This window comes from Dokdonia sp. MED134 (genome assembly GCF_000152925.2).
Taxonomy (GTDB): domain Bacteria; phylum Bacteroidota; class Bacteroidia; order Flavobacteriales; family Flavobacteriaceae; genus Dokdonia.
The window spans coordinates 115,343-230,685 of sequence record NZ_CP009301.1 but is presented as its reverse complement, the minus strand read 5'-3'; the positions used below and the strand labels follow the sequence as shown (position 1 = coordinate 230,685).

Sequence of the window (115,343 nt, the reverse complement as noted above, 5' to 3'; positions counted from 1 at the left end):
ATTATTCTTGCATTTATAGCACTTCAAATACAAGGGACGTTATATAATTACTACTATGTTATCTTGAGATATAAACTCAACGGTGATACTACAAGCCGAATCACCGAGACAGGAACACCCAAAGCATTACCGGGTGAAGAGCAAGTTACGGTAACAGCCCTTTTTTACACATATAAAGTTCTATATGGATTATTTGATACAATAATCTATACGCTAGATCCTAGAGCCGCTAAAGGTAAGCTTATACCTAACTGGTTAATGACTCTTGTATCAACCTTTGGCTTAGGTTTTCAACTATTAATAATGGCTACATTACTGGTACTACAAAGCCCAGAACTTATTATCCCTTTCTTTATAACATACACGTTACTTGTACCTGTATGCATCATACTACGAATGAAAATCTAGTGGCACATATATTTGTAAAACTAAAAAAGCCTAGATTATATTATAATCTAGGCTTTTAATATGTGTCTATGATTTTATAATCTATATCCTACACTAAAGGTAAAGTACTGATTGTTTCCAGTATTATTGATAAGAAAATTATCGCTATTTACAAGGCTATTGCTATTTGCCCCAGGATCATCACCGCTTGGCGTGTAAGGAACTAATATTTGAGAATCATCCTCAAATACTTCTAAAAATCCTCTTGTAAAACGTGCTTCTATAAAAACACTCTCGTTAAAATGATACCCTATTGCTCCAAAGGCAGAGACATCAAAAGATTTATAATTTTTAGACTGTAATGGATCAGATATTTTGATACCAGCTTGTGGTCCAGCAATAACAAAAAGCTGATTAAAGTTTATTCTCAAACCTAGTGGCAACTGTAAGTTATCAAAACGTGTTCCCTCATACTTATTACCTTGTGATGAGAATGCAAATTCTGGTTGAAAACTTATTTTATCATTAATAGGGAATTCGGCTAGAAATGCTACAGCAAACCCATAACGTCCTTCTTCTGCTCCGGTAGGTGCAGGTCTAGCGGCATCACCCATTCTATTAAAAAGATCGAACTCATAACCACTTATTTGACTATAGCTTAATCCAGCTTTAAAGCCAACTCTTGCGCCTTGAGCAAACAATTGTGTACTGCATATAAATGCAAAAAATAATAAAGAAAGTACTAGTTTTTTCATATCAATAAAATAATAGTCGTTAATAACATTTTTGTGTTGCTGGGAAACTACTAGAATGTAAAGATAATCGCTATATTAAATATAAAAAGGCTTTTATAAAAGAAAGCCTTCTTAATACTATAAAAAACAACATACAATCGACAAGCTGCAATTCTAGACTTAAAGTCTATAACCAACGCCTAATTGTATTACCGCATTTTTTCCTTCAAGATTTGTAAACGTTGTTCCGCCTCCATTACTAAAGGTAGTTGCATTATTATCTTGAAAGATATCTGTAAGACCAAGTGTATATCTCGCCTCAATAAAAATGTTAGACTCAAAAATATACCCTATTCCTCCAAAAGCCGATGCTTCAAAGTTTGAAAATTCACCAGATTTATCTGAATCCCAAACCCTTACACCTATTTGTGGGCCTACGCTCACATATAAATCACTTATCTCTAGCTTAAGACCAAGTGGTAAGTTTAAATAATCAAGTCTAAAGCTCTCTAAATTTTTACCTTGTTGAGAGAAGATAAATTCTGGAACAAAACTTAACTTTTCTGTAAGAGGAATATCTACTAAAAAACCTACAAAATAACCTGTACGCCTTCCATCTAGCTGATCTTCTATCGTATTTGCCGCAGAAGAACCATCATTATTAAACTCAAAGCTGTTAACGTCTGAGAAGTTTACTCCGGCTTTAAATCCTGATGTAACTTGAGCATTTACAGTCGTAAATACAAATAAACTTAAGACAACTGTACTAAATAAAAACTTTTTCATTTATCGAATTTTCAGAGGGTTAGGAGACAAATATACATTATTTATATGATGTCAATATTTATTTTGAAAGATATAAACTTTTGATAATACCATCTGCAAGACCAATTTTTGGGACTATAATTTGTTTTGCTTTTGATGACTTCATTGCTTGTAGGTATATTCTTAAGGCGGGTATTATAACGTCTGCACGGTCTGGGTTGAGCTGTAAATCTATCACACGTTGCTCGTAACTCATAGCACTTAAGTCCTTGTATAATTGTGATAAAAATAAATAAGATAATGTTTTACCTGGCTTCTTTGTACTTAGCTTAAATACTTTATTAATATTTCCACCAGAGCCTATAAGATCGATATGGCTAAAATCTTTACAGTGCTGGTGTATCCAGTTTTTAAACACATCCCAATCTTCTGAAGAAACTAGATCATTAAGTAGCCTTACTGTTCCTATCTTAAAAGACTTTGAGGCCACAACTTCTCCCATATGGTAGATGGTTATCTCGGTACTTCCACCTCCTACATCTACGTAGATGTAAGTTCTATCTTCTTTAATGAAACTTTGAAGATCTGTAGCGGCAATGATTTGTGCTTCTTCTTCACCATCTATGATCTCTATATTTATATCTGTTGTTTCTTTTATTTTTTTCGCGAAAGCGTCTCCATTCTTAGCATCTCTCATCGCACTTGTAGCACACGCACGATACTGTTTTACCTCGTGAGCATTCATTAACAATCTAAAGGCTTTCATTGCATCCTCCATACGCTTTTGATTTTTTAATGATATTTCTCCATTAATAAAAACGTCTTCTCCTAGCCTTATGGGGACACGCACAAGGGCATTTTTTCTAAATAGTGTAGGCCCGTTTTCTTGTTCTATAACATTTGCAACGAGCAATCTTATTGCGTTAGACCCTATGTCTATTGCAGCGTATTTTGATATGTTAAGCACTATAGGTCTTTAAGTTTATTTACATAATACTCATAAGTGGCAAATTGTGATCTCACAAAAGGTAAATCATCTTTTTTGTACCTATTATCCATTTGCTTATTAAGTACACGCGCTTTTACATTATCGCTCCAAGATATCTCGTGGGTATCTATAATTTCTTGCTTTATATCTTCATCATATATAGGTACTGAGACCTCTACTCTATTATCTAGATTACGACTCATCCAGTCTGATGATGATAGGAAAACCTTTTCTTCCCCAGGTATACCAAAGATATATACACGTGGATGCTCTAAAAATTTATCTATAATACTTATGATTTCTATGTTTTCACTCATACCGGGTACTCCTGGAATAAGGCAGCATATACCACGCACTATCATTTGTATTTTTACACCAGCTTGACTAGCTTCATATAGCTTATCTATAATGTCATAGTTTGAGATACTGTTGAGCTTAAGTCTTATGAGACCTTCTCCTCCATTTTGAACAGTCTCTATTTGCTCTTGAATGAGTTTATACATTCTAGTACGTGAGTAATGAGGAGATACTACTAAATGTTTGTACTTATTTACGATATAATTTGTGTCAAAAAAGTTAAAGAGTTTTGAGAGATCTTTAAGTATTTCTTTATTTGCTGTAAATAGTGTGTAATCTGTATATATACGCGCTGTAGCGTGGTTAAAATTACCCGTACTTATAAAGCCGTAACGCACAATTTTACCTTCTTCTTCACGTTCAATCACACAGACTTTACTGTGTACTTTAAGACCAGGTACGCCAAATATGAGTCTTACACCTTCGTTTTGCATCTTTTTTGCGTAGCGCATATTTGACTCCTCGTCAAACCTCGCTCTAAGCTCAATCTGCACGGTTACTTCTTTTCCATTTTGAGCAGCGTTTATCAATGCGCTCGCTATACTCGAGAGCTTTGCAAGCCTATAAATGGTGATTTTTATAGATCTCACCTTGGGGTCTAGAGCAGCTTCTCTAAGGAACTTGATGGTATATGAAAAGCTCTGATAAGGAGTATATTGTAAAAAGTCTTTCTTTGCAGCAATAGAGAATAAGTTATCTTCAAGAGTGATACCAGGTATAGGGAGTGGTTTTACACTAGGATAATAAAGCTCTTGCCTTCCAAAGGCAGGAAAATTCATATAATCTTTACGGTTATGATAACGCCCGCCGGGTATAATACTATCCTTACGTTTTATACCTAGTTTATTAAGTAAGAATTGCAGTGTCTCTTCTTCTATAGTTTTATCAAATACAAAACGTACAGGCTCTCCATCTTCTCTTCCTTTTACACTACGAGTAAGTTTCTCTAAAAAACTTTTACCAAGATCTGACTCAATATCTAGCTCTGCATCACGCGTTATTTTAATCATATGTGCAGTAATGCTATCATATTCAAAAATGCTAAAAATGGTATCTAGGTTATAACGAATCAAATCATCAAGAATCATTATATAATCTTTACCATCTACCTGCGGTAATACTACAAAACGATCTAATGTACTAGGTATCTCAAGCAGTGCATATAGCGGCTTTTGCTCCTCTGTAAGGTTCATTTTTACCATTAGGTAAGCATCAAGATCTTGTATACGTGGCAATTCTAAATCCTCACGCAATATGATAGTCTCTACCGCAAGGGCTACTTTATCTGTAAAAAAGTCTTTTATAAATTCCTTATGCTCAGGAAGTGTCACCTCTTCCTCAGTAAGCATATAAATATTTTGTTCTTCTAGCTTTTTGTAAATATCTTCTAGAATCTGGAGACTTTCTGTCTGTTGCTCAATAACGATCTCGGTTATTTTACCTAGCAACTCTTCGGCAGAGTATACTCCTAGTGCTTTTCTACCCGTCTTACCTGCATCTACAATTCTACGTACGGTAGCATATCGCACTTTAAAAAACTCGTCTAAGTTATTTGAAAAAATCCCTAAAAACCTAAAGCGTTCTATAAGCGGTACACTCTCGTCTGCTGCTTCTTGCAATACACGTGCGTTAAACTGTAACCAGCTTAGTTCTCTATTTATATACCTATTTTCTTTAGTCTGCGTCATTTTAAAGTTCTTTTGGAGCCTTATGATAAATTGTCTTTCCGGGTATTAAATCTTGCCAACTATGAATCTCAAATGTGATAGCCGTAAAGGCCGCAGTAGCTACATTATCTACTCGTAAATCACCATAGGAATTTACAAAATTTGTCATTGCATTATTATGACCAAAAACCATAAGTGTATCTACCTCATCACCTACACTCTTTATCACCTCAACCAGATCACGCCCTTCAAAATCGTACATTTTATGATTAAGTATAATCTCTGTATCTGGAATAGTAAATGCCTTTGCGAAAAACACTGCAGTAGTCTTTGCTCTTAAAGCATCACTACTCATTAAAAGATCTGGCTTAGGCATTGTAGCCGCAATATGTTGAGCCATTTTTGGCCCATCTTCAAGGCCGCGCTCATTAAGCGGTCGCTCGTGGTCTATTACATCAAATTTCCAACTTGACTTTGCGTGTCTTACAAGGTATAATGTTTTCATATCAAGGGGCTAGTCGCTCTATTATCCAGTTATCACCTTCTTTACGATAGCGCACACGGTCGTGTAATCTACTAGGTCTACCTTGCCAGAACTCAACTGTAACTGGCTTTATGATGTAACCACCCCAGTGTGAGGGACGCTGTACATCTTGATTTTTATATTTCGCTTTAAGCGAAATCATCTTTTCCTCAAGAACAGATCTATCTTTTATAACGGTGCTTTGGTCTGAGACTAAAGCCCCTAGCTGACTGTCTTTAGGTCTATTATTAAAATATGCATCCGAACGAGCGTCTGAAACTTTTTCTATATCACCTTTTATAATGACTTGTCTCTCTAAATTAGGCCAAAAGAAAGAGACCCCCACTTTAGGGTGCTGTGCAATACTTACACCTTTCTCACTCGTGTAGTTTGTGTAGAATACAAAACCCTGCTGGTCATATTCTTTAAGAAGTACAATTCTTGATTTTGGAAAACCGTCATCACCTAGTGTGGCAATAGTCATCGCGTTAGGCTCTGCAACACCTCCAGCTTCTTCTACCTCTTTAAACCAAGTTTTAAATTGATCTATAGGATGTTTTGCGACGTTTTCTATAAGTAACTCGCCTTTTTCGTATGATTTTCTGTAGTCGTGTAAGTCTCTGTTCATTGTAGTAAATGTACAAAGACCGCTATAAAATTAAAAGTGGAAGTGGCAGTATTATTTCCTCATAAACCCTTTCTTTATCAAGAGTTTTCTCACCTTATCATTGTGCTTTCTAATACGGGTAAATTCTTCATAGTCCATATCATCATCCTCAAAATCTTCTGCACCAAACTGCCCCTCAAAGTTCTCAAGCATTTCTACCTGATCTCTATCTATATTATACCTGCGGTGCTCAGTGTATCCATCTGCATTTAAAAAGTACTCACAGATATATTGATCTTCAAAAATGAAAACCTTAAACGCAATACTTATGCTATCCTTCACAGAGGTAGACCCGTAGGTTTTATTAACTTTCTTAAGACGTATATCTGGATTAACGAGAAACAGGTTACGAGGGATTAAACCATCAAAATGTACTTGTAATCTTGCTAAAATAGGTTTTGCTATTTTCTTTACTTCTTCTTCCATCATAATCTTTTTTTAAAAGGTGAAATTCTTACCATCGTCACCTAGGTGTACATTTTCAAAGTAGGGTGCGGCTTCTTTTATAAATTCTTGTAAATCACCATATCGTACAGAGTAGTGACCTAATATTAAATTTTTTACTCCAGCCATAGCTGCTATTTGAGCTGCTTGTGCTGCTGTACTGTGCCCAGTAGGTTTACACAAGTGTGCGTGACTTTCTAGAAATGTAGCCTCGTGATACAATGCTGTTGCCCCTTGTATTTGTGATACAATTTCTTCATAATAAGCAGTATCACTACAATAGGCATAACTTTTAGGTTGCGGCGGATCAAAGGTGAGTTGTTCATTTTTTACAACCGTCCCGTTATCTAAGGTGATATCTCCTCCCTGCTTTATTTTATTATAATATGCACGATCTATATCTAGTTTTAAACAAGCAGTTATATCTAGCTTGCGCTCACCTAGTTTTTCTTCAAAGTAAAAACCATTTGTATAGATGCGATGCTTGAGTGGTATAGTGGTTACCGTAATCTCTTCATTTTCTAAAATCACTTCTGACTCCTTACTTGTTATTTCACGAAAGTGTAAGGGATAGCTTGTAAATCCTTTTGTGAGTTTTAATTGCAGTAAGATAAGCTCTTTTATACCCTTAGGGCCATAAATGGTAAGTGGTGCAGTACGTTTAAGTAAACTAAAAGTTGTTATCACGCCCATAAGACCAAAAAAATGATCACCGTGCAGGTGTGATATAAAAATGTGTTTAATACGGGCAAACTTAATCTTATTGCGTCGTAACGCTACTTGAGTACCCTCACCACAATCTATAAGAAATAGGTTGTTGCGTATTTCTAAAACTTGAGAGGTGGGATTTTTATAACTACCTGGTGCTGCTGCATAACAACCTAAAATGGTAAGATGTAGATTGCTAGACATTATGACACTTTTTAAAATCCGAGGTCGCGCTCTATCTCTTCCATTGCGATAATATCTCCAGCCTCTTCTAGCGTAGGGACTACCACCATCTCATCTGGTACTAGATCATAATCTATACCTGTATTTACAATCACATAAGAGAGCTTACCACCACGCTGGTAGTTAGACAGTTTTATAAACTGTACTAGCTGGTCTAGAGTGAGATTTTCATACTTTAATAAATCTATAACTAGATTTTTTTTATCGTAATGTAGTGGCACTATTTTCTCCAGATACATCGCAAAGTCTAATACGTCATCACGCTCGTCTCCTAGTATAGTGTATGTATCTTTTTCTGTAATTTTCATTATTGCTTAATTTTTGACGCAAGTAAATAGATGACAGCCATCCTCACGGCTACCCCATTTTGTACTTGATCTAGAATAATAGCCTGGTCTGAGTCTGCAACATCACTGGTAATCTCTACACCTCTATTTATAGGACCTGGGTGCATTATTACAATTTCTTTATTAAGCGAGTTAAGCAGTTGTTTATTTACTCCATACTGCTGTGTGTACTCTCTAGTACTAGGGAAGTAACTTATGTCCATACGCTCGTTTTGTACTCTAAGCATATTTGCCACATCACACCACTCTAGTGCTTTTCTTAAATCTAGTTCTACCTCAACGCCTAGTGACTCAATGTACTTAGGCATTAATGTTTTGGGTCCACACACTTTTACATTTGCTCCTTGTAGCTTGAGGGCATAAATATTTGAGAGTGCTACTCTACTGTGCAAAATATCGCCCACTATAACCACGTTTTTTCCAGCAACATCACCTAGTTTCTCACGTATAGAGTAACTATCTAGTAGCGCTTGCGTAGGGTGCTCGTGTGCTCCATCTCCAGCGTTTACAATACTCGCCTTAATATGTTTTGATAAAAAGATACCTGCTCCAGGGTTAGGGTGACGCATTACCACCATATCTACCTTCATAGATAAGATGTTATTTACGGTATCTATAAGTGTTTCTCCCTTCTTAACAGAAGAGGCGGCAGCAGAGAAGTTAATTACGTCTGCGCTTAGTCTCTTTTCGGCTAGCTCAAAGGAGAGCTTTGTACGGGTGCTGTTTTCAAAAAATAGATTTGCGATGGTAATATCACGCAAAGAAGGAACTTTTTTAATAGGCCTATTAATCACTTCCTTAAAATGATCTGCCGTTTTAAAAATAAGTTCAATATCTGCAGCGGTGATATATTTAATACCCAGCAAATGGTTGACACTAAGCTCACTCATACTCAAAAATTAGCTTTTTACAAGATATACGGTGTCTTCGCCTTCATTTTCTTTCCAGCACACCTTTACTTTTTCTTCATTTATGGCATCTACCTGTCTCCCTTTGTAATCTGGTTGTATAGGTAGGTGTCGAGAGAACCTTCTATCTATAAGACATAGTAGCTCTACCTCTTCTGGACGTCCAAAGCTTTGTACTGCGGTAAGAGCAGCATTAATGCTTCTACCTGTATAAAGAACGTCGTCTATAAAGACTACCTTTTTCTTTTCTACTACAAAATCAATCTTGGTCTTATTTGCTTCTAGCGTCTTCTCTGTTCTTCTAAAATCATCTCTATAAAAAGTGATATCAAGATAGCCTAGCCTTATTTCTTCTATGGCATATTCTTCTATTAATAACTTTTTAATACGTTCGGCTAGGTAGACACCTCTGGGCTGTATACCTATTAAAACGGTTTCTTTAAAATCTAGATGATTCTCAATGAGTTGACAAGCCAGACGATTGAGAATGATGTTGATCTCTGTCGCGTTAAGAAGTACTTTTTGGCTCATAGATATTTCCGAAATCTGTTCGGAGGACAAAGTTACATAATATTAAGGTTTACTGGTAGGGTTTGTTACGCTTTCGCGAAAGCGTACTCTGCAACCCCTTCTCTAAAAAAAGAAAGCACCACCATACGGTAGTGCTTTCGCCATTTATATAATTATTAATTAATAATAACTACAATGTCTATAATGGCTTTATGTTTTTATGCTTAGAATCCAGCTTGTAATACTACAGAAGCGTTACCAGTACCTGTTTGAGAAACTGTACTTGTGTTACCTGTACCTAACTGACCTACTAGAGACCCGTTAGACGTACCGTCTTGTAATACTTTAGATACGTTTCCTGCTCCAAATTGACCTACTAAAGAAAGGTTTGTAGTTCCTAATTGATCTACTTCAGACTGGTTACCTGTTCCTATCTGTAAAACTCCAGATAAGTTACTAGTACCTTGCTGCGCTGTATCTGCAAAGTTTGAAGTACCGTCTTGAGCAATCACGCTTAAGTTAGAATCTCCACCTTGATAAACACGTGCAACATTTGAATCACCTAGTTGTGATACAAAAGACACCTGGCTCTCACCTAACTGATTTACACGAGTATCATTTGCATCTCCTACTTGAAAAACATCAGAGCTACTGTTATTACTTACTTGAGAAACAAAATTTAAGTTTCCGTTACCTTGTTGATCTACTTCAGAAAAGTTAGAATCTCCAGTCTGGATTACTTCAGAGCTATTACCATTACCTTGCTGTGCTGTATCTGCAAAGTTGCTATCTCCTGTAGAAAATATAGAACTGTCGTTATTATTACCACCTTGGTACGTACGTGCAATGTTTGAGTTACCTTGTGCGTCTACCTCAGAAGAGTTTCCGTCTCCAAACTGATCTACTGTAGAATCATTAAGAGTTCCTTGTTGAGCAGTATCTGCAAAGTTTCCATTTCCAGAAGAAAGAATTGTACTAGTGTTAGATTGTCCACCTTGATATACTCTTGCAACGTTAGAGTTTCCTTGAGCATCTACTTCAGAAAAGTTAGAATCTCCTACCTGGTTTACGATAGCGTCGTTATCATTTCCATTTTGAGCGGTGTCTGCAAAGTTAAAATCTCCGTCTTGACTTACAACACTTGCGTTATCATCTCCTACTTGACTTACAACAGCCTCGTTGTCATTAGATAGTTGTCCAGGAGTTGCAGAGTATTGATTAATTACAGAAGAGTTTCCTACTCCATCTTGTAATAAACGAGCCTCATTGTCATTACCTACACGTGTCACAGCACCGTTACTAGATACTTGACCTTGATTAATTCTAGAAGAGTTGTGACTTCCTGTTTGTAATACTTCAAAGTTGTTATCATCTCCACCTTGACTATTTACGTTACGGTTGTTTCTACCCAGAGATACTACCTCTGCAGTGTTATTGTCCCCCTTAGTAACTAGTTTGTTGTTGTTAATAGATCCTACTTGTAATACCCCAGAAAGGTTTGCATCTCCTACTTGCTCTACAGAGCTTACATTGTCTTGTGCTACAACTGTTGTAGCAAATACTAGCGCCGCAGCACTGATCATTAATTTTTTCATAGTTTAAAAAATTAGATTAATAATAAATGGTTAATAAATACAGTATCCTATGCTATTTTTTACAATAGTATGGTGTGCACAAACGTGCATATAATCAATCTATTACGGGGGAGAGTGTTGAGATACAAACTAAAGGGGGAAGGCGCTTGCTCTTTATCAACATTGTAAAGCTAAAACAGAAAATTAAACAAAAAGTAAATTCTTACAATTTTTCGATAATGTGAGAAAATTCTTTATCAATACTCGATTAAGCGTTACGTTTTCAGTGTTTTACGAATTTAACATTAACTACTTTTTAAAAAAATTAGCAATTTATTTCGAAGATTATTCTTACAAAATTTAATTAATAAAGTCTAGATTTGCTGTTTTTGTTTAACGCCTTGATTATCAAAACGCGAGCTTAGAGTAATAGAAGAACTTTTGACGCTTTCGCGAAAGCGTACAGATACCTAACTTCGTAACTCATCATATTTTACACATTATGTCGCAAACTAAAACCTGGTGGAAAGAAGGTATTGTATACCAGATTTACCCTAGATCCTTTAATGACACTACCGGAAATGGTATAGGAGATTTACGTGGTATTATAGAAAAACTAGATTATATAGCAAGTCTTGGTGTTACCATTATATGGTTGAATCCCGTATATGACTCGCCAAATGATGATAATGGGTACGACATACGTGATTATCGCAAGATAATGGCAGAGTTTGGTACTATGGAAGATTTTGATGAGCTACTCTCTGGTATGAAAGAAAGAGAGTTACGTCTCATTATGGATCTTGTAGTTAATCACTGCAGTGATGAGCACAACTGGTTTAAAGAGAGTAGATCTTCTCGAGATAATGCCTATCGAGATTACTTTCACTGGTGGCCCGCCGAAAAAGGAACACCGCCTAAAAGATGGAGCTACTTTGATGTTGAAGAAAATGCCTGGAAATATGATGAGCAAACAGATGCCTACTACCTGCACTACTTTGCCGTGAAGCAACCAGATCTTAAGTGGGAAAACCCAGCCGTGCGCAAGGAGGTATATGATATGATGCATTTCTGGTTTAAAAAAGGAGTAGATGGCTTCCGTATGGATGTTATTCCATTTATAAGTAAAGACACTAGCTATCCAGAGATTAATGCGACAGAGCCGCACGAGTATATTGCCTATTATGCAAATGGGCCTAAGGTACACGAGTATCTTAATGAGCTTAATACAGAGGTAATCTCAAAGTATGATGCATTTACCGTAGGTGAAGGTCCTGGCATAGCTATAGACCAAGCTTTAGACTTCGTACAAGAAGATCGCAAGGAGATGGATATGTTCTTTCACTTTGACTTGATGAGCTTAGATAGAGCTCCAGGCGAAGTTTTTAAAATGAGAGAAGGAGGATATAGTCTTGTGGAATTTAAAAAAGTATTTAGTGACTGGGATGCTGCTTTTGCACAAGCTGGATGGGGCTCCTTATTTCTCGCAAACCACGACTTCCCAAGGTCTGTAAGCCGCTGGGGGAATGATAGTCCAGAACACTGGAAAAACAGCGCTACCCTACTCCACACCTTTTTACTTACTATGCGAGGCACCCCCTACTTCTATCAAGGTGATGAGATAGGTATGACTAATGTATGCTTTACAGATATAGAAGATTATAGAGATATAAATACAATAAATAGGTATAAAACTGTACAAAATCGAGGTGGCGATCTAGAAGCCTTTATGCAAAGTGAGCAACACGCCGCTAGAGAAAATGCACGCACACCTATGCAATGGGATGCAAGCGCAAATGCTGGTTTTACAAACGCAACTCCCTGGATAAAAGTAAATCCAGATTATGAAGATGGAGTAAATGTAGAAGCCCAGCTTAAAACCAAGCACTCTGTTCTTTCTTATTTTAAAGAGATTACTGCACTTAGAAAAGCACACCCGGCACTAGTATATGGAGATTATGAGTGCATACGCCCAGAGCACGACCGTGTATACTGCTATACAAGAACCCAAGAGGACCAGAGGTTCCTTATACTTCTCAATTTTTCTGACGAGGTGGAGCGATTCTCATTACCCTTATCATTAAGTTACAATAGAAAGATAAAACTTATCTCAAATGACAAGATACTTGATGATAAAACTTTTAAAGAATTCTTATTAAGACCTTGGCAAGCTATTGTATATAAATTAGAAAACTAGTAGTCTGATAGTACAAATATCGCAATACCAATAAATACAATAATTTGCAGCCATTTTAAGACAACCCCAGCTTTCTCACTGGTGCGGAGTATATGTGATATTTTACCAGCAACAATGGCTATAGATCCAAAAATCAAAAACGACTCTACCATAAATAGAATACCTAACACGTAAAATTGATATACCGTATTACCCTCAGGATCCCAGAGAAAACCTGGGAAAAACGCTAGAAAAAATATGGTGACCTTGGGGTTAAGGATATTCATAAGTACGCCCTGTTTAAAGAGTGCGAGATATGTTTTCTTTGGCGCTCCTTCTGCCAGGTTTATAGTACTGTCACTTTTATACACTTTGTAAGCCAGATAGAGTAAGTAAATTGCCCCTACAATTTTTATAGCAAGAAACAGATAAGGAGAAGCTGCTATAATTACAGAGAGTCCAAAGGCAACTAGCGTTGTATGCACAATGCAACCGGTAATAAGTCCTGCCGTAGTTGCCAGTCCAGATTTACTCCCATTTGCAATACTCTGAGTAAGTACATATATATTATCTGGTCCAGGTGAAAATGCTAGTAAGGCAGTTGCTGCAAGAAAGGCTAGTAAAGATGCTATCACAGATAGGTAGGTTTATAAAGCCCTAAAATAAGGAAAAAGCAAACACGATTACCACTGTCGTTCTTTCCACATTGTGTAAAAACCTAAAACTAGTAACAAGCCCGCAACTGCAAGTTTGAGCCATTGTGGTAAAAATGCTGCCACATCTGGCTTCATTGCAAAAAGCATAACGGCAATGGAGGCAAAAATAAGTTTGTGAGAATTTCTCATAGTTGTAAATAAAAACTTGTAGACGAGAGTTGTGTATTAACCTTTCGCTAGTATTGCTTTATTTATGTCTTTTATGAGACTTGGCCCTTCATACACAAAACCAGTATATAATTGTACCAGCGAGGCACCAGCTTCTATTTTATCTAGCGCATCTTGCGCACTGTGTATACCACCCACTCCTATAATAGGAAATGATCTATTACTCTTATCTGCTAAATATTTTATAACTCTTGTAGAGCGATCTGTTACAGGTTTACCACTTAAACCACCGTTACCTATCTCTTCCAGTCTAGCATCTGTAACTTTAAGTCCCTCACGATTTACAGATGTATTACTTGCTATTACACCATCCAGGCCTGTGTCTTTTACAAGTGCCACAATCTCATCTAGCTGCTGGTCATTTAGATCTGGTGCGATTTTAAGAACAATAGGTCTTTGTATCTCATAAGACGCATTTGCTTTTTGTACTGCTTGTATAAGCTCTTCTAGGTAATCCTTATCATTAAGCTTTGCGTGACTAGATACATTAGGGCAGCTTACATTGAGTACAAAGTAATCTACTACTGGGTGTAACTCGTGAAAACACGTAAGATAGTCCTCTGTATAATCTTTTGGGTCTGTGTCGGTATTTTTACCTATGTTCCCTCCTATTATAATAGAATTATTCTTTCTATTCTTAAGACGCTTTGCTGCTTCTGTTACACCGCCATTGTTAAATCCCATTCTGTTTATGAGACCTTGATCTTCTTTTAGTCTAAAGAGGCGTTGCTTTGGGTTTCCTTCTTGAGCTCTAGGCGTGACCGTACCTATCTCTATAAAACCAAAACCAAGATCTCCTAGCTCATTAAAAAGTTTTGCATCTTTATCAAACCCTGCGGCAAGACCTACGGGGTTTTTAAAGGTAAGACCTAATACTTTTCTCTCTAGGCGCTTATCTTCTACTTTACCCATATTATTGAGTATTCCAGAAAGTCCGAGTTTATGCAGGCGTTTTATCCATCTAAAGGTAAAATAGTGCACTTTTTCTGGATCAAAAGAAAATAGAATCGGGCGTATAAGGAGTTTGTACATTTCGGTGATTTCTGTGGTGCAAAAATACTCCAAAAAGAGGTATTTTTGAAGTAGAACTGAATGATGATTTTTACGCTTTCGCGAAAGCGCACTCATAACCACCCACAATGATAGATAAAGACGCACTACTCAAAAGATTTATAAGCTACGTAACCACCTATACCGAAAGTGATCCCGCAAGTGACACAACCCCTAGTACTGAGTGCCAGTGGGACCTCGCAAGACAACTGCGTGATGAACTAGAAGCAATGGGGATGACAGAGGTTACTATAGATGAGAATGCATATGTGATGGCTACATTGCCTAGCAATGTAGATTATGAGGTGCCAGTTATAGGGTTTGTAGCACACTTTGACACCACTCCAGATTTTACAGGTAAAGATGTAAAACCGCAAATATGGGAAAACTATGATGGAGGCGATCTTATGATTAACAAGGAGCAGAATATTGTATTATCTCCAGATTATTTTGAAGATCTCAAGCAATACAAAGGTCAAACTATTGTAACTACAGATGGTACTACCCTTCTAGGAGCAGATGATAAAGCGGGTATTACTGAGATTATGGAAGCAATGAAATACTTGCTGGCAAATCCTCAAGTAAAACACGGTAAGATACGTGTAGGCTTTACGCCAGATGAAGAAATAGGCCGCGGAGCGCATAAATTTGATGTAGATAAATTTGGAGCTGCCTGGGCATATACGATGGACGGTAGCCAGATAGGTGAACTTGAGTATGAAAATTTTAATGCCGCAGGTGCTGTGGTTACCATAGAGGGTAAAATAGTTCATCCCGGTTATGCAAAAGGTAAAATGGTAAACAGTATGTATATCGCTACAGATTATATAAATAGCTTACCTAGACTAGAAACTCCAGAGCATACCTCAGATAGAGAAGGATTCTTTCACCTACATAATATAGAAGGGAGTGTAGATAGCACAAAACTTGAGTACATCATAAGAGATCACGATAAAGGACATTTTGAAGCTCGCAAGGCTATGATGGTACAACTAGCAGATGAGCTTAATGCACAACTAGAAAAAGAGCTCGTTACCGTTGAGGTAAAAGATCAATATTTTAATATGCGTGAAAAGGTAGAGCCTGTAATGCACATTGTAGACATTGCAGAAGAAGCTATGAAGGCACTTGATATAGAGCCACTCATAAAACCTATACGTGGTGGTACAGACGGATCGCAACTATCTTTTATGGGATTACCTTGTCCTAATATTTTTGCTGGCGGACATAACTTTCACGGTAGGTATGAATATGTTCCCGTAGAGAGTATGATGAAGGCCGTTGAGGTCATTGTAAAAATTGCAGAGCTTACCGCTCAAAAAAATGCATAACAGATAGCAATCTCTTTAAAAAGTAAATAAAATGAATCCCTCTGCAACTGGCTGGGTAAAAAAGCACTTCTCATCATTTCTTGATTTTATAGACAAGAATGCGATGGATGAAGAAGACTTCTACGAGGCTTTGCGAGCAGTGGGATTTATTTATGGACACTCACTAGACACACTTACAGAAAAAGAATCAAAAGGTCTTACCTGGACTACTCAAGAAAAGACAAAGGTCAACCTTTTTGACGCACTTGCATTCACCTATTACGATACTATTACAAATGCAAGAAAAGAAGATTGCCTGGAGGCTATCATCGCTTTTTACAAATTACTTGATAAGAAGGAACAGTACATCATAAATATCCCTATAGGTAAAGGGTCACTTGAGTATAAGGTAGAAAAAATCATACACCAGCGTGTACAGACTAACGAGTCTGTTTTACAAAAAAACTTTAGTCACATTATAACTAATGCACTGGTTTATATAGACATCTTAAGTTTTGACCACTACCTTATTACACAAGAAGATCCTTATGAGTATGCAAAAAAGCTAGAAGCCGTACTTACTGAGACCATCTGGCTAGCCCTGCAACAAAAAGAAAGTAAAGATGAGTACAACAAGTTACTTATAAAACTTTTTGAAAGTTCGCTACGTTACAACTCATTAATTAAGCACACACATACACGGGTTACAGAGATAGACTTAAGTATAGTCACAGAACCGCTAGAGCAACAATACCTACTTGACTTATGTAGTTTATCCCTCTGGGATGATCAAAAAATAGATGAGCACGAGCGTCTTTTTATTATGGAATTTTGCACAGTAATGGGCCTAGATGAAAAAGGCTATCTAGAGGGTGTACTTGCTGTAAAAACCTTCCTTACCGAGCATAGCGATGAAGTTGCTTATCTCAACTACAGTAATCCTGTAAAGCATTTTTATAACCAAACCACAAGTACGGTAAGTAATCTCATCTCTCGCAATAGTAAAAGACTAGTAAGAGAGATACGTGAGAGCCGCGATCTGGTCATATTACTGGGGCAATCTACCACGCGGGATTTATCTAAAGACGAACGTAAACTGGTAAAAAATCAGCTGTTAGATATTTGTAAAAGTATACCATCGCTGGCAGTATTTTTACTACCTGGAGGTGGTTTATTACTACCTATACTCGTGCGACTTATCCCAAAAATGCTTCCCAGTGCTTTTAATGAAAACCTTGAAGATTAAGCAATCCAGGTTTTAAAATCTTTTACGCGCTCACGGCTCACAATTATTTCTTGCTCATCCCAGTTGTTAAGCTTTATCTTAAGTCTAGAATTTGTGTATGCTATAATATCTGCAATGGCATTAATATTTACATAATACTTTCTGCTTACGCGAAAGAATGTCTCAGGCTCCAGATCATTTTCCAGAAGCTCCAGCGTAGTATCTAGCAAGTAATTGCGCCCCTCTATAGTACCAGCATATGTTCCTTTGTTTTCGCTATAAAAACACTCAATCTCGTCTATAGGAATCATTTTTATATGTTGCCCTATCTTAGTAGTAAAACGCTTTTTATACTCCCGCTCTACCGGCGTAGCGCCTAGAAGCTTACGTATATCTTCAAAGTTAAGTGCCACATCTTGCGGCTTAGGTGTGCGCTCCTTAAACTTGTTTACCGCCTTCTCAAGATCTTCATCATCTATGGGTTTAAGCAAATAATCTACACTGTTAAGTTTAAAAGCCTGTAAAGCATACTCATCAAAAGCTGTAGTAAAAATTATAGCACTCTTAACCTCTATCTCATCAAAAATTTCAAAAGACAAGCCATCAGATAATTGGATATCTAAAAAAATCAAATCAGGATGCGCATTAGACTTAAACCAAGCTACTGCTTCTGCTACAGAGTGTAGCATTTCGTTTACAGTTACTCCTAGTTCGGCTAGCATTCTATTAAGTCTTCTAGCAGATGGTTTTTCGTCTTCTATGATGAGTACATTCATTTATTTATGCTTTGATTTACGTAAAAATACTAATTCTTATTCTTGCTCGACAAGGGTACCTTCTTTCCAGATATGTGATAATGTATTGAGCTTCATTACATCATTTACTGGTGATTGCTCCAGCAATAGCAAGTCTGCTTTATAGCCTTTCTTTATGTACCCTACTCCTTCTAGAGAGAATTTCTCTGCAGGTAGTGACGTAGCACTTGCTAGTACAGCCTCTATGGGTAATCCCGCTTTCGCGAAAAAAGCCAACTCTTTATACAAATCACTTCCTATATTAATATTTGCATTAGGTGGATCTGTACCTGCTAGTATAGGTATACCAGCGTCAAACAAACGTTTTACCTCTTTTAAAAGATTTGCTTCTATAAGAGCTGTCTCCTCTGTAGTTTTATTAAAGTATAAAGGCTGTATCAACACCGTGGTTAAAATTGTAGGAATTACAAAGAAGTCCTTCTCTTCTACTAGCTCTTGTAAATGCTGGTCTGTCATAGGTTTATCGTGATAGATATGTACGAGTCCATCTGCATTATTTACTAAAGAATTATAAGCATCTTCTTCATTTGAAACGTGTACAACTGCAATTTTACTTGCTTTGTGTGCTTCTTTTATAATCTGTGCTACCGTTTCTTTATCCAGTGTCTTTTTCCACGGCTCTACTATGATTTTAATATAATCTACGCCTGCAGCTACTCTGTCATTCACCCACGGTTCAGCATCTGCTGGTTTACTTAAAGTAGGTATAGGAAATCCATATTGTGTACCGTGACCACCCTCTGTGGTGGCAGCATATCCCGCTCTGTATAATCTGGCACCATCTAGAGAGGTTCTGGCATCTACCATTGCTTTTTGCATAGGTTCCATACCGTGCATATCTAGCAGGTTGAGCACTCCTGCTTGAGCTGCTTCTTTAAGTTGTGGTAATGCCCAAGTATGAACGTGTGCATTTGTAAGAGCTGGCATTAAGAATTTACCTCGACCGTCTATGATTGTTTCGGCTTTTTGGGGTCTTTTAGATACTTTAGTTATCGTTCCGTCACTTACTGCTACAGAGCGGTTTTCTAAAATTTCTTTTCCATTAAATAGGCTTACATTGTTTATAACAAAATCTCCTTGAGCGCTAGATATAGAAGTTATAACTAGCAGGAGCGTGAGTAGTAGTGTTTTCATAGCTTCTATTTTTCGCGAAAGCGTGAAGAAAACTCTTCCTCCTCTTCTTGCATAAACTCTTTAATCTTGCGCTCTTCCCACTTACGTATGCCTTTTAAGAATCTAAAGCCTTTAAAAACATAAATCCAATGTATAAATAGAGACAATCCCCAAAAAAATGGTGTTGTAAATCGCACCCACCACGGCGCATACTCACCGATATGTAAGTCAAAAAAGATTCCTGAATAAAACAGCTGTAGTAAGGTGTTTATTACTAGATAGACGGTAAGGTGATTATAAAAACCTTTCTCATCTGCTACGCGTTTTTTTGCGCGTTCATATTTTTCTTTACTATACTCCATTACTTTCTTATTATAGGGTTTGAAGAATTTTCTCTTTCATCTCTCTCTAGGTGTTCTTGTATTTTGCGCTGTTCCCATCCTTTTCCTAAAAAGATACCTAGACCAAAAAGCTTGAGACCGTCTATCACAATACCTAGAAGTGAGAATCCTACTACCCACAGTACCCAAGGATTTCTAAACTCATTTACATAATAATTTATCCCTGCGATAACGGCACAAACGATGACAGCATTTATGATTTTACCATAAAACTTACGCACCTTTTGTACGTGAGCCGCAGCTCTTTGATATTTTTCTTGTGGCGTTTCCATATGCTATTATTTTAAATCATCATTACGTAAGTACTCATCTATCTTGCGCTGCTCCCAGTCTTTTGAGAAAAAAGGATTCCATCTAAAGGTATTTGCTGCGTGGCCTAATATACCAAGACCCCAACCTAATATAGGGAAGATTGCCCAAAAATAACCGCTCGTAAAATAGTTAAGTGCTAGAAAGAATACGACAAAAATTAAATAAATGCCTAGATGGTTATAAAACTCTTTAAGTTCTCCTACTCTTGCTTGTGCTCTTTGATATTTGTTTTCTTGATCTGAAGTTCTCATAATTACTTTGTTATTGATTGATGATGTAAATATCATATCAAACTGCTTGTTTTTAAAGTAGTACTTACCGAATTGTAGAAAATATGCCCTCAATTGTAAAACAGACATATATAGCCTTGAAAAAGATCGCTACAAGCCGTATCTTTAAAAGAAAAAAGAAATGTTTGGATTATTTAAAAAGAAAAGCCCAGTTGAAAAACTACAAGAAAAACACAAAAAAATACTAGAACAGGCCTTCCAACTATCTAAGAGTGACCGAAGTGCAAGCGATAAGCTATATGCAGAAGCTGCCGAAATAGAAAAAGAGATATCACGACATTCATAACTTTTTAACATCATATTTTGATTTTCTACAAAATATTGTAAGATTTTTTCTATTTTACAACAGCAAACCTTAAACACTCTTATATGAAATCCCTATTCTATTCCTCAGAAAAACTGAGGCGTTTAAAGTCGTACCGTAAAAAAGCAATCTCAAATGCAAAAAAATGGAGCGGTAGAGATGAGATGGCAAGTCACAGCTATCAAATAATGGTAAAGGTCATAGATCAAAAAGTATCTGCCCTTACTGTTAATAAGTAAACAAGAAAGAGACCATACTCACTAGTATAATTTTACATACCCCTTTATATTTGTGAGTATGGAACCCTTCATAGTATCAGCTCGAAAATATCGCCCTACCACCTTTAAAGATGTTGTGGGACAACAGGCTATTACTAACACGCTTGAAAATGCGATTCAAAACAACCACCTAGCACAGGCACTACTTTTTTGTGGTCCTAGAGGAGTGGGAAAGACGAGTTGTGCACGTATACTAGCAAAACAGATTAACACAGACGAAAATACTAGCCCAGATGAAGACTTTGCCTTCAATGTTTTTGAGCTAGATGCTGCTTCAAATAACTCTGTAGATGATATACGAAGCCTCATAGATCAAGTACGTATCCCTCCTCAAGTAGGTAAGTACAAAGTTTATATTATAGATGAGGTCCATATGCTCTCTGCAGCGGCCTTTAACGCTTTTCTTAAAACATTAGAAGAACCACCTAAGCACGCCATATTCATACTTGCCACCACAGAGAAGCATAAAATCATACCTACTATACTCTCACGTTGTCAAATATTTGACTTTAAACGTATCACAGTAGCAGACGCGCGCAAGCACCTTGTACAAATCGCTGCCGAAGAAGGGATAGAAGCAGATGAAGAAGCACTGCACATTATCGCACAAAAAGCAGATGGAGCAATGCGTGACGCATTATCAATTTTTGACAGAGTAGTAAGTTTTAGTGGAAAGACGCTTTCGCGAAAAGCGGTAACCGAAAATCTAAACGTATTAGATTACGACACCTACTTTACAACTACAGATCTTTTACTTGCAAATGATATCCCGCAGGTACTCGTACAGTTTAATGATATCCTAGCAAGAGGTTTTGACGGGCATCACTTTATCGCGGGTCTTGCATCCCACTTTAGAGACCTAATGGTTTGTAAAAACCCACCTACAATACATTTACTAGAAGTAGGTGACAGTACTAAGAAAAAATATTACGAGCAATCACAAAAAACAACAATGGCTTTCTTAATGGAAGCGATAGATATTGCAAACAGTTGTGATCTCAAGTATAGGACTAGTCGCAACCAGAGATTACTGGTAGAACTAAGCCTTATGCAACTTGCCTCTATCACTTTTGATGGAGAAAAAAAAAATGACGGTCCATTCATAGTTCCGCCATCTTATTATAAAGTAGGTACTACACAAACAACACAAATTCAAGTTAACACTCCGGCCGTACAGCAGGTAGCACAACCGCAAACTCCACAAGAGGAAGCCGTACATAGCCCTACGCAAGCTCAACAAACATCACCTGTACAACAGGTGCAAGAACCAGCTATTACAGAAAAGCAGCCCGCAAATAACAACATAGCTACTCCAGTAAGCGATAATGAGTCGCAAGTGACTACGCAAGTTTCACCAACCACCGTTGAAACTAATACAACTGCACCGGCAACAGAACAAACAAGTCCAGCTACTCCTGCTCAACCAGAGCAACCTGTACCTGCTCAAGGCTCACCTACTACACAGGCAACCCCAAGCCTAACTATACGTAAAGACAGAGTATCAGGGCTTTCTCTAAAAGGATTGCAACGCAAAAAAGAACTTGAGCAAAAAAAGGCAGATAAAAAAGTAGATGTGCAAAACCTGCCATCAGAACCTTTTACAGAAATCGCAATGCAAGCCGCTTGGGCTTCTTACGTGCAAAAATTATTACAAAAAGGAGAACGCATCATCGCTTCAAATCTTGAGGCAGACCAACCTACTCTTAACGGTACTACCATAGAACTTGAGTACCCTAACGAAACAATGAAAATTGAGGTAGAACGAGCTCAAGGCCCACTGCTTGAATATTTAAAAAGAAGCTTAAAAAACTATGATATCACCCTAGATATCACTGTAAATGAAGAAGTACAGCGCAAATATGCCTACACTCCTCAAGAAAAGTACGATAAATTAAGAGAGCAGAATCCTGCTCTGGATATTTTGAGAAAGACCTTTGACCTAGACTTATAAAACCCTTTGCTATGGAAAATAAAGAAGCAATACAGATGCTACATCTTAAACTACCTACAGATCCAAGGTGGGTAAATATTGTAGAAAAAAACATAGAAGAAATCCTTACAGATCACGCATATTGTGAGCAAAAAGCAGCCTCAAGCGCAATTTCATTTATTATAGGTTTTCCAGAATACTCAGAGCTTGTAGCAGCAATGAGTGATCTAGCTATCGAGGAGATGAGCCATTTTAAAATGGTGCACGACCTTATGGTAGAACGAGGTTTACATTTAGGTAGAGAGCGTAAAGATGAATATGTACATAAACTACGTTTTTACTTCCCAAAAGGTGGCTCAAGAGTAGAAAGCTTGATAAATAGATTACTCGTAGCAGCACTTATAGAAGGAAGAAGTTGTGAGCGCTTTAGATTACTTTCTGAACAACTAGAAGATAAAAAGCTCGCAAAGTTTTACCGTAAGCTTATGATAAGTGAGGCAGGACACTACACAATGTTCTTAAATTTTGCTCGTCAATATGGAGATCGTAAAAAGGTAGATGCCAAGTGGCAAGAATTACTTGATTTTGAAAAGCAAGTAATGAAAGATCTAAGCGTTAAAGAAACAATGCACGGATAAAGTATAATCGTCATCATTATGCGCTACACATTACTTTTATTATCTCTCTTTACACTCCTTCTCTACTCTTGTAAAAATGAAGAGAAACACGCTGTCGTTACTAGTCAATTTGATTACCTCATAGGTGATTGGGAACGTACTAATAGTAAAGGTGGTAGTGCAACGTCAGAACACTGGAGGGCGGTAACTAGCGAAGACTTGAGAGGTCACGGTTATACTATAGAAGACGAGGACACAGTTTTTAATGAACGTATGCGCATTTATAAAAAGCAAGAACAGTGGATACTTTCTATAAGTGGTCCTAATGAAAACCCCACACTGTTTAAAATTACTCAACATACAAACAGTGCATTTACAGCTGTAAATCCTGAAAATGAGTTCCCAAAGGTAATTACGTACTCGTACTTTGATGATGTGCTCACAGCGACCATCTCTGCAGAGGATACAGAGATACCATTTATCTTCTGGAGAATGGAAGATTAATCTTCGGCAATAAGCTTATCTAGTGTGGTACGCACAGCATCGCTGTTCCAGTTTGAAGCTCCTTTTTCTTTTATAATGATGTGACCTGTTTCATCTATAATATATGTTGTAGGTATAGAACGCTCAAAGAGTTGTTCTGGAGTTTCCATAGCCGGTAAGACTGCCGGTAGTTTGTGACTTTTTTTTGCCATAAACCGGGCTACTACTTCTGGGTTTTCATTTGTGATAAGTAAAAATTCTACTTTGTCGCCATAATCTTTATATAAAGCTTCTATAGATGGTAGCTCTGCTATACAAGGCGGGCACCAGGTAGCCCAGTAACTTATAAAGGTTACTTTTCCTGTTCCTATAGATACTTCTTTGGGCGCTCCATCTAGTGATGTAAGGCTATATGTAAATGGTTTAAGTTGGTGTTGGTCCGCTTTCGCGAAAGCGGAAGGAGAAAAAATTGCCACCTTAACTTTATTTAATGCTACCTGTATGGGCGTTCTAGTTTGTGGTATAAGTAACAACAATATCACTACTATAAATAGAACATTTTTCCAGGAAAACTTCTTTTGCTTTTTCATAAAAAATAATGCGTGTATACAAGAGTCGTATACACGCATTAAACTTACATATTTATTATTAAAATGGTGTAACCGCTAGTTACGAGTAACCGTTATAGGCTCAGAGAGGTCATAACATCCTTCTAGATCATTTGCATTTGCTCCTACCATTAAACCTTGAAGTCCATCTTCATAACGTAGGTACCAGATAAGACAAACGCCTGTACCTGCATCGTCAAAGTTTACTCCCTCTACAGCTGTAAGCGTAGGTGGCAATCCTAAAATCTCACCAGTGTCTGATGTAATTACCCAAGTATTAAGCGACCCCAAACTGTCACCCGTAAGGCCTAAACCAGAAACCATATCTGGCGTGCCATCTACAGTAAAGGTAAAAGGTCCTCCCGTAATTTCGGCAGCTAGGGTTTGGTTACGCACAACTTCTACAGGTTCTGAAAGATCAAAAGGTCCCGTGAGATCATTTGTATTTCCTCCTACTTCTAGACCCTCTACGCCTTCTTCATATCTCATATACCATATAAGACATACTCCAGGTCCGGCAGCATCAAAATCTACTACAGTTTGTACCGCTTCAAGTGTAGGTGGTAATCCTAGAATCTCCCCTGTATCTGACGTGATTACCCACGTTCTCTCAGATCCTACAGAATCACCAGTAAGTGATAAACCGCTCACCATATCTGGTGTTCCATCTACACAAAACTCAAAAGGTCCTCCTACAATCTCTGCTGCCATAGGTCCTGCATCACGATTTACGATAATAAAGTTAGATAGATCAAAATCTCCAGAAAAGTCATCTAGATTTTCACCCATTTCAAGTCCGGCTAGACCGTCTTGATAAGCAAGATGGTACACATAACAAGCACCTACTCCAGCATCATCAAAGTTTACTCCTTCTAAGGCATCAATTGTAGGTGGGATTCCTAAAATATTACGATCTGCATCTGTTACCACAAAGGTAGTAACATCACCGGCAAGTTCACCACTCACTGAGACTCCTGTTACCATATCTGGCATACCGTCTACAAAGAATGTAAATGGACCTCCTTCTAGCATACCTGCCTCTGGAGTGATTGTGTTTGTGTTGTCATCATCAGACTCACAAGATGCAAATAAAGCTCCTAGAGCTAAGCATCCTAATAGCAATTGTTTTTTCATTTGATAGTAATTTGTTTTTTATACTGTAAAACTATTACCATCTGTTATCTTTAAATGTAAGCTAGCTTACATTTGGAAAAATTATGCGACTTTAAGTCTAATTTCATTGCGCGAGAAGTCTAAAAAATTTACCGCCTTGAGATCATTCATTATAGCATTTAAAGTAGGACGTGAGGTTCCTATAAGACTGGCAATATCTTTTTGTGTATATGGGTGTTTTATTACTGTGTCTCCAGTATTCGGGCAGCAATAGCCAAAATCTTCGGCAAGTTCATCAAGAAATTCCTTTACACGAGTCGTGGCATCCTTAAAAAGTAACAAATCTAAGCGACGTTCTAATTTTTTAAAACGCATTCCTAAAAACTTATATACTTTGAGACTGAAGGTTCTATTAGACCGCATTAACTCCTGCATCTGCCCTACTGGCACTGGGCACACCATAGTTTGAGCATCTAGAGATTGTGCAAACTCACTGCGAGACTCCTCACCTAGTATTGCTTTTTCGCCAAATAATTCTCCCTTTGTAAGTATTGCACGTACCACTTCTTTACCATCTTCGGCATAGTAACCTAGTTTTACTTTACCCTTTTCTATCAGGTAGACCTTTGTAGCCGCATCTTCTTCAAAGTAAATATAATCTTGCTTTCCGTACTGGCAAAAATGATTGCGCTCTCTATATCTTTTTGTTTTGTGTGGGCATAAGGCTCCAAAAACATTTACATCTTCTAAAAACCAAATTTTTGACATCGCAATATGAAGTTAGTGATCATAAGCTAAGTCGAACATTTTAACATTTTCTTACAACTATAGTAAATATTGAAAGGTGAATCACGCTTTCGCGAAAGCGTACTCAAAACTGTTAAAAACCTAAGAGCGTCTTATAAATGCTAGCTACTCGCAGCATCATCTACTCCCCATTTATCTAAACTGAGTAGTATATCTCTAAGCGTTTCTCCTCTCTTAGTAAGACCGTACTCTACCCTAGGCGGCACTACAGGAAATACTTTTCTAAAAACCAGTCCATCCCTCTCGAGCTCTCTTACCGTTTGAGTAAACATTTTATTTGATATCCCTTTAATGTGCTTTTGGAGTTGACCAGACCTAAGCGGCTGATCAAGTAAATGAAAAAGTACAAGCGGTTTCCACTTTGTGCCTATAAGTTGCATTGTATAATGAAGTGGGCAAATGTTATTGTTTCCCAAAAGTTTAATTTTTAATCATTTAATAATCATTATTTTACACCTTTTAGTAACTATCATACTTTATGGTGCGTTATTGCCTTATGGCACAATATACTCTAATTTTGACTTTAAAATAACAATCTATGAAAACAGAAAATAATTATCCAAAGTCATTTTCCCACATTGGGCTTACCGTTCCGGATATAGAAGCTGCAGTACAATTTTACTCAGAGGTTATGGGATGGTATGTAATTATGGAACCATCTACCGTAAAAAAAGAAACAGATACTGCGATAGGGCAAATGTGTATTGACGTTTTTGGGACAGACTGGGAAGAGTTTGAAATTGCACACCTAGCCACATCAGACGGTATCGGTGTGGAGCTATTTTCATTTCCTCACGGAATGAAAGAAGCTCCTGCTTTTAATCCTTTTCATACTGGGTTATTTCACTTTTGTATACAAGACCCTCAAATTGAAGAGCTAGTAGAAAAAATAGTGGCTCACGGAGGAAAACAAAGAATGCCTATACGTGAGTATTACCCAAAAGAGAAACCATTTAAGATGTGTTATGTAGAAGATCCTTTTGGGATTGTTTTTGAGGTATATACACATAGTTATGAGTTAACCTACTCATCTGGCGCTTACACAGGCAAACCAGCATAAACAAAAAAACTCCGCTATTACTAGCGGAGTTTTTTATATACTTAAAAGAGATGTGCTTATGCAGCGCTTTCTTTTTTGATTAAGTTAAGAGCACTTCCCTCACGATACCAAGCGATTTGAGCATCGTTATACGTGTGGTTTACTTTAATAGTGTCTTTGCTTCCATCTGCGTGAACGATCTCAACTGTAAGTGGAGTATCTGGAGCAAAATCTGCAATATCTATAAAGTTAAAAGTATCATCTTCTTGAATAAGGTCATAATCTGCCTCGTTCTGGAAGGTAAGACCTAACATACCTTGCTTCTTTAAGTTGGTCTCGTGTATACGTGCAAAAGATTTTACAATCACTGCAGCTACGCCTAGGTGGCGAGGCTCCATTGCCGCGTGCTCACGAGAAGAACCTTCACCATAGTTATGATCTCCTACAACTACAGTTTTAATCCCTGCCTTTTTATACTCACGTTGTGTGTCTGGCACTCCACCATACTCACCTGTAAGTTGATTTTTAACAAAGTTTGTCTTCTTTCCAAAGGCGTTTACAGCACCTATAAGACAGTTATTAGAAATGTTATCTAAGTGTCCTCTATAACGTAACCAAGGCCCTGCCATAGAGATGTGGTCTGTTGTACACTTACCAAATGCTTTGATAAGTAACTTCATACCCTGCATCTCACTATCTTGTATAGGTGTAAATGGTGTTAAGAGCTCTAGCCTTTCAGAATCTGGAGATACACTTACAACAACATTACTTCCATCTTCAACTGGAGCTAGGTAACCATTATCTTGTACTTCAAATCCTTTAGGAGGTAATTCCCATCCTGTAGGCTCATCAAATTTAACCTCTTGACCATCTTCATTAAGAAGCGTATCTGTCATTGGGTTAAAATCAAGTCTACCAGCAATTGCTATAGCAGCAGTAATCTCTGGTGATGCTACAAAGGCGTGTGTATTTGGATTACCATCTGCACGCTTTGCAAAGTTTCTATTAAACGAGTGTACGATACTGTTTTTTGGTGCATTTTTAGGATCGCTATAACGAGCCCACTGCCCAATACAAGGTCCACAAGCATTTGTAAAGATTTTTGCCTCTAGATTTTCAAAAATATCTAAGATACCGTCACGCTCTGTTGTAAAACGTACAAGCTCAGACCCTGGATTGATACCAAGCTCTGCTTTCATTTTTATTCCTTTATCTATAGCTTGTTGTGCAATAGATGAAGCTCTAGATAAATCTTCATAAGAAGAGTTAGTACAAGAACCTATAAGTCCCCACTCTACTTCTAGCGGCCACTCATTTTTTGTTGCTTTTTCTGTCATATCAGACCCTACAGCTGTAGAAAGGTCTGGTGTAAAAGGACCGTTAAGTAATGGGTTAAGCTCAGTAAGATTAATCTCAATTACTTGGTCAAAATATTGTTCTGGATTTGCATAAACATCTGCATCTGCAGTAAGGTATTCTTTTATGTTGTTTGCAGCATCTGCAACATCTGCACGATCTGTAGCACGTAAGTAACGCTCCATAGAAGCATCATATCCAAAGGTAGAAGTTGTTGCTCCTATCTCTGCTCCCATATTACAAATAGTACCTTTACCTGTACAAGATAAAGACTCTGCACCTGGGCCAAAGTACTCTACAATAGCACCTGTACCTCCTTTTGCAGTAAGAATCTCTGCTACTTTAAGTATAACGTCTTTTGGCGCTGTCCATCCAGATATAGTACCTGTAAGTTTTACACCTATGAGTTTAGGAAATTTAAGCTCCCAAGCCATACCAGCCATAACATCTACAGCATCTGCTCCACCTACTCCTATTGCGACCATACCTAGACCTCCTGCGTTTACAGTGTGAGAATCTGTACCAATCATCATTCCTCCAGGAAATGCGTAGTTCTCAATAACTACTTGGTGTATAATACCTGCTCCTGGTTTCCAAAAACCAATACCGTATTTATTTGAAACCGACTCTAAGAAGTTAAAAACCTCGCTAGAGACATTGTTTGCATTTTTAAGATCTGTTGCGGCACCTTCTTTTGCTTGTATAAGGTGATCACAGTGTACCGTTGTAGGCACTGCTACTTTATCCTTACCAGCCTGCATAAACTGCAATAGCGCCATTTGCGCCGTAGCATCTTGACAAGCGATACGATCTGGAGCAAAGTCAACGTAGTCTTTACCACGTGTAAATGCCGTAGAAGGCTTCCCATCCCAAAGGTGAGAATATAAAATCTTTTCAGAAAGTGTAAGGGGCTTACCTACAAGATCACGAGCCGCGTCTACACGCTCTGCCATACTTGCATAAACCTTCTTGATCATATCAATATCAAATGCCATATATTTATGTATTAGGTTGTTAAATAATTCCGTTCTAAAAACGGTCTACGAAAGTACAAAATACCCTACTTAATAGCAATAGTACAATGGGCGCTTCATCTAGAGAAAGTGAGATTTATGAAGGTGCATAAAAATTAAACTTCAGATTACACAATTCTAAAAAAGAACCCCTCCAAATTATCATATTAATAATTTGAAGGGGTTAAATTTATATGTTGCTAATTACGCTTTCGCGAAAACGTTGTATTAAAATGTACTCAATGCGTAATTCCCATCAAAAGAACCAGCTACTAGCTCACCATCTGTGCGTTGAAATTCAAAAATGATATAGATTTCTTTTTTATTTCTGTCAAGCGAAACAATTCTGAAGAAACCAGAAGAAACGATTTGCTCATCAAGAATAAACTCACCGTCTGTCACTTCTCCTTGATTGAGGTTACCATTTGCAACAGTAACAAAATTTGTGAGGTCACCGCCTACATAATACGACTTTTCAATTAAGCTATTTGCAGTGGTTTTAAAGACAGCTGCATCAACATCATTTGCAGATCCATCATCTGAAAGATTATTACTCGTAAGAATAACATCTCCCTCTGGCGTCACATATACCATATCTGTAATGTAAGCAACGCTATTGTACTGAAATCCATTCTCATTACCTAATGTATTATTAGGCACTGTTTCTTCTACTGAGCAAGAAGTAAAAGCTAGTAAACAGCTTAGCGCTGCATAGTATATATATTTCTTCATCATACTTATGATTTGGGGCGTATAAGTCAAATGTATGACAAACACTTCAAATCATCGTTGAAAAACACAAATATTCGATGAAATACACAAATTTGTGTTTTTACTTAGGTATTGAAATACCCTAAATATGCCAGATATTGAGAAAAAATTAGACAACAGAAACCCCATAATAAACATTGTACTGTTTATCAATCACTTGCTGTATATGAAGTATTAGGTGATAGCGCTTTCGCGAAAGCGTACTAAAAAAGATCTTTAATAATAGACTCTATAGTGAGTCCCTCTGCCTCTGCTTTATAGTTTTTAATCATTCTATGCCTAAGGATACCGGTAGCTACGGCCTGTACATCTTCTATATCTGGCGAGAATTTACCATTTACAGCTGCGTGTGTCTTTGCACCAAGTATTAAGTTTTGAGACGCACGTGGTCCCGCTCCCCAGTCTATGTAATCATTTACTATCTGAGCAGCTTTTTCTGTCTTAGGTCTCGTCTTGCTTACTAGATTTACTGCATACTCTATCACATTATCTGCAACAGGGATGCGCCTCACTAGTTGCTGAAACTCTATAATCTGAGTTGCATTTAATAATGCACTTACTGTAGGCTTACTGTCTGATGTGGTGGCTTTTACAACATCTACCTCTTCTTGAAAAGATGGGTAATCAAGATTAATAGAAAACATAAAACGATCTAGCTGTGCCTCTGGCAGTGGGTAAGTTCCCTCTTGCTCAATAGGGTTTTGAGTAGCTAGCACAAAATATGGTAGTGATAAAGGATATCTCTGCCCAGCAACTGTAACCACACGCTCTTGCATTGCTTCTAGAAGGGCAGCTTGAGTCTTAGGTGGTGTACGGTTAATCTCATCTGCTAGAATAATATTAGAAAAGATAGGGCCTTTAATAAACTTAAACTGTCTAGACTCATCTAGTATCTCTGATCCTAATATATCACTAGGCATTAAGTCTGGAGTAAACTGTATACGTTTAAAATCAAGACCTAAGGTAGTGGCAATAGTGTTTACCATTAATGTCTTTGCAAGCCCAGGAACACCTATTAATAAAGCGTGGCCACCAGAAAAAATAGAGAGGAGAATCTCATCTATTACTTTTTCTTGACCTACTATTATCTTTGATATTTCTGTTTTGAGTAATCCGTGCTTTTGCACGAGATTCTTTATGGCTGCAACGTCAGACATCTATTTCTTTATTTTTTTAACCAGTTACTTACAAAATCACAATCACGGTTTTCTCCATTGATTTTGATATAAGTTTCTGCAATTTTTTCTTCTTGCCACTTCTCTATGGCTTTAATTTGCTTTTGGCGTAAGGCAAGTTCTTTAATCTTTATGTAATCATTTACATAGTCTGCCTTATGCTCTTCAAGTCTATTGTTTACTGAGTACAAAAGATACTGCTTTTGCCCTGTTCTAGTTTGATCTGTAAAAACAAGTGATACCTCACCCTCCTCAAGGTCATCTATTTTTGAGTAAATGTCTGGATCTACTTTAGTAAGTTCAAAACGTCTGCTACCTGTTTGTGGTATTGTAAGCGTACCTCCATCATACTTAGTTTCTTCTTCATCTGAAAACTCCTTTGCAGCCTCTTCAAAAGTTAACTCACCGTCTATAATGCGCTTTCTTACGAGTTTCACAAGATCTTTTGCTTCTTCTTCTTGAGCTTCTTTAATTTCTGGTACAAGCAGTATGTGACGTATGTCCTTACGTTCTCCTCTTGTTTTTTCTACATAAACAATGTGAAAACCAAACTCTGTCTCAAAAGGCTCACTTATCTCTCCATCTTGAAGGCTAAAGGCAACGTCTCTAAACTCTTTTACAAGTGGGGTGTTGCGGTCTATTACCATAAGACCTCCTTCTGATCTTGAACCTGGGTCTTGGGTATATAGTACAGCCTTTGTCGCAAAGCTACTTCCGTTCTCTAGAATATCTCTACGAAAACCTTTAAGGCGATCTATCACCTTCTGACGCTCTTCTTCTGAAGCTTTGGGCTCAATTACGATTCTTGATATTTCTAACTCTACTCCTACCGTAGGTACTTGATCTTCTGGAATACTCTCAAAAAATGTCTTAACCTCGTCTGGTGTTACATCTACCGTCTCAATGATTTTGTCATTCATTAATTCTGATAAGATAATATCTTTTCTAATTCCAAAAAGTTCGGCTCTTAAATCTGCCATATTATCCTTCTTGTAGAATTCTACAACCTTTTGTTCTGAACCTAACTGGCTCGAAAAACGTTGTATAATTTGATCTACCTCACTGTTTACTCTAGCATCTTGTACGATAAGACTATCTTGAACTGCCTGGTGAGCCAGTAATTTGCTTTCAAGTAAATTACCCATTACTTGGCAAGGTGTAACCTCTGAAGCTGCTTGTCCTTGATTTTTTATATCTGATAGGAACTTATCTATATCACTTTCTAGAATAAGGTACTCTCCTACTACACCTGCAACTCCATCTACCTTAAATTTGTCTATAGATACTTTTATAGTGTCCTTTTTTACTACTGGTGCTTCTTCAACTTCTGTAGTTACTGCTGCTGCAGTCACCTCTGTTGTTTGTGCAAAACCTATTTGTATAGCAAAAAGTAGAACTAATATGTTAGTTGTAAATTTCAAATTTCTTGTTTTTAATAGCATCATCCTTAATCTCCTTTTCAAGCCTTTTTATAAGGGCTAACTTCCTTTTGTTATTAATAATCTGATTTATAGTAGGGCGTACATATTCTAACGGTGCGATATCGTTGCGTCCTAGCGTATTTTTAACAGCGATCAAATATAATCCTAATGAATCTCGTAGCTGTATGAAATTTGTTTTTTTTAACAACTGTTTTGAATTTTCGTTGTTAATAATATTTATTTGGTTTATCACAACTCGCTCTTTTACCCATATTGAGTCGTTAAGGAAATGATTTTTATATTGAAACTTTAGAGAATCTAGTCTCTTGGCGTCTCTATAATCTGAACTTCGAAATAACTTTTTTAATTCACTTAAGTCGCTATAGTCTTCTTCTACTTGTATAAACTTAAACTGAAGCAAGGGTTCGTTAAGTAAGAAATTCTGTTTATTATTTTCATAAAATGCTTTTGCTTCATTATTTGAAACTATACTATCCAACTGCTTGTTAATAAGCGCATCTTTATAATAGCGTATATATAAATCCTTCCTGTAATTTGCTACTAGCGCCTCAAAGGCTTCTTGATCATCTTTGGGTAAATTACGCATAGCACCATCTAGCAGTAATTGATCTGTCGCCCAATTATTTATATAGTTCTGTACAAAAGACGCACTATCTGTAATCGTATTTGATGACAGAATATCTTTTAATGTTTCTTCTGTAAGTGTATGGTCATTTACTCTAGCAATGACAGTCTCTTCTTCTGTTTTTTGAAAATAACCACATCCAGCCAACAAAAAAGTTAAGCTACCTAAAATAAAAAATGATTTATAATTACTCATTATATCTAGATATAAGCTTATTTAAAACTGTTTTGTTTACAGTGATGTTACTATCTTCCCTTAGACGATTTACAAATATATCTTCAAGAAATTTTTGATAATCACTCATAACTTGTCCTCTTACATTTTGTAATGTGTTAGTCATTGCTTCATTAATAGAAACAACTTCATATACCACATAGTTCCCGCCTTCTTTTAAAAGTTCTTTATCTCCTATTTTTACTATTCCAGACATAGGAAGATCTTCTTTTACAAAATCTTTCAAGGTTATAATAATAGGCGAATCGTGCTTTTTCTTTAATACACTTAGTACGCTATTACTATTTTCTCCTTGTGTATTGCGCTTTAAGTAAGTACTGGCAATCTTCTTTTGAGATGTAGTAAAGACCCGCGTTGTAAAAGTTTGTAGTGCCTTATACCTTTCTATATTATTAACATAAAATGTATTTAAACCTACACTATCTTTCTGAGCCTTATCCCAGATTTCTGTTTTTAAAAGGTCAAAAAGTAACAATCCCTCTTTATACTCATTAATAAGAAGACCAAAATCTGAGTCTTGCTCCTCTAGATGTGATTTATGATAAGTGATTAGCGCATTATTGACAAAATTTTCAACTTCTCTTTTTACAAAATAGTCTCTTGAAACGTATGGAACCTTGCGGTATTTTTTTTCAAGTACTTGAGCAATATCTTTATAAGTAATAACCTGATCCCCTACCTTAAATGCTTCTTTTGACAACGCACTATCATCTGTAAACACATTTAACTTCTCTTCATAAACCTCTGGTAAAACAGATGTAAAATAGCTTGTAATTTCTGGTTCTTGAGTGATCTTGTACTGTTCTCGTAATCTAGTATTAAGTTCTTGCGATAAAACACGAGCACGGGAGTCTTTTGTAACCCTCTTAGTAAGTGAAGGCTTCATTTTCTCAAAAGATAGTACGGGATTCTTCTTAATTAATTTTAAAATATGCCATCCAAATTTCGTTTTAAACGGCTCAGAAATGTCACCTACTTTTTTAAGATCAAATGCCGTATTCTCAAACTTGGAACTACTTAATTGACCTTTTTCAAAAGCACTTAATACCCCTCCTTTTTTTGCAGAGTTTTTATCATCACTATAATTAAGTGCTAATGTTTCGAAAGCTGCACCTTTTGCAAGTAACGCTCTTACTTCTTTGATCTTTTCCTCTGCTATAATACTAGAATCTTTTTGCTTTAAAGCAATCATTATATGAGCAACCTGAACAGACCCCTGTGCTATTCTGGAAGCAGTAGGCTGTACTATATGATACCCGAAACTCGTTCTAAAGGGTTGAGAAACTTCATTAACCTTAGTAGTATATGCGGCGTTTTCAAAAGGATAAACCATTTTAAAAGCCTTAAACCACCCTAAGTCTCCGCCATTTTGCTTTGCAGATGGATCTTCACTATACTTACTTGCAATGAAAGCAAAATCTTCTCCTGCCACAATACGTTTTCTTGCCTCTAATAATTTATTAAAAGCCGCTAGCGTATCTTTTGGTAATGCATCTGGACGCACTCTTACAAGAATATGCCTTGCTCGAAGTTCATTTTTAGTTCTATTATAGGCCTCTTCTACAAGCTTATCTGTTACTTGTACATCATTGAGATAATCTTTTCCCAGTTGTGTTCTATATGAGGCTATCTCTTTTTTATAAGACGCTTTGTTATGAAGCCCTTTTCTATAAGCTTCTTGAACTTTAAGCTTATAATCTATAAATAGGTCTAGGTATTGTTCTGGTGAGTTTTCTTCTGTGTCGTTTATGAGTGCAAGGTTTTTCTCATAAACACGCACAAAATCTGCTGTAGTTACTTCATCATTATTTACTTTAAGTAATACCTCTTGCTGTCCTAAAGAGACAAAAGGCATAAAAAAACAAACTATAAAGAGGTAACGCATATAAGGGATTAGTTATTTGCAAAAATAGGCATAATCAACCACTGTGCAATACCAACGGTTTTAAGTAATCTTTAGTACATCTATGCTGCTCTGTAAGCAGCATATTATATACTTTTGATCTCACATTATAAGAGCAACACCATTGGAAAGACTTAAACTTATATGGGACTTTAGAGGTCCAGACTCAGAAAAAATTGCCCTTCATCACGAGATACATCTTAAAGAGTATGCTAGTGCAAAAGGACTTAACGCACCTCTTACAGGTGTAGAAAGCCAGTCTGAAGACTTTGCACTCGCTTATCTCGTTGTAGACAAGGATGCTATGAAACCAGTGAGAGACGACTTAAAACCACACAGAGGACAGCTCTTTACTTAAAAAAGCACCCTTGGCACAGATATTGTCTTCAATCACATATATTTGCACGCGCAAATGATAAACCTTAACAAAACACATACAATGAAAAAAATCGTACTCGCAATGTTAGTCGTGCTATTTACAGCAACAGCTTTTGCACAAAGTAAAGTAGGAACTGTAGATGCAGATTTTATCCTCACAAAAATGCCAGAGCTTACTGCTGCAAATGAAGAAGTAAAAAAATACAATCTTGATCTTGAGTCTCAAATGAAGGTAAAGATTGAAGATTATGAAGCAAAAGTAAAACTATACCAAGCCGGACAAGCAGGCTTTACAGACGAAGAAAGAAAAACTAAGCAAGGAGAAATCATAGCATTAGAAGACGATATTTCAAAATTTCGTCAGAACGGAGCACAGCTTTTACAACTTAAACAATCTGAAGTAGTGCAACCACTTTATAAAAAAATAGGTGAAGTTGTAACTACAGTGGCAAAAGAGCAAGGCTTCTCACACATCCTTACTATAGGTAACAATAATAACTTTGCATATGCAGATCCTGCATCAGACATCACAATGGCTGTACTTGCAAAAATGGGTATCAAAGTAGAGGAGTAAAAACCTTACTACTTCATAAAAAAAGCCGCTTTCTTTAGAGAGCGGCTTTTTTTTATAGTTTTTACTTGTTGAGTATACTTGCAATGTCTGGCTTAAAATAGTTAGGCCCTTTAAGTACTTTACCATCCGCTCTATAGATAGGCTTTCCATCTTCACCCAGCTTACTCATATTAGAACGTTGTATCTCATTAAAAACCTCCTCTATTTTATCTTGCATACCGTGTTCTATAATAGTCCCACATAAAATATACAGCATATCCCCTAGCGCATCTGCCACTTCTAGGAGATCTCCATTATTTGCTGCTTCTAGATACTCTTCATTTTCTTCCTTCATCAAGTTGTAACGTAACTCATTTTTGGCTTTAGAGAGTTGAGCTGTAGGCGTAGCCTTTCTATCCAGCCCATAAGTATCGTGAAAAAGGGTTACAGCTGCTATTTTATTTTTCATAAGTTAAATTTGTTTTATTACGCTTTCGCGAAAGCGTACTCATACGTATTTTTACACTTCTAAAATACTCCAAATGTTTAGCACTGGTCAGGTTATATTCGTACTTTTTTTTGTGATTGCTTTCATAACGCTCATTATATGGAGTTATCGCAAAGATCTTAACCTGCATAAAAAGCAATACAAAGGAAGTAAATGGGTATTGCTCGGTTTTATTGGGTTTGTGGTGCTTCTGTTTTTAATCAAACTGGTTTTAAAACCTTAAAGACTTAAACAACCTACATACAAACACCCCATAAATAGATCCTTACCCTATTTTTAAGTGGCTTTCTGACTTACTTAATAGAAGTTCGTTTAGTTTTTGCAAATCTTCTGGATGAATTCCTTTTGCATCAAAAGTAATTTGCTCGCCATTGATTTTAGTTACTATAAGAGTACCTTCTGTAAGATCTGTACTAGCGATGTGGTCAAAATATATGCGTTTACCATTCCACGAGTTGAGACGTATCATTATTACATTTTTAGTAACCTGTACATCATTCTTATAGATAAAAAATCGAAAAAAATATATCACCTGTAGCAAGAAGCCAGCTGCAGCAATCTTCCTATTTATACCAGGATTTTCAAATTCATAAAACTCAAAGGTACCTGCGAGTATACATACCAGAGAAAGTACCAGCACGGTAACCCAAAACCAACTATTCTTGTTAAAATGTATATGTTTCATAAATCTTAATTTCTTACGGTAGGTGTACGCATTTAAGCTTTTGTTACAAACAAACATAAAAAAAGCCAGCAATATAATTACTGGCTTGTACATATATATGTGTTTACTATGCTTTAAACAATGGTCTGTGCCCCATCATCTCGTTCACACTTTTTGCAACGTTTTCTAGCACCTCGTCATTATCGTGGTGCTGTATTGCCTTGTCTATAAAGTTTGCAATCTCGTGCATATCACCTTCTACAAGACCTCGTGTAGTTACTGCAGCAGTACCTATACGTATACCAGAAGTTACAAATGGTGACTTGTCATCAAATGGTACCATATTCTTGTTTACCGTAATGTCTGCCTTACCTAGCGCTTCTTCGGCAGCTTTACCCGTTACATCTTTATTGCGTAGGTCTATAAGCATCATATGGTTATCTGTACCTCCAGATATAATGTCATAGCCTTTAAGCACAAGTGCATCTGCTAGTGTAGTTGCATTTTTCTTAACCTGCACCATATAGTGTAAAAACTCATCTGTAAGTGCTTCTCCAAAGGCAATTGCCTTTGCTCCTATCACGTGCATTAATGGTCCTCCTTGGTTACCTGGGAAAATACCACTATCTAGTAGAGAAGACATCATACGTTTCTTTCCACTTTTAAGTGTGATTCCAAAAGGGTTTTCAAAATCTTCACCCATAAGTATCATTCCGCCGCGTGGCCCTCTTAGTGTTTTGTGCGTAGTAGTTGTTACTACGTGACAGTGTGGTATAGGGTCTGCTATGATTCCTTTTGCAATAAGACCTGCTGGATGAGCAACATCTGCAAGAAGGATGGCGCCTACTGAGTCTGCAATTTCGCGGAAGCGTTTATAATCAATCTCACGTGAGTATGCAGAGGCACCTGCTATGATCATTTTAGGCTGCTCTGCAGTCGCTATTTCTTGTATTTTATCGTAATTAAGTAATCCTGTTTCCTTATCTACTCCGTAAAAAACAGGGTTATATAAGCGACCAGAAAAGTTTACTGGCGACCCGTGTGTTAAGTGACCACCGTGAGCAAGGTCAAAACCTAAAAATTTATCTCCTGGTTTTAAACAAGCGTGAAAAACGGCCGTGTTTGCTTGAGAACCTGAGTGCGGCTGTACGTTTGCATAGGCGGCTCCAAAAAGTTCCTTTGCGCGCTCTATAGCAAGTGTCTCTACCTCGTCTACTACTTCACAACCACCATAATAACGCTTACCAGGATACCCTTCTGCATATTTGTTAGTTAGTACAGATCCTGCAGCTTCCATTACCTGGTCACTTACAAAATTTTCTGAAGCAATAAGCTCAAGGCCATTAAGTTGGCGTTCTTTTTCTTCTTGTATTAGGTCAAAAATGGCGGTGTCGCGTTGCATATTTATAATGTTTGTTAAAGTGATACAAAAATACTATAAACTCTTTTTAAGACTGCTATAAATCCTATATTTGAGGAAGAGATTTACAAACAACTTATTAAAACATATAGAATGCCTCTATCTGCAAACGACCCATCTAGAAAAACGTGGCTTGACACGCCTAAGAATACAGATTTTCCTATACAGAATATTCCTTTTGGAGTGTTCTTAACTCGTGATGATGTAATTACAATAGGTACACGCATAGGTGATTATGCGATAGATCTAGGCGCGCTACATCAATTAGGGTACTTTAAAGGAATACCTCTTACAGATGATATCTTTTTACAAGACACGCTTAATGACTTTATTGCAGATGGTCGCAAGACGTGGAGACTCGTACGTAATCGCATTTCTGAAATCTTTGAAGAGAGCAATGCAGCACTGCGTGACAATGCAAAAGATCGTGACGTGGTTATCTTTAAACTGGATGAAGTAGAAATGCAACTTCCAGTACAGATAGGTGATTACACAGATTTTTACTCAAGTATTGAGCACGCGACTAATGTAGGTACAATGTTCCGTGGTGAAGAAAACGCGCTTATGCCTAACTGGCTTCACCTACCTGTGGCATATCACGGTCGTAGCTCTTCTGTAATACCATCTGGAATACCTGTACACAGACCAAAAGGACAAAAGCTACCTAACGGTGCGACAAACCCAATATTTGGCCCATCAAGACTTATAGATTTTGAACTTGAGATGGCTTTTATAACAACAGATGCAAATAATCTAGGAGAATCTATCTCTACAGAAGAAGCCGAAGAAAATATTTTTGGCCTTGTACTCTTTAATGACTGGAGTGCGCGTGATATTCAAAAATGGGAATATGTGCCACTAGGACCGTTTCTTGCAAAAAACTTTGCCTCATCTATCTCTCCGTGGATTGTGACACTAGATGCTCTTGAGCCTTTTAGAGTAGAAAGTCCAGCGCCTAAAAAAGAGCTTTTACCTTACCTTAAGTTTGAAGGTAAAAAGAGTTTTGATATTAACCTTGAGGTGGCATTACAGCCAGAAGGTATGAAGGAGACTACCGTGTGTAAGTCTAACTTTAAATATATGTACTGGAATATGAGCCAGCAGCTTGCACACCATACAGTAAATGGTTGCCCTGTAAATGCTGGAGATATGATGGGTAGTGGTACGCTATCTGGATCTACACCAGACTCATATGGTTCTATGCTTGAGTTATCGTGGAGAGGTGAGAAACCGGTAAAACTTAAAGAAGGTGGTGACCGCAAGTTTATAGAAGATAATGACACGGTAATTATACGTGGTTACTCTAAGTCTAAGGATTACCCGCGCATAGGTTTTGGCGAAGTATCAACTAAGCTATTACCAGTTTTTGAGCCTAAGACAAAATAAGAATACCGAGTAAATGAAAACAATAGCTTTATACTTTGTAATGCTACTAGCAGTCTCTTTTTATGCTAGTGCACTGCTACTAGCCTATTGGCTACTATGGCTTATATTTGGCAAAATAGCCGCCGCAAGCATATTGCTTATCCTTATAGGTATAACGATAGTAAGAGTACAATTAAAAAAAAGAAGATCGTAAGGTCTTCTTTTTTTTACGCTTTCGCGAAAGCGTATACACAACTCTAAACAATCATTCTTTGTAAACACCTTGTAAAATAGGTGTATATTTAGGGACAGTATAAGAAACATCCCTCCTGCTTAGACATACTATATGCTCACATCTACATTTAATAAACTTTATGATTACCTCAATAATGAAAGTAAAGACCGTGTATGTAAAGGCATAACAGATGAGGCGTGTGATCACGTTGCAAAAAACTTTTTTGCCATACTCTTTACTCACACTTTTACAAAACTAGGTGACACGCTCAGTAACCCAAAAACTGTACTCACCTGGTTAATGAATTATGTAAACGCCCCTGTGTTCCTTATAAGTCTTATAGTGCCTATACGTGAGTCTGGTGCTCTTATCCCGCAAGTAGCCATCTCAAATTATGTTAAAACAAAACCCATACGTAAGTATATATGGATAGCCGGATCTGTTATACAAGGGCTTGCCATCGCAGGTATAGGTCTTGTGGCCTTACATTTTGATAAACAGGTAGCGGGATGGTTAATAATACTTTGCTTAGTGATATTTAGTCTTGCGCGCAGTTTAGCCTCGGTAAGCTCTAAAGATATAAAGGGTAAAACTATACCAAAAACTCGTAGGGGAAAACTAGGTGGGTACACCTCGTCCTTTTCTGGTATACTCGTGCTTATAGCGGGTTTATATATCACCTATACTTCAAAAACCACAGAAAACATACAGTTTTATACTAACCTAATCTTTTTTGCGGCCTCTATGTGGATTATTGCATCATTCATTTATGCCTCAATAAAGGAGTTTCCTAGCTCGATAAACAAGGATGATAATGAGCGCAATGGAATCATAGATAATTTTAAACTGCTCAAGGAAGATACACATCTAAGAGATTTTGTAATCGCTAGGTCACTCTTATTATGCTCTGCCCTGTCTGCTCCATTTTATGTAACAGCGGCACAAACTAATGTAAAAGACACGAGTTACCTTCTAGGTTTACTCATCATATCTAACGGGCTGGCATCAATTGTAAGCTCACCATACTGGGGTAAAATGGCAGATAAATCAAGTAAAAACACAATGGCATTTGCAGTTACTATTGCCTCTATTTGCGGGCTTGTGCTATTTTTTATTATCTCTTTTGGCAATGACCTTAAAACGCAACTATGGTTATATCCTATTGCTTTCTTTATACTGGGTATCGCACACAGTGGCGTGCGTCAAGGAAGAAAAACCTATGTCATAGATATGGCCACTGGTGATGATAGAACAAACTACGTCTCTGTAAGTAATACTATCATAGGTCTTATACTTCTCGTAACCGGTGGGATAAGTGCTCTTTTATCACTTATCTCTGTAGAGAGTGTGATACTTGCACTCTCCATAATAGGACTTCTAGGAGCCGTAAAAAGCTACAAATTACGCAATGTAGAAAAGTCTACAGAAGACGATGAGTAATCTACTAGCTATAAATACGATAAGTCTTACGCTTTCGCGAAAGCATAAAACACAACAGCATAATAAAATAAAGGGCTATCTTCTCAGATAGCCCTTTATACAACTTAATAACCTTAAAAATTAAGCTGCTCTATAGACAGGTATAACAATCACCCTCTAGTGCATAGAGCTGACTGATTTCAGTAGGATTTAAAGTACTATTATACACTCTAAGGTCATCTAGATAACCCTGAAAGCCCTGTCCAAGTGTGTATACATTAAGTGCTGTACTTCCTATATCTAGTACAGCGTTTGTAATTTCATTACGTAAAATACCGTCTCTGTAAAGTTTCACCGTGTTACTCTCATCTACAGTTACCACAAGGTGATGCCAGTCTGTATTAGTCCAAGTAACATCCACCTCATTAGACCAGTCTTCATCCCAAATACTAAAGTTTCCACTAGAAAAAATGGGTGCATTAAGGTCATATGCACCTAGTTGAAACCCTTCTCCAGAAGAAGTTCCTTTTTGAAAAAACACCTCGTAATCTCCAGGGTTTTCGTTTTGCATTTTAAACCAAATACTTATAGAGAATGCGTCTCCTTGTAACAGTGTATTATCATCTGTCACGGGTATTGTAAAATCATTTTGTGCAAAAGCAATTGCACAGTGATCATTACCATCTCTGTCTACCACACAGTCATTAAGAGCAGTCTCATTATAATAACCGCTCAAAAGTTCTAATGGATACTCAGACATAGGCATATAGATTACAGCCTCTTCAAGAAACAATTGTGGGTTGTCACAACAATCTACCACAGTGAGGTCTAAGAATATAATTTTATATGTACTAGGATCACTAAGTAAACTTATACGAGACCAGATTACTATATCACCAGTAAACTCATACGTTTCTGGATTAGAAATAGCATTTATCTCTGCCATTGCATCTTCTTCAGAAATGTAGTAATCTACATTTACCTCTGTGGTATCACATCCTAAAAGAGCAGCTTCTAGATCTAGGCTAGCTTCATTTGTAGTACCATTATCGCACACACCCAGTATGGCACTTGTAAAACAATCTAGTGGCTCATTAAAACAGTTACGTTCAAAAACCAGGGTGTCGTCACCTCGTTGCATTAATAATGTGGTCACGCTGCACTCTGTAACTGTCCAGTCGCCTTGTAACTCTTGACTAAGCACCGGGATACTTGTAAACGAGAGAACACCACCTAAGTCAGACTGTGAGGTAGACCAGGTAGACTCAACAAAGGTGTTTACATCATAAAAGAACATATAACCATCTTCTGAACTAAAGAAAAAGGTATAATTACTTAACGTATTTTCATCATTATATGATGTGATTTGCCAGTAACAACTCGTTAGGTATTGATCTATTTGCTCTTCTGGACAGCCTTGTTGCGTCTCGAAGTCTATACCATCATCCTCATCACAGCTTGATACCGCTTCAACAAGAGCATCTTCTAGGGCTGTATAGTCTGTAATCTCTACGATGGTACCATCGTGATTTAATAATGATATGGGAAATGCAACTCCTACTACATTGCTACTGCCTGTGTAAGAGGTTATAAATCCTAATAGCTGTGCATCGCTACTTACAGTGACAGTTTCGGCAACTTGAAATTCTGGATCAAATGTGTTGAAGGTAATAGGATATTGAAAATCTACACATTCTATATCTATATCTGATAATGAAGGATCACTACAAGTCTCTACAAGGGAATCCATTTCATCTTGTGAAGTTGCAGTAACAACTTCGTGATTCATTAAAATTACATCTACAGGGTAGTTTATACTAATAGAATCTTCAGGGTGCTCATAATGATGTTCTTCAACTGTAATTAAATCTTCTTGATTCTCTACGGTAAAGGTAGATGAGCCTAGCTCAATAGTCATAGGCAACACCATCTCAAGGCAGCTCGCTCTGTCTATAATATTATCTATAGAGCCATCATTAAGCGCCACATTATGCATAAACTGTAACAGTTGTGCACTTGCATTTGCCTCGTTTATCACCTCTGTAAGCGACTCATCTTGAGATAAATCATCTTGACAACTCACTGCACCTATAAGTACTATAAATAGCGATAGCCTAGCGAGGTAATAACGTAAAGACAGGTTTTTAAAAATCATAATGAAGTAATCGCTTGAGTGATTACAATTATAGAACATCTACATTTAAAAAACTCCTACCTTGCCCTAGTAATTATAAGTGTTTATTTAATATTGCAGTATCAATGAGTAGTAAAAATAAAGAAGGTGTTTGCAAAGAAACTGTTTATAACAGGGTCTTTAACGCGCATTCTAAAAACCTATTTAACTTTTTATATTACAAGTACGGGAGCCTTTACAACCCTGAGGATAAGGTGCAAGAGGCATTTGTGAAGTTATGGGAAAATTGCTCAAAAGTACCCGAGGCCAAAGCAAAGAGTTATCTCTTTACCATCGCAAATAACCTTACACTTAATGCTTACGCACATCAAAAGGTAGTTTTAAAGTTTAGACAAACAAAGCCGCAAAGCTATACTAATGAGTCTCCAGAATTTGTACTAGAAGAACAAGAGTACAACGCACGACTACAAGCGGCCATTGCTAATTTAAGTGAAGCACAACGTAGCGCATTTCTATTAAACAGAATAGAAGGGAAAAAACACAAAGAAATTGCAGAGATGCTAGGCATCTCAAAAAAAGCAGTCGAAAAGCGTATTTATGGAGCGCTAGCAAAGCTTAAAAAAGAAATTACAGAACTTAAGTAGGACTTTCTTAACGCACACTGTTATATACACAGGTAATACTATGGAAAGAGAACAATTAATATCAAAATGGCTAGACAACGAGCTTTCTGAAGCAGAGCTACAGGCGTTCAAAAGTCTTGAAGACTATGATGATCTCGTGCGCATTGCAGAGACCACAAAGCAACTAGAACCGCCAGTATATCATACTCCCGGAGAGTACAAGAGATTAAGAAAAACATTAGATACAGATAAAAAATCTGTTATAATACATTTAAAACCGCTACTTAAAATTGCAGCAGTTCTCATCTTATTTGCTGGTATTTACTATGCAACAACCTCAACTCAAAAAACAGTAAATCTACAAACAGACATTGCCCAAAAAGAAGTTATTACCCTACCAGATAACTCTATAGTTACCGTAAATGCAATGACTAACTTATATTATGACCCAACCACTTGGGACGATAACAGAGCCGTAACGCTAGATGGTGAAGCATATTTTCAGGTAGCAAAAGGTGCAACTTTTAGTGTAGAAACCCCTAATGGACTCGTCTCAGTACTAGGGACCCAGTTTAATGTGCGCAATAGAGATGATAAGTTTGAAGTATATTGCTACGAAGGCTCTGTACAAGTAGAGACAGCAACAAAAACTGTGATATTAAAACCTGGAGACCGCTTTCGCGAAAGCGTAAAAATCTCAAGTAACACACCTCAATCTACCACACTACAACCATCTTGGGTAAGTGACGAAACTTCTTTTGAAAAAACACCTCTTAAAGAAGTGCTTAAAGAATTTGAAAGACACTATGATGTATCTGTAACGGTTGACAAGGATGTTGAAGATGTGCTCTTTACAGGTTCTTTTACTCATACTAATATGAAAATTGCCTTAAAGTCAATAAGCTTACCGTTTAATTTATCCCATAAAAAACTGGGAAATAAGGTAACTTTATCTCGTGACTAAAAAAGGAGTACTTATATGCTGTACCTTACTTTGTTGCTTATTTTTTTCTGATTTAAAATCTCAAGAACAAAATACAGCAACCGTACCTCTAGCCACAGTTTTAAGTAAAATAGAGGCTATTTTTAATGTAAGCTTTTCTTATGCAGATCATATTGTAGCTCCCACATATATAAAAGATATATCTAAAGGGTCTACACTCACGCAAGCACTTGAATATATTGAGAACAATACAGATCTCACATTTGATTTTCTTAATGAGCGATTTATAGTTATTACAGAAAATATCATTAATGAGGTACAAGAGCTTGACCAGATTTACATCTCTAACCTTCTTACAACAGGGATTTCAAAATCCAGATCTGGAATCACGCGTATCATCCCAGAACAATTTGGGATACTACCAGGCATAATAGAACCAGATGTTTTACAAACGGTACAGGCATTGCCCGGTATTTTTAGTACAGAAGAAACTGTATCTGATGTAAATATACGTGGAGGCACAAATGATCAAAATCTTATCTTATGGGACGGTATAAAAATGTATCAATCTGGACATTTTTTTGGTCTTATATCTGCCTTTAATCCTTACTTAACAAAGCGTGTAGAAGTAATTAAAAATGGCACAAGCGCGCGATACGGAGATGGTGTATCTGGTACTATAAATATTGAACTAGATGATAAAGTCGCTACAGATTATGAGGGCAGTGTGAGTGCAAACTTACTTCATCTTAAAGGATTTGCTACACTTCCGGTCTCAAAAAAACTTACCCTCTCTCTTTCTGCAAGACGCTCTAATACTGATTTCATACAAAGCCCTACATATACAAGCTATACCGATCGTATTTTTCAAGATACAGACTTGAGTATAAATAGTGATAAAGAATCACAAGTCTCAGATCTCAATTTTTACTTTTATGATGTAAGTACAAATCTTATTTATGATATTTCAAAAAAGGACAAACTTAAGCTTAGTGCAACCACAATCTATAATAAGTTAGGGTATGATGAGACCATTAGAGCCTTGGAAATAAATGAGCGTAGCGGTATTAACCAGAGTAATAATGGTGTAAGACTAGTTTACACCAGAAACTGGAACAAAAAACACACGACAGATGTAGAGCTTTATCTATCAAATTACAATCTTAATGCACGTAATTTTAACTTAGAAAACGGACAACAACTAGATCAAGAAAACGAGGTACTAGATGTAGGGTTAAAACTTCAGCTAAGCAGCAAACTCTCCGATACCTTTATCTGGAATAATGGCTATCAATTTACAGAGGTGGGCGCACGTAACTTAGCACAAACTAATAGGCCCATCTTTTTTAGTAATGAGCGCGACGTAATACGTACACATAGCCTGTATTCTGAACTTTCTTACCTCTCTCCCTCAAAAGGGACACAATTTATAACGGGAGTAAGAGGTAATTATCTCGATACTTTTAATACCCTTATTATGGAGCCTAGAGTACGCTTTAGCCAGCGGTTTTTGAGTTTTTTAAAAATAAGTGCTTTGGGAGAGTTTAAAAGTCAGTCTATTTTTCAAATAATTGATCAACCTAATGACTTTTTAGGATTGCAACGTAGTCGCTGGATTGCGGCAAATGATGATTCGTTTCCTATTTTAAAAAGCAAACAAGCTTCTGTAAGCCTCGACTATACAAAGAGTAAATGGTTATTGAGTGTAGAAGGATACATTAAAAATGTAGATGGAATTTCTTCACGTAGTCAAGGTTTTCAAAATCAGTTTCAATTTACAAATGCGGTAGGCTCATATGATGTGATGGGTATAGACTTTTTAGTAAACAAACAGTTTCAAAAATTTGGAACCTGGCTCTCCTACTCTTTTAGTAAGAATAATTTTGATTTTGAGAGTTTAAATAATGGTAGACGCTTCCCAAATAATACAGATATTAGGCACTCACTCACCTACGGCTCTACATATACTATTAATGATTTTAAATTTTCACTAGGCTTTAACTGGCGTACGGGTACACCTCTCACCAGCCCAAGAGAAGAAAACCCTATTGTAGATGGTCAAATCATATATGACCTACCTAACAGCAGTGTTTCAGATAGCTTTTTGAGATTTGACGTATCTGCTATTTATAAATTTGAGCTGTTTTCTAAAAATGTACAAGTAGGAGCCTCTATATGGAATTTACTAGACAACAATAATATACTCAACACCTATTATCTCATAAATAGCAATGATGAAATTCAAAAAATTACGGTAAAATCTTTAGGGATCACTCCTAACTTTAGTCTTCAGTACAGTTTTTAATACGTTATAGCAGCAGCAACGTGTTTACCTGGCAGCTTGCTTCTACCATTTAAGAAATCGAGTTCTATAATAAAATTACACTGTACTACCTCTCCTCCTAGTTCCTCAATCATTGCAACTACCGCAGCAGCCGTCCCACCCGTGGCGAGTACATCATCGTGCAATAACACTTTATCTCCCGGCTTTATAGCGTCACTATGCATCTCTAGCACATCTGTACCATACTCGAGATCATATTCTTTCTTAATGGTAGTATAAGGTAGTTTATTAGGCTTGCGCACGGGTACAAATCCAGCATTGAGTCTTTTTGCAAGTAGTGGTCCATAAAAGAAACCTCTCGCTTCAATTCCTACTACTACATCTATTGCTACTTCTGGCACTAGTGTGTATAGAATTTCTTCCGCTTTCGCGAAAGCGGTCTTATCTCCCAGCAAAGGTGTAATATCTTTAAAAGTAATTCCTTCTTTGGGAAAGTCTTGAACGTCTCTTATGTAGTCTGAAATTTGCATAGATAAAGTGAGTATTTATAGCACTAAGATATATAAAAGTTTCTGCCTTAAATTAATCTGTGATGTAAAACACTGAATGAACGACAACTATACTTTTGTATAGAAAAACAATCTCATTTTTTTTATCTTTTACTTGTGCATAACAATAAAATGATTGTATATTTGCACCCCGAAACAAACAAGTAATTATTGTTTCTAAACGGCCTCGTGGCGCAACTGAATAGCGCACTTGATTACGGCTCAAGAGGTTACAGGTTTGAATCCTGTCGAGGTCACTTTAGTCATTACAAAATGACAACAAAGCCACGCAATCACTATGATTTGCGTGGTTTTCTGGTTTTTAGACCAACATTTAAAATGAAACGATTTGCTTTTATATGGTAGCTAATCGTCAGTTAATTTTCAAAGTGTCAGTTGAACTGACACTTTCACGAAAAGCTTTGAAACACTTGCTATAGTTGATTTGACATTCGTCAAGACGATTTGTATAATCTATAGACGACAACTATGCGGTCAACAAACACATTCTCAATTCTCTTTTGGGCAGACCAAAAGAATGCCACAAATGGCGAAGCTCTGGTTTATGCCAGAATCACGGTAAACCAAAAACGAGCTAACATTAGTCTGAAAAGACGAGTGCCGGTAAAACTTTGGGACCCAAAGAAAAACCGAAGTAAAGGCACCTCTGCAGAAGCACGCCAACTCAATCAATACATCGACCAGACGTATACCAAGCTCTTCCAGATATACCAAGACTTGAAGTTTCAAGAAAAGTTGATAACGGCTAAGCTCATAAAAGCACACTACACAGGCGAGAACGAGCAATCTAAATCACTTCAAAACCTTATCGCTTATCACAGTAAGAAAATTGAAAACACGTTAGCCAAGGGAACAATACGAAACTTTGGAGTGACAGAAAACTACCTCAACAAGTTTCTAAACAAAGTGAAGAAAACAACAGATATCTATTTAAAAGAGCTCGATTATAAATTCCTGTGTGATTTTGAAAATTACCTGGCCAATTACTGGCCAGTTGGACATCCTAAGGCATTAAGTCAAAATACCATAATGAAGCATATCCAGCGCTTGCGCAAAATGGTAACACTTGCCTATCATATGGAATGGATTCCACGTGACCCATTTGTAAGATGGAAACCAGTTTACGAGAAAAAGCAACGTGAGTTCCTTTCTGAAAATGAGCTTTTAAATATGGAAACCTTTGAGTTTTCTATTGAGCGCTTAGAAAGAGTACGTGACCTATTTGTATTCAGCTGTTACACCGGTATCAGCTATGTGGACATAATGAACTTGACTGAAGAAAATTTAGTGCTTGGTATGGATGGAGGAAACTGGATATATACCAAACGTCAAAAAACCAAATCTGCTGTAAAAGTCCCCTTACTTGGAAAAGCCGAAGAAATCATTTCAAAATATGAGAGACATCCTATGACAGAAATAACGGGAACACTTTTGCCGGTAATCACTAACGAGAAGCTCAATGTGTACCTAAAAGAAGTAGCGCATTTTGTTGGAATTAAAAAAAATCTCACCTTTCATATGGCGCGTCACACGTTTGCGACTACCATTACACTTTCCAACGGTGTGCCAATTGAGACAGTTTCCAAGCTGTTGGGTCACAGCAAAATTGCTACTACTCAGATTTATGCTCGAGTACTCGAGCATAAGGTTAGCAATGATATGGATATCTTGAAAAACAAGTTGTTGAAGAATAAAAATGAACGCATTAAAAAAGCAGATTAATAACCAAATTTATACTTTCAAGAAGCATTCTAAATAAGAAAGTACAACAAATTATATCAAATTTTATTATTTTTGTACTTAATGAAGAAATTCCTCCACAAATCGATGGCTATTTTAATGGCAGTCGTGGTACTTTTTACCACGATGTCATTTACTGTTGATATGCACTATTGTGGAGATTCTCTTGTAGATTTTTCATTTTTCCAATCAGCGGAAACCTGCGGAATGGAAAAAGCGCAGTCAAGTATAGGTTGTGAAAATCCGATGCTTACCAAAAAGTCCTGTTGCTCGGATGAGCAATTAATTATTGAAGGACAGGATAATTTAAAGCAAGACTTTACTAAGTTGACTTTCGAGCAGCAAACGTTCGTCGCTGCTTTTACCTATTCTTATATAAACTTATTTGAAGGAACCGAATCTGAAGAAGTTCCTTTCGACGATTACCCGCGACCCTTTGTCAAACGGGATGTGCAAGTGCTGCACCAGACTTTCTTAATTTGATTTGTTAGATTTTTTGAATGAAGCCCAATACCGCAGGTGCGGTATCGTGGGCTAAAACTCGTGTTTGCCATTTTCCGAAACACGTAATTCTAAAACTCTAATAATCAAAATGCTATGCTGAATAAGAGCATTAAATTTCTCATAGAAAACAAACTTGTTGCCGTTCTACTACTCGCCCTATTTGTGGGTTGGGGCGTGGTAACCGCACCCTTTAATTGGGAAACGGGCTTTTTGCCTACAGACCCAGTTGCCGTTGATGCAATACCTGATATCGGCGAGAACCAACAAATTGTTTTTACCAAGTGGCAAGGCCGCTCGCCACAGGATATAGAAGACCAAATCACATATCCGCTTACCACTTCCCTTCTTGGTATTCCAGGCGTGAAAACCATCCGTAGTTCTTCGATGTTTGGGTTTTCCAGCATCTATATCATTTTTGAAGAAGATATCGAGTTCTATTGGTCGCGCAGTCGCATACTTGAAAAATTAAACTCACTTCCTGCAAACCTTTTGCCTGACGGTGTCAATCCATCACTCGGACCAGATGCCACAGGCTTAGGACAGATATTTTGGTACACGCTGGAAGGTCGTGATAAAGATGGCAACGTAACTGGCGGCTGGGATTTACAGGAATTGCGTAGCATTCAGGATTACTATGTAAAATATGGATTGTCATCTGCAAGTGGTGTTTCTGAAGTGGCTTCCATAGGTGGTTATGTGCAGGAATATCAAGTGGATATCGACCCAGAAAAAATGCGCCAGTACAATGTAAGTATGGGCGATGTGGTCAAAGCCGTGAAGCAGAGCAATCAAGACATAGGCGCACAAACCCTCGAAATCAATCAAGCCGAATATCTCGTGCGCGGATTGGGCTACGTAAAGTCAATCGCAGACATTGAAAGTGCGGTTGTAGATTCAGAAAACTTTACTTCCATACGTATCAAAGACGTGGCAAACGTCCATTTGGGACCAGCGGCAAGACGTGGTATTCTCGATAAGGAAGGTGCCGAAGTCGTAGGCGGTGTCGTAGTCGCTCGCTACGGTGCAAATCCCTTGGAAGTCATTAACAATGTCAAGGCTCAAATTGCCGAAATAAGCTCTGGACTTCCCACAAAAACCTTGGCAGATGGTCGTACTTCACAAGTAACCATCGTGCCATTTTACGATCGTACAGAACTTATAGAAGAAACGCTGGACACGCTCAATGAGGCACTCACGCTGGAAATTCTCATAACCATTCTCGTCATCATCATAATGGTGTTCAATCTACGTGCATCCATCCTTATTTCAGGATTGTTACCCGTAGCCGTTTTGATGGTTTTTATCACGATGAAGCTCTTTAATGTAGATGCAAACATCGTCGCACTTTCCGGTATTGCCATTGCCATCGGTACAATGGTGGACGTGGGCGTGATTCTTGCCGAAAATATGATACGACACTTGGAAGATGAAAAGCTGCGCCTTAATGAAAATGGTAAGGAATACACCACAAACGAAATCATCTACAATGCAACTGCCGAAGTTTCTGGTGCTATCCTAACCGCAGTTTTAACAACAATAATCAGTTTCCTGCCTGTATTTACAATGATTGGTGCCGAAGGAAAACTGTTCCGCCCACTTGCCTTTACCAAAACAATGGCACTCACGGCATCACTCATCATTGCGCTATTTCTCATTCCACCCATTGCGGCATTCCTGTTCCGCAAGACGAGTGTACGAGAACGTACACAGTACGCCATCAATGGTTTACTTATTTTGTTAGGAATTCTAGCCATCGTTTACGGCTTTTGGCTGGGGCTTATTCTTATTGCCTTTGCTACAACATCATTTTTAAAGATGCGTGGTGCGCTTTCGCGAAAGCGTAAGAATCTATATGACATCATCATTTCATCAGTCGCCATCGTATTCTTGCTCGCTACCTACTGGCGACCGTTGGGCTTTGACCGAAGTATTGTGATGAACTTGATATTTGTGACCATTATCTGTTTTGGACTGCTTGGTGTGTTCTCAATTTTCAGGATATACTATGAGCGTATTTTGCGATGGGCACTTCAGAACCGATATTTATTCTTAATCGTTCCGGCTACGGTGCTCACGCTCGGTATTCTCATAATGCGAAATACGGGCAAAGAGTTTATGCCAGCACTCAATGAAGGCTCGTTCCTGTTGATGCCTACATCCTTACCACACGCTGGTGTGGAAGAAAACAAGCGTGTGTTGCAACAACTCGATATGGCTGTGGCGAGCATCCCTGAAATTGAAACTGTAGTAGGAAAAGCGGGACGAACGGAAAGCGCACTCGACCCAGCACCGCTCTCGATGTATGAGAATGTGATTCAGTATAAATCTGAATATATGCGGAATAGTTCTGGCGAGCGACAACGGTACAAGGTCAATGACGATGGATTATTTGTACTGAAGAACGACAAATTCATTATCAACCCAAATAATGAAATAGATGAAGATGTAAACTATGACGAAGCATCACTAAAAACTACCGCCACACGCGAAGATTTGATTGAAGATGACGATGGCGAATACTATCGAAACTGGCGACCGGACATCAAGAGTCCTGATGATATTTGGAACAAGATTGTACGAGTAACCAAGTTGCCAGGCGTGACATCTGCACCCAAGTTGCAGCCCATCGAAACACGTTTGGTAATGTTACAAACGGGAATGCGAGCACCTATGGGTATCAAGGTAAAAGGTCCCGATTTAAAGTCCATAGAAAACTTCGGACTGGAATTGGAAGACATTCTCAAACAAGCCGAAGGCGTTAAGGAACAAGCTGTTTTTGCAGACCGTATCGTGGGCAAACCCTACTTGCTCATCGATATTAAGCGAGACCAATTGGCTCGATATGGCATATCCATTATGGATGTACAGGAAATTCTTCAAGTGGCAGTTGGTGGTATGCCACTCACGCAAACCGTGGAAGGTCGTGAGCGTTATGCCGTTCGAGTTCGCTATCCACGAGAATTGCGGGCAAATCCAGACGACTTGCGTAATATCTATGTTCCCGTTGAAAAAGGAAGTCCCGTACCGCTGGGCGAATTGGTTGAAATTCGATACGAGCAAGGTCCACAAGTTATTAAGAGCGAAGACACTTTTCTAATTGGCTACGTGCTGTTTGACAAGCTCGACGGCTTTGCCGAAGTGGACGTGGTAGAAAATGCCCAAGCCTTGATTCAACAAAATATTGATAATGGTTTGCTGGTCGTACCTCAGGGCGTGAGCTATCGCTTTACGGGAACGTATGAAAATCAATTGCGAGCAGAAAAAACGCTGTCAGTTGTCGTACCAATTTGTTTGCTCGTTATTTTCTTGATATTGTATTTCCAGTTTAGGTCGGTTTCCACATCGCTTATGGTGTTTACCGCCATTGCCGTAGCCTTTGCAGGTGGCTTTATAATGATATGGCTGTATGGGCAAGACTGGTTTTTCAACTTCGGCTTTTTTGGCGAAAATTTACGGGACTTGTTCAATATGAAAACCATCAATTTAAGTGTGGCCGTTTGGGTAGGTTTTATCGCCCTCTTCGGTATTGCTACGGATGATGGTGTGGTAATGGCCACTTATTTAGACCAATCTTTCAAAAGCAACGAGCCAGACAATAAAAAAAGCATAAGACTCGCCACTTTGGAAGCCGCAGGTAAACGTATTCGTCCGTGTTTGATGACAACCGTAACGACGGTGCTTGCCTTGCTTCCCGTACTCACATCTACAGGCAAGGGAAGTGATATAATGATACCGATGGCAATACCAATTTTTGGCGGAATGATAATCGATGTAACGTCTTATTTCCTACTGCCAGTCCTATACAGCTGGAAAAAGGAATACCAACTTAAAAGAGCAAACAAATGAAAAAATTAAAATATATACTCGTGTTTTTGTTTGTTTCCGCTTTCGCGAAAGCGCAACAACTACAATCCTACATCCAAGAAGCTGAAGCGAACAATCCAGAAATTCAAGCTTTTGAACTGCGCTATAATATCGCCGAAGAAAAGGTAAACGAAGCCAACTGGATTCCCAATACCGAAGTAAGTGCTGGCTACTTTGTGAGCGAGCCTGAAACCAGAGTTGGCGCACAACGTGCACGGATAGGTGTAAAACAGATGTTGCCGTGGTTTGGTACTATTACCGCTCGTGAAAATTATGCCACCGCAATGGCAGATGCCGAATATGTGGACATCACGATTGCAAAGCGCAAGCTCGCACTTTCGGTCGCACAATCCTATTATAGCCTGTATTCTATACGTGCCAAGCAAGCTGTGCTGGATGAAAATATACAGCTTCTGGAAACCTATGAGCAACTTGCACTCACGTCTGTAGAAGTAGGTAAAGCGAGTGCCGTAGATGTGTTGCGACTTCAAATACGGCAAAATGAGTTACAGCAACAAAAGGAAGTTTTGGAAGAAGAATTTACGGCAGAACAAACAGCTTTTAACAATTTGCTCAACCGTGAATCAATGATGACTGTTGACGTAGTTCCAGAAATGGAAATTCCGCAGGAAGACCCTTTTTATGACAATGAAGCGCTGGCGCTCAATCCTGAACTGCTCAAATACGATAAACTTTATGAATCTGTGGCACAATCTGAACTACTCAACCAGCGTGAGAGTTTACCAATGATTGGTTTTGGTGTGGATTACTTGCCCGTAACCGAACGTAGCGATGTTAACTTCAGCGATAATGGGAAAGATGTATTGATGCCAATGGTGTCGATTTCTATACCCATTTTCAATAACCGCTACAAATCCATTTCAAAACAAAATGAACTGCGACAGCAAGAAATAGAGACCCAAAGGGAACAGCGATTGAATGTGCTGGAATCCGCTTTCGCGAAAGTGCAATCACAACGCAACCAAGCTCGCATTGCTTACTACACACAAGAACGCAATCTAAAACAAGCCCAAGATGCCGAAGAAATTCTGGTAAAAAATTATGAAACTGGCACTATCGATTTTAACGATGTGCTGGACATTCAGGAATTGCAGTTAAAGTTTCAGATGAATCAAATCGAGTCGGTGCAAATGTACTATGTACAATCGGCCATCATTAACTATTTAATAAATCAATAATCTAAACAAATATCTTATGAAAAATGTAATTAAAATAACAGTAGTAATGCTTGCTTTGGTAAGCTTCGTTTCGTGTAAAAATGAAACTAAAAACGATAAAAACACATCAAATTCTGATACTGTTACGATGGCAGAATTGTCATTTGAAGATGAAAATGTAGGCAAACAATTTCAGCATTATATCCACCTTAAAACCGCATTGGTAAATTCAGATATGGACGAAGCGAAATCTGGTGCAAATATGCTTTTGGAAAATTCAGAAGATGCAGCTTTAAATGAGTTACTCTCAAAAATTTCAGAAGCAAGTGATATTGAAGAACAGCGTACATTGTTTTCTGATGTGACAGAGAAAATGACAGCGATTGTCGATGCATCAATCTCTTCAGGCGAAGTGTACCAGCAATTCTGCCCAATGGCTTTTAATAATGAAGGTGGCTATTGGTTATCGACGGAAGAAGAAATTCGTAATCCTTACTTCGGCGATAGAATGCTAAAATGTGGTAAAGTGACAGAAACTATTAAGTAAAATGAAACACACATATAACATACAAGGTATGACCTGCAATGGTTGTCGTACCAGCGTGGAGCAGAAACTTTCACAAGTAGATGGTGTTACAAACGCAACTGTAAATCTTGAAAAGGAAGAAGCCATCGTGGAAATGGATAGCCATATCGATACGACGACATTCCAAAAAGCACTTCCAGAAAAATATACCATCTCAGAAAAAAAAGTAGAGAAAAATGTTTTTGCGAATAGTGATAATGGCAATGTTGAGAATGTTTTCTCGGAAGCGGAAAACGAAAAATCCAAACTTCAACAGCTTAAACCCTTGCTCATTATTTTAGGCTACATCTCAATCGCAACCGTATTACTAAACTATAATCGGGAAAATTGGGATGGTGCAATGCTCGACTTTATGGGGCTGTTCTTTATAGTCTTTAGCTTTTTTAAGATTTTGGACCTGAAAGGCTTTCCAGAAAGTTTTAAAATGTACGATCCGCTCGCCAAAGTAATGCCGACATACGGTTGGGTTTATCCATTTGTAGAAACAGCGCTGGGATTAATGTTCTTGATGCGGTTTGAAATACCCATTGCGTTGATTTCCACGCTCATCATTTTAGGGACTACAACTGTGGGTGTTACTAAAATATTGCTCGACAAAAAGTCGATTCAATGCGCGTGTCTGGGAACTGCTCTTAAGTTACCTATGACAGAAGCAACCTTTATAGAAAACGCCATTATGATAGTGATGGCAGTAGTAATGTTAATCAAATACATAAACTAAAAACCAAAAAAATATGAATTCAAATGAACACGAAAACAACAAAAAAGGAATGAGCCAATACACTAAATTCTTCCTTATGCTAGGGTCATCATTTATAGCAATGTACATCACAATGTATTTAAATACCTACGAGTTTGACCACGTGTGGTTCAGTCTTACACGATTTTATATGGTGTGTCTAGGAATAGCTACTATGGCTGTTATTATGTTGTTATTTATGCTGAATATGTATAAAGACAAGAAAAAGAATATTGCAATTCTCGCAGGTAGTGTTATATTGTTTTTGGGAGCATTAGGACTGGTACGCGACCAAAAATCAACCGTGGGCGATGTACTTTGGATGAAAGCAATGATACCACACCATTCCATTGCTATTTTAACAAGTGAACGAGCAGATATTGAAGACCCTGAAGTCAAAAAATTGGCTGAAGAAATCATTAAGGCACAACGTAAGGAAATTGCAGAGATGAAAGAAATGATTGAACGTTTAGAGAACGAAAAATAGAATTATGAAAAAGAACATTTTATATATAGCAATAGCCGTAATTGTAGGTTTGGGCGCAGGCTGGCTCATTTTTGGAAATAGCTCAGACAATGCAGCAAATAAGGATACGTCTGATATGTCCGATCAACACGACCATTCTGGCGAGAGTGCAGACCAGATGTGGACGTGCTCAATGCATCCACAGATTATGCAACCAGAAGCTGGCGATTGTCCTATATGTGGAATGGACTTAATCCCTGCTGAAGCTGGTGCTGAAGGTCTCGCAGCAAACGAGATAAAAATGACCGAAAATGCTATGGCATTAGCAAATATTCAAACCACTATCGTGGGCAATGCAGAAGCCAGCGATGATGATGGGATGATATCCCTTTCTGGAAAAATAGCTGCTAATGAAGAAAACAATACTGTACAAGCCAGCTATTTCAAAGGAAGAATAGAAAGACTCAACGTCAACTATGAAGGTCAACAAGTAAATCGTGGTCAGCTGCTCGCAACCATTTACGCACCAGACCTTGTAGCGGCACAACAGGAATTGATTACCGCAGCATCGTTGAAAGAATCGCAACCCGCTTTGTATAAAGCAGTTCGCAATAAACTCAAAAACTGGAAACTTTCAGATACACAAATCAATGCTATTGAAGAAAGTGGAAAGGTACGAGAGAATTTCCCGATTTATGCAACGGTTTCCGGAACGGTTTCAGAAGTAATGGCAGCACAAGGCGATTATGTAAATCAAGGACAGCCTATTGTGAAGTTGAGCAACCTCAATTCGGTTTGGGCAGAATTTGATGCCTATGAAAATCAAATAGCGCTATTCAACGTTAGGCAAAAAATCAACATCACGACCAATGCCTATCCAAATAAAGAATTTGAGGGAACAATTTCATTTATTGACCCAATTTTAAATAATGCTACAAGAACGGTAACGGTACGTGCAACCCTTCAAAATAGAGACGACCTATTTAAACCAGGAATGTTTGTTACAGGTAAGGTTAAAGGCGCAACACAAACTATGGAAAACACTCTTACCGTGCCTGCAAGTGCTGTGTTATGGACGGGCGAGCGCTCATTGGTATATGTGAAAACCAATCCTAACGAGCCTGTATTTGAAATGCACGAAGTAACCTTGGGCAATCGCTCTGGCGAAATTTACCAAGTATCGGCTGGATTAAATAATGGCGATGAAATTGTTACCAATGGAACATTTACAGTAGATGCAGCGGCACAGTTACAGGGTAAAAAATCAATGATGAATCAGCAAATGATGCAGGACGAATCAGCAATGATGGGCGATATGGAAATGAGTTTCAGCAATGCGTTTAGTTCTGATTTCGACAAAGCATTACCATCATATCTCAAAATGAAAGATGCCCTTGTAGCAAGCGATGCAAGTCAAGTTTCCGCTTTCGCGAAAGCGACATCATTAAAATTAAAAGCAATATCGACTGATGATTTAGGTACGATGGAAAAACAACACTTAACCAAAAGTATTGAGATGCTGGATGCCGTTGCAAACAATGATAATCTGGAAAACCAGCGCGCTCACTTCGTCATTCTAAACGAGAATATCGTGCCTATTGCAATGAGCATAGAAAACTCGACAAATTATTACATTCAGAAATGCCCTATGGCAAATAACAATAAAGGTGCGGTATGGCTAAGTATGGAAGAAGAAATAAGAAATCCATACTATGGCGATGCAATGTTGACTTGCGGAAGTGTGATTGATTCGTTGTAAAAATCATTTGCAACACAGTTGCACCAAAATATTTTTACCTTTGTGTTAATGAAGTCTGTAACACTCATATTATCATTACTAATACTTGTTTTGACTATAAAACCTTGCTCTGACGGCAATAATGCCGAAGATCAACATAAGGACGAAATAGGTGTAAATCACAACCATCAAGAAGATAGCGATGATTCGTGTCCAGTAACTTGTATCTGTAATTGTTGTGGGATGACTATTACGTACGAACCTATCCAAACAATCGATTTAAAACTCAACTTCAAGATTTCTACAATAGATTTTTCTACCTATCAATCAAATTACCGTTTCGGTTTTCTTTCCAACATCTGGCAACCGCCACAGTTGATTAGCTAAACAACGACAAGAAGTCAACATTTTAGTTAATCAAATTTTACATTTAAAATGAATAAAAACCTTTTGAGCACTTTGCTCATATTATTTCTATGCTTTTCAATGAAAGCGCAGACAACGGACCTTCAAATTAGAGTCCTTTCAGAATCTGACAGCGAACCTTTATTAGGTGCAACAGTTTATTTCGAAGAACTTGAAAAAGGTGCAATAACCGATTTTGACGGAATTGCAAAGTTTACGGATATGCCAGAGGGGCAATATCAAATAACAATTTCCTATTTGGGTTTTAAAACCCTAAAAACAAACATTCAAATTCCGAGTGAGTCAGATTTCATTTTTAAACTCGAAGCTGGCGGAAATGAATTGGACGAAGTAGTCCTACAATCTTCAAGAAGTACAAGAACCGTTCGAAAGATACCAACAAGAATAGAATTTATTGGCGCCGAAGAATTGGGCGAAAAGGTCATAATGAATCCAACTAATATTTCAATGGTACTTCGTGAAAGTACGGGAATACAAATGCAACAGACTTCTTTGAGTAGCGCTAATACAAACATCAGAATTCAAGGGCTTGATGGGCGATATACACAGCTTTTGAGAGACGGTTTTCCGCTTTACGGTGGCTTTTCAAGCGGTTTGAGCATTCTGCAAATTCCGCCTTTGGACTTACAGCAGTTTGAAATAATTAAAGGAAGTTCATCAACGCTTTACGGTGGTGGCGCCATTGCAGGTTTGGTAAATATGGTTTCCAAAACGCCTGACGATGAACCAGCATTGGATATTATGCTTACACAAACACAAGCATTGGGAAGTACCGCAAATGTATTTTACAGCAAGCGAAACGAGAAGTTTGGTTTTACACTTTACGGTTCGGGTCATTATCAAAAAGCGTATGACCCAGAAGATGATGGCTTTAGTAACTTGCCCGAAACTACTTCTATTTCATTCAACCCAAAATTATTTTATTATCCTTCTGAAAAAACCACGTTTTGGTTTGGATTTAATGGTACGTATGATGACAGGATAGGTGGCGATATTATAAAAATTGAAAGTGGCCAAAACGGCATTCATCAATATACGGAAGAAAACGTCTCAAAACGATTGAGCAGTCAGGCAGTTTATACAACGCAAATAGATTCGGTGAGTTCCTTGAATATTAAAAATAGTGTTTCCTTTTTTGATCGGGATTTGACAATACCCGATTTTAGTTTTAGAGGACAGCAAATCAATACGTTTTCAGAAATAAACTATCAAAAGTCAGCCAATAGAACCGATTGGATTGTTGGTGCAAACATATATTCATCAGATTTTGATGAAAATGACAGCGCACCATTACAGCGTGATCAGACCGATTTAACATACGGTGCATTCATTAATAATATCTACGATATTGATGATAACTGGATTTTAGAAACTGGACTACGAGCAGATTACAATACAGATTTCGGTTTCTTTCCACTTCCAAGAGTGTCATTGCTGTATAAAAACAATGGCAGATTTTCAAGTAGAATAGGTGGCGGATTGGGCTATAAAATCCCAGATATTTTTACCGAAGAAGCAGAATTCATCAATTTTGAAAATGTACTCGGTATTAATAAAAACGCCATCGACGCCGAAAAATCGTATGGTATTAATCTCGACTTTAATTATCAAACACGATTATTTGATACGTTTGGATTTTCCATCAACCAACTTTTCTACCTGACTGCGATTAATGATGCATTGTTGTTGAATTCAACGGATAACGGGTTCTTTCAGTTTGAAAATGCAACCGATGAAATTTTGAGCAAAGGCGCTGAAACAAACATCAAATTTACCTACAAAGATTTTAGGTGGTTTTTGAACTATGCGTTTATTGACACAAAACTGAATTATCTGGCTGGCAATCCTCAAAAACCATTGACCGCAAAGCATAACGCAGGTAGTGTGCTGATGTACGAATCTGATAAATGGCGCATAGGGTACGAAACATTTTACACCGGAAAGCAGTTTTTATCCAACGGAACCGAGACTACCGATTTTGTAACAATGGGATTGCTCTTGATGCGAAACTTTAAGCATTTAAGTGCTTTTGTGAATTTTGAGAATTTTACAGATAGACGACAAAGCAGGTTTTCGCCCTTGGTTTTACCACCACACCAAGACCCAATTTTTCCCGAAATATACGCACCAACAGACGGTTTTATTTTCAGCGTTGGCATTATTATAAAGCCATTTGGTAACGAAGACAACGATTAAGTATGAAGAGAATAGAACAATTATTGGAAGAAAAAGACATTCGTATAACGGCAATGCGATTGTTGGTTTACAAATTTCTTGCAGAAAACAAGGTGGCAGTTACCTTAAGTGATATTGAGAACGCTTTTGCGAAAGCAGATAGAACCACCTTATACAGAACGGTTAAAACTTTTGAAGAAAAGGCAATTGTGCACCAAATAGACGATGGCACCGGAATAACAAAATATGCCCTCTGCGAAAAAGGGTGCAATTGTGAGATTGAAACCGACTTGCATTTGCATTTTCATTGTAACAATTGTCGCGAAACCGTATGCTTGACGGAACACAAAATCCCACAGATAAAAGTGCCCGATGGTTTTGTTTCAGAGAATGTGAATTTGGTTGTAAAAGGAATTTGCGACAAGTGTAGTGGATAATAAATGCACTTCCATTGCACCCATAATTTTAAGTATTTTACAATATGAAAAAGAAAAAAGTAAACTTACGTGACTTAGAACCGAAAGAACATCAAGGTGAGCACAGTCACGATGATGGCCATAACCATAGCAGCCCTGAAGAAATTTCAAATTTCAGAACCTATCTACCGGCAATTTTCAGCTTTGTGATGCTGATAGCCGGAATTGCTATTGATTACTTTGATGCGTTTCTTTTCTTCAAAGGATGGATTCGCATAGTGTGGTACACGGTAGCCTATATCCCTGTGGGATTCCCTGTAATTAAGGAAGGTTGGAAGAGTGTCAAAAATGGTGATTTCTTTACAGAATTTTTCTTAATGTCCATTGCCACCTTGGGTGCATTTGCCATTGGCGAATATCCCGAAGGTGTTGCCGTAATGCTGTTTTATGCTGTGGGCGAACTCTTCCAAAATGCGGCCGTTAACCGTGCGAAAGGAAATATAAAAGCCTTACTCGATGTAAGACCCAATGAAGCTTTGGTTTATCGTGATGGCGATTATGTTTCAGTAAATCCCGAGACTGTTGAAATTGGCGAAAAGATACAGGTACGTGTAGGCGAAAAAGTTCCGCTTGATGGTATTCTGCTTTCTGAAAAGGGTTCTTTTAATACTGCTGCCTTGACAGGCGAAAGCAAACCTGATACTATTGCTAAAGGCGATACCGTTTTTGCTGGAAGTATTAATCTCGATGGAGTTATTGAAGTTGAAACAACAAAAGAATTTAAGGACAGTTCCATTGCACGTATTCTCGATATGGTGCAAAACGCAACGGCTAGAAAATCAAAAACGGAATTGTTCATTAGAAAATTTGCGCGGATTTATACGCCTATCGTTGTATTCCTTGCCATCGGCCTGACGTTTCTTCCTTACTTTTTTGTAGATGATTATGTGTTTAGAGATTGGTTATATCGTGCATTGATATTCCTCGTGATTTCGTGTCCTTGTGCTTTGGTTATCTCGATACCGCTAGGTTATTTCGGTGGTTTGGGAGCTGCTTCACGTAATGGTATTCTTTTTAAGGGTGCGTCCTTTCTCGATGCAATGACTCAAGTTAATACCGTAGTGATGGATAAGACGGGAACGGTCACTAAAGCAGTATTTAAGATTAAAGAAATTGTTACTGGTTCCGCTTTCGCGAAAGCAGAATTTATGAAATACCTAATGGCAATGGAAGAGCAATCCACGCATCCAATAGCAATAGCCATTATGGAATATAAGGCTGAAGGAGTAGATTATAACGCTACAGACGTTTCTGAAATTGCAGGTAAAGGTTTGAAAGGTAGCGTAAATGGAAAAACAGTCTTAGTTGGGAACAAAGCATTGATGACAGCACATCAGATAGAAGTTCCAGCAGAAACAGACAACATTGTTGAGTCTATAGTTATGGTAGGCATTGATGGCGCATTTGCAGGTTATGTAACAATTGCCGATGAATTGAAAGACGATGCGCATCAAGCGATCAAAGAAATAAGAGCAGCAGGAATCGATAAGATCATTATGCTGTCTGGAGATAAGGATTCTATCACTCAAGAAGTAGCAAAAGAATTAGGCATCGACTGGGCAAAAGGTGGAATGCTTCCAGAAGACAAACTCAATGAGGTGGAAAAATTAAAACAGCAACCAGATACTAAGGTGGCTTTTATAGGTGATGGTATTAATGATGCGCCTGTACTTGCGGCTAGTGATGTAGGAATCGCGATGGGCGGTCTTGGTAGCGATGTGGCTATTGAAACCGCAGATGTTATTATACAAACAGATCAACCCAGTAAAATCTCAAGAGCGATAAAAATAGGCCGTTCTACACGTCGGGTTGTTTGGCAAAATATCATACTTGCCTTTGGCGTGAAAGTTATTGTATTAATATTAGGCGCTGGTGGTCTCGCCACAATGTGGGAAGCAGTCTTTGCAGATGTGGGCGTCGCATTGCTGGCTATTCTCAATGCTGTGCGATTACAGAAAATGAAGTGGGAGTAAACATTACAATCTAATAGTATTTTCAATAAGCATTGATTTTGAGAGTATTAAAGAAATATCACTCTTCAAAAAGTTCGAACTCTGTCCCGTTGAGTTCACAAAAACCTTACAATCAAATGATTGTAAGGTTTTTTTTATTTCTACACATTCTTATAATTGAACTTTTACATCTTAGCCGTGGCTACGAGTTCAAATTGTATAATCCCACCGTCTATACTTGCTTTTATAAGTCTCCCATCTTTATAGAAGTAAAGGTTTTCTCGGCCTTTGGCATTTACCTTTTTATACGAATTATTACCCAGCGCTACTAGTTTATTAATACTTCCATCCTGCTCAGAATAACAGCTTGTTATAGCTGTGGGTTCTTCAAAATATAATTGGATGGTCGTATAAGTAATAGGTTCATTATAGAACTGAGGTCTTTTATTATCGCTAGAGATTATAAAAAGGCTGTCTTGTTTTCTTGTATATGTTTGAGCACGCGGTTTATCATTTACAAAAATATCAACGTCTGAGGTTTGTAGTAGCCCACCCTCAAATAACACCTTATAATTATAGTTTATTTGTGTTTCCCATATAATCGTTGCTGTAATATTTGTGGTGCTCTGGTAAAGAGTTTTGTTGTCATTTATGGTTTTTTCGGCTTTTAAACTCCCTATAACTTTATTGTTATGTATAATATCAAAGTAGCGGTTTTCTAGTTGTGCAACACTTGTAGACCAAGAGTTAACTAGCATACAAATTAGAAAAATATAATAACGCATAGCAATGTATTATGATTTGTAAGGTGTGATACAAATTACCAGTATATATAAGTTTTAAACAATGACCAAAGTCATTTTAGAGTTAATAAGATGGTCATAATTTTGAGAAAAATAAACCTATGAAATCTATACTGCTACCTACCGATTTTTCTAACAATGCACTAAGTGCAATACAGTATGCAATTAAGTTATATGCACAAGAAAATTGCACATTTTATATATTTCACGCGTGGTCTTTCCCTACTGATAGCAACAGAGCAACTATCACCTCACATTATGTAGAAGAGGTGAAGGAAGCTTCAGAAAAAAAATTGTCTGCTTATAAAGATCAAATAGCACAATCACATAAAAACGCACAACATACATTTAGGGCTGTACACACAGATACCTCGCTACTTAATGGCATTGAAGCTAGCATTAACCAACATAACATTGACCTTATTGTAATGGGCACCAAAGGAGCTACAGGAGCAAAAGAGCTTTTTTTTGGGAGTAATACCATTAAGGTTGTCAAAAACACTAAACGATGTGACGTACTTATTATACCAGATAATTATCAATTTGAACCGCTACAGCAAATAGCCTTTCCCACAGATTTTACACGCTCTTTTGATAATGATATTGCTCCTTTAAAAAAAATATCTACACTAGACGATACTACAATTCAAATACTACATATAGGCGATGAGCAGAGTCTACATATAGAACAACTCAACAATTTAAATTCTTTAAAGCGATTATTACACCCTATTGAAACAGATATTAATTATTTAGAAGCAACTGCAAAAAAGAGAATGCTTATAGGATCTTTTATAGAAGATTTTAATATCGATATGCTAGTAATGATTGTATACAAGCATAACTTTATAGAGAACCTTATAAACGAGCCAGTAGTAAGTAAACTAGGGAGTAAGACAGCTGTCCCTTTCTATATAATTAAAAGTAGTAATGAGTAAGTCTATATATTTATCTACTCTTAAATAGTTTTTCTATTGCTTTTATAAACTTGTCTTCTAGGTCATCTAGAGATTTTGGTGCTACAGCTTTTAAGGTAGTTGTAGCAATAGGCTTATCTTCTGAGGTTGTGGCAATATCATATACCGCTGCCTCGATGATATAGGTGACAATTTCTTTTTTATCATATGAAAGATCTTGTGAAGACGAGCTCCCCATTCTTAGTGGTTCTAGGGAGTTCATATAATTATGCAGAGACTTTGATAGTACCGTATCTACAGTCATAGACTTACGTGAGGCAAAAAGAATCTTGTCAATATTTTTTGATTTGCAGTTTACAATAAACTGTTCTATCTCTGTTTGAGTACGCTCTTCCTTATAGACTACATCTGGAAAAACTTCGTGCATTTTGTAAGGAACGATACCTTCTGCCTGCATTATAACAGCCATCTTGTTTTCAAATCTGTTTTGAAGCTCTTTATCTTCAGTATTTCCAAAAATGAGAATACGATCTAGACTTGCCTCCTTAAAAGCGTCAGAAACAGATTGAGAAGGTATCAATTTACTTGATGTACAACTGCTTAAAAAAAGTAGAACAAGTATATAACGTATTGCTATTTTCATAATCTGAGGATTGATTTTATTACTATAATTTACAATATATCTCACAACTCACCTCTATAACGAGCTTACCTATGATAAGTTAAACGAAATTTTAATTCCCTCAATAATCATCCCAGTACCTATTATACCAATGATTAATCCCATAATCTTTCCTATCACAGAGATCACATTATTACCTAAGACTTTTACGATAAAATCGCTCGCACGAAAGGTGATATAAGTTAATAAGCACATTAAACCAAAAATGAAAATCACAAGACCTATTTGCATATAACTCGCATCTGCAACAGAGTTCATAGCAGTAACAATGGTACCCGGTCCCGCGATTATAGGTATAGCTAAAGGTGATATCGCAATATTTTCATCTACATCTACCGTTTTGAGGTGTTTTACACTAGACTTCTTAGACTGAAGTAAATCAAAACCTATAAGAAAAACGAGTATCCCTCCAAAAATTTTAAAAGCTGGAATTGTTATGTGAAATAATTCAAAAATAAACTTACCTAATAGCACAAATAGAGCTACAATAATAAAGGCCACAATCGTTGCTCTCTTATTAATATCCTTTTTCACCTTTTTACTGGCACCATCTGTGAGTGACAAGAAGATTGTCATATTTGATATAGGGTTTGTAATCGCAAAAAAACTGGTAAATACGGTTAAAGAAAAAGTAAGAAGATCTTCCATTATATTGAGATTAGGGTGTACGCAATTTACCATTGCCTACACAATTAGCGGTTAGCTTATGTGGAATAGACTAAAATACTATAAATTATTTTAGATGTAGAGTGTTGTAGTACACTTTCGCGAAAGCGCAAAAATAATCCGCAAACAACGCTACATTGTTGATGCGGATTTATTTATAATCTATTAATTATTCTCCGTTTAATGTAACCTATCTTATGTAACAATAACAACAAAGTACATTATAGGTTTACAAAGATTTCTAAATCATAGATTTGTTGATTAATCAATATACACTTCTAAAAATTTTGCATTCTGAGCAAAAAAATATGCTTCTTCACTTTGTGCTGGTAAGAGAAGTGTTTCTCCCATAGATACTATCTCAGTTTTACCATTTACAGTTACAGATGCACTACCCTCAACACACATAAGGATTACAAATGAATCTAGGTTAGTAAATGATCTTTGAAATGTACTATTTACATTAAAGCTATTTGTCGTAAAGTAATCACAAGCAACAACATTTTGTGATACATTATCTTCTACTTTACATTCTTTCTTACATTCTTCAGTAAACTCCTTAGTTGCTGCAACAGACTGGTCAAGGTGTAAATCTCTTTTTTGACCTTCCTTATCTGTGCGATCCCAGTCATATACTCTATAGGTGATATCTGAGGTTTGCTGTATCTCTGCTGCGAGTACACCTGCTCCTATGGCGTGTATCTTTCCTGCAGGGATAAAATATGCATCGCCTCTTGTTACTTTTTCTTTATTAAATACATCATATACATTATCTCCTGTCACATCACGTAAGATCTCTGTATTTGCATTTTTATCTTTAAGACCTAATATGATCTCTGCTTCTTCTTCGTGATCCATTATGTACCACATTTCTGTTTTACCGTATGAGTTATGATCTCTTTGAGCCATCTCATCATCTGGATGTACTTGAACAGAAAGATTTGTCTTTGCATCTAAAAACTTTATAAGCAGTGGAAACTCATTTCCAAAACGCTCATAATTTGCAGCTCCTACAAAATCACTAGTGTGGTTTTCTAAAAGTGATACTAATGACTCACCTTTGTAATCTCCATTTGCTACTTGTGATATATTACCTTCTACTCCAGATATTTCCCAGCTCTCACCAGTCGTATCGCTAGTACATTTCTTGTTAAGTACCGATTGTAGTTTAGATCCTCCCCAGATTTTTTCTTGAAGGATAGGCTCAAATTTTATAGGATAGATGTTCATAATAGTAGATTTGATGTGGATAAATGATGTTTTATGGGGACTAGGAAACGGTAGTTATTATGCTGCTATAGAAAGTTCTGGCGTCATAGTTTCTAGTGCAAATTCTGTAGGTATAACGTTTGCTGCTGTATTGCTTTGAAAAGCATAGTTGAACCAGATCTGTGTAAGATTCATAGGGATCTGTAAAGCGTCTTTCATTCCTAATTTTGAATCATCTACGTGTACCCATCTCATAAGTGGCTGCTCAAAGATGTTGTTCATCGTGTTTTCTTTACCTAAGTATTTTTTAAGACGTAAGAAGATCTCTACGTCAAATAACCACCTGCTAGTAAAAGCATTATCATATACTGCAGGTACGATGCTTCTTGTAAATACTTTTGCTCCACACTGCGTGTCTCTTATAGGTAATCCTAAGATTAATAAGATAAACTGCTTCACAAATTTTGAAAACATATTTCTCATAAAGTTACGCTCTATCTCACCGCTTCCTAAAGCGTTTCTAGAACCAAAAACTACGAGCTTTCCCTCAGTCTTCAGAGTTTTAACGAGGTCCTTAAAATCTCTGAAGTCTGTAGAAAGATCTGCATCCATAAATCCTATAGTAGAGATAGTAGACTTACTGTATAAGAATCTAGCTCCCGCTCTTACAGCGGTTGCTTTACCTGAGTTCTTTTTTACATCAACAATGCTTATTGCATTAGGCGCTTGTTCTTTCATACTATAAAGAACCTCTAGCGTTTTATCTTTACTTCCATCGTTTACAAAACATAGGTGGTAATCGCGGTTTTCTTTAATGAATTTTACAAATGCTTCTGTGTTAAGTCTCTTTTCTTCGTTGTAGCAAGGGATGATTATTCCAGTTTTCATAATGTGTGTTTTTGTGTGTTGTTATTGTTTTACAAGACAAACATACCTCCAGATTGCAGCTATTTTTTTGAATTTTCGATGGCTGGATTCTTTGTATCGACGGTTACCATTCGTCGAAGGATGAACCATTCATCGAAAGAACTATCTTTGAATCAGAATATTAAAAAGGGTATCTTTTCACTCCCAAATGAAACAGTCTAGAACTAACAAATATTTAGTAAGTGCCGTACTCCTCGGAATGATTTTCCACGGGACGGCTATGTTTTTTACTGTAGAGCGCACTTATGACGCTCTTATACACCTGTTTTTTGCAAATCACTATGCGACTAACTGGTTTGAGCCGTGGAGTTATAGCTGGTATACTGGCTTTACAGTAATGGGATACCCACCACTGGTGCATCAAACTATAGGAGCACTCTCTTATATAGGTGGTCTTAAATTTGGGATGTTTACCGTCGCCCTCACGGGAGTGGTACTATTTATTACTGGAGTGTATCGCTTTACGATGGTGCTTATACCTAATAAAAAGGTCGCTGGTTATGCTGCGGTGCTAGCCGTATTTAGTTCTTCTTTTGTAGAAACGCTCCATATATTTGGGCAACTACCTAGTATTATAGGTATCTCGGTATTAATGCATTGCCTACCGGAGATATATCTCTGGGTAAAAACTGCGCGTAAACGACACCTCTTTAAAGCACTGGCATTACTCTCGGTAACGGTTACTTCACATCACGTGACTCCTATCTTTGGTATGGTTTTCTTCATATTCCCGCTGTTAGGAATGGTGGTAATGGATGCTGCGAGAGAAAAGGTTAATAGTACAAAGGAGGTGACTGTTATCGCTTTCGCGAAAGCGGTATGGACCCACCTAAGACGCATCATCATATTTGGAGGATGTTCCTTGTTTCTTATCATCACGTGCATCTTGCCGTACTGGGTAAATACTAAAAATAATCCCATCACGCAGGTGCCTATACCGCACGGGTCGCGTGACAGCTTTCTTGAAGTACTCTCCTCTGGACTGATGTTCTTTGTGATCCCTTGGGGACTTTTAATGTTCTTACTTCCTTATTTCTTTTATAGATATTATAGCAAGCGCCTTCTATTTTTTGGCATCTCATTTACGTTACTTTTTATTTTGGGTACTGGTGGTACTACACCTATACCGCTAGCAATGCTAGGAGAAAATGCCTTTAATATCCTTACACTAGACCGCTTTACATTATGGGCATCTATAATGGCGCTGCCGGTTTTTGGTGAATTTTGTTATCGTTTTGTAGAGGGAGATTATAAGGACTACTTGCAAGAAAAATGGGGAACGCTGGTGCATAGAGCTTCTGGAGCATTTTTATCACTACTATTTATTTTTATTGCCATTTTTACAATCACCCTAGGAAAATTTAGACCGAGCCAGCCAGATGTAATTAAGATGACGCCTATTGTAAACTTCTTAAATGAAGATGAGCATTATAAATGGCGATACTTGCCACTAGGTTTTGGAGACCAGATGGCTTGGCTCTCTGCACAAACTAAGGCAACCACGGTAGATGGAGATTACCACTCTGCTAGAAGGCTACCAGAGCTTACCACACGAGCGGTAGAGCGTCTGGAAAACTCAAAATATAGAGGTATAGAAGGAATAGGCTCGCTACAGCAGTTTCTTACGGTACCAGAAAAGTATCATTTAAAATATGTGTTTTCTAATGATAAATTTTATGACCCACTACTCTACTTTGCTGGCTGGCACAGATTAAGCTTACTAGAAAACGGTATTATGGTTTGGGAAAAAGCGGGTATTGCTCCCTTACCTAGTGTGCTTCCTAGAGAAGATGCACCGCTAGTTTTAAAACTTATGTGGGGCATCATTCCATTCTCAACAGTAATACTCGCAATACTATTGCATCTAGGTGCCTTGTGGACGCGATCTTTTAATAGAAAAAATGAGCTTCCATTATATTTTGCATTTGCTGCAAAATACAAGCGAGCACCCTCCTTATTATACTGGGCTTCTATTTTATGGACGATTGTTTTACTCATTATAATAGCCTATGCAGGATATCTATTTTATGTAAAAAACACCACACAACTCTCTGCAAGAAATGTGGTCACGGCCTATTATGATGCTGTAGATTTTAAAGAATTTGAGCGTGCGCACTCTTATCTTGATCCAGAGAGTGATAAAAAACTCTCACAGTTTATGCTTGAGATATCAGTCTCAGATGGTCTGTTAAGTTCATATGCAAAGCTAGATAGCTTGCACATAGATATAACACCTAAGACAGACACAACTGCTCAAGGTGTCGTAGATGCTACCTGGATTACACCCCTCAAGGAGATACAAACTCAAGATGAGCTAGAGCTCATTAAAAAGAAGAGCAAGTGGTACATTATACCTCAAAAGGTAGATCCAGATATCCCACCAGAGCAATTGCTCATACAAAGTGGCACTAGGTATTATAATCACGGTAAGCGTGCCGTCACCTCAGAGCAAACCTTTCACGAAGATGTACTTAAACAACCCGTTGTAGAGGTACTCTCTGCGAGACTGGTACAGCTAGACACAACCTATGCTATTGTAGGCGAAATACAGAATGTAGATAATATCCCTGCAGATATCTCTGTGACAGGAGCTTTGTATAATGAAGAAAATGAGGAGCTGGCAAGATTTAATGCAAAAGATGTAGTAAAGCATAAACTACTGCCTAAGGAAACAACGCTATATCGTATAAACTTTGAGGGTATTGCTTGGACATCTGCGCTAGAAGAAAAGCCTACTACCTACGAGCCAGATACATTTACAGAGGTAGATCTTACAGACATCCCAGTAAACTTTGAGGTACAAGTAAGCGCAAACGTAGCAACTACAGATCTTTACCAAGCTGCAGACCTTTTTAATGTCACACAAAAAGACACAACATTAAATGGTTTTCTCTTTAATACAAGTATAGAAGAAGCGACCATACCACAACTACTCATAGGTTACTATAATGAAGACAAAGAGTTGTTATGGGTAGAAAGTAGATATATAGATGAGAGTGTGCGTCAGCAACGCAAACGCCCTTTTTCTGAAATACTTTATAAAGATGCATTACCTACAGAGGTTGCATCTGGACTAGCTACGGCCTCTGTAAATGGACTACCTAACCAGAGTATCTCTGATAAGGTGGTGCCTCAACGCAATGATGCTGGGACTAACCGTACGTTTATACCTGTAGCAGGTATGCCGTATGCATATATCACCATCATCACAAATAACTATGTAGGTAACCCAAAATAATGAAGCGCCACACCCACATATCGCATTTACTTTTATATATGAGTATACTCATATGCTTCGGTATGTCTAGTTGTAAAGAAGAACCTGTTGAAGTAACAGCTACGCCTATAACACTATCTATAAATAACATAGAGGATACTACAGTTACAGAAAAGGGAATCTACATTACCACGATGGGTGACACTGCTATTGCCACAGGACAGGCTTATCTAATTCTCGCTAGTACCTATGCTACGATTGTTATAGAGCCCGAAGCAATTAATAATACATCACAGTTTTATATTCCTCCTAGTTTTACAAAACGTAGTGGTGTAGTAAATTATAGCCTATATCTTAATGATAAGGTTACGCAAGAAGGAAGTTTTAGACTACTGCCCAACCCTATTCAACTAGGCACTGTAGAAACTTATCTTGGGCCACGTAGTATTGTTGCAAATGTGCGTGACTACACGATGCTCGTGAGTATCCCTACAGATACACTAGATAACACGCTGCCAGATAATACAGAAGTGGCTCTCAAGTCGCAGTTTAAATCTAAAATTACAACTACATCTCACGAGCTTACATCTGGCTTTGTGTGGAAACGTATTTATGCTCCACTTAAAACCGGCCGAGTAAGTACGGGAAGTACGATTGAAAATATTTCCTCTAAGGAGTTGGTTGCAGATGTATTTCCAGATGTTGCTCAAGATTTTACTATCACCGCAAGTAGTAATCACAACTATGCAGATGGTAATGAAATCATCACATTTAATAGTTCGCAAATACGCGATGCACACGGTAATGTAATGACAGACGGTACACTCGTTACCTTTTTTATGACGAATGCTACAGGTGCCCACTGGCAGATTACAGCGAGTACTATAAATGGGTACGCTTTCGCGAAAGCGTTACACCCACATTTCCATACCACTTGGAATGTACGAGCAGCAGCGACAGGCATTGCACAGAGCAAAACCATTACTCAAGAGTTTACAGCTATCATAGACAGCATCCCAGCACCACAAATCACCGAAAGAAATCTAACCGTAGGCCCACTTACGAGCTACCTAGGCCAGCTAGTGCAAAATGGAATAGACGTTCAAATTACTGTAAACAATAACACCTACAACGGCTTAACCAAAAATGGATCTACCGTCTTTTATCTTAAAGAAGAAGACTATCCCGCAGGAACATATGATGTAAACATTGAGACCCTAGGACTCGAGGCTACATACAAAATCACAATTACAGATTGAAAACCAATAAAACGCTATATCGTATCTTAATTTTGGCTGGATTTATTCTCATAAATGCAGGTATCCTCTATGGTATAAGTCAGGTGATTGCTTTTTTAAACACTGGGGCAGACAGAAGTAAGATGCTTCACCTAGATGAAACAAAAGAGCGTCACTATGTACCCCAGGTGACGTGGGAGTCTATTGAGAATCCTGGTAGACCTATGGAAGAAGCAAATCTTACAAGCATAGAAGAAGATTATCTAGACGCCTGGTATGTAAAGAATCGAGCTTTTTACACAGGTGAAAATGCTGGAGTTTTTGATCATTTTACAGAGCAAGCCCGCGGAAAGGTTGAGGACTTAATCACCTTAAACAATGAGGAAAACGTATATATAGAAAGTACGACCCTCACCCATCACCTCTCGCTAGAATTTTATAGCGCAGACGGCACACTAGTTGTACTTACAGATCGCAATGTAACAGGTGTAGAACGCGTTTTTAAAAATGAGAAATTTCTAGTAGAGCGCTCTTTTAATGATGATTATAAAATCATACTATTACTAGAAGATGGCTTCTGGAGAGTTCGACATTTTGAAAAAGTAGCCTCACATCCAGTAGATGATGGTGAAAAAGAGACAATCCCGCTTGATCTTGCATTGTTAGAAGGAATTAACTATTACCCACAAGGGAGCCCTTGGGATACCTTTGGTGCTACATTTAGTAAAGATACCCTCACTGCAGATTTTAAAATTATTAATGATCTTAAGCTTAATTCTATAAGAGTCTTTGTGGGGTTTGAGGATTTTGGCAAAGCGCGTGTTCCGCGAGAAAAGCTTGAGAAACTCACATCACTTCTAGATGAAGCGCAAGCAGCAAATCTTAAGGTTGTGGTCACCCTTTTTGACTTTTATGGAGATTATCGCATACAAGACTGGACTATTACAAATGCTCATCTATATAGTATCGTAACACATATAAAAGACCATCCTGCTTTATTAGGATGGGATATAAAAAATGAGCCTAATCTAGATTTTGAAAGTCGTGGGCAACGTGAAGTTTTATCGTGGCTGAGTCAAACGATAGATTATCTCAAGACTATAGATAATACACACCCAGTAACTATAGGCTGGTCTTCGCCAGAGGCCGCATTACATCTAGAAAATAAAGTAGACCTTGTCTCTTATCATTATTACAAAGACCTCAAGGATTTAGATGCTGCTCACAAATCAATTACAGATGTAACTAGTAAGCCTGTGGTTTTACAAGAATTTGGTCTTGCCGCTTATCACGGTTTATGGAATCCTATAGGTCCAGATGAAGAAGACCAAGCGGCATATTATACCGAGTTTTATAAAACCCAGAAAAGAGATAGTATACACTATCTCTCTTGGACACTTTATGATTTTAGGGATATACCGAGTGAAGTGGCTGGTAGATTACCGTGGCGAAAGAACAAACAGGCTTTTTTTGGAATTATTAATACACTTGGGGTGAAAGACGATGCCTATTTGGTCATTAAGAACCGGTAATTATGCTGCCATTAATGTGGTGTTTTTTGTTCTTCTTGATGTGCCATTAAAAACATCTATATACATTTGAGCAATACGGCTCATAGGTAATGCAGTTGCTGCTTGATAATTTGCCTTTGCTATTTCTGTTCTGTAAGCGTCGTTTGTTACAAGGTTTTGGATTCCTGTAGCTAGGCTATGTAAACTCTCTGGGTTAAAAAACTCACCTCTGTATCCTTCTTCTTTTACAAGAATACCTAGATCTCCTAAGTCTGGCATTACTACTGCCTTACCATAACTTCCAGCCTGGTGTAATACTCCTGAGCTTCCGGTAGTAGATGTATATGGAAAAACAACCATCGCACTTTCTGAAAAGATTACAGGTACATCTTCTTCTTCTACATAACCTGTAAATGTAAGATTAGGAACGTGTTTATATACTTCTTGAACTTCTGCTAGATATCCTGGTGTATTAGGACTATCTGTACCAGCAATTACGATCTCAAGATCACGACCAGTTTGCTCTCTTACGATTTGAACAGCTTCTATAAGTATCTCTACTTTCTTGTAGGTTCCAAATTTTCCGAAGGTCATTATTTTTAAAGGACCTGGTGCTACATCATAAGATGGCTCTTCTGGAATCTCAAAGGTACCGTGAGGGATCAGTACACAATTTTTTGCGTTATACTTCTCTTCTAATATGTCTACATATTTACTGATGGTAAGCGCCACAGTATCTGCTTTAAGTACCACACGAGTAAGCATCTCGCCTATGAAGTTATATGCTTTAATTTTTAATTTATTACTTGTAAAACCTGCACTATCAAGATCTACAGTTTCCATTATATTGTGAAGTAATACCGTTGTTTTTACTCCCATCATTTTTGAAACCCAAGGAGAAAACAATCCTAGCGCTGCAGCTACCTTCTTATCTCCAAACTTCATAAACTGTAGGTTATAAAGTACCGCATCTGGTTGCGTTGCTCTTACGGCTTTTGCGATAGAGAATACATTTTTTAAGCTGTTGAATTTCCAACATTGCTTTACTGTAATCTCACATCCATCTTCTTCAAAAGTGATATCTGCTTGGTCTGGAGTTACATCTGTAAGAAGTACCAGTTCTGTTACTTCTTGGTTTTGACGAAAGTGCTTTACTAAGTGGTATGCATATTCGTTTAAAGTTACTTTGCTCGGTGGATAGGCCGTTACGATTGCTAGTTTCATAATATATAGATTTGATGTTGTTATAGTAATTTGTGTTGTATTATGCTGCTGCCTGGTAAAAGTTAGCCTGATTATTAATTTGCGCATATAATTCGGCAACTGCTGGCTCTGGATAGCTGAAAAATTTAAGTGATTTTTCTTCTGAGATTTCGGCTTGTAAGCTTTCTAAAACTCTTACTAGTTTCTTTGCTCCTTTTTTAACCTCACATAAATTTATGATGACATTATCTTCTACAGATAATAGTGCTTTAAAGTATCCTTTTACTTCTTGTACGTGTGTATTTGATACTTTTCCTTTGATACAAGTTACTCCGTAAATGTTGTTTATTTCTAGTGCCATAATATTTGTTTTTAAGTAGTTATGTTTTTTTGATAGTACAAATATGGGGCTTTGTTTTCGCGAAAGCGGACGAAAAACGTTTACTCGACCGTTAGTATAGACGAATGGTATTTGACCTTCGATAAACGATTTTTGACTTTCTTACAATTACAGCTTACATAGGCTAAGTCACTATACTGCAGCTACTAAAATTAGATATCACCAGATAGAGATTTGATATAGATAAGGAGTATATAAAAGGATATTATAGACCTCCCTAATAGGCTTGGGTTAGTCAAAACAAAAACCCTCTCACAAAAGCAAATGCTTATGTAAGAGGGCAACTACAATTTGGGGAAACTGTTACTTTACTTGCATCTTCCAGAAATAAAGTAATTGAGCAATGAGTAAACTTCCCATTGCAACTACTTGGGCTAAAACAACTTCAAACAATGAATCGTGGAATAATATGATTAACACTATTTGTAACACTCCAAAAATGGCAGCAATTACAATAGGTTTATAATGATCTAGGGATAGATAGTAGTAGGCAAAAATGTTTGATAGGGCAAAAAAAGATGTCGCAAGTGCATACCAACCTAATAATGGAGCAATAGACATATACTGTTCTCCAAATAATATTTGTACTGCAAATGATGGAAACAGAAATGTAAATAACACAATACCACTAGCAAGGGCTGTGATGTACCCTACATACTTCATAAGTACAGGCACAGAGTTCTTACCTTCCTTGCGCATAGATACTACCGTAGGTAATAGTAGCATCACAAACATCCAAGTTACAAAGTAAACTACACGACCTATAAGGGCTAGAGATGCATATAATCCTGCATCATAAGATGGAAAATAGTGTTTTACTAAGAGTATATCGCTGTTATTACAAATGATCTGGGTAAGCTCATAGCACGCAGTTAATACAAAGAAGTTCATAACTGCCTTGCTCTCTTTTGAGGTAAGGGCAGATTGCACTGCCTTTCTAGACGTTAATTTTTTAAATGGAAACACACCTGCTATAAAAGAGATTGCGATTGCTGTAGCTACCGCGACAGACGATTCTATATTGAAGAAAAGTAATAATGCAAATGTAAGCGCGAGTCTGCATACCATTTCTAATTGGTAGGTGATAGATAATGCAATAAAGGATTTACGTCCTTGAAGATTTCCTCTGTTTACGCTCATTATGAAATAAAGTGGGACTGCTATTCCAAAAATGGTAAACATTACAGAAGACTCTGTTTGAAAAAGTGTTTGCAGCGATCCTGCAAAAACTACAATTGCCGCACCTAGTATAATACCAAAGGTGGTAGCTTGTTTATGAGCTCTTTGTACAAATGCTTCTTGTTTTGACTTGTCAAACTCCGTTGTAAACTTTGCAACTGCTAGTTGAAAAGTCATTGCAACAAATGATAGTACAAGTAGTAAGGTGATAAGTATAGCAGCATCTGCAAAGGCGCCAGGGCCTAGTACTCTACCCAGTCCTAAATTATAGAGGTAGTTTCCTCCGTTTACCACAAAGGCGCTGAGCATAAATATTTGCTCGGGAGAGAGTATCTTTTTGATTTTGTGTTGTATAGCGATCATAACTAATGATTAATAAGTCATTAACTGGATAACCGGCTTATCTACCTTTCTGTGTACTACACTTAATGTGTTACTAGCTTGTGTATTTCTAGCGTTGTGTACTACTCTTAATGTGCTTGTGTTGTTGATTATTGTAAGTCCCATAATTGTTTTGTTGTTTGTTTCTGGTACAAATATGCGAGCAATTAAGAGGCTTTCGGTTGAAATTTCGATGAGTAGAATTTTACTGTAGACGAGTGGTCGTGTTTTATCTTTAAAGCATATTTTGGTGTAATAACGCTTTCGCGAAAGTTTAATGTGATACTATATAAGGAGTGGGTTTTGGGGAGTTGGGGTGTGGTTCTTACTCGCACGAAAAAACATCTCCTCCCAGCCTCCTCTTCAAAGAGGAGGAGTGCCAACTTGAAGCCCCTCCTTAAACTTGCCTCCGACGAGTGAAGTACGAATGAGAGGAAGGCACATTTTGGGAGATGTTGGCAACTAACTTCTCACTCAAACTCAAAACATCTCCTCCCGGCCTCCTCTTCGAAGAGGAGGAGTAAACTATGAAAGCCCCTCTTTGAAGAGGGGTTTGGGGAGATGTTCGCAGCAATGAAAAATTATACTACATTGATTTACTTATATTTATATAAAAAATATTGCAGAGATTAATTCCATATCGAAGAGATTTAAAAGTGCGTGCTCAAGAGCTTAGAAAAAATATGACACTTGCTGAGTTGGCTCTTTGGGATAAAATTCGTCGTAAATCTTTGGGTATAGAATTTCATAGGCAAGTTCCTCTTCTTGACTATATTGTAGACTTTTACTGTCACGAGATTGGGCTAGCTATCGAAATTGATGGTAACATACACGACAATCAAGTTATGCAAGACGGAATCCGTCAGGGACGATTAGAAGAAAAAGGTGTGCATTTTTTGAGATTTAAAAATGAAGAGGTTTTTGAAGAAATAGATGTCGTACTTACAGCAATAGAAGACAAAATTCAAGAGTCATTGTAGTTTACTTAGTTGTTGCTTTTCTCACTCACGCGCAAAAACATCTCCTCCAGACATTTATATATTAATCACTCGAATTCAAAACATCTCCTCCCGGCCTCCTCTTCAAAGAGGAGGAGTGACAACTTGAAGCCCCTCTTTGAACTTGCCTCCGACGAGTGAAGTATGAATTAGAGGAAGGCATATTTGGAGAGATGTTAGCAACTAACTTCTCACTCGAACGGAAAAACATCTCCTCCCGGCCTCCTCTTCGAAGAGGAGGAGTAAACTATGAAAGCCCCTCTTTGAAGAGGGGTTTGGGGAGATGTTCGCAGCCATCTTCTCACTCACGCGCAAAAACATCTCCTTCCAGCCTCCTCTTCAAAGAGAAGGAGTGACAACTTGAAGCCCCTCTTTGATCTTACCTCCGACGAGTGAAGTATGAACGAGAGGAAGGCACATTTGGGGAGATGTTGGCAACTAACTTTTTACTCAAACTCAAAACATCCTCTCTCAAAACTCCATTCACACTTTACGCAACCTCCACCAGTCGACGATAAGTGTCGACGAATTGCAGATACATTAAGATTGAATCCTTTGTATATTGCCATAACTTGCACTTGTAAAACATAAGCAATGAGACAACTAACATATATTATTCTTTTCCTACTAGGTGCCACAGCATACAGCCAAGATATGTCTGCAGGTTTCACTTTATTAGAAACTGGAAAATATGAGGAGGCAAAAACATTTTTTGGCGAAGTGCTTGAAGACTATCCAGATAATAAAACAGCAAGACTCTGTTACGGTCGCGCTCTAGGGTTGAGTGGTGAGAGTGGCAAAGCAAGAACACTTTTTACAAACCTTAAAGCAGACTACCCTACAGATTTTGAAGTGGGCTTAAACTACGCCGAGTCTCTTTTATGGGATAGTGATTTTGGTGCTGCAAAAGACTTTTATGAAACCCTCGTTGCCAAAGACAGTACAAGCTTCTCTGCCCTACTCGGTTATGCAAACACGCTTTCTAACCTTAAAGAATATGACGCGGCAATCGCTTATGTAAACAAGGCACTTACCGTACAACCTGGTAATGCAAATGCTGCGGTGTCAAAAAAGTTTATGCGTTTAGGTAAGGCAAACCAACTCACAACTGCCTTTCAATATGATGCGGCAATACAATTACTTAAAAGTGCTCTTGAAGATATGCCTAAAGATCAGCAAATCATAAGCGCGCTTGCAAATACCTATATCGCAAAGAAGGATTATGAGAATGCAAACACGATGTACAGCAAGCTTTCAGATACCTTAACATCGCAAGTGGGTAAATCATTAGTTGCTCACTTACAGAAGGACGACAAGCTTGCATTATCACTGGCACAGGAGAGTATCGCTTTCGCGAAAGCAGACACTACAAAAATCATTACCGCAAACGAGCGCTACATACAAGCACTCATCTGGAACGGAAAATATGCCACAGCAAGAACTGCCATTACAGATCTTAAAAGCACCTTCCCGACTAATGCGCGCGTGGCTGCCCTCAAGGCAACTTTAGGAATGTACACGGGGACTTTTAAAAAGAGTATCGAGGTGTATAACGGTATCCTTGAGAAGGACAGTGCCTCTTTTGACGGAAATCTTGGGATTGCAAATGCATACCGTGCACAGGGTAATCTGGATGAGGCTTACGCTTTCGCGAAAAATACCTTAACCTTCTACCCTAACCAGAAAGATGCTACTGGGTTAATGAAAACTATAGAAAGTAGCCTCGCTCCCGTGATCGAAACACGAGCTGCATACACCGAAGATAACGGTGATAACCAGGCATACTCGGCTGGTCTTACCGCTACCTTGCCATTTACAAGTAGGTTTAAGGCTATATTTTCTTACAACTACCGTACTACCGAAAATATGACCACAAACGCGATGGCTTATAACACAAATGCAAGCCTTGGAGCTCATTACAGAGTTATAAATAATACCTGGCTAGAAGGAACACTAGGGTTTGTAAAAGCAGATGCAGATGCAAATGAGTATACAGATGTAAATGGATCTATTTTTGTAAAATCAAGACCTTTTCCGCTTCAGTTTTTAGAGGTAGGTTATAGCAGGACGTTACAAGATTTTAACGCCGCACTGCTAGATGAAAAGATATTTATGAATAACTATTCCCTTAACTACAATATGGGAACAAACATAAATCTAGGGTGGTATACTGGTTTAATGCACACGCAGCAAACAGATGGAAACTCTCGTAACTTACTATTTACTTCTTTATACTACAACTTTACAAAAAACCCAACGCTTAAAGGTGGTATCAATTACCAGTATGTAGGTTTTAAGGATCAAGTGCCTACGTTGTACTTTAGCCCGTCAAAATACCAAGCAGTTGAGTTGTTTTTAGATCTTACGGGACAAGCAGGAAAGTGGAGCTATGCAGCAAACGCCGCGGGAGGTTTACAAGTAGTAGAAGATGATGAGGCTACTACCCTTTTTCGCGTAGAAGCCAGAGTACAGTATGCGATATCAAGCCGCTTCCAGATGGGTGCTTACGGTAAGTACAGTAACATTGCCTCTGCAACCGCAGCAGGATTTGAGTTTATGGAAGTTGGTTTAAAATTGAGATGGCAAGTGCTTGAAAAAGGAATTATAAAGATGTAATCTTGAAGACGCTATTTGATATTAAAAAACGCCCAGCTGGGCGTTTTTTTATTGTTATAACATACAGATTACACCTCTCCATAGTGTTAGTATACTATTAGTTTTAAGAAACATAGAACTACAATATTCATTGTATATTTAGGTCGAACTAACAAGACCGTAACATAGATTGATAAAGAGAGCCGCACTAGCTTTATTTAGTAGGTTGTTAAGTATAATTTGACAGATGAAACTAATTGAACACCGAAGAATTATTAATAAGAATCCTCAAGCATACGAAACGGATTTAGAATCTGAACGATTAGTTAAATCAATAATTAACCATATTAGGAATGATTTTTCAAATGTTAGATTCGACAAACAGAAAAGAGAGATTTTAAGAGAAATAGTAATTCTACTTTTTGAGGCACAACAGCACAGACCATTTTTTCACGTGGAAGGAACTGAATTACCTCTTTGTTGGAATAGACCTTCGGACTGGAATATTGATTATATAAAATATGAATGGGGACATTTACTATCACAAAATCAAATGCCTGAAAAAAGTAGTTCGATAGAAAATATTGGTCTTTACTCTGCAAGATGTAATCAGCACATTCAAAGTAGTATGAACATTCAAGAGCTTATGGTGTATGGCGGACTTTTAGCTCAAAGAATATCTAATGTTTTAACAAATAGAAGAATATTATTTGCTTCTAAAAAATGGAATAACTTAATAACTAGTCTTTATGATTAATTAATATGGCAAATAAATGGGGAATTCCGATTGAAGTAGAAAACTTAGTGTTATCAAGAGATAAATCTTGTGTGTATTGCGGGGTAACGTTTACGGAAGACGACAAATCCAGAAAAACAAAACAATCTTGGGAACATATAGTTAATGATGTAAGAATCAATGGAGTTGATAATATTGCACTTTGTTGTATGTCTTGTAATGCTAGTAAAGGTGCTAAATTACTGGAAATATGGCTTGAAAGTAAATACTGTAATGACAAAGGAATTACGAAAGACAGTGTTGCTCAAGTAGTGAAAGAAGCATTAGATAATCAACCTAAACTACAATGAATATCCCCATAAAACAAACAACTCATTTAAAACATAAGCCTAGCTCAACTCCCTTCAATAAGCACTTCTAAGCTAATCTTAACCTATAATTTTCGCCATTTGATCTTCCTGATTTTATGAGGATAAAGACTTTTTTTGACAGCTTGTTTATAAGTTTGGTGAGTTCTTTTTATTTCTCTTACTTGAGTTATGCTTTCGCGAAAGCGTACTAAGTAATGTAGTATTATCGCGCAGAAATACATTTTATCCCACCCACAAAAAAAAGCCACCACCGTCCCCGGTGATGGCCAAACATCAAATCAAATCAAAAAAACTACTTATTATCTCTTTATGACAAACTTGCCACTGTGTTGTTGTGAGGCACTATCTACTAGTTTATAGGTATAGATGCCTGTCTGTAGGTTTGGAGCTGTGTATACAGCTGTTAACCCTCCATTATTTGTTGTTATATCTTGCGTGTCTACTATGCGTCCTAACATATCTACTACTGTGATTTGTACCGTTGCACTTGGTTTTGCTAGGCTTATCGTAGTTTCTCCTATAAAAGGATTAGGATAGTTTGTTAAGGCTAGCGCCTCTGCTGTAGCATCTACATCTTCTACCGAAAGAGCTTCAGAGTTTGCAAATCTTATGTCATTAAGGAACATCTCCTTAGTTTGTGCTGTTCCGTCTTGAGATACCATTGTAAATACTATCGTTACAAGATCATCAAGTACAAGTGGTGCACCAGAGCCGTTTACAAAGTTCTCTAGTGAGAAGTCTATCTCTTGATAGCTATCTGTAAGCTCAATGGTTGCTTTGTACTGCTCTTCCCAGTTTTCGATGCTTGCTTTTACAAAGGTTACTTCTAGGTTACCCGTTCCTTTTGCACTCATCTGTAGTGCGTTATAGTTACTTACATCTACTGCTTGAAATCGTGGAGTAAGTGCTCTGTAAGCTCCTACATAACTCGTTGTTGTTGCTGTGAAGGCAAGGTTACGCTCTATAGCATATACCTCATCATTATAGGTATTCTCATTTTCTGTAATCTCATAAGAGAGTACTTCTGTACCATCTTGTGAAGCATCTACTCCCCAAGGACCGTCAGATAGAAATAAGTCATCTGGAGTATTAATGCCGTCACCTATTCTAAAGCCTATGTCAAATAAATACCCTGTATCAATAGTAACTTCTGTGATGTACTGTTCTCCTAGATCTATTGTAGAGGTAGTTGTCACGAGATCACTTGTCTCTGTAGCTCTTATACCTGCATCAAAGGTTACACTCTCTGTGGCATTTGTGTTTACAATCTGTAGTTGTAATGCACCATTAGTATAACTACCACTTTTTACAAAAACTGTAGGTGGTGTTGTTACCTCATAAGATGTTACTGGTTTTTGTACTTCAAGTAAGTTTAATAATTGTTGTCCTAGTTTGTGTAAATCATCTATTGAGTTTGCCCATATTTGGAAGTTGTAAAAAGTTACCTCTTCTTCATAGCGATCTAGATTCCAGTGGCTCTCTACGGCAAACTCTGCTCCGTTATTTACTTCTTTCGCCGAAAGGCTTAAAACAAATTCTACACTGCCATCTATATTTCTTATAAGGGATTTGATAAACTGCTGTCCATTAATCTCTATGGTAGACACAGAGGTAAGCTCTGCTCCTAGTAAACGATCACAGATATACTTAGTATGCTCATAAACGCCATTTTCAGTTTTGAGAGCTAGTATAGAAGCGGTAGAGATGTCATTTTTAATATAGTCTACAGCATATACTTCTGTAGCGTTTGTAATATCAACAAGGTCTTCTGGAGTAGACTCTACTACATAATCTTCATTTATTTCTTCTAGAGGGATGAAATCTTGTAGTGTAAATGACTGTGCATTTCTCACTCCATAGTTTGCTGTTTTTTCTTTAAGTGGGGCTAGGTCTTTATTAAATATATAGCTCTCTTTTGCACGGTTAAAATTACGTTTTGCAATCGCATTAGATAATCTATTGTTACTCTCAAGACCGCCCTTATTACCAGTAGAAGCTTCTGGGTCTATAGTTGCACAGTCTCCATATCCAGAACACGATGGATCTTCACAATCTGTAAGACCGTCACCGTCGTCATCTATACCATTATCACATATTTCTTGTAACACTGGTGCAGTAGGGCAACGCGCGCCATCATTACTAGCACTTGATGGTCCAAAAGCAAAGAGGTTTGAGTCCATACTATTACTTCCCGTTAGGTCTTGTACACTTTGTATTACGTAGATAGTTCCTGTCTGGTTTGCAGAGACATAAAATCTCCCTGATGCATCAAAATATACAGCACCATAGGTGTATTTAAGACCAGATAAGATAGGCACTTCTCCAAGTGACTGCACTACCCCGTTTTCTGGATTAATACGGTATAGTATGTTTGAATTTTTTTCTACAGTATATAGTTGATTATCTACTGCATTAAAAGCCCAGTCGTGCACGTTAATGCTTTGTGATAGCGTCTCTGTGCTTAAAAGCTCTGTATAGGTACTTGATGTTGGGTCTAAGTCTACTTTATAGTACGTACTACCACCAGCTTTAAAATAATACTGTCCCGTAGCGCTTATGTCACCTATATACTTATTACCCGTGGTAAGTGCATCTATAGTAAAAACGGTTGTGTTAAAATCTTGACCTATTCTCACAATAGATTTTGATGGGCTAGATAAATACCCCCATATAAAACCATCTGCAGGGTTATATGCTGCAGCGTTAATGTTACCAGATGTTATATTTTCGGCCGCTAGAAAAGAGTTTCCAGAGGCAAGATCAATCGCATATACATCATTATACTGAAATAGGTATGCACTGTAATCACAGTTAAAAGGGATACCTTGTGCACCTACATTAAAAGTACATACTAAGCAAGCTACTAAGAGAACTTGTTGTGCTAGTGAGTAAAGATTTGATTTCATTATGCTTCTATGGATTTGATTATAGAAACAAAATTAGGTCGTTTATACCCTGTATTTTTTAATTTTCGATAGCACTAGTCGTGATATCGACGAGTGGTAGTTTACTGTAGACGAATGGAAATACTTAAATTACAACAAGTTAAGTCGCTTCATAAGTTCTGGTCTATTAGAACGGCTTATAGGGATTACATCTCTTGCTATGAGGACGCTATTATCCTCAATATCAACTATTTTCTTAATATTAATGATATAAGAGCGATGTACTTTTAAGAACAAGCTGTCTGGCAGTTTTTCTTCTATCTTTTTAAGTGTAGAGTGTACTGTATAATTCTTCCCTTCGGTTTTTATGAGTACGTAGTCACCTTTGGCTTCTACAAGAAAGATTTTATCAAACTCAATCTTTATGAGACGCCTGTCTATATTTACATACATCTCCTTTTCTGACTGCTCCTGCTTAGTTTCTTGTACGACAGGAGCTGCTTTTTGAACCACAGGTGGTTTAAAGCTTTCTACCTTTTGCATTGCCTTAAGGAATCTAGGTAATGTAATAGGTTTTACTAGGTAATCTACAATACAATCGTATTCAAAAGCCTCAATAGCAAAGTCACGATCTGAAGTGGTGAGAACAATCTTTGGCGGATTTTTAAGCGAGTCTATAAAGTCAAAACCCGTAAAATCTGGCATATGTATATCCAAGAATATAAGATCGACCTCGTTTTTATTTAAAAACTTAATCGCTTGCATCGCGTTAGGGAAGTCATCTACTACAGTAAGGTTATCTACTTGACTACATAAATGCGAGACTATAGTTCTCGCAGCAGTTTCATCATCTACAATTATACAATTCAACATATGAGGCATTTATTGTTGTATATGCAATTTACAGATTATAAATCTTTTATAAAATCTATGACGCTATTTAAGATGTCTTTAAATGCTTGTTCCAGGCGTGTGTTATTTTCTTTGAGTTCGGCTTCATAAGTGATGGCAAGTTCGTACCCATCTACGAGGCCTACTATGCCTAGCTTGTGCTTGATTTTATGTACATTTTCGGCCGCTTTCGCGAAAGCGGAATTCTTCATATTCTCTTCATACTCTGCGATCTCTACAGGAAGCTCTGCTTGTACCACCCCGATGAGTACTTTTTCAAAAGATGCGTCTCCACCTGAAAGTTCTTGTATGTAGCTTAGATTAGGCTTTTCCATTTATGTAGTATGTGGTAATGTAAAATAAAAAGTTGTGCCCACTCCTTCTTCGCTCTCAAGCCAGATCTTACCACCGTAAAAGCTTACAATCTTTTTTACTATGGAGAGCCCTATGCCGGTACCTGAAGTATCACTATCTAATTTTTGGAAAATCTGAAAAATTTTCTCAAAGTAGGCTTTGTTGATACCCTTACCATTATCTGCTATTTTAAATCTGGGAGCACCAGCGACAATCTCGCAACTTACGGTGACCTTACCTTCTGGTTTATCCATATTTGCAATGGCATTACCTACGAGGTTTTGAAATAATTGCTGGATTTTCACCTTGTCTGCCACGATAGTGGGTAGATCTTTTATGATTACCTCAACATTACTAGGGACAGCTTGTAGATTTAACACATCATCTAGTAATACATTAAGATTTATCTCTCGCTCTTTGCGTAAGTCCTTATCTATAGAGGAGTAGCTCAATATACCAGAGATGAGGGCATCCATCTTTTCTAGATGTGATACAATGAGTTTTATTTGCTCTTTACCGTCATCACCCAGTGCCTCTTCATAATCTTCTTGTAGCCAGCTTATGAGAGCTTCTATACTGCGCAGTGGTGATTTTAAGTCGTGAGAAACGATATGAGCATAATCATTAAGTTCTTGATTTTGTAATGCAAGTTCTTGTAATAACAACTCTTGATTTTCATTAACTCGTATAAGCTCTTCTGCTTGCTCACTTATGTACTCTGCTAGGTTTCTCTCCTCTGCATTCTCATCAATATTATCTGGATTTGCTTTATGAATTACGGCTTGTAACCTATCTAGTAATGACTTTTGCTGAGCCGTTTCTTGTCTTAATAATTTATTTGCCTCAAAAAGCTCTTCTGAACTAAGCATCATTGCTCTCTGGGTCATTTTGAACTGATTCTCAAGTGTATCATATGAACCACTTACTGCCTTTAAAAAAACATCAAGGTCTTCTCTATCCTTAAGATCATCAGGTAGATATTTACGTAATTGTCTTTTTAAAAGAGGGTTCATCTATTCGCTTATTAAAGTGATAGTCATTGTCTGGTTATGCAATTTACAACTATGCTCACCATAAAATGGTGCAATCTCACCATAAGAATACATACCGGCTATGGTGGTATCATTACCTATCACGCTCATTACTTCATCTACCTCTTCTTCTACACGCTGGTCTAGTACGAGTTTACGCCCTATGCAACTTATAAGTAGCGCAAGCTCTGGAGGTGTTTTTCTTCCTTCCATCGCTCTACTTGCTGCAGTCTCTGATGCAACGGCTATGTTATCCATATTAGTCATCATAAGTTGTACTGTAGCCTTCTCCGGTACATCACCAGCAAGTATCATCGCATTTTGCTCCTCATCTATATTAAGTATTGTGCGCACAAAAGATTGTTCATTTTCCTGGCTTTTCACATTGAGCGGATATATAAGTGCAGATCCAGGTAACTCCGCTGCTTTATCTCCCAAGTATCTCTTGTATAAATCTAAAGCCGGTTTACCATCTATTTCATAAAGAACGTTTCCTTCAGACTTAGTAATAAGTCGCTCTGGTCCAAAAGGTGTCCAACCACCATAGATTGAAAAGGAGGCTTCAAATGTTTCTCCATAAAAACCTATAACTATAATCTCACCCTCTTTGGGTTGCTGGTTATATGAAGCAAGCGTTCTCTCAAAACGAGCATCATCACCACAAAGACCTCCAGTGATAAGAACATCTGGTGCAGCCTCTTGCATTCCTTTTGTAAGTGCAGATCCATTTACAGAGCTACCTTCAGAAATTACAAAAATGTGCTTAAGCCCCTCTTTACTAAGCTTTTCTACCACAGTTCTTCCCGCTTGCTCACTATCATTATGAGCTTCAATAATAGATGTTGTTTGTACTTCAAAGCGCGTCTTTTCAAACTCAATTGCTGTAATTGTAATGTGCTCATCATTTACCGCACCAGCAACAATCTCACCACTAGAAGAACCAAAAATGAGGTGGCCATCTGGAAAAAGTGACCGTACTTCTTCATAAATAACAGCATCCTCAAGCAAATACCTGTTACCAAAAACGAGAACCAAAGGCGATTTTAATGAAACATTTTCAGACAGGTACTGCCATTCTTTATCTTTTTGTCGCTGTAACTGTACTGTTTTCATATTATTATTTTTTTAATGTAAAGAAAAATGTTGTTCCTTCTCCAGGAGTACTTTCTAACCAGATTTTACCAGAATAAAGATCTACTATCTTCTTAACTATAGATAAACCTATACCTGTAGAATCTTTGTGTTTGTTAAGTGATTGGAAAATTTCAAATATTTTATCGTGGTATTCCTTTTCGATACCTATTCCATTATCAGATACAGAGAATGTATTATACTCTTTACCTTGCTCACATCCTATTTTTATAATGCCCATCTCTTTATCTGAGTAGCGTATGGCATTACTCATTAAGTTCTGAAAGAGTTGTTGTATACGTACCCTATCTGCCTTAATGATAGGTAAGGTGTCTTCTCGCTCTATACGTATATTATCAGGGATGTGTAATAACTTTTCTATATCATCTATTACTCCAGAAACAGATACGTCTTGTACCTCCTTCTCGTCTGACGAGACACTTGAGTATTCTAATACATCAGATATAAGTTGCTCCATCTTCTCCAGAGTTGTACCCATTAAGTCTAGATTTTCTAAACTGTCGCTAGATAGCCCATCTACATTATCTTCTTTTACCCAAGTTAATAGGGCATCAAGACTGCGTAATGGAGACTTTAAATCGTGAGAAACAACGTGTGCATATTCTTGCAACTCGTGATTACTAGAAGCTAGCTTTTGTAATAAACTCTCTTTTTGTAATTCAAGTTCTTTAATGGCTGTAATATCAAGATGGATACCTATCGAACCTATAATGTTCCCACTTACATCGTAATTTGGAGCGCCACTGATAAGCCAGTGCCTTTTTTCTCCTTGTTTTGTAATAGCAACCACTTCATAAGAGTTTGAAGTACCTTTAAGGCGCTTTTTATTTTCTTCTAAAAGTCTTTGTTGTGATTCTTTATCTAATAGTATATCTCGACCTCTTTTGCCTAGAAGCTCTTGCTCTTTATAACCAGACATTTCTTCGAGACTTTGGTTTACCATAAGTATCTTGTCATTAGTATCAACCTCAACAAGACCCAGTTCCATATTTGCAATGATACTACTGTACTTAGCTCTTTCTGCCTCAATATTTTTTCTAAACCTTCTATGTAGTGTTACATCTCTATAAGTTGTGAGATGACCTTTGTATTTACCCTCTTCATAGATGGGTATAAAATCTCTTTCTATTATTCTACCATCTTTGAGTTGTAACTCATCACCTACCACTTGCTCTTTGAGTTTAATAAGTGTTTTAATTCTAGTTACAAAACGCTCTTCATTCTCAAAAAGGTGTTTGTATCGCTCTGCTGCATTTGTACAATCTTGACCTATGAGCTCAGCAGGAGTAATAGCTATACTAAAGAAGTCACAAAAACGCTCATTTGCAATAACTACTTTTCTGTTTTCGTCTTCTAGTAATATCCCGCTCTCAAGATTTGAGATCACTGCAGAGAGTCTGTTTTCAGAATTAATGAGTTTTTGTTCTGCTGCTTTCTGTTGTGTAATATCCCTTACAATTCCTTGCGCGGCTATAGGTTGTTTGTTTTCGTCGTATACAATACTAGCATTAAGCTCTAGAAGAATTGTGTTACCGTGTGCAACAATGCGTATATTAAAACCAGTAAGAGAGCCCGTTTTATATAACTTTTGAAAACCAATAGCAGCCTTTTCATAATCATCTGGATGAAGTGTATCCATTAGATTTTTTTTATCCTCGATAGTAAAATCTAATAAAGCTTCTGCTGCTTCATTCATTTTTAAGACATCGCCCAGTAAGTTAGTCACCACATAGGCATCTACTATATTTTCAAAAACACCTTTAAGCTCAGATGTTTTTTCTTGAACAAGTCTTTCAAGCTGAATGTTTGCTTTTTGAAGTTCTTGGCTTTTGTAAAAAAGCTCTCGTGACTTATCCTCAAGTATACGCTCAGCCTCTTTACGGGCTGCTTTTTCACGAGCAAGCGCTCGTTCATACATTTTTAATTTATCTTCACTCATTAGTCGTTATACTAAACTTAACTTCAGTTCCCTGATCATTAAGTTTCTCGACTAAGATAGTAGCTTTTTGATTAAAATGCTCAAAAGTTTTATTCATTAATCCTTTTCCAAAAGAGTGCATTGCTCTACTAGACGTATAAACCATTACTAACTCATTGCCAGTATGTTTAAGGATTTCAAAAGTAGGTAGCTCTGCGTCTGGATATATTTTTATTACCTCTACGTGTATATGATTTTCTATAGATGCAAGCATCTCTAAAGGATCTGTAAACTGAAGTAAAAACTCTGGATAACTTCTCTCTACTACACTAAAAAAGTGCTCTCCATAAACTAATAATAAGTCGTCTATAGCGATACCTGTTTCTTTATTGAGATTGGTAAGTAAGCTTACCATCTCTGCAAAGCTGTAAGTTCCTACTGCAGTATAAACACCATTAGAAGGGAGATCAGAATTAGATAAAATGGTATCAACCATCTCTAGTCCAAACTTATCTTCTACAAGATCTAAAAATTCTGTAAATACGATTCCTTTCATTATGCTTTTATTAGTTCGTTCTGATCCCAGTAGTTAAGAGTACGTTCAATTTTCTGAACGTAATCTTCATATTTAAGCGGCTTTAAAATATAACCCGCAACACCGTGCTTATAGCACTCTAGTACATCTTTTCTGTTACTTGATGTAGTAAGAATAATGGTAGGTAGATATCTAAGTACCTCATCTTCTTTTAATATTTTCAAGAATTCAATGCCATTTATACGTGGCATATTGAGGTCTAAAAATATGATATCTGGAACCACATTTTCATCCTTAAGAATAGCAAGCGCTTCTTCTCCGTTTTTTGCCTCAATGAGGTCGTGCTGCATATCGAGTTTTTTTATCGCTCTTTTAAGCTTCATAACTTCGATTGCATCGTCCTCTATTAATAGAACTTTTAATTTTTTTGACCCCAAATCATTATTTTTAAATGTGAACAAATATGGAAATTAAAAATCAATCCCTTAGTAAAAATTAGTTGAACACATATTTTACTGTCGACGGATGGTAGATAAGTGTCGACGAGTGGTAAAAAAGGGTGTTTTTTACGCTTTCGCGAAAGCAAAATGATAATTTATACTAGTATTTAGTCTCATAGCAATACGACTGGCTGACTGCTAACCACTTAGCAATTTTATTTTTAATTACAAAATATAAGCTTGTAATATTTTATAGATTTTATGCCTTCGCTCTATTAATTCAAAAAAGAGGTATAGTCTATCTCGTAGGGTTTAAGAAAACGGTTTGTTTTGGTCTTAATTTTTAATAAGTCCTTAAGTGCGTTGAGCTCACTTTGATTAAAAACCATTGCTAGATTTTGTTGCATAGACTGTATAGGTATCTTACGCTTGAGCAATGCACGCTGGCAAGAAGCTTCCCAATATGCAACATCAATCTCAAAAACAAACGTGGTAAACGCCTTAAACTCTCTTGGAGTAAACTGAAGGTATATATTATTAAAATAGAGATGATATACCCTACACCCCTTGCAGTATGAGAGCTCTCCTTCTATATTTTTTGAAAGTGTTTTGAGATTTGTACACATAAGCATTGTTTTTAATAGCAATCTGTTTTTAGCTGTCCAGACTCCTTAAGGCTTGCAATATCTGTTGTACTATATTGTGCAAGCGTTTCTTCTAGAAGGTCAAGTACATCGTTTTGCATCGCCAGCGATCCACATATCATTATGACACCCTTATCCTCTATCACTTTAAGCAGTACGTCGCGACGTATTCTTAAAGCATCTTGCACATACTGTTTGTCCCCCTCTCTGGAGTAGCTTTTATAAAATTGTACACGTGGGTTTGTAGCATACTTTTCTAAGAGGTAATCATTATAAAGTGCGGTAGATGCCCCTGTACGACTCCCCCAAAACACGTAAAACTCCGTAGGTGCTTTTGTATCCAGCATCCCTATAAAAGGTGCGATACCAGTACCATTTGCAATCATTACCACTTGTCTAGCCTTTTTAGGTAAATGAAAGTGGCTATTATGATTTATACTCGCTTTAATTATAGTACCCTCATTAAGGCTGTATAAATAAGAAGACCCTTTACCCATACTGTGCTTTTTTACACTTAAAACTATGGTGTCTGCTACCCTAGCAATGGAGTACTGCCTAGCGACTGTTGTATCTGGTGGAATGATTGCAAGTAAATCTCCAGATGTAAATGAGGTCTTTTTTAAGGGCTGCAGGGTAATAATGAAGGTTTCGTCTATATTTATTTCAGTTTTTTTAAGGATTTTGAAGTCTTGTAAAACGGCTGCCTTTTTTACTTTTTTCTTAGTGTCTAGCGGTAATGTTACACCTATACGTTTTCCATATTGTGCACCCCATTCTTTTACTTGAGCCACATCTCCATTATTAATTTTATGTAACGGAAGCTGGGGTATAAAACCGGCTTGAGCTTGTAAAAGTCCATCTACTTGTATGGCAAACTTACAGTAGTCTGGATACTCACGTGAGCCAAAACCTACCACAGCATAGGCAATCTCGTTGGGTTGTGATATAGTTTTAAATTTTTCAATAAACTTTCTGGCATTTGTAGGTGCCTCACCTTCTCCATATGTTGATGTAAAAATGATGATGTGTTGCGCTTTCGCGAAAGCGGTATACGAGTTAAGCATCGTCATAAACACATTTTTACCGCCAGCAGTAAGATCTTGATACAGGGCGCGTGCATATGAATGACTTGTACCCGTCTCCGAACCTACAAGAATGATATACTCACAGTCATCCTTATCTGGCATTTTGAGCGTTCTCCCCTTCTTTGACAGTCGTTTTATACTCATTACACAACCCGAGTACATAAAATATAAAATAGAAATACTAGCCAGTAGTAGTACGATAGACCATAAAACGGTTCCTTCTCCGGTATGTAATACCCAACTTATCTTAGATACAGCTTCTATAAATGGATATGTAGTACTCCTTACAATCTCCCCAGTAGCTTGATTTACATAAACCTCTTTATCTGAAAGTGCAATCTCATAATACTCCTCTGGATCACTAGAAAATGGAAAAGCTACCTCACGCACCTCACTGAGCATTGTTTCTTTAAAAAAGGGTATCTCAGTAACACGGTCATACCTCACAGCATCATCTTGAGAGGTGTACTCCACTACTTCTGTTTGTGGAGAAGGTATTAATTCAAACTTTTCGGCAGAGAGATAGACGCCTGTAAATGCAATTATGATTATGGGGATGATAAACCACCTACTAAGCACAACGTGATATCGTAACTCTGGGTAATCTTTATGAACTCTAGCAAATATCTTTCTTAGGCCACCTTGTCGCTGTATAAGCAAAAGAAACCCTGTAAGAGCTATAGCGAGTAATAATAGCGCTACTATACCCACAAAGACACGCCCTAGGGTTTTTAAAAACAGTGATCTGTGTAAGTTAGTCGCAAAGCTATAGATGGAAGGGCGCTCTTGTACAATGGCAAGGGTTTCACCCGTAAGAGCATCTATGTAGACATCTTGCGTCTCCATCTCTGAGGTAAGCACAGCCGCTTTTACAAATCTGGCAGTGGTTACTTCTAGGGCAAAAACCTCATCATAGTTTTCTTTAACTACACCTATTGTAGTGCCTAGTGAGATGCTATCTAGCTCACGCACATCATATCCTTTTGCTTGATGAGCAATAGGCTCTATCGCAAGTATAACACCAGTTATAGCTGCGACAAGTAAAAATAAAGATGAAACTAAGGCTAGTACAAAGTGACTATATCGCCAGATGGAGAGGGTCATAAGTATCTTACTGAGGTAACATTCTTACGTAGCGTATAAAACCTTTACCTTCTTTTTTGGCTTTCAGGTTTTCTGAAGTAAGCTCAAATTGAATATCATCTTCATAATATTCTTGATCTTCTACAGAGGTTTCAAAACGTAAACTATAACCTTGATCAATTTTATCTTCTGGTATTTGTAATACAGTCACTGTGCGCTCACCACCACTTATGGTAGCCCCAGAAATTGCATCTATATTAGGGCGGCGCTTCCCATAAAATTGCCACCAGGCAGTAATCTCACTGTACCACTCGCTGTCTTTACCTTGCACATAGAGTGTCTCTTCATACGCACCGGTAGGATCTAGAAGCGATACTACAAGGTAGGCTCCTTCTCCACTATAGTTAGTCATCTGGATAAGGCACTTTACAGGTTTTGTGGTTGCTGTGGTAAATGCACTTAATAAAAGCCCCGTGAGTAACAGGGCTGGTATGATTTTATAGATACTTTTCATTATTTTAAAAATGTTAGAGGGATGTTATTTTGCTGTAATAGTTCGTTTTCGGTAGCGAGGTCTAGTACAGACTCTTCAAAATCTGTTTTTACTGTGTGATCTGCACCACTAGCTATGAGTAACTTCATAAGACGGTCGTCTTTTGCCTTCATTGCTGCAATGTGCAGTGCAGTAAGTCCTTCACTGTTTTTTGCGTTAATGGCTGGTTTATATGCGAGAAGCTGCTTTACAAGGTTTACATCATTTTTTAAAACTGCAAGATGTAATGGTGTATTTCCTTCGGTTTGTGTAGTGGTAAGAGACACTCCTTTTTTTGATAATAAAGCAAGCTTACTTTCAAAAGCTTTTGGATTCCTAGCGCTATATGATTGTACAAGGTATGATGCTAGTGAGTTACCTGCTTTATCTTTCGCGAAAGCGTCACCGCCATTATCTAGTATATATTGTACAACACTCATATCATTACCGCCCACAGCAAGCATAAGTGGTGTTTGCCCCTTATCATTTACTGTATTAATATCTGTAAGTTGCTTTGCGAGTAACTGCACGATTGCGAGATTATTTCTGGCAGCAGCATTGTGAAAGGCGGTTGTACCACTTTTATCTTTCTGGTTTACATCTACGCCTGCATTTATAAAGAAGTTAAAAATAGCTGCGTCTTTGTTGCTATACGCAAGACGGTGTAAAGGTGTTGTACCTTGTTTTGTAACCACATTTGCCTCAAGACCTAGCGATTGTAGATACTCATAAACGGCTAGTGAGTTACTATAACCACGACCACCTTGAGCTGCAAACATAAATGCGTTACCTCCATCACTGGCAAACTCTTTATAAGCCACACCACTTGCTACAAGGGTTTTAAGAAAATCTATATTTCCTTTTTTTGCGGCATAGTTAAAAATGCCATTCCCCTTAGTATCTGTAGCATTTATGTCAAAACCTTTATTTAAAAAGTAATCAAGATCTGCATCTGTTTTTAATGATGGTGCTGCAAGTAAAAGTAAGTTTACACCGGTATCGCTTTTTTGAGCGGTGAGGTTTACGCCTGCATCTTCAAAAGCATCAATGATGGCTGGATGAACCTGCCCAGCATTAATCCCGAAAGCTAGCGGAGTAAAACTATGGCTGTCTAGTGCTGTTGTACTAGACCCCTCTTTAAGTAAATAGTTTACAGTCGCAACATCACCTGCATATGCGGCCCAGTGTAAATAGATACGGCTGTCGTGTGTCTTTTTTGCTACGTCATTACCTGGCTGTGCGAGGAGATATTTAATTACAGCTACATCTTTCTTTTCAAGTAGTGCATACACCGTAGCATCAAAGGCGTTTGCATTGAGCATTGACGGGTCGTTACCTTCTTTTATTTTTTGTGCGACGGTACTTACTGTGACATCACCTTTCCAAAAATCTCTATTTAGAAAAATGTTATCGTCTTGTGCGTTTACTAGGGTACTTGCTAGAAGAATAGCCAGTAGTAATATATTATGTGCTCTTTTCATAATTATTCTTTTACAAATGATTCTATAAGTTGGTCTATACTTTCTTGATCGTCATATCCTTCGCCAAAAAGGTGCTTGTACAACACTTTATTATCTACCTTTTGCTCTAGATGTAGGTCTTTGTTCTTATTGTAAACTTCATCCCATTTAGTGCGCACAAGCGCCCATTTTTCTTGGTTATCTACCCACCACTTTGCAGCAGCAGCACATTTACTATCATCTACACGCTTGTAGGTGTTGTATCCTTTTTCTTTGGCTATTACTTGATCTTCTTGGTTTGCGGTGCGCACTACCTTACTATTATCTTGATCGTGTACCCATCCATAAGGAGTGATCTCCTGGCGATTACCACGTACCGTAAGGTTATAGTCACTTCTAGTAGTATACTCTCGCCTAGGTAAAGGTGCATTTGCGGTATTCTCCCAATAGCTCTTACCATCTACGTGTACCCAGGTTGCAGAGCCTTCGTAACGCGGACTATCATCTACTTGATACACCTTTTGTGTCCACTGTCCAGCTACATCATCTGCACTTTTACTCTCATAAGTCCATACATTATCTGCGTTGTATGAGTAGAGGTTTGTGTTTTCATAAAGCCAGTTTTGTCTCCAGTGTTTTACAATCATAGGTTGTTCTGCGCTTCCTACTTGTAATAAGTGTTGTATCTCAATTTGATCCTCCTTATCTGTAACGAGTTGCGCCCACTCTAGCCCTTTGCTTACCTTATTTTTTGAAGGCTTATATAATGAGTCATTACTATAATTAAAGGTCTCTGCAAAGTTAAAAGTCACTTCAAAGCAGCCGCACATCTTCTTTATAGCTTCTTTATCGAGCTCCTTTTTATTAGTCTGTGCTGTGGTTTGTAATCCTATACTTATTATAAGTAGGGTAAATAATATTCTTTTCATCTGATAGGTATGTTGTTAAGTAATTTGTGGTGTAAAAATAGTTATTTTTATTAAATCTAAATAACAATAAATACTATATTTGCTCACTATTAAGAATCGATCTAAATAAAATGAGCCCTAAAACACTAGCAATAAGCTTAGTACTTCTTATAACCTCACAAACACTTTTTTCTCAAGAGCAACCAGAGGCTGTAACACCAGAAAAACTAGAAGAAGTGATCCTCACGGCAACTCGCACAAAGCGACAGTTATCTTCCCTCCCCCTACCCGTAACCTTAATCTCACAAGAAACCATAAAGCAATCTGGAAGTTTAAGACTACAAGAGATACTTAATGAGCAAACAGGTATTATCACCATTGCAGATGAGAGCGGTTTTGAAGGGGTTCAAATACAAGGAATATCATCAGACTATATACTTATCCTTATAGATGGTGTGCCACTAGTGGGTCGTAGTGCGGGAAACTTTGATTTGAGTAGACTCACCGTAGGTAATATCAAACAGATAGAAGTGGTAAAAGGTCCCTCTAGTAGCCTTTATGGCTCTGAGGCGCTGGGCGGAGTTATCAATATTATTACAGAAAAGCCACCATCAGAACAGCTAGATGGTGATGTGACCTATCGCATAGGCTCAAATACCACACAAGACGTGCAAGCCAGTATCAAGCAGGGGTTTGAAAAATTGAGATATGCCCTGTTTGCAAACCGAAACTCTAGCAATGGTTATGATCTCACACCAGAAAATGAAGGACAGACCGTAAATCCATTTGTAAACTACACTGTAAATAGTCGTGTGTATTATGACTTTAGTGACAAGCTTTCATTGTTTGGCTCTGCTAGATTATATGATCAAGAGCAGGAAGCTGGCCTTACGGTAGATAATGTGCGCTACGAGGGTGATACAGACGAGCGTGAGTATAACACCCATCTCAAATTAGACCAAAAGTTTGATTCCCCACTCACTACTACCTATGAACTCTATTACACAAACTATCAAGCGAGGGAGTTGCTACAAGACCCTATTTCGGCAGGAGTGCTTAGTGATAATGACTTTAACCAGAAGTTATGGCGGCCAGAGGTACGTGGTAATTACGCTTTCGCGAAAGCGGGATCACTCACAACAGGTATAGGCTTACAGTATGACCAGCTAGATCGCACCTTTTTTGACGAGACGGTACGTTTTAACTCGCAATACATCTATGCACAGTATGACACCACACCGCTAGACAAACTGAATGTTATAGCAGGATTGCGTTATGATAATCACTCTGAATATAGTGATCAACTTAGTCCAAAAATTGCCCTACGCTACGAGGCTACAGATGCTATTGCCATTAAGGGCTCTGTGGGGTATGGCTTTAAAGCGCCAGACTTTAGACAGCTTTACTTTGATTTTACAAATGCTGCCGTGGGTTACACCGTTTTGGGCTATAATGTGGCGTTAAGTAAGCTTCAAGAACTGCAAAATCAAGACCAGATACTAGATGTACTCATCTCTCAAGATGACTTATCACAACCGCTCGCCGCCGAAAGTTCTGTAGGTTACAACCTAGGCGTCACCTATAAAAAAGGAAAGTGGAATGCAGAGCTTAACGGCTTTAGAAATGACTTTAAAAATCTGATTGATACACGCATTATTGCTAGAAAACAAAATGGCCAAAATGTCTTTAGCTATGCAAATTTTGATAAGGTATTTACCACAGGTTTTGAGCTTAATGCGACCTACACCTTCTCAAAAGATCTTCGTCTTAGTGCGGGATACCAGTTGCTGTATGCATATAACAATGCAAACAGGGAGGCGGTACGAGATGGACAAGTTTTTGCGCGAGACCCAGGGACTAACCAGACGGTTGTTATAGCAGCCCAAGACCATTTTGGACTCATTAATAGATCCCGGCATAATGCAAATGCAAAGCTATTTTATAACATCCCATCTCTAGATATAGCTATGAATGTACGTCTACTCTACCGCAGTAAGTACGCACAGTTTGACACAAACGGTAATAACCTAATAGATCGCTACGACACCAGCTTTGTAGACGGCTACCTAACAACCAATGTTGCTGCGTCAAAAACATTTTATAATGACTTCACGCTTCAAGTAGGAGCAAATAACCTCTTTGATTATAAAGATAGCAACATCCCTACTTTACCGGGCATACAAGGGTATGCCTCAATTAATTATCAATTTTAACTATTTAATACACACACAATGAACAAGAACTTTTTTACACTAGCAACCCTCTTTATCCTTGCTTTTACATCGTGCAGCAGCGATGATGATACTACGGTTACACTCGCCCCTGTAGAAGCAGAGCAAGTAAGTAATCTCTATGCGCCACAAACGGGCGGACAAGGAGAACCTATAGGAGGTGATTTTACAAAATTTGACTTTGAGACAGGAGCAATCACGACAAGTGATACAGAGTGGGATATTGCCTTTAGAGGTACTACCATTGCTGTAAATGGCGGCGTAGCAACAGGTACAGATGATGAACCTACACGCACTGGTGATGCGGCAGCAGCTATCGTTGCTAGTACTTTTGATAATGTGACTACAGCAGAAGGTCTTACGTTTACACAAGACTCAGAAAGCGAGTTTGCCATCCCTACAGGAAGTGATAATGGGTGGTACAATTACAACTTTCAAAACAACGTGGTCTCTCCTATACCAGGACAAATACTTGTATTTAAAACTACCGAGGGTAACTATGCAAAAGTTGAGATACTGAGCTATTATCAAGATGCACCTGCCAGCCCAGACCCACAGACAGACGCGAGTAGATACTACACATTTAACTATGTGTACAACCCTAATGAAGGCGAAACAACTTTTAACTAAGTTGTTTAATTAGTCTGCTAGTTGAGCCCATCGTTATGATGGGCTTTTTTTATGAACGCTTATCTCCCAGGCTACTACTTCCCATATGGAGGTCACTATTAAGCAACTCCTCTTGTTGTGCAATTTCCTTTCTTGCTCTAAAGATGTATTCTTTCTCGTCTTTTGGGCTTACTGCAAGACGTTTCAAACTATCTACATCCAGCTGTATAAATTTGGCTGCTTGCTCATCTGTAGCCTCTCGATCAAAGCCCATAAAGTGCAATACATCACTCGCCATCTTTACCGATGTATCTAGCGACTCTCTGTAAATATGATCAATTCCCATATTGTGAAGCTCGTAAGCATCATATCTATTTCTGGCGCGCACGAGTAGCTTAATGTGAGGATACTTATCCTTTACCTTTTTTACAATGCGTCGTACCAGCTCTGGGTTATCTATGGCACAAATAAGGTAATCTGCCTCTGCAATACCAGCAGACTCAAGAAGATCCATTCTATTTGCATCGCCATAAAACACCTCAAACCCCATTTTACGCAAGAAGTCTACTCTATTTGAGTCTAAATCAAGTACTGTAGTTTTTATGCCGTGGGCACGTAAAAATCTACCCACAGTACTCCCAAAATGACCAAAACCTATAAGCAACACTTTATGGTTAGACTGTATATCGTCCATAGGTCTTTTTTCTTGTTCTTTAGTTCCTTTGCGAGGTAAAATAAGGCGTTCGTTTACAATCCACAGTACAGGTGTAATAGTCATTGTGAGGGCTGTAACCACGAGCATAATATCTAGCTGCTCTCTCTCAAATATATTGAGCTGGAAAGCAAAGGATAACAATACAAAGGCAAACTCCCCTATTTGTGCTAGTCCTACAATAAGTAGTAATCGCTGGTCAAGTTTAAGCTTAAAGGCTAATCCCGCAATGAGCAATACAATTGCCTTTACAAGGATGACACCCACCACAAGACCGGTAATCAATAAAGGGTTTTCGGCAATAACAATGAAATTTATGGAGGCACCTACTGCCATAAAAAATAAGCCTAGTAATAATCCCTTAAAAGGATCTAGCGTACTTTCAAGCTCGTGCTTAAACTCACTAGTAGCCAGAACGACCCCGCCTAAAAAGGCTCCAAGAGCAGGACTGAGCCCTACTAACTCCATAAGAAACGAGATACCCACTACTATAAGTAAAGCAGAGGCTACGAGTAGCTCTCTCACCTTTGACCTCGCCACCAGACGCAACATAGGGACAATAAGATACCTACCCGCTACTATAATAATAGCGATAGATGATATAATAGCCAGTGCTTGCAGTCCTAGAGGCAGGTCATCAAGTAGACTCACGTGACCACCGTGACCACCTTCACTTGCTGTAGTAGCATCACTCACATTAGACAAAAGAGGTAATACACCAAGCATTACAATGACAATAATATCTTGAAATAACAGAATAGAAAATGAAGAAGTACCGTAGGTGGTTTCCATCAAGCCCTTTTCTTTATTTGTTTGTAAAGTAATCGCTGTAGATGATAATGAGACTGCCATTGCACTGGTAAGTGCAATTTTCCAATCTACGCCAGCTAGGTAAAGAATGCCATACGTGAGCAGCATCGTCCCAAATACTTGAATACTCCCCATACCTATAACGAGTTTTCGCATCTCCCAGAAGCTGCTTGGTTTGATCTCTAACCCTATAATAAAGAGCATTACCACTACGCCAAACTCGGCAAACTCCAGTATATCTTGCCCTTCTTGCCCTACAAAACCTAACATATAAGGTCCTATGAGCATCCCGGCTAGTAGATATCCTATTACAGAACTGAGTCCTAGTTTTTTTGCTAGTGGCACACATATCACGGCACCGGCTAGAAATATGATTGCTTCAAAAAGTATTCCTCCACTCATACATTAATATTTGATTGGTTATAAAAAACGAGTACATCTTAAGCACTCACACCACAAGAGGCTCTTTTAAGTAGCATATACTCCCCAGCATTTTTAAACTCTCTTACAGAAGAGCCTGTATAGCGTTTAAATGTTTTTGAGAGGTGACTTACATCTGTAAAGCCTAGCTCATCTGCGATTTCAGTGAGGGTGAAATCTGAGTTGAGAAGACGTATCTCTACCAGTCTAAGTTTGGCTTTCATAATATACTCGCGCAAGGACATCCCTACCTGTTTTCTAAAAAACTCACTTACGTAGGTGGCAGACATCATAAATGTTTCTGCAAGTCTATCTACTTTAAGCAATTCACTTTTTGCAATATTCTCGTTGATGTAGGTGAGCATTTTTGTTGCTCTATCATCACTTGTTGTATTTACAATCTCATAGTGACTCCCTTTTTTAATATTTCTAATAACCACTTCTAAGATACTTACCATAAGACTTGAGATAAGCGATACAGAGACCTCTCCATAATTTCTAGTCTCTCTTAAAATAATTGCCGTAAGCTGTTTGAGATGCTCCCTATCTGCATCACTTTTAATGATATCGCCAGGCAGCTGGTTATAGTTAGACAAGATGTAGGCCGCTTCTTTAAACCATTCAGACTTATCTAGGGTCATCTTATTAGAGCTTTTAAAAAACGAATTGGTAAACTTTAAAAAGACAAATTTTGTGCGCTTCTCTATATTAAAAGAGTGACACTTTAAGGGAGGTAGTAAAAAGATACTATCCTTTTTATAATCGTAAAAGTTGTAATTAATACACTGCGTACCCTCTCCACTTTCAATAAGTACAAGTTCAAAAAAGTTGTTTTTAACTGGGCGTTGTTTCCACTCAGACAACTCCATTTCTTGTATTTCAAAAGGTTTATAAGCTTCTAATACTTGCATAGTAGTATGATTTAGGGACAAATTTAGGGTTTTATAGCGTTAAAATTATCATAATACACCCAATAACCTCTATTTATACCTAATTAACCATTTTATATACAAATAGACTAGTGACCTATCCCATTACCTTTGTATCATCAAAGAAAAACACAAACTATAAAAAGAAAGCATCTATGAAAGCGATGATTATAAACGAATACGGCGAGAATGCCCCATTCACAGCAAGCGAAGTAGCAAAACCAGCAGTAACACCAGGCCACGTGAGTATCAAGATTGCAGCCTCTAGTGTGAACACGGTAGACACAATGATACGCAAGATGGGATCAGACCTACCGCTATCACCAGCAGCACCAGCTATATTAGGAATGGACTTTGCAGGAGTGATAGAAGCAGTAGGTGAAGGTGTAAATGACTTTAAAGTTGGTGACGAGGTATACGGTTGTGTAGGTGGCCTTGCCGACTTACAAGGTACGCTAGCCGAATATATCGTGGCAGACAGTAAACTTATTGCTCACAAAGCTGCCAACTTATCTATGACTGAGGCGGCATCACTACCACTTGTAGCAATTACTGCTTATGAGGGGTTAATGCGTGCAGGGATTAAAAAAGGACAAAAGGTACTTGTACAAGGTGGATCTGGAGGTGTAGGCCACGTAGCGGTACAACTAGCTATTCACTTTGGCGCAGATGTATATGCTACTTGTGGAGGACCAGAGCAACGAAAGATTATAGAAGGGTATGGAGCAACGGCAATTAACTATAAAGAGGAAACGGTAGCATCATATGTAGCAAAATATACAGATGGTGCAGGTTTTGACCTTATTTATGATACCGTAGGTGCAGATAACCTTACGAAGTCTTTTGAGGCAGCAGCTCTTAATGCACAAATCGCTACTACAGTATCTATGTGCAACCTAGATCTTACTCCAGCACACTTTAAAGGATTATCACTACACGTCGTGTTTATGCTCATCCCTATGTTACACAACTACAAGCGAGAAGAGCACGGAGCGATTTTAAAAGAGCTAAGCAACATCGCACAAGACAAAGCACTAGTACCTCTTGTAGACAGCACATTTGCACTAGATAATGTAGGTGATGCTTATGCAAGACTAGAGAGTGGTAAAGCAATAGGTAAAGTAGTTGTAACTAACTAAGACCTCATCCATAGGCTTACTATGGAAGTATTTAATCTTTAAACACCTCTTTTACAGGTGCTTAAAGATTAAAAATACAGAACTTTGCTTTTCATAACAACCCTTATTTTAATTACCAAAGCCAACAGCCATTTGTGCGCAGTTCTGTTATAAATATAAAATAGAATAGCAGTAGCTATACGTAAAACATAATATTATGAGTACCATAGAACATACAAATGCACTTGCAGAAGCTCGTGCTTTAAAAGTACCATCACGAGAATTATCATTAAGACGCGATCCATCTGTTTCTCAATTTTGGAACGAAAATCGTAAATTACTAGAAGCTGCTTGGGCAGAATGGGAAATAGAAAACAAGGATGATGTATTAGTTCCTGATGAAACCTTGCTAGACCCAAGATTACGTCAAGTTATTAAAGATGCTTGGGAAAACCCAGAAAAAGAATCTGCTGTTGCCGATTTGTGGGAAGAAATTATACCTGGAGTTTATGTAGCACAGTTTTTTGATCTAGATCGTTTAGCAGATTTTCGTAACTATCTAGAAGCTGTAGCAAACTCAGGAGTGCCAAAACGTGCACCTTATGGTATACAATTAAACCGATATGGAATGATGTTAGACCCTCGTTCTGAAGGTCATCTGGCAGCACCTCATTTTCAGGCATTTTATAATGATATGATGGACCGTTTTATGCGTCCTATAGCACGTTTGTTATTAGGAACTTATGGTTATGACAATCAGACTTTTGGTTTTTCTATCCAGTACAATCCAGATAAGGACAAGGATTTACACGCACATACCGATGCCTCTGCAGCTACCTTGAATATCAATATCAACTTACCAGATGAAAAGTTTACAGGATCTGAGGTTGATTTTTATGATAAAGCTTCAGGAAAAACGGTACAAGCTATTTTTGAGCCTGGAAAAGCCATCATCCATAGAGGTAATGTCCCACACGCAACACACCCCATTACAAGCGGACAACGTAGTAATTTAGTAGTGTGGTTATTTGGAGACCGTATGCAGATACCACGTGGTAGTAAAAGCAGCTACGGAAATATTAGCAACAGCGACACCATTAAAGATGTTGCTTTAGAAAGTGTAACCGCTCGCCAGCGATGGAGTTTACCAGACGGTCCTAAAGATACCGCTGCACCTTTTTAAGAAACGCAGCCGTAATGACTATCTTAGAACAAGAATAAAATTAAAAAAACTGGCAATACAACGAGTGCCAGTTTTCATCAACATAAATATATAGGAATGAGCAAGACCATATTAATTACTGGAAGTACTGACGGCATAGGTAAACTAACCGCCATACAGCTAGCAAAACAAGGACATACCTTGTACATACACGGTCGTAATGCTACAAAAGTAGCAGAGACCATCGCCACCATAAAAGCCGAATCTAACAATGAACATATAGACGGTTTTGTGGCAGATTTTTCTAGTATGGCAGCAGTGCGTGCTATGGCTAGTGAGGTAAATGAAAAACTCACAACACTAGATGTACTCATAAACAACGCAGGGGTTTTTAAAAGCCGTGAGCCGTTTACAGCAGATGCGCTTGATATGCGTATGGCGGTAAATTATATAGCGCCTTACCTGCTCACCACTTCCCTACTCGATCTTCTTAAAAAAGGTGACCGCACGCGCATTATAAACTTGAGCTCTGCAGCACAGTCATCAGTAATAGATAGCGTGCTAGCAGGTACTAAAGAAGAGAGCCAGCAGGAGACCTACGCACAGAGTAAGCTTGCTTTATTAATGTGGAGCTTTGACCTAGCAATACAAGAGCCAGCACTTACGGTTATTCCTGTAAACCCAGGTTCTTTGCTTAATACAAATATGGTAAAAGAAGCCTACGGTCACCACTGGTCACCAGCAGATAAAGGAGCAACTATTTTACAAGACCTCGCTACAAACCCTAGTTATGCGAGCCATAGCGGTGATTATTTTGATAATGACAAAGGAAGCTTTGGCAGGGCACACACAGATGCCTACAGTGAGCAAAAACGCACACACTTAATCACCACAACACAACATATTTTAAAAAACATTTCATAGAACACAAAAACCGATACCTATGAAACATCTCATCGCCACAGCAGCACTTGCCTTACTTACGGCAAGCTGCGCAGAGCAAACGTCACAGCAAGAAATAAAAGATACACCACCTACAGAAGCCATCTCCTATAACGAGGCTACATATGAGCTTATGCTCGCTACAGATGTTACCTGGGGAGCACTTAACCCAGCACGTGGTGAGAATGGACCGCGCGCTACCAACTTATGGGGAGATCGCACTAAAGAAGGTCCTTCTGGTATGCTGGTAAAATTTAAAGAGGGGTTTGCTTCTCCACCACACATACACGATGCGACCTATAGAGCAATTGTACTAGATGGGGAGATTCACAATGCAGATAAGAATGCCCGCGAACTCTGGATGCCAGATGGCTCTTTCTGGACGCAACCTTCTGGAGAGACGCACATCACAGCAGCACGCGCAGCGACTAATATGGCTTTTGTAGAGATAGATAACGGGCCTTACGTAGTAAAACCTGTTGAGGAGGCTTTTGAAACTACGGAGCGCCCTATTAATGTACACGATACAAACGTAGTATGGCTAGATGGTAAAGATATAAACTGGCTTAACAAAACAGGCACTCTAGAGGGCGCATCACTGGCGGCACTCTGGCAATCACAAACTAATAAAAAGCACAAAGGCTTTTACCTACGTCTCGCACCTGGTTTTACAGGAAACATCACCACGGGTGAGGGAGATTTTAAAGCAGTCATTGTGAGCGGCGATGCTAGCTATAAGGCAGCAACAGCGACTGCTCCGGTAACTACAATGCTGGGTAGCTATTTTGGCGCTACGGGTGTCTCACAACATCAGATTAGTGCTGGTGCACAAGGGGTGATATTATATATAAATACCACGGCTGAGTTTGCTGTGGAGAATAAGTAGGAATTAGTAGCTTAAAAAATAGCTTGTAGAAAGTCAATTTTTGATATGCAAAACCCCGCAACATTGTTGCGGGGTTTTGTGCGTTTAGACATTAAACTCCAACTAATGAATTATTGAATTTTAACAGTAAAATCTTACACTTTTACGGAAACACGTAAAGACGTACAATCTATAAATAGTATCTTGGCAAAACGATTATAAAAACACCTTAAGCATACAGTTATAACTTATGAATAACTCATCCCACTCAAAACTTATTTCCTTTATCTGGTCTATTGCAGACGACTGCCTACGTGACGTTTATGTACGTGGTAAATATCGTGACGTGATACTACCTATGGTAGTACTGCGACGTCTAGATGCACTGCTTGAGCCTACTAAAAAAGAGGTGATGGACGAGGTACACTTCCAGAAAGTAGAAGCTGGATTTACTGAACTAGAAAATGAAGGTCTTAAAGCAGCTTCTGGTTATGTGTTTTACAACACTAGTAAATGGACACTTCAATTATTAAAAGACACGGCATCTAATAACCAAAGTATACTTCTAGCCAATTTTGAAGACTATCTACTAGGTTTTAGCCCTAACGTAAAAGAGATAGTAGATAAGTTTAACCTAGTGAGCCAGATCAAGCATATGGCTGGCAAAGATGTATTGCTAGATGTACTAGAAAAATTTACTTCTTCACACATAAACCTCACCCCTTTTGAAAAGGAGGATCCAGAAGGGCGTAAACTCCCTGCCTTATCTAATCTTGGGATGGGATACGTTTTTGAAGAGCTCATACGTAAGTTTAATGAAGAAAATAATGAGGAAGCGGGAGAGCACTTTACACCACGTGAGGTAATAGAGCTTATGACGCACATCATTTTTGAGCCTATAAAAGACCAGTTACCACCGGTGATGACTATTTATGATCCTGCCTGTGGTAGTGGTGGGATGCTTACAGAGAGTCAAAACTTTATTAAAGACCCAGAAGGCGCTATAAAAGCTACGGGAGATGTCTATTTATACGGGAAGGAAATAAATGACGAGACGTATGCCATCTGTAAGAGTGATATGATGATTAAGGGCAATAGCCCAGAAAACATACGTGTGGGTTCTACCCTCTCTACAGATGAGTTTACAGGAACAAGCTTTGACTTTATGCTTTCTAACCCTCCGTATGGTAAATCGTGGAGCAGTGAGCAAAAGTATATTAAGGATGGTAAAGACGTGATAGACCCGCGTTTTAAAATACAACTGGCAGATTATTGGGGTACGGTAGAAGATGTAGATGCGGTACCAAGATCCTCAGACGGTCAATTACTGTTTCTTATGGAGATGGTTTCAAAAATGAAAACGCTGGAGCAATCTCCTGCGGGTACACGCATTGCGAGTGTACACAACGGTTCTAGCTTATTTACAGGTGATGCTGGCGGTGGTGAGAGTAACATACGCCGTTACATTATAGAAAATGATATGCTAGAAGCCATCATACAGCTACCTAACAATTTATTTTATAACACGGGAATTACTACCTACATCTGGGTATTGAGTAATAACAAGACCGCCACTCGTAAAGGAAAAGTACAACTCATAGATGCGAGTGATTTATATAAAAAACTACGCAAGAATCTAGGGAATAAAAACTGTGAGTTTACAAAGAAACATATTGATAAAATCACGGAGGTGTATATGAGTGCGCTTTCGCGAAAGCGTACTGAGGAGCTACCCCTAGAGAGTCTTGTGTTTGATAATAGTGATTTTGGGTATTATAAAGCAACGGTAGAACGGCCAAAACGTCTTAAGTCACAATGTACAGATGCCCGTATAGAAACACTGCGCTACGACCGCGTGTTACAAGAAGCGATGCAATATGCGTATGAAACGTATGGCGATAGCGTATATCGAGATGTGAAAAAGCACCAAAAGGAACTTCTAGAATGGGTGGAAAAAGAAGAGCTCAACCTCTCTTCTGCACATAAAACCAAGTTATGCAAGCAAGATACGTGGGATAAACACTTGCGACAGCTAACCACAGCAAAGAAGTTGCAAAATATCTTTGGCGATACGTTGTACACAGATTATAATGTATTTAAAAAGGAAGTAGATGATGAGCTTAAAGCACAAAAAATAGCCATCGCTGCTAGTGATAAAAAAGCGATTTTAAATGCACTGAGTTGGTACGACGCAGCTGCCGCAAAGGTGATTAAAAAAGTAGTAAAACTCACGGGTGATAAACTCACCCAACTTCTAGAACACCTAAATTGCGAAGAAGCCGACTTACCTGACTTTGGGTATTATCCTTGTCACGCTGAGCGCAGTCGAAGTGTTAGTAACGATGTCCCCACGAGCCTGTCACTTCGAGCGCCGTCGAGAAGCGAGAGGTCTCTTAAAAAAGGTGAGTACGTTGTTTACGAGACCGAAAGCGACCTGCGTGATACAGAAAACGTGCCACTTAAAGACAACATACACAGCTACTTTAAACGTGAAGTACATCCACACGTAGCAGAAGCCTGGATTAATCTAGATGCTACGAAAATAGGCTATGAGATAAGCTTTAATAAATACTTTTACAAGCACACACCTTTACGTAATATTGAGGAAGTAACAGCTGATATTCTAGACTTAGAAAAACAAAGTGATGGCTTAATTGCAGACATTTTAAACTTGGTCTAATGGTAGCAATAGAAAATAAAGTACAACGTTACGATAGTTATAAAGATTCTGGTGTAGAATGGTTGGGAGAAATACCTGAGCATTGGCAGCTAGGAAGATTGGGGTCAATTTTAAATCCAGTTTCTTCAAAAAATCATCCAAATGAAACTTTACTTTCAATTACAAGGGAAAAAGGAGTAATTGTTAGGGATATAGAAAATGAGGATTCAAATCACAATTTCATTCCTGATGATTTAACAGGATACAAACTATTGAAAAAAGGTCAATTTGGAATGAATAAGATGAAAGCTTGGCAAGGCTCGTATGGTGTTTCAAGTTATACGGGAATAGTAAGTCCTGCTTATTATACTTTTGAGTTTACTAAAGAGATTGAACCACGTTTTTTTCATATAGCTATTAGAAGTAAAATGTATGTTTCCTTTTTTGGCAAAGCTTCTGACGGGGTACGAATAGGTCAATGGGATTTGTCAAAAGATAGGATGAAAAGAATCCCTTTAGCTGTTCCCCCACTCCCAGAACAAACCGCCATCGCTGAATTTCTTGACGATAAAACCACCAAAATAGACGATGCTATTGGGATTAAACAGCAACAAATCAACTTGCTTAAAGAACGCAAACAAATTTTAATACACAAAGCAGTAACACGTGGTCTAGATGATAGTGTGACCTTGAAAGATTCTGGTGTGGAGTGGATTGGTGAGATCCCTGAGCATTGGAAGGTGAAGAGGTTTAGATATATTTTCCAATTAGGAAAAGGGCTTACTATTACCAAAGAGAATTTAAAAGAAGAGGGTGTCTTTTGCGTTAATTATGGTGAAATACACTCAAAATACGGATTTGAAGTTGATACAAATATTCAACAATTAAAATGTGTTGATGATGATTATCTTGAATCTAACACAAATGCTTTGATAAAAGAAGGAGATTTTGTTTTTGCGGATACATCAGAAGATATTGAGGGTTCTGGCAATTTCACTTATTTGAAAAGTAAAGATGAAATTTTTGCTGGTTATCATACAGTTGTTGCTAAACCTAAATTTAAAATAAATTCAAGATTTTTTGCTTACGTATTTGAATCACAATCTTTTAGAAACCAAATAAGGACAAAAGTAAAAGGTGTAAAGGTTTATAGTGTCACGCAATCCATTTTAAAGGAACCAAATGTCTGGTACCCATCAATACAAGAACAAAGAGAAATAGTAGATTTTCTAGATATTGGTACACGAAAGATTGAAACGGCTATTGGTTTAAAGGAGCAAGAGATTGAGAAGTTAAAGGAGTATAAGGGGAGTCTGATAAATGGGGTTGTCACTGGTAAGGTTAGGGTTTGTTAAAAATAAATTGTATGCCATCAAAAAGAATAGAAGAAACACTTAGATGTCAATTATTTCAAGGCATTGCAGCTGAGGTATGGGATGATATAGTTTATCATCATAACGTGTCAGTAAACAAACCAGAAATAGGCGTCACGGCAAAAATTATTGCAGACATTCGCAACTTTAGGACAGCCTATGAGCAAAATTTTGATGTGTATGCTCGTGCTGCAAAAGATGAAGCTACTTATGGTGGTGATATAGATATATTTCTAGAAACTACTCCAGGATGCTACAAATGGTTTGCATTACAAGCTAAAGTCTTGTTTAAGGATAATAAATATCAAACCTTAAGATATAACGGTAAGCCAAGACAGCAATGGGAAAAACTACGAATTCTAGAAAAGATGACCTCTTGCAAAGGGTATTATTTACTTTTTAATGGAAAATTTAGAAATGCGACTAGCCCTATTTATACGGATAGTTGTGATAGACCGTTTAGAGAAAATCAATTTGGCTGTTCTTTGGTAGATTTAGATGATGTAGAAGCTGTGGCTAACCGTAAAAATATCAGAGGACAATTCATAAAAGCCACTTATGAAAGCTTTCATCCAGACCTAGCAGAGCCTTGGCGAGTTCTAACCTGTTGCTATCATAATGACGTAGCAGACGAGAATTGTTTTACCATTCAAGAAATAGAAGAAGACTGCAGAAATTATTATCCTTTAAAAGATAATTTTATTGACACTCTAAAAACAGAAAAAGGCCATAATGATTTTAATGAGGAAGAAAACAACGATAACAAAGAACCTGATGATTTTGTAGGTTTAAATATGAATAATAGAATATCTGTTGCACGAAGGGAAGCACAATGGAATCCTAGTTTTAGGATAATAATAAAGCACACAGTACAAGAATAAAAAGCAATTTGAAAGAATTTATACAAGAATTAAGTACTAAAAAAACTAAACGCTATAAAGATGATTATAGCGAAATGCTAGGTGACTACAACCGTGAGCTAGAAACCATTAAAGGCTATAACGGTAGACAATTACTAGAACTCTTACAAAATTCCGACGATGAAGGTGCTACGCAAGTGGCTATTAAATTAGATACGGCAAGTAAAACGATAAGCATTAACAATAATGGAGATACGTCTTTTTCTAAAAAAGGCTACCGTTCTTTATTTATAGCAAATCTATCGTCCAAAACTTCAAAACGAAAATACATAGGAAACAAGGGTCTTGGTTTTAGGTCTATTATAAATTGGAGCAATGCCATAGAGATTCAAAGCAACGACCTTTCTTTACAATACTCTGAAACCAATACTAAAGCGCGTTATGAGAGTTTATTTACTACAGAGCAACGAGCAACTATAGCTAAAGAGGAAAATTTAAGTTCTACCGTGATTCCTATGCCTTTTTTATGCCTTCCTGTCATAAAAGAAATAACGCAAGAAAACTTTAAAACAAGTATTGTAATCAGCTATAAAGAGAAGGCCTTCAAAGATATTTATAAGCAGGTCAAAAGTATTACCCCAGAAACTTTACTCTTTTTAAATCACATCAAGCAAATTGATTTTATAGGTTTTGAAGACAAACCGCAAATTAAATGTAATAGAAGCGCTCATATCAAATCTAGTACAACATTCAGTCCTCAAGAAGCAATTCAATTTCCAAACAATTCCTGGTCTATTTTTGAAGAAGAAGATGAGTTACCGCTAGAGTTTCAGGATGTCAATAAAACAGAAAAAGAGTTTTATCAAATTAAAATTGCCGTTGAAGATAATTTTGAAAAAACATCACCTTATCTGTATTCATTTTTCCCTACTAACATTAAGCTCAATCAACCTTATGTCTTACACGCAACCTTTGATTTGGACGCTACACGTAATCAACTTAATGATTCAGAAAAAAATAGATTTATTCTAGAAAAAGTAGTAGCATTTACAACAAAAGTAGCTAGATATTTTACTGATAAAAAAGTGTCTTATCAGCCCTTATCAATTTTACATCACAAACATAAAGCAGATACGCTACAAAATTTAGGCTATTATGACATTATTGAAGAGGCAATAAATACTGAAGCTGTATTTCCTTGTATAGACAATACATATAAAAAAATAGCAGAGATTTTGTATGTTAATGATGAGTTTGCTCAACTATTAATCGAGAGCAGTGCTACAGATACTATAAACTGCCATTTAATACCACTTAAAGGTAAAACACTTACTCAATTTGATTTAGATGAAAAGGTCGATAGACAAGTAGATGTATTAGAAAATTATATCGATGTTTTAAATTCTATCGGTAGTCAACCACTATCCATTGGACAAAGAGCAAAATGGATTAGGCTATTAACTCAAAAAGCCGCATTCATAAAAAAGGCAAAACCAAATCAACTCGATTTTCTTGTAAATAATAATAACACCATAATTAAGGGAAAAGAATACATCTATACCCCAGTAACTAAAAATAATCCCTTAAAAACACCCAATTTTACAGATATCCAATTTGTAGGAGATAAATTTTTTGAAGCACTGCTAAGAGAATTTAAATTTTACGAT

At 37.8% G+C, this 115,343-nt stretch carries 107 protein-coding genes and 1 tRNA gene (2 of these 108 running past the window's edge); 49 read left to right on the top strand and 59 right to left on the bottom strand.

Annotated features, from left to right (window positions below; genetic code table 11):
* Window positions 1–408, top strand: the 3' portion of a protein-coding gene (locus tag MED134_RS01025; RefSeq protein ID WP_021779249.1) for a CDP-alcohol phosphatidyltransferase family protein. 354 nt of this gene lie to the left of the window's left edge; only the last 408 of its 762 coding nucleotides appear in the window; its start codon lies off the left edge, out of view; its stop codon occupies window positions 406–408.
* Window positions 409–482: 74 nt separating this feature from the next.
* On the opposite strand, the gene MED134_RS01020 is transcribed toward MED134_RS01025, so the two are convergent.
* From MED134_RS01020 to MED134_RS00965, 12 genes are all read right to left on the bottom strand, one after another.
* Window positions 483–1,142, bottom strand: a complete 660-nt coding sequence (locus MED134_RS01020; RefSeq protein ID WP_021779250.1) for a porin family protein — start codon at window positions 1,140–1,142, stop codon at window positions 483–485.
* Window positions 1,143–1,301: 159 nt separating this feature from the next.
* Complete coding sequence (locus MED134_RS01015) at window positions 1,302–1,907, bottom strand: porin family protein (protein ID WP_021779251.1); 606 nt, start codon at window positions 1,905–1,907, stop codon at window positions 1,302–1,304.
* A gap of 58 nt (window positions 1,908–1,965) precedes the next feature.
* Complete coding sequence (locus tag MED134_RS01010) at window positions 1,966–2,853, bottom strand: Ppx/GppA phosphatase family protein (RefSeq protein WP_021779252.1); 888 nt, start codon at window positions 2,851–2,853, stop codon at window positions 1,966–1,968.
* Entirely contained in the window at window positions 2,853–4,919 is a 2,067-nt protein-coding gene (gene ppk1 / locus MED134_RS01005; protein WP_021779253.1) for a polyphosphate kinase 1, read from the bottom strand. The genes MED134_RS01010 and ppk1 overlap by 1 nt, the downstream gene beginning before the upstream one ends.
* Before the next feature lies 1 nt (window position 4,920).
* Window positions 4,921–5,403 carry a SixA phosphatase family protein gene (locus MED134_RS01000; protein WP_021779254.1) on the bottom strand — a complete coding sequence of 161 codons (483 nt, stop codon included), beginning with the start codon at window positions 5,401–5,403 and terminating at the stop codon, window positions 4,921–4,923.
* A gap of 1 nt (window position 5,404) precedes the next feature.
* Complete coding sequence (gene pdxH / locus MED134_RS00995; RefSeq protein ID WP_021779255.1) at window positions 5,405–6,049, bottom strand: pyridoxamine 5'-phosphate oxidase; 645 nt, start codon at window positions 6,047–6,049, stop codon at window positions 5,405–5,407.
* A 51-nt stretch (window positions 6,050–6,100) separates the two neighbouring features.
* On the bottom strand, window positions 6,101–6,517 hold the full coding sequence (locus MED134_RS00990) for a hypothetical protein (protein ID WP_148305625.1): 417 nt from the start codon (window positions 6,515–6,517) through the stop codon (window positions 6,101–6,103).
* A 9-nt stretch (window positions 6,518–6,526) separates the two neighbouring features.
* On the bottom strand, window positions 6,527–7,444 hold the full coding sequence (locus MED134_RS00985; protein ID WP_021779257.1) for a ribonuclease Z: 918 nt from the start codon (window positions 7,442–7,444) through the stop codon (window positions 6,527–6,529).
* 11 nt (window positions 7,445–7,455) lie between these two features.
* Complete coding sequence (locus tag MED134_RS00980) at window positions 7,456–7,791, bottom strand: hypothetical protein (protein ID WP_021779258.1); 336 nt, start codon at window positions 7,789–7,791, stop codon at window positions 7,456–7,458.
* The gene (locus MED134_RS00975) at window positions 7,791–8,720 is read right to left on the bottom strand and encodes an aspartate carbamoyltransferase catalytic subunit (protein ID WP_021779259.1); all 930 of its coding nucleotides are present in this window, start codon (window positions 8,718–8,720) and stop codon (window positions 7,791–7,793) included. The genes MED134_RS00980 and MED134_RS00975 overlap by 1 nt, the downstream gene beginning before the upstream one ends.
* 9 nt (window positions 8,721–8,729) lie before the next feature.
* A complete protein-coding gene (gene pyrR / locus MED134_RS00970; RefSeq protein WP_021779260.1) occupies window positions 8,730–9,269 on the bottom strand; it encodes a bifunctional pyr operon transcriptional regulator/uracil phosphoribosyltransferase PyrR in 540 nt (179 codons plus the stop codon).
* Between the two features lie 203 nt (window positions 9,270–9,472).
* The gene (locus tag MED134_RS00965) at window positions 9,473–10,843 is read right to left on the bottom strand and encodes a hypothetical protein (RefSeq protein WP_021779261.1); all 1,371 of its coding nucleotides are present in this window, start codon (window positions 10,841–10,843) and stop codon (window positions 9,473–9,475) included.
* Window positions 10,844–11,324: 481 nt separating this feature from the next.
* Here MED134_RS00965 and MED134_RS00960 point away from each other — a divergent pair, with 481 nt between their 5' ends.
* Complete coding sequence (locus MED134_RS00960) at window positions 11,325–13,019, top strand: glycoside hydrolase family 13 protein (RefSeq protein ID WP_021779262.1); 1,695 nt, start codon at window positions 11,325–11,327, stop codon at window positions 13,017–13,019.
* On the opposite strand, the gene MED134_RS00955 is transcribed toward MED134_RS00960, so the two are convergent.
* The 3 genes from MED134_RS00955 to MED134_RS00950 are packed head-to-tail and all read right to left on the bottom strand — an operon-like array spanning window position 13,016 to window position 14,914.
* On the bottom strand, window positions 13,016–13,633 hold the full coding sequence (locus MED134_RS00955; protein WP_021779263.1) for a LysE family translocator: 618 nt from the start codon (window positions 13,631–13,633) through the stop codon (window positions 13,016–13,018). The two genes, MED134_RS00960 and MED134_RS00955, sit on opposite strands and share 4 nt — an antisense overlap.
* 48 nt (window positions 13,634–13,681) lie before the next feature.
* Entirely contained in the window at window positions 13,682–13,843 is a 162-nt protein-coding gene (locus tag MED134_RS15225) for a hypothetical protein (protein WP_021779264.1), read from the bottom strand.
* Between the two features lie 36 nt (window positions 13,844–13,879).
* Window positions 13,880–14,914, bottom strand: a complete 1,035-nt coding sequence (locus MED134_RS00950) for a quinone-dependent dihydroorotate dehydrogenase (RefSeq protein ID WP_021779265.1) — start codon at window positions 14,912–14,914, stop codon at window positions 13,880–13,882.
* 107 nt (window positions 14,915–15,021) lie between these two features.
* Here MED134_RS00950 and pepT point away from each other — a divergent pair, with 107 nt between their 5' ends.
* Both pepT and MED134_RS00940 read left to right on the top strand, forming a co-directional pair.
* A complete protein-coding gene (pepT, locus tag MED134_RS00945) occupies window positions 15,022–16,263 on the top strand; it encodes a peptidase T (protein WP_021779266.1) in 1,242 nt (413 codons plus the stop codon).
* A 31-nt stretch (window positions 16,264–16,294) separates the two neighbouring features.
* Complete coding sequence (locus MED134_RS00940) at window positions 16,295–17,488, top strand: LETM1-related biofilm-associated protein (RefSeq protein ID WP_021779267.1); 1,194 nt, start codon at window positions 16,295–16,297, stop codon at window positions 17,486–17,488.
* Here the strand turns inward: MED134_RS00940 and MED134_RS00935 are convergent.
* Genes MED134_RS00935 through MED134_RS00915 form a run of 5 tightly spaced genes read right to left on the bottom strand, consistent with a single transcriptional unit; the run spans window position 17,485 to window position 20,359 of the window.
* The gene (locus tag MED134_RS00935) at window positions 17,485–18,243 is read right to left on the bottom strand and encodes a LytR/AlgR family response regulator transcription factor (RefSeq protein WP_021779268.1); all 759 of its coding nucleotides are present in this window, start codon (window positions 18,241–18,243) and stop codon (window positions 17,485–17,487) included. The genes MED134_RS00940 and MED134_RS00935 overlap by 4 nt on opposite strands.
* Window positions 18,244–18,279: 36 nt before the next feature.
* The gene (locus MED134_RS00930; RefSeq protein WP_021779269.1) at window positions 18,280–19,416 is read right to left on the bottom strand and encodes an amidohydrolase family protein; all 1,137 of its coding nucleotides are present in this window, start codon (window positions 19,414–19,416) and stop codon (window positions 18,280–18,282) included.
* Between the two features lie 5 nt (window positions 19,417–19,421).
* The gene (locus MED134_RS00925; RefSeq protein ID WP_021779270.1) at window positions 19,422–19,757 is read right to left on the bottom strand and encodes a 2TM domain-containing protein; all 336 of its coding nucleotides are present in this window, start codon (window positions 19,755–19,757) and stop codon (window positions 19,422–19,424) included.
* Window positions 19,757–20,068: a 2TM domain-containing protein gene (locus MED134_RS00920; RefSeq protein WP_021779271.1), complete on the bottom strand. Its 312-nt coding sequence runs from the start codon at window positions 20,066–20,068 to the stop codon at window positions 19,757–19,759. Before MED134_RS00920 ends, MED134_RS00925 begins: the two co-directional genes overlap by 1 nt.
* 6 nt (window positions 20,069–20,074) lie before the next feature.
* Window positions 20,075–20,359, bottom strand: a complete 285-nt coding sequence (locus tag MED134_RS00915; protein WP_035328545.1) for a 2TM domain-containing protein — start codon at window positions 20,357–20,359, stop codon at window positions 20,075–20,077.
* Window positions 20,360–20,519: 160 nt separating this feature from the next.
* On the opposite strand from MED134_RS00915, the gene MED134_RS15150 reads away from it, so the two are divergent.
* The 5 genes from MED134_RS15150 to MED134_RS00895 all read left to right on the top strand — a co-directional run bounded on the left by MED134_RS15150 (window position 20,520) and on the right by MED134_RS00895 (window position 24,031).
* Window positions 20,520–20,684: a Lacal_2735 family protein gene (locus MED134_RS15150; protein ID WP_021779273.1), complete on the top strand. Its 165-nt coding sequence runs from the start codon at window positions 20,520–20,522 to the stop codon at window positions 20,682–20,684.
* A gap of 83 nt (window positions 20,685–20,767) precedes the next feature.
* On the top strand, window positions 20,768–20,941 hold the full coding sequence (locus MED134_RS15220) for a hypothetical protein (RefSeq protein WP_021779274.1): 174 nt from the start codon (window positions 20,768–20,770) through the stop codon (window positions 20,939–20,941).
* Between the two features lie 58 nt (window positions 20,942–20,999).
* A complete protein-coding gene (locus MED134_RS00905) occupies window positions 21,000–22,931 on the top strand; it encodes a DNA polymerase III subunit gamma/tau (protein ID WP_021779275.1) in 1,932 nt (643 codons plus the stop codon).
* A 35-nt stretch (window positions 22,932–22,966) separates the two neighbouring features.
* Entirely contained in the window at window positions 22,967–23,548 is a 582-nt protein-coding gene (locus MED134_RS00900; RefSeq protein WP_035328543.1) for a tRNA-(ms[2]io[6]A)-hydroxylase, read from the top strand.
* An 18-nt stretch (window positions 23,549–23,566) separates the two neighbouring features.
* Window positions 23,567–24,031, top strand: a complete 465-nt coding sequence (locus tag MED134_RS00895) for a DUF6265 family protein (protein ID WP_021779277.1) — start codon at window positions 23,567–23,569, stop codon at window positions 24,029–24,031.
* Here the strand turns inward: MED134_RS00895 and MED134_RS00890 are convergent.
* The 4 genes from MED134_RS00890 to MED134_RS00875 all read right to left on the bottom strand — a co-directional run bounded on the left by MED134_RS00890 (window position 24,028) and on the right by MED134_RS00875 (window position 26,918).
* The gene (locus MED134_RS00890; protein WP_038600738.1) at window positions 24,028–24,600 is read right to left on the bottom strand and encodes a TlpA family protein disulfide reductase; all 573 of its coding nucleotides are present in this window, start codon (window positions 24,598–24,600) and stop codon (window positions 24,028–24,030) included. The two genes, MED134_RS00895 and MED134_RS00890, sit on opposite strands and share 4 nt — an antisense overlap.
* 75 nt (window positions 24,601–24,675) lie before the next feature.
* On the bottom strand, window positions 24,676–25,752 hold the full coding sequence (locus tag MED134_RS00885; protein WP_021779279.1) for a hypothetical protein: 1,077 nt from the start codon (window positions 25,750–25,752) through the stop codon (window positions 24,676–24,678).
* Between the two features lie 81 nt (window positions 25,753–25,833).
* A complete protein-coding gene (locus tag MED134_RS00880) occupies window positions 25,834–26,499 on the bottom strand; it encodes a Crp/Fnr family transcriptional regulator (protein WP_021779280.1) in 666 nt (221 codons plus the stop codon).
* Window positions 26,500–26,639: 140 nt separating this feature from the next.
* The gene (locus MED134_RS00875) at window positions 26,640–26,918 is read right to left on the bottom strand and encodes a winged helix-turn-helix transcriptional regulator (protein WP_021779281.1); all 279 of its coding nucleotides are present in this window, start codon (window positions 26,916–26,918) and stop codon (window positions 26,640–26,642) included.
* A gap of 158 nt (window positions 26,919–27,076) precedes the next feature.
* Between MED134_RS00875 and MED134_RS00870 the strand changes: the two genes are divergently transcribed.
* Entirely contained in the window at window positions 27,077–27,598 is a 522-nt protein-coding gene (locus tag MED134_RS00870; RefSeq protein WP_021779282.1) for a VOC family protein, read from the top strand.
* 56 nt (window positions 27,599–27,654) lie between these two features.
* On the opposite strand, the gene MED134_RS00865 is transcribed toward MED134_RS00870, so the two are convergent.
* From MED134_RS00865 to MED134_RS00840, 6 genes are all read right to left on the bottom strand, one after another.
* Complete coding sequence (locus MED134_RS00865) at window positions 27,655–29,928, bottom strand: aconitate hydratase (protein WP_021779283.1); 2,274 nt, start codon at window positions 29,926–29,928, stop codon at window positions 27,655–27,657.
* A gap of 246 nt (window positions 29,929–30,174) precedes the next feature.
* On the bottom strand, window positions 30,175–30,681 hold the full coding sequence (locus tag MED134_RS00860) for a hypothetical protein (RefSeq protein ID WP_148305624.1): 507 nt from the start codon (window positions 30,679–30,681) through the stop codon (window positions 30,175–30,177).
* Between the two features lie 239 nt (window positions 30,682–30,920).
* A complete protein-coding gene (locus MED134_RS00855) occupies window positions 30,921–31,874 on the bottom strand; it encodes an AAA family ATPase (protein ID WP_021779285.1) in 954 nt (317 codons plus the stop codon).
* Between the two features lie 8 nt (window positions 31,875–31,882).
* Window positions 31,883–33,313, bottom strand: coding sequence for a peptidylprolyl isomerase (locus MED134_RS00850; RefSeq protein WP_316930976.1), 1,431 nt, complete (start codon window positions 33,311–33,313; stop codon window positions 31,883–31,885).
* A complete protein-coding gene (locus MED134_RS00845; RefSeq protein ID WP_021779287.1) occupies window positions 33,297–34,154 on the bottom strand; it encodes a hypothetical protein in 858 nt (285 codons plus the stop codon). Before MED134_RS00845 ends, MED134_RS00850 begins: the two co-directional genes overlap by 17 nt.
* A complete protein-coding gene (locus MED134_RS00840) occupies window positions 34,147–36,078 on the bottom strand; it encodes a peptidylprolyl isomerase (protein WP_021779288.1) in 1,932 nt (643 codons plus the stop codon). The genes MED134_RS00845 and MED134_RS00840 overlap by 8 nt, the downstream gene beginning before the upstream one ends.
* Window positions 36,079–36,220: 142 nt before the next feature.
* Between MED134_RS00840 and MED134_RS00835 the strand changes: the two genes are divergently transcribed.
* Both MED134_RS00835 and MED134_RS00830 read left to right on the top strand, forming a co-directional pair.
* Complete coding sequence (locus tag MED134_RS00835; RefSeq protein ID WP_021779289.1) at window positions 36,221–36,454, top strand: hypothetical protein; 234 nt, start codon at window positions 36,221–36,223, stop codon at window positions 36,452–36,454.
* Window positions 36,455–36,535: 81 nt separating this feature from the next.
* A complete protein-coding gene (locus MED134_RS00830; protein ID WP_038596767.1) occupies window positions 36,536–37,048 on the top strand; it encodes an OmpH family outer membrane protein in 513 nt (170 codons plus the stop codon).
* Window positions 37,049–37,109: 61 nt separating this feature from the next.
* Here MED134_RS00830 and MED134_RS00825 read toward each other — a convergent pair whose 3' ends face one another.
* From MED134_RS00825 to glyA, 3 genes are all read right to left on the bottom strand, one after another.
* Complete coding sequence (locus tag MED134_RS00825; RefSeq protein WP_021779291.1) at window positions 37,110–37,496, bottom strand: nucleoside triphosphate pyrophosphohydrolase family protein; 387 nt, start codon at window positions 37,494–37,496, stop codon at window positions 37,110–37,112.
* 304 nt (window positions 37,497–37,800) lie between these two features.
* A complete protein-coding gene (locus MED134_RS00815; RefSeq protein ID WP_038600736.1) occupies window positions 37,801–38,220 on the bottom strand; it encodes a hypothetical protein in 420 nt (139 codons plus the stop codon).
* A gap of 106 nt (window positions 38,221–38,326) precedes the next feature.
* Entirely contained in the window at window positions 38,327–39,601 is a 1,275-nt protein-coding gene (gene glyA, locus MED134_RS00810) for a serine hydroxymethyltransferase (protein WP_021779294.1), read from the bottom strand.
* A 111-nt stretch (window positions 39,602–39,712) separates the two neighbouring features.
* On the opposite strand from glyA, the gene fahA reads away from it, so the two are divergent.
* From fahA to MED134_RS00795, 3 genes are all read left to right on the top strand, one after another.
* A complete protein-coding gene (gene fahA, locus MED134_RS00805) occupies window positions 39,713–41,005 on the top strand; it encodes a fumarylacetoacetase (RefSeq protein ID WP_021779295.1) in 1,293 nt (430 codons plus the stop codon).
* Between the two features lie 13 nt (window positions 41,006–41,018).
* Entirely contained in the window at window positions 41,019–41,198 is a 180-nt protein-coding gene (locus tag MED134_RS00800; RefSeq protein WP_021779296.1) for a hypothetical protein, read from the top strand.
* Window positions 41,199–41,330: 132 nt separating this feature from the next.
* Window positions 41,331–42,659 carry an MFS transporter gene (locus MED134_RS00795; protein WP_021779297.1) on the top strand — a complete coding sequence of 443 codons (1,329 nt, stop codon included), beginning with the start codon at window positions 41,331–41,333 and terminating at the stop codon, window positions 42,657–42,659.
* A 130-nt stretch (window positions 42,660–42,789) separates the two neighbouring features.
* Here MED134_RS00795 and MED134_RS00790 read toward each other — a convergent pair whose 3' ends face one another.
* A complete protein-coding gene (locus tag MED134_RS00790; RefSeq protein ID WP_021779298.1) occupies window positions 42,790–44,793 on the bottom strand; it encodes a LamG domain-containing protein in 2,004 nt (667 codons plus the stop codon).
* Window positions 44,794–44,897: 104 nt separating this feature from the next.
* On the opposite strand from MED134_RS00790, the gene MED134_RS00785 reads away from it, so the two are divergent.
* Genes MED134_RS00785 through MED134_RS00775 form a run of 3 tightly spaced genes read left to right on the top strand, consistent with a single transcriptional unit; the run spans window position 44,898 to window position 48,643 of the window.
* On the top strand, window positions 44,898–45,416 hold the full coding sequence (locus MED134_RS00785) for an RNA polymerase sigma factor (protein WP_021779299.1): 519 nt from the start codon (window positions 44,898–44,900) through the stop codon (window positions 45,414–45,416).
* Window positions 45,417–45,456: 40 nt separating this feature from the next.
* On the top strand, window positions 45,457–46,359 hold the full coding sequence (locus MED134_RS00780; protein WP_021779300.1) for a FecR family protein: 903 nt from the start codon (window positions 45,457–45,459) through the stop codon (window positions 46,357–46,359).
* Complete coding sequence (locus MED134_RS00775) at window positions 46,352–48,643, top strand: TonB-dependent receptor plug domain-containing protein (RefSeq protein WP_021779301.1); 2,292 nt, start codon at window positions 46,352–46,354, stop codon at window positions 48,641–48,643. The genes MED134_RS00780 and MED134_RS00775 overlap by 8 nt, the downstream gene beginning before the upstream one ends.
* On the opposite strand, the gene MED134_RS00770 is transcribed toward MED134_RS00775, so the two are convergent.
* Window positions 48,640–49,152 carry an adenine phosphoribosyltransferase gene (locus tag MED134_RS00770; protein WP_021779302.1) on the bottom strand — a complete coding sequence of 171 codons (513 nt, stop codon included), beginning with the start codon at window positions 49,150–49,152 and terminating at the stop codon, window positions 48,640–48,642. The genes MED134_RS00775 and MED134_RS00770 overlap by 4 nt on opposite strands.
* 201 nt (window positions 49,153–49,353) lie before the next feature.
* On the opposite strand from MED134_RS00770, the gene MED134_RS00765 reads away from it, so the two are divergent.
* The 13 genes from MED134_RS00765 to MED134_RS00710 all read left to right on the top strand — a co-directional run bounded on the left by MED134_RS00765 (window position 49,354) and on the right by MED134_RS00710 (window position 65,056).
* Window positions 49,354–49,427, top strand: a tRNA-Arg gene (locus MED134_RS00765).
* A 232-nt stretch (window positions 49,428–49,659) separates the two neighbouring features.
* Window positions 49,660–50,913 (top strand): site-specific integrase, encoded by a 1,254-nt coding sequence (locus tag MED134_RS00760; protein ID WP_021779303.1) that lies wholly within the window; start codon window positions 49,660–49,662, stop codon window positions 50,911–50,913.
* Between the two features lie 81 nt (window positions 50,914–50,994).
* On the top strand, window positions 50,995–51,414 hold the full coding sequence (locus tag MED134_RS00755; protein WP_021779304.1) for an HYC_CC_PP family protein: 420 nt from the start codon (window positions 50,995–50,997) through the stop codon (window positions 51,412–51,414).
* Between the two features lie 114 nt (window positions 51,415–51,528).
* Window positions 51,529–55,281 carry an efflux RND transporter permease subunit gene (locus MED134_RS00750; RefSeq protein WP_021779305.1) on the top strand — a complete coding sequence of 1,251 codons (3,753 nt, stop codon included), beginning with the start codon at window positions 51,529–51,531 and terminating at the stop codon, window positions 55,279–55,281.
* Window positions 55,278–56,498, top strand: a complete 1,221-nt coding sequence (locus MED134_RS00745; protein WP_021779306.1) for a TolC family protein — start codon at window positions 55,278–55,280, stop codon at window positions 56,496–56,498. The genes MED134_RS00750 and MED134_RS00745 overlap by 4 nt, the downstream gene beginning before the upstream one ends.
* Window positions 56,499–56,514: 16 nt before the next feature.
* Window positions 56,515–57,024 carry a DUF3347 domain-containing protein gene (locus tag MED134_RS00740; protein WP_021779307.1) on the top strand — a complete coding sequence of 170 codons (510 nt, stop codon included), beginning with the start codon at window positions 56,515–56,517 and terminating at the stop codon, window positions 57,022–57,024.
* A 1-nt stretch (window position 57,025) separates the two neighbouring features.
* Window positions 57,026–57,784: a heavy-metal-associated domain-containing protein gene (locus MED134_RS00735; RefSeq protein ID WP_021779308.1), complete on the top strand. Its 759-nt coding sequence runs from the start codon at window positions 57,026–57,028 to the stop codon at window positions 57,782–57,784.
* Window positions 57,785–57,797: 13 nt separating this feature from the next.
* On the top strand, window positions 57,798–58,289 hold the full coding sequence (locus tag MED134_RS00730) for a DUF305 domain-containing protein (RefSeq protein ID WP_021779309.1): 492 nt from the start codon (window positions 57,798–57,800) through the stop codon (window positions 58,287–58,289).
* A 4-nt stretch (window positions 58,290–58,293) separates the two neighbouring features.
* Window positions 58,294–60,027, top strand: a complete 1,734-nt coding sequence (locus MED134_RS00725) for an efflux RND transporter periplasmic adaptor subunit (RefSeq protein ID WP_021779310.1) — start codon at window positions 58,294–58,296, stop codon at window positions 60,025–60,027.
* A gap of 48 nt (window positions 60,028–60,075) precedes the next feature.
* Complete coding sequence (locus MED134_RS15445; protein WP_084811624.1) at window positions 60,076–60,393, top strand: DUF6660 family protein; 318 nt, start codon at window positions 60,076–60,078, stop codon at window positions 60,391–60,393.
* A 99-nt stretch (window positions 60,394–60,492) separates the two neighbouring features.
* Window positions 60,493–62,628: a TonB-dependent receptor domain-containing protein gene (locus MED134_RS00720; protein ID WP_021779311.1), complete on the top strand. Its 2,136-nt coding sequence runs from the start codon at window positions 60,493–60,495 to the stop codon at window positions 62,626–62,628.
* 2 nt (window positions 62,629–62,630) lie between these two features.
* On the top strand, window positions 62,631–63,044 hold the full coding sequence (locus MED134_RS00715) for a Fur family transcriptional regulator (RefSeq protein WP_021779312.1): 414 nt from the start codon (window positions 62,631–62,633) through the stop codon (window positions 63,042–63,044).
* Between the two features lie 44 nt (window positions 63,045–63,088).
* A complete protein-coding gene (locus MED134_RS00710; RefSeq protein WP_021779313.1) occupies window positions 63,089–65,056 on the top strand; it encodes a heavy metal translocating P-type ATPase in 1,968 nt (655 codons plus the stop codon).
* 164 nt (window positions 65,057–65,220) lie between these two features.
* On the opposite strand, the gene MED134_RS00705 is transcribed toward MED134_RS00710, so the two are convergent.
* A complete protein-coding gene (locus MED134_RS00705) occupies window positions 65,221–65,820 on the bottom strand; it encodes a DUF6134 family protein (RefSeq protein WP_038596755.1) in 600 nt (199 codons plus the stop codon).
* A 119-nt stretch (window positions 65,821–65,939) separates the two neighbouring features.
* On the opposite strand from MED134_RS00705, the gene MED134_RS00700 reads away from it, so the two are divergent.
* The gene (locus MED134_RS00700) at window positions 65,940–66,776 is read left to right on the top strand and encodes a universal stress protein (protein ID WP_021779315.1); all 837 of its coding nucleotides are present in this window, start codon (window positions 65,940–65,942) and stop codon (window positions 66,774–66,776) included.
* Window positions 66,777–66,786: 10 nt separating this feature from the next.
* Here MED134_RS00700 and MED134_RS00695 read toward each other — a convergent pair whose 3' ends face one another.
* The 4 genes from MED134_RS00695 to MED134_RS00680 form a co-directional block, all read right to left on the bottom strand.
* Window positions 66,787–67,398, bottom strand: coding sequence for a hypothetical protein (locus MED134_RS00695; RefSeq protein WP_021779316.1), 612 nt, complete (start codon window positions 67,396–67,398; stop codon window positions 66,787–66,789).
* Window positions 67,399–67,467: 69 nt separating this feature from the next.
* Window positions 67,468–68,085: a MarC family protein gene (locus MED134_RS00690; RefSeq protein WP_021779317.1), complete on the bottom strand. Its 618-nt coding sequence runs from the start codon at window positions 68,083–68,085 to the stop codon at window positions 67,468–67,470.
* Between the two features lie 279 nt (window positions 68,086–68,364).
* Entirely contained in the window at window positions 68,365–69,333 is a 969-nt protein-coding gene (locus tag MED134_RS00685; RefSeq protein WP_021779318.1) for a type I phosphomannose isomerase catalytic subunit, read from the bottom strand.
* 57 nt (window positions 69,334–69,390) lie between these two features.
* Window positions 69,391–70,200, bottom strand: a complete 810-nt coding sequence (locus tag MED134_RS00680; RefSeq protein WP_021779319.1) for a dolichyl-phosphate beta-glucosyltransferase — start codon at window positions 70,198–70,200, stop codon at window positions 69,391–69,393.
* Window positions 70,201–70,387: 187 nt separating this feature from the next.
* Here MED134_RS00680 and MED134_RS00675 point away from each other — a divergent pair, with 187 nt between their 5' ends.
* The 3 genes from MED134_RS00675 to MED134_RS00665 are packed head-to-tail and all read left to right on the top strand — an operon-like array spanning window position 70,388 to window position 76,226.
* Entirely contained in the window at window positions 70,388–73,477 is a 3,090-nt protein-coding gene (locus MED134_RS00675) for a membrane protein (protein ID WP_038596752.1), read from the top strand.
* 38 nt (window positions 73,478–73,515) lie between these two features.
* The gene (locus tag MED134_RS00670) at window positions 73,516–74,715 is read left to right on the top strand and encodes a hypothetical protein (protein WP_148305623.1); all 1,200 of its coding nucleotides are present in this window, start codon (window positions 73,516–73,518) and stop codon (window positions 74,713–74,715) included.
* On the top strand, window positions 74,712–76,226 hold the full coding sequence (locus MED134_RS00665) for a glycoside hydrolase family 2 TIM barrel-domain containing protein (RefSeq protein WP_021779322.1): 1,515 nt from the start codon (window positions 74,712–74,714) through the stop codon (window positions 76,224–76,226). Before MED134_RS00670 ends, MED134_RS00665 begins: the two co-directional genes overlap by 4 nt.
* Here the strand turns inward: MED134_RS00665 and MED134_RS00660 are convergent, their stop codons facing one another.
* From MED134_RS00660 to MED134_RS15410, 4 genes are all read right to left on the bottom strand, one after another.
* Complete coding sequence (locus MED134_RS00660; RefSeq protein ID WP_021779323.1) at window positions 76,227–77,429, bottom strand: glycosyltransferase; 1,203 nt, start codon at window positions 77,427–77,429, stop codon at window positions 76,227–76,229.
* Between the two features lie 40 nt (window positions 77,430–77,469).
* Window positions 77,470–77,769 (bottom strand): hypothetical protein, encoded by a 300-nt coding sequence (locus tag MED134_RS00655; RefSeq protein WP_021779324.1) that lies wholly within the window; start codon window positions 77,767–77,769, stop codon window positions 77,470–77,472.
* Window positions 77,770–78,111: 342 nt separating this feature from the next.
* Window positions 78,112–79,350 (bottom strand): oligosaccharide flippase family protein, encoded by a 1,239-nt coding sequence (locus MED134_RS00650; RefSeq protein WP_021779325.1) that lies wholly within the window; start codon window positions 79,348–79,350, stop codon window positions 78,112–78,114.
* 9 nt (window positions 79,351–79,359) lie between these two features.
* Entirely contained in the window at window positions 79,360–79,494 is a 135-nt protein-coding gene (locus tag MED134_RS15410; protein WP_262485469.1) for a hypothetical protein, read from the bottom strand.
* A 494-nt stretch (window positions 79,495–79,988) separates the two neighbouring features.
* Here MED134_RS15410 and MED134_RS00645 point away from each other — a divergent pair, with 494 nt between their 5' ends.
* From MED134_RS00645 to MED134_RS00630, 4 genes are all read left to right on the top strand, one after another.
* The gene (locus MED134_RS00645) at window positions 79,989–80,348 is read left to right on the top strand and encodes an endonuclease domain-containing protein (RefSeq protein ID WP_038596742.1); all 360 of its coding nucleotides are present in this window, start codon (window positions 79,989–79,991) and stop codon (window positions 80,346–80,348) included.
* Between the two features lie 612 nt (window positions 80,349–80,960).
* The gene (locus tag MED134_RS00640) at window positions 80,961–82,982 is read left to right on the top strand and encodes a tetratricopeptide repeat protein (RefSeq protein WP_021779327.1); all 2,022 of its coding nucleotides are present in this window, start codon (window positions 80,961–80,963) and stop codon (window positions 82,980–82,982) included.
* Between the two features lie 226 nt (window positions 82,983–83,208).
* The gene (locus MED134_RS00635; protein ID WP_021779328.1) at window positions 83,209–83,718 is read left to right on the top strand and encodes a hypothetical protein; all 510 of its coding nucleotides are present in this window, start codon (window positions 83,209–83,211) and stop codon (window positions 83,716–83,718) included.
* Window positions 83,719–83,723: 5 nt separating this feature from the next.
* Window positions 83,724–84,047 carry a hypothetical protein gene (locus MED134_RS00630; protein ID WP_021779329.1) on the top strand — a complete coding sequence of 108 codons (324 nt, stop codon included), beginning with the start codon at window positions 83,724–83,726 and terminating at the stop codon, window positions 84,045–84,047.
* Window positions 84,048–84,367: 320 nt separating this feature from the next.
* On the opposite strand, the gene MED134_RS00625 is transcribed toward MED134_RS00630, so the two are convergent.
* From MED134_RS00625 to MED134_RS00565, 13 genes are all read right to left on the bottom strand, one after another.
* A complete protein-coding gene (locus tag MED134_RS00625) occupies window positions 84,368–86,974 on the bottom strand; it encodes a T9SS type A sorting domain-containing protein (RefSeq protein WP_021779330.1) in 2,607 nt (868 codons plus the stop codon).
* A gap of 129 nt (window positions 86,975–87,103) precedes the next feature.
* Complete coding sequence (locus MED134_RS00620; RefSeq protein WP_038600735.1) at window positions 87,104–87,823, bottom strand: LytR/AlgR family response regulator transcription factor; 720 nt, start codon at window positions 87,821–87,823, stop codon at window positions 87,104–87,106.
* Between the two features lie 38 nt (window positions 87,824–87,861).
* Window positions 87,862–88,179: an Hpt domain-containing protein gene (locus MED134_RS00615; protein WP_021779332.1), complete on the bottom strand. Its 318-nt coding sequence runs from the start codon at window positions 88,177–88,179 to the stop codon at window positions 87,862–87,864.
* The gene (locus MED134_RS00610; RefSeq protein WP_021779333.1) at window positions 88,180–89,211 is read right to left on the bottom strand and encodes a sensor histidine kinase; all 1,032 of its coding nucleotides are present in this window, start codon (window positions 89,209–89,211) and stop codon (window positions 88,180–88,182) included. It abuts the gene before it with no gap.
* The gene (locus tag MED134_RS00605; protein WP_021779334.1) at window positions 89,212–90,342 is read right to left on the bottom strand and encodes an FIST signal transduction protein; all 1,131 of its coding nucleotides are present in this window, start codon (window positions 90,340–90,342) and stop codon (window positions 89,212–89,214) included.
* Window positions 90,343–90,346: 4 nt separating this feature from the next.
* Window positions 90,347–92,320 (bottom strand): PAS domain-containing sensor histidine kinase, encoded by a 1,974-nt coding sequence (locus MED134_RS00600; protein ID WP_021779335.1) that lies wholly within the window; start codon window positions 92,318–92,320, stop codon window positions 90,347–90,349.
* Entirely contained in the window at window positions 92,313–92,855 is a 543-nt protein-coding gene (locus MED134_RS00595) for a heme NO-binding domain-containing protein (RefSeq protein ID WP_021779336.1), read from the bottom strand. The genes MED134_RS00600 and MED134_RS00595 overlap by 8 nt, the downstream gene beginning before the upstream one ends.
* Window positions 92,855–93,271 (bottom strand): response regulator, encoded by a 417-nt coding sequence (locus MED134_RS00590; protein ID WP_038596730.1) that lies wholly within the window; start codon window positions 93,269–93,271, stop codon window positions 92,855–92,857. Before MED134_RS00590 ends, MED134_RS00595 begins: the two co-directional genes overlap by 1 nt.
* Before the next feature lie 278 nt (window positions 93,272–93,549).
* Window positions 93,550–93,900, bottom strand: coding sequence for a DUF6686 family protein (locus MED134_RS00585; protein ID WP_148305622.1), 351 nt, complete (start codon window positions 93,898–93,900; stop codon window positions 93,550–93,552).
* Between the two features lie 11 nt (window positions 93,901–93,911).
* Window positions 93,912–96,107 (bottom strand): PepSY domain-containing protein, encoded by a 2,196-nt coding sequence (locus MED134_RS00580; protein WP_021779339.1) that lies wholly within the window; start codon window positions 96,105–96,107, stop codon window positions 93,912–93,914.
* Window positions 96,108–96,114: 7 nt separating this feature from the next.
* A complete protein-coding gene (locus MED134_RS00575; RefSeq protein ID WP_021779340.1) occupies window positions 96,115–96,600 on the bottom strand; it encodes a DUF2271 domain-containing protein in 486 nt (161 codons plus the stop codon).
* Entirely contained in the window at window positions 96,600–98,099 is a 1,500-nt protein-coding gene (locus tag MED134_RS00570; protein WP_021779341.1) for an ankyrin repeat domain-containing protein, read from the bottom strand. Before MED134_RS00570 ends, MED134_RS00575 begins: the two co-directional genes overlap by 1 nt.
* 2 nt (window positions 98,100–98,101) lie before the next feature.
* Window positions 98,102–99,007 (bottom strand): DUF6607 family protein, encoded by a 906-nt coding sequence (locus MED134_RS00565; RefSeq protein WP_021779342.1) that lies wholly within the window; start codon window positions 99,005–99,007, stop codon window positions 98,102–98,104.
* Window positions 99,008–99,117: 110 nt separating this feature from the next.
* On the opposite strand from MED134_RS00565, the gene MED134_RS00560 reads away from it, so the two are divergent.
* Both MED134_RS00560 and MED134_RS00555 read left to right on the top strand, forming a co-directional pair.
* Window positions 99,118–101,199, top strand: coding sequence for a TonB-dependent receptor plug domain-containing protein (locus tag MED134_RS00560; protein ID WP_021779343.1), 2,082 nt, complete (start codon window positions 99,118–99,120; stop codon window positions 101,197–101,199).
* Window positions 101,200–101,217: 18 nt separating this feature from the next.
* Window positions 101,218–101,847, top strand: coding sequence for an HmuY family protein (locus MED134_RS00555; protein ID WP_021779344.1), 630 nt, complete (start codon window positions 101,218–101,220; stop codon window positions 101,845–101,847).
* 49 nt (window positions 101,848–101,896) lie between these two features.
* On the opposite strand, the gene MED134_RS00550 is transcribed toward MED134_RS00555, so the two are convergent.
* Both MED134_RS00550 and MED134_RS00545 read right to left on the bottom strand, forming a co-directional pair.
* Window positions 101,897–103,750, bottom strand: a complete 1,854-nt coding sequence (locus MED134_RS00550; RefSeq protein WP_021779345.1) for a cation:proton antiporter — start codon at window positions 103,748–103,750, stop codon at window positions 101,897–101,899.
* A 38-nt stretch (window positions 103,751–103,788) separates the two neighbouring features.
* The gene (locus tag MED134_RS00545; protein WP_021779346.1) at window positions 103,789–104,679 is read right to left on the bottom strand and encodes an AraC family transcriptional regulator; all 891 of its coding nucleotides are present in this window, start codon (window positions 104,677–104,679) and stop codon (window positions 103,789–103,791) included.
* Between the two features lie 110 nt (window positions 104,680–104,789).
* Here MED134_RS00545 and MED134_RS00540 point away from each other — a divergent pair, with 110 nt between their 5' ends.
* The 8 genes from MED134_RS00540 to MED134_RS00505 form a co-directional block, all read left to right on the top strand.
* Window positions 104,790–105,836, top strand: a complete 1,047-nt coding sequence (locus MED134_RS00540) for a zinc-dependent alcohol dehydrogenase family protein (RefSeq protein ID WP_021779347.1) — start codon at window positions 104,790–104,792, stop codon at window positions 105,834–105,836.
* A gap of 196 nt (window positions 105,837–106,032) precedes the next feature.
* Window positions 106,033–106,998: a hypothetical protein gene (locus tag MED134_RS00535; protein ID WP_021779348.1), complete on the top strand. Its 966-nt coding sequence runs from the start codon at window positions 106,033–106,035 to the stop codon at window positions 106,996–106,998.
* A 96-nt stretch (window positions 106,999–107,094) separates the two neighbouring features.
* Window positions 107,095–107,901, top strand: coding sequence for an SDR family NAD(P)-dependent oxidoreductase (locus tag MED134_RS00530; RefSeq protein WP_021779349.1), 807 nt, complete (start codon window positions 107,095–107,097; stop codon window positions 107,899–107,901).
* Between the two features lie 19 nt (window positions 107,902–107,920).
* Window positions 107,921–108,805: a DUF4437 domain-containing protein gene (locus MED134_RS00525; RefSeq protein ID WP_021779350.1), complete on the top strand. Its 885-nt coding sequence runs from the start codon at window positions 107,921–107,923 to the stop codon at window positions 108,803–108,805.
* 229 nt (window positions 108,806–109,034) lie between these two features.
* Window positions 109,035–111,464 (top strand): class I SAM-dependent DNA methyltransferase, encoded by a 2,430-nt coding sequence (locus MED134_RS00520; RefSeq protein ID WP_021779351.1) that lies wholly within the window; start codon window positions 109,035–109,037, stop codon window positions 111,462–111,464.
* On the top strand, window positions 111,464–112,798 hold the full coding sequence (locus tag MED134_RS00515) for a restriction endonuclease subunit S (protein ID WP_021779352.1): 1,335 nt from the start codon (window positions 111,464–111,466) through the stop codon (window positions 112,796–112,798). Before MED134_RS00520 ends, MED134_RS00515 begins: the two co-directional genes overlap by 1 nt.
* An 11-nt stretch (window positions 112,799–112,809) precedes the next feature.
* On the top strand, window positions 112,810–113,697 hold the full coding sequence (locus tag MED134_RS00510; protein ID WP_021779353.1) for a hypothetical protein: 888 nt from the start codon (window positions 112,810–112,812) through the stop codon (window positions 113,695–113,697).
* 8 nt (window positions 113,698–113,705) lie between these two features.
* Window positions 113,706–115,343, top strand: partial view of a DUF3883 domain-containing protein gene (locus tag MED134_RS00505; protein WP_021779354.1) — the 5' end (the start) only. Its footprint extends 2,865 nt past the window's final position; only the first 1,638 of its 4,503 coding nucleotides appear in the window; it begins with the start codon at window positions 113,706–113,708; the stop codon falls past the right edge of the window.

Coding starts and splice junctions, on each gene's coding strand:
- MED134_RS00935 (WP_021779268.1), bottom strand. CDS start 18,243: ATGAATGTACTCATCATAGAAGACGAAAAACCATCTGCTAGAAGACTT.
- MED134_RS00725 (WP_021779310.1), top strand. CDS start 58,294: ATGAAAAAGAACATTTTATATATAGCAATAGCCGTAATTGTAGGTTTG.
- MED134_RS00545 (WP_021779346.1), bottom strand. CDS start 104,679: ATGCAAGTATTAGAAGCTTATAAACCTTTTGAAATACAAGAAATGGAG.
- MED134_RS00950 (WP_021779265.1), bottom strand. CDS start 14,914: ATGTACAAACTCCTTATACGCCCGATTCTATTTTCTTTTGATCCAGAA.
- MED134_RS00870 (WP_021779282.1), top strand. CDS start 27,077: ATGAAAACAGAAAATAATTATCCAAAGTCATTTTCCCACATTGGGCTT.
- MED134_RS00840 (WP_021779288.1), bottom strand. CDS start 36,078: ATGCGTTACCTCTTTATAGTTTGTTTTTTTATGCCTTTTGTCTCTTTA.
- MED134_RS00720 (WP_021779311.1), top strand. CDS start 60,493: ATGAAAGCGCAGACAACGGACCTTCAAATTAGAGTCCTTTCAGAATCT.
- MED134_RS00785 (WP_021779299.1), top strand. CDS start 44,898: ATGAGTAGTAAAAATAAAGAAGGTGTTTGCAAAGAAACTGTTTATAAC.
- MED134_RS00530 (WP_021779349.1), top strand. CDS start 107,095: ATGAGCAAGACCATATTAATTACTGGAAGTACTGACGGCATAGGTAAA.
- MED134_RS00905 (WP_021779275.1), top strand. CDS start 21,000: ATGGAACCCTTCATAGTATCAGCTCGAAAATATCGCCCTACCACCTTT.
- MED134_RS00690 (WP_021779317.1), bottom strand. CDS start 68,085: ATGGAAGATCTTCTTACTTTTTCTTTAACCGTATTTACCAGTTTTTTT.
- MED134_RS00525 (WP_021779350.1), top strand. CDS start 107,921: ATGAAACATCTCATCGCCACAGCAGCACTTGCCTTACTTACGGCAAGC.
- MED134_RS00990 (WP_148305625.1), bottom strand. CDS start 6,517: ATGATGGAAGAAGAAGTAAAGAAAATAGCAAAACCTATTTTAGCAAGA.
- MED134_RS00685 (WP_021779318.1), bottom strand. CDS start 69,333: ATGAACATCTATCCTATAAAATTTGAGCCTATCCTTCAAGAAAAAATC.
- MED134_RS00760 (WP_021779303.1), top strand. CDS start 49,660: ATGCGGTCAACAAACACATTCTCAATTCTCTTTTGGGCAGACCAAAAG.
- MED134_RS00885 (WP_021779279.1), bottom strand. CDS start 25,752: ATGAAAAAACAATTGCTATTAGGATGCTTAGCTCTAGGAGCTTTATTT.
- pdxH (WP_021779255.1), bottom strand. CDS start 6,049: ATGAACAGAGACTTACACGACTACAGAAAATCATACGAAAAAGGCGAG.
- MED134_RS00735 (WP_021779308.1), top strand. CDS start 57,026: ATGAAACACACATATAACATACAAGGTATGACCTGCAATGGTTGTCGT.
- MED134_RS00680 (WP_021779319.1), bottom strand. CDS start 70,200: ATGAAAACTGGAATAATCATCCCTTGCTACAACGAAGAAAAGAGACTT.
- MED134_RS00710 (WP_021779313.1), top strand. CDS start 63,089: ATGAAAAAGAAAAAAGTAAACTTACGTGACTTAGAACCGAAAGAACAT.
- MED134_RS00610 (WP_021779333.1), bottom strand. CDS start 89,211: ATGAACCCTCTTTTAAAAAGACAATTACGTAAATATCTACCTGATGAT.
- MED134_RS00965 (WP_021779261.1), bottom strand. CDS start 10,843: ATGAAAAAATTAATGATCAGTGCTGCGGCGCTAGTATTTGCTACAACA.
- MED134_RS15220 (WP_021779274.1), top strand. CDS start 20,768: ATGAAATCCCTATTCTATTCCTCAGAAAAACTGAGGCGTTTAAAGTCG.
- MED134_RS00830 (WP_038596767.1), top strand. CDS start 36,536: ATGAAAAAAATCGTACTCGCAATGTTAGTCGTGCTATTTACAGCAACA.
- MED134_RS00780 (WP_021779300.1), top strand. CDS start 45,457: ATGGAAAGAGAACAATTAATATCAAAATGGCTAGACAACGAGCTTTCT.
- MED134_RS00920 (WP_021779271.1), bottom strand. CDS start 20,068: ATGGAAACGCCACAAGAAAAATATCAAAGAGCTGCGGCTCACGTACAA.
- MED134_RS00595 (WP_021779336.1), bottom strand. CDS start 92,855: ATGAAAGGAATCGTATTTACAGAATTTTTAGATCTTGTAGAAGATAAG.
- fahA (WP_021779295.1), top strand. CDS start 39,713: ATGCCTCTATCTGCAAACGACCCATCTAGAAAAACGTGGCTTGACACG.
- MED134_RS00980 (WP_021779258.1), bottom strand. CDS start 7,791: ATGAAAATTACAGAAAAAGATACATACACTATACTAGGAGACGAGCGT.
- MED134_RS00895 (WP_021779277.1), top strand. CDS start 23,567: ATGCGCTACACATTACTTTTATTATCTCTCTTTACACTCCTTCTCTAC.
- MED134_RS00635 (WP_021779328.1), top strand. CDS start 83,209: ATGAAACTAATTGAACACCGAAGAATTATTAATAAGAATCCTCAAGCA.
- MED134_RS00570 (WP_021779341.1), bottom strand. CDS start 98,099: ATGAAAAGAGCACATAATATATTACTACTGGCTATTCTTCTAGCAAGT.
- MED134_RS00915 (WP_035328545.1), bottom strand. CDS start 20,359: ATGAGAACTTCAGATCAAGAAAACAAATATCAAAGAGCACAAGCAAGA.
- MED134_RS00660 (WP_021779323.1), bottom strand. CDS start 77,429: ATGAAACTAGCAATCGTAACGGCCTATCCACCGAGCAAAGTAACTTTA.
- ppk1 (WP_021779253.1), bottom strand. CDS start 4,919: ATGACGCAGACTAAAGAAAATAGGTATATAAATAGAGAACTAAGCTGG.
- MED134_RS00750 (WP_021779305.1), top strand. CDS start 51,529: ATGCTGAATAAGAGCATTAAATTTCTCATAGAAAACAAACTTGTTGCC.
- MED134_RS00740 (WP_021779307.1), top strand. CDS start 56,515: ATGAAAAATGTAATTAAAATAACAGTAGTAATGCTTGCTTTGGTAAGC.
- MED134_RS00560 (WP_021779343.1), top strand. CDS start 99,118: ATGAGCCCTAAAACACTAGCAATAAGCTTAGTACTTCTTATAACCTCA.
- MED134_RS00825 (WP_021779291.1), bottom strand. CDS start 37,496: ATGAAAAATAAAATAGCAGCTGTAACCCTTTTTCACGATACTTATGGG.
- MED134_RS00510 (WP_021779353.1), top strand. CDS start 112,810: ATGCCATCAAAAAGAATAGAAGAAACACTTAGATGTCAATTATTTCAA.
- pyrR (WP_021779260.1), bottom strand. CDS start 9,269: ATGAGCCAAAAAGTACTTCTTAACGCGACAGAGATCAACATCATTCTC.
- MED134_RS00800 (WP_021779296.1), top strand. CDS start 41,019: ATGAAAACAATAGCTTTATACTTTGTAATGCTACTAGCAGTCTCTTTT.
- MED134_RS00815 (WP_038600736.1), bottom strand. CDS start 38,220: ATGAAACATATACATTTTAACAAGAATAGTTGGTTTTGGGTTACCGTG.
- MED134_RS00650 (WP_021779325.1), bottom strand. CDS start 79,350: ATGATCGCTATACAACACAAAATCAAAAAGATACTCTCTCCCGAGCAA.
- MED134_RS00575 (WP_021779340.1), bottom strand. CDS start 96,600: ATGAAAAGTATCTATAAAATCATACCAGCCCTGTTACTCACGGGGCTT.
- MED134_RS00520 (WP_021779351.1), top strand. CDS start 109,035: ATGAATAACTCATCCCACTCAAAACTTATTTCCTTTATCTGGTCTATT.
- MED134_RS00605 (WP_021779334.1), bottom strand. CDS start 90,342: ATGAAAACAGTACAGTTACAGCGACAAAAAGATAAAGAATGGCAGTAC.
- MED134_RS00975 (WP_021779259.1), bottom strand. CDS start 8,720: ATGAGTGAGCTTAGTGTCAACCATTTGCTGGGTATTAAATATATCACC.
- MED134_RS00675 (WP_038596752.1), top strand. CDS start 70,388: ATGAAACAGTCTAGAACTAACAAATATTTAGTAAGTGCCGTACTCCTC.
- MED134_RS00855 (WP_021779285.1), bottom strand. CDS start 31,874: ATGTCTGACGTTGCAGCCATAAAGAATCTCGTGCAAAAGCACGGATTA.
- MED134_RS01000 (WP_021779254.1), bottom strand. CDS start 5,403: ATGAAAACATTATACCTTGTAAGACACGCAAAGTCAAGTTGGAAATTT.
- MED134_RS15225 (WP_021779264.1), bottom strand. CDS start 13,843: ATGAGAAATTCTCACAAACTTATTTTTGCCTCCATTGCCGTTATGCTT.
- MED134_RS00670 (WP_148305623.1), top strand. CDS start 73,516: ATGAGTATACTCATATGCTTCGGTATGTCTAGTTGTAAAGAAGAACCT.
- MED134_RS00705 (WP_038596755.1), bottom strand. CDS start 65,820: ATGCGTTATTATATTTTTCTAATTTGTATGCTAGTTAACTCTTGGTCT.
- MED134_RS00795 (WP_021779297.1), top strand. CDS start 41,331: ATGCTCACATCTACATTTAATAAACTTTATGATTACCTCAATAATGAA.
- MED134_RS01015 (WP_021779251.1), bottom strand. CDS start 1,907: ATGAAAAAGTTTTTATTTAGTACAGTTGTCTTAAGTTTATTTGTATTT.
- MED134_RS00930 (WP_021779269.1), bottom strand. CDS start 19,416: ATGAAAACACTACTACTCACGCTCCTGCTAGTTATAACTTCTATATCT.
- MED134_RS00875 (WP_021779281.1), bottom strand. CDS start 26,918: ATGCAACTTATAGGCACAAAGTGGAAACCGCTTGTACTTTTTCATTTA.
- MED134_RS00745 (WP_021779306.1), top strand. CDS start 55,278: ATGAAAAAATTAAAATATATACTCGTGTTTTTGTTTGTTTCCGCTTTC.
- MED134_RS00695 (WP_021779316.1), bottom strand. CDS start 67,398: ATGAAAATAGCAATACGTTATATACTTGTTCTACTTTTTTTAAGCAGT.
- MED134_RS00925 (WP_021779270.1), bottom strand. CDS start 19,757: ATGGAGTATAGTAAAGAAAAATATGAACGCGCAAAAAAACGCGTAGCA.
- MED134_RS00515 (WP_021779352.1), top strand. CDS start 111,464: ATGGTAGCAATAGAAAATAAAGTACAACGTTACGATAGTTATAAAGAT.
- MED134_RS00615 (WP_021779332.1), bottom strand. CDS start 88,179: ATGGAAAAGCCTAATCTAAGCTACATACAAGAACTTTCAGGTGGAGAC.
- MED134_RS00900 (WP_035328543.1), top strand. CDS start 22,967: ATGCTACATCTTAAACTACCTACAGATCCAAGGTGGGTAAATATTGTA.
- MED134_RS00860 (WP_148305624.1), bottom strand. CDS start 30,681: ATGATGAAGAAATATATATACTATGCAGCGCTAAGCTGTTTACTAGCT.
- MED134_RS01020 (WP_021779250.1), bottom strand. CDS start 1,142: ATGAAAAAACTAGTACTTTCTTTATTATTTTTTGCATTTATATGCAGT.
- MED134_RS00770 (WP_021779302.1), bottom strand. CDS start 49,152: ATGCAAATTTCAGACTACATAAGAGACGTTCAAGACTTTCCCAAAGAA.
- pepT (WP_021779266.1), top strand. CDS start 15,022: ATGATAGATAAAGACGCACTACTCAAAAGATTTATAAGCTACGTAACC.
- MED134_RS00755 (WP_021779304.1), top strand. CDS start 50,995: ATGAAGAAATTCCTCCACAAATCGATGGCTATTTTAATGGCAGTCGTG.
- MED134_RS00535 (WP_021779348.1), top strand. CDS start 106,033: ATGAGTACCATAGAACATACAAATGCACTTGCAGAAGCTCGTGCTTTA.
- MED134_RS00715 (WP_021779312.1), top strand. CDS start 62,631: ATGAAGAGAATAGAACAATTATTGGAAGAAAAAGACATTCGTATAACG.
- MED134_RS00985 (WP_021779257.1), bottom strand. CDS start 7,444: ATGTCTAGCAATCTACATCTTACCATTTTAGGTTGTTATGCAGCAGCA.
- MED134_RS00730 (WP_021779309.1), top strand. CDS start 57,798: ATGAATTCAAATGAACACGAAAACAACAAAAAAGGAATGAGCCAATAC.
- MED134_RS00790 (WP_021779298.1), bottom strand. CDS start 44,793: ATGATTTTTAAAAACCTGTCTTTACGTTATTACCTCGCTAGGCTATCG.
- MED134_RS00580 (WP_021779339.1), bottom strand. CDS start 96,107: ATGACCCTCTCCATCTGGCGATATAGTCACTTTGTACTAGCCTTAGTT.
- MED134_RS00700 (WP_021779315.1), top strand. CDS start 65,940: ATGAAATCTATACTGCTACCTACCGATTTTTCTAACAATGCACTAAGT.
- MED134_RS15150 (WP_021779273.1), top strand. CDS start 20,520: ATGTTTGGATTATTTAAAAAGAAAAGCCCAGTTGAAAAACTACAAGAA.
- MED134_RS00565 (WP_021779342.1), bottom strand. CDS start 99,007: ATGAAAAGAATATTATTTACCCTACTTATAATAAGTATAGGATTACAA.
- MED134_RS15445 (WP_084811624.1), top strand. CDS start 60,076: ATGAAGTCTGTAACACTCATATTATCATTACTAATACTTGTTTTGACT.
- MED134_RS00625 (WP_021779330.1), bottom strand. CDS start 86,974: ATGAAATCAAATCTTTACTCACTAGCACAACAAGTTCTCTTAGTAGCT.
- MED134_RS00555 (WP_021779344.1), top strand. CDS start 101,218: ATGAACAAGAACTTTTTTACACTAGCAACCCTCTTTATCCTTGCTTTT.
- MED134_RS00550 (WP_021779345.1), bottom strand. CDS start 103,750: ATGAGTGGAGGAATACTTTTTGAAGCAATCATATTTCTAGCCGGTGCC.
- MED134_RS00640 (WP_021779327.1), top strand. CDS start 80,961: ATGAGACAACTAACATATATTATTCTTTTCCTACTAGGTGCCACAGCA.
- MED134_RS00600 (WP_021779335.1), bottom strand. CDS start 92,320: ATGAGTGAAGATAAATTAAAAATGTATGAACGAGCGCTTGCTCGTGAA.
- glyA (WP_021779294.1), bottom strand. CDS start 39,601: ATGCAACGCGACACCGCCATTTTTGACCTAATACAAGAAGAAAAAGAA.
- MED134_RS00880 (WP_021779280.1), bottom strand. CDS start 26,499: ATGTCAAAAATTTGGTTTTTAGAAGATGTAAATGTTTTTGGAGCCTTA.
- MED134_RS15410 (WP_262485469.1), bottom strand. CDS start 79,494: ATGGGACTTACAATAATCAACAACACAAGCACATTAAGAGTAGTACAC.
- MED134_RS00890 (WP_038600738.1), bottom strand. CDS start 24,600: ATGAAAAAGCAAAAGAAGTTTTCCTGGAAAAATGTTCTATTTATAGTA.
- MED134_RS00960 (WP_021779262.1), top strand. CDS start 11,325: ATGTCGCAAACTAAAACCTGGTGGAAAGAAGGTATTGTATACCAGATT.
- MED134_RS00865 (WP_021779283.1), bottom strand. CDS start 29,928: ATGGCATTTGATATTGATATGATCAAGAAGGTTTATGCAAGTATGGCA.
- MED134_RS00940 (WP_021779267.1), top strand. CDS start 16,295: ATGAATCCCTCTGCAACTGGCTGGGTAAAAAAGCACTTCTCATCATTT.
- MED134_RS00585 (WP_148305622.1), bottom strand. CDS start 93,900: ATGTGTACAAATCTCAAAACACTTTCAAAAAATATAGAAGGAGAGCTC.
- MED134_RS00845 (WP_021779287.1), bottom strand. CDS start 34,154: ATGAGTAATTATAAATCATTTTTTATTTTAGGTAGCTTAACTTTTTTG.
- MED134_RS00655 (WP_021779324.1), bottom strand. CDS start 77,769: ATGGCACTAGAAATAAACAACATTTACGGAGTAACTTGTATCAAAGGA.
- MED134_RS00630 (WP_021779329.1), top strand. CDS start 83,724: ATGGCAAATAAATGGGGAATTCCGATTGAAGTAGAAAACTTAGTGTTA.